The organism is Rhizobium sp. ZK1 (assembly GCF_047782645.1).
Lineage (GTDB): Bacteria > Pseudomonadota > Alphaproteobacteria > Rhizobiales > Rhizobiaceae > Rhizobium.
Genome location: NZ_CP180586.1, coordinates 4,086,984 through 4,190,000 on the forward strand (window position 1 = coordinate 4,086,984; position 103,017 = coordinate 4,190,000).

Genomic DNA, 103,017 nt, shown 5'->3' on the forward strand with positions numbered 1-103,017 from the left:
ACAAGCCCGCCTACCGCGAGGCAAAGATCCTGGTTGCCGGCGACAATTTCGGCTGCGGCTCCTCGCGTGAGCATGCTCCCTGGGCACTGCTCGATTTCGGCATCCGCTGCGTGATCTCCACCAGCTTCGCCGACATTTTCTACAACAACTGCTTCAAGAACGGCATCCTGCCGATCAAGGTCAGCCAGGGAGAGCTCGACAAGCTGATGGACGATGCCGAGCGTGGCTCCAACGCTGTTCTGACCGTCGACCTCGAAAACCTCGAAATCACCGGTCCGGACGGCGGCTCGATCACGTTCGCTCTCGATGAATTCAAGCGTCACTGCCTGCTGAACGGTCTCGACGATATCGGCCTGACGATGGAAAAGGGCAAGGCGATCGACGACTTCGAAAAGAAGAACGCCGCCTCGCATCCCTGGGCCGCCTGAGCCCCGACGAATTGCCTATCAATCAAGCCGGGCTTCTCGCCCGGCTTTTTCTTTTCTTTGGTCGCAGCTCAGAGAAACTTCTCTTTCCAGGCATCAAGCTTTTCGAGCGACACGCCGATGCCGCCGCAAACTTCGATCAGCGGATTGTCGAAGCGGGAGAGTAGACCGGCATGCACGTCCGCAACAGCGAGCGCCGCACCGCAGGCCGGCTCCACCAGAATGCGCTGCGCGTCGGCAAATTTCAGGCAGGCGGCCACGGCATCGGCATCGCTGACGAGAACGCTTTCGATCGGATGATGCTTCGGCAGGTCGAAAACATATCGCGCCACCTGCCGCGCGCCAAGCGACGTGGCAATCGAGGTGATGGCCGGAAGCGAGATGCGCTCATTGGCCTTCAGGCTGGCATTGAAGGAGGCCGCGCCTTCCGTCTCGACGGCAATAACAGGCACGTCTGAAAGTCCATTCCGCTTCAACCCTTCGACAATGCCGGCAAGCAGTCCGCCACCGCCAACACTGGTAACGACGCAATCGAATTTGGCGTCCTTTGCCACGACTTCGTCGATCAGCGTGGCATGGCCATCCCACAGAAGTGGGTGATCGAAGGGATGCACATAGGTCGCCTTGCGGCTCTCAGCGAGTTCGATCGCATGCGCATTGGCCTCGTCAAAGACAGATCCATGGACCAGCACATTGGCGCCCGTTGCGGCAATCGTCTTGCGCACATCAGGCGCCGTCGTCTCTGGCACCACGATGGTGACCGGCACGCCGAGCGCCCGCCCGGCATAGGCTGCGGCAATGCCGGCATTGCCGCCGGAGGCGCAAAAGATCTCGCGCGCACCGTTTTCGACCTCGTGCTGACAAAGCCGGCCGACCCCGCGCAGCTTGAAGCTGCCGGAAGGCTGCAGTGCATCGAGCTTCAGCCAGAGCGGCTTGCCGCTGGCGCTGTAATCGGGTGCCGTCTGAAGGAGGGGCGTGTCGAGATGGAGAGGCGCGAAAGACATGGAGAATATCCGGAAAAGAACAGGTGGGGCTGTCGTTCTAGCCCGTTTGCGGCCACGGGAGCAACCTTGCCGGACATCACATGAGGCGGAGGCAAGCGTACCGATTCACCCTTTCTCTCGCTTGAAATGCCCATTTCCGGGGTCTAAGAAACCGCAACCTGTTTTTCCGCGGAGGCTTTCATGACAGTGCGCAATCTTTTCCTGCTGCCGGGCGACGGCATCGGCCCCGAAGCCATGGGCGAGGTCCGCAAGATCATCGCCTATATGAACGAAGCAATGAATGCCGGCTTCGTCACCGACGAAGGCCTCGTTGGCGGCTGCGCCTACGATGCGCATGGTGCGGCAATCTCCGAAGACGACATGAAGAAGGCGCTTGCCGCCGATGCCGTACTCTTCGGCGCCGTCGGCGGCCCGAAATGGGATAGTGTTCCCTACGAAGCGCGCCCGGAAGCCGGCCTGTTGCGCCTGCGCAAGGATCTGGAACTCTTCGCCAATCTGCGTCCGGCGATCTGCTATCCCGCGCTCGCTTCCGCTTCCTCACTGAAGCCGGAACTGGTCGAGGGTCTCGACATCCTCATCATCCGCGAACTGACGGGCGGTGTTTACTTCGGCGAGCCGAAGGAAATCATCGATCTCGGCAATGGCCAGAAGCGCGGCATCGATACCCAGGTTTACGACACTTACGAGATCGAGCGTATCGCCGGTGTCGCCTTTGAAATGGCCCGCACCCGCAACAATCGCGTCTGCTCGATGGAAAAGCGCAATGTCATGAAATCGGGCGTCCTCTGGAACCAGGTCGTGACCGAAACGCACAAGGCGAAATATTCCGACGTGCGGCTCGAACATATGCTGGCCGATGCCGGCGGCATGCAACTCGTGCGCCAGCCGAAGCAATTCGACGTCATCGTCACGGACAATCTCTTCGGCGACATGCTGTCGGACGTTGCCGCCATGCTGACTGGTTCGCTCGGGATGCTGCCTTCCGCCTCACTCGGCGCGCCTGACGGAAAGACCGGCAAGCGCAAGGCGCTCTATGAGCCGGTGCACGGCTCGGCGCCCGACATCGCCGGCAAGGGCATCGCCAATCCGATTGCCATGATTGCCTCCTTCGCTATGTGCCTTCGCTATTCCTTCAATCTGGTCAAGGAAGCAGATAATCTTGAAAAAGCGATAGCCAACGTGCTCGACAAGGGCATCCGCACTGGCGACATCATGGCACCGGGCAGCCGCCAGGTCGGCACCGTCGAGATGGGCGACGCCATCCTCAACGAGTTCAAGATCCTTTCCGCCTGATATTTCACGTGAAACGCTTTTCGGCCCTTCGCACCCGTGCGGAGGGCTTTTTGCTTGGCACGGTCTTATCCATCGGCGTCCAGAGCGGTCATTACCAAAATTGATTAGAAATTATCTGAGCAAACCCGTTCTCTGTCGTAATCCTGTGCATTTTTGCCGCCTATCTCATACCCATGGGTTATACGGATAGTAGGAATGCGGGAACTTCTGGTCTCCTTGGACAGGCGCTGGCGCAGAAATGGATGCGTCATGCCACCATTGCGGTGGCGCGCATGCCTTTTCATTACTTTGAATGCCGTCATCCTTTCCATGCTGATCTTCGATGCACCGATTGGTGCCGGCCACCTGCCGGAACCCATTCAGCGCTTCGGGGAGATGTTGACCGATTTTGGCGATTCCGCCTGGCTGATCCTCACCAGCGTCCTGCTCTTCTTCCACGGCAGAGCTGGCTACAGGCTCTTGAAGAGCGCAAGGGCCAAGGCCCAGGCGCTCTATGTGAGCTGGATCGGCGCCTATCTGTTCACGACCGTTGTCTTTTCCGGCCTGCTCGCAAACCTTCTGAAACGCACGATCGGTCGAGCGCGTCCCGAACATTTCCACGATCTCGGCGTGCTTTCCTTCACGCCCTTCTCCGGCCATGCAGCACTGGAGAGCTTCCCGTCAGGTCATTCGACCACGGTGGGCGCTTTCTTTGCCGCCCTTGCCCTGCTCTTCCCGCGCTACCGGGTTCCCTTCATCGCTTGCGCCATCTGGTTCGGCATGACGCGTGTCATGGTCGGCGCGCACTATCCGAGCGATGTCATTGCCGGCCTCGCCTTCGGCGCCTGGTTCTCGCTGCTGACGGCAATCGTCTATGCCCGCTACGGCCTGCTTTTCAAACTTGCGCCAGATGGCTGGCCGATGTCCAAGCGATACTTCCCAGACGCATAAGAAATGGCGCATGAAAAACCCGGCGCCTTTCGAGCGCCGGGTCTTTGATTTCAATATGTTCGCCACGCCTTAATCCAGCGCATGAATATCCCGGTTCTTGGTTTCCGGCAGGAACAGCATGCCGATGACCAGCGTGATCGCTGCGAAGACGATCGGATACCAGAGACCGTAATAAATGTTGCCGGCGGCGGCACTCATCGCGAAGGCCGTAGCAGGCAGCAGGCCGCCGAACCAGCCATTGCCGATATGATAGGGCAGCGACATGCCGGTATAGCGAATGCGGGTCGGGAAGAGTTCGACCAGTAGGGCCGCGATCGGGCCGTAGACCATCGTCACGTAGAACACGAGCACGAACAGGATGGCGATCGTACCAACCCAGTTGACGCGGGCAGGGTCGGCTGCCATCGCAAACGAACCACCGCCAGGGATCGTGTAGACGGCCATGTCCGTCACGCTTTTTGCTTCATCCGCCGTCAGCAGCTTGCCGGCAACGAGTTTGTCGACCGGTAGCGTTTCCTTCTGGCCGGCACGTATCGCATCGGCATTGAGGGTGAGTTCTGGATTCGCGGCAATGAAAGCATCGAGCTTGGCATCGGCAACCTTGGCAGCACCGCGCTTCAGCGGATAGCCAGCATCATGAAGGGCAAGATTGACACCCTTTTCGAAGGCTGCATTGGTCTTGGCGGCATCGGCACCGGCAGCAACGGCGTCGTAACCGGTGATCGTTTCGTCACCGACCTTTACGATTGCCGGCTGGCCGGCTGGACCCGCCACCACGTCATAAGGCACCGAGTTCTTGGTCAGGAACGCCGTTGCGATATCGCAGGAACTGGTGAACTTGGAAGTACCAGTCGGATTGAACTGGAACTTGCAATCCGCCGGATCGGCCGTCACCGTTGCCCGAATCGTCGCCTGCGCCTCATAGAGAGCCGGATTTGCCGTATAAGTCATCGCCTTGAACAGCGGGAAATAGGTGACCGCTGCAATCAGCAGACCCGCCATGATGATCGGCTTGCGGCCGATCCTGTCCGACAGTCCGCCGAAGATGACGAAGAACGGCGTGCCGAGGAAGAGGGCGATGGCGACCATGATGTTGGCCGACAGCAGATCGACCTTCAGCACGTTCTGCAGGAAGAACAGAGCGTAGAACTGACCGCCGTACCAGATGACCGCCTGGCCCATGGTGGCGCCCAGAAGCGCGATCAGCGCGATCTTGGCATTCTTCCACTGACCGAATGCTTCCGTCAGCGGCGCCTTCGATCCCTTGCCTTCCGCCTTCATGCGCTGGAAGGCAGGCGACTCGTTCATCTTCAACCGGATCCAGACGGAAATACCGAGCAGGACGACCGAAACGAGGAACGGAATGCGCCAGCCCCAGGCGGCAAAGGCGGTCGAGCCCATGATCGACTGGACCGTGACGATGACGATCAGCGACAGGAAGAGACCGAGTGTTGCCGTCGTCTGGATCCAGGACGTAAAGTAGCCGCGGCGACCGTTTGGAGCATGTTCGGCAACGTAAGTGGCCGCACCGCCATATTCGCCGCCGAGAGCCAGGCCCTGCAGCAGGCGCAGGCCGATCAGGATGATCGGAGCAGCAATGCCGATGGAAGCAGCCCCCGGCAGGATGCCGACCAGGAAGGTCGACATGCCCATGATGAGAATGGTCACCAGGAAGGTGTATTTGCGACCGACGAGATCGCCGAGGCGGCCGAAGACCAGTGCGCCGAACGGACGCACCAGGAAGCCCGCAGCGAAGGCGAGCAGCGTGAAGATGTTACGCGTCGCTTCCGGATACTGGGTGAAATAGGTCGCACCGATATAGGTGGCGAGCGAACCGTAAAGATAGAAGTCATACCATTCGAAAACCGTGCCGAGCGACGAGGCGAAGATGACTTTCTTCTCCTCGCCTGTCATCGGGCCGGCTTTCACACCGTCGACGCTTGCGACATCTGCCATTGTCTGTCCTCCACAGAGTGATGAGCTACGGTCGCGGCCTACTCTCCTCAAAGCATACTTCTGCCACGACACGCCTGACAGAAGTTTGACAGAAAAGACGAGTCAGAAAGAGGGATGCTTTGGGATTATGACTTTAGTCTAATTTTTGTGCGTGGATCACCGCAGGCACGGCACGCCCCACGAAACGGCGAGAAGCATACGCATGGACCCCCTCCGTTTTTCGTTGCAGTCATTGCAACAGGATCGATTCCTCCCGGCAATGGTGCCCTCTGCCTGCTCCAAATGCATGCGCAAAAACCTTGACTCCTGTGGAAAACCCTTTAGGAGCAACGGTGGAAAAGGAATATCCATGGTTCGCTACGAGCACGCCATCGCTGAGCACAATCACCTGGCAGACGATGCCGGGCTGGATCTTGCCGTTCCGGTTTCTTCCAAAACCAAGGCCAAAACGACGACGAAAACCGTCTGACGTCTCTGGCCTGCCGCTCTCTCCCCGGCTCGGCTGGGGACAGGAAGCCGCGATGATATCGCGCCTTTCCCCCTCACCGGACAAGAGGAGAGAAGAAAAAGAGAGCTTGAGAAATGGGTTTCAAAGTTGCAGTTGCCGGAGCCACCGGAAATGTCGGGCGGGAAATGCTCAACATTCTCTCCGAGCGCGGTTTCCCGGCCGATGAAGTCGTAGCACTCGCCTCCTCCCGCTCCCAGGGCCTCGAGGTTTCCTACGGCGATCGGACACTGAAGGTCTCCAATCTGGAGAACTACGACTTCTCCGACACCGATATCTGCCTGATGTCGGCCGGCGGCGAGGTTTCCAAGCGCGTCTCCCCGAAGATCGGCCAGCAGGGCTGCGTCGTCATCGACAATTCCTCGGCATGGCGCTACGACGCCGACGTGCCGCTGATCGTTCCGGAAGTAAATCCGGACGCGATTTCGCTCTTCACAAAGCGTAACATCATTGCCAACCCGAATTGCTCGACCGCCCAGCTCGTCGTCGCGCTGAAGCCGCTGCATGACTTCGCCAAGATCAAGCGCGTCGTCGTCTCGACTTACCAGTCGGTTTCCGGCGCCGGCAAGGACGGCATGGACGAGCTCTTCAACCAGACACGCGCCGTCTTCGTCGCCGATCCGATCGAGAACAAGAAGTTCACCAAGCGCATCGCCTTCAACGTCATCCCGCACATCGACACCTTCATGGAAGATGGCTACACGAAGGAAGAGTGGAAGGTTCTGGCTGAAACGAAGAAGATGCTGGACCCGAAGATCAAGGTGACCTGCACTGCGGTGCGCGTTCCCGTCTTCATCGGCCATTCGGAATCGGTCAACATCGAATTCGAAAACGAGATCACGGCCGACCAGGCCCGCGATATCCTGCGCGATGCGCCGGGTTGCCTTGTCATCGACAAGCACGAGGATGGCGGCTACATCACGCCTTACGAATCTGCCGGCGAGGACGCGACCTTCATTTCGCGCATCCGTGAAGATGCCACCGTCGAAAACGGCCTCAACATCTGGGTGGTCTCCGACAACCTGCGCAAGGGTGCAGCTCTCAACGCCATCCAGATCGCCGAACTGCTCGTCAATCGGGGTCTCGTCAAGCCGCGCAAGCAAGCAGCCTGATACCATTTGTAAACCATAATATGCTAAAGCCCTGCTCGACGAGTGGGGCTTTTCGGGCAAATACCGCCGTATAAGCGTTCGCTAAAGGGCGACCGTGACAAAATCGCCGGTGACTGGCATTCTCTTGCCCGGCCTGAAAACTATGCAGATCGAGAGCGGGGTTTCTCAATGCGCATGACAAAATTGATTCTGGCGGCCGCCGCGGCAATGGGCGTCCTCCATGCCATACCGGCGTTCGCGCAAGGCGCCCAGTGCGGTAACACCAGTGCCGGTTTCGAAGCCTGGGTTGCCGATTTCAAACAGACGGCGGCAGCCAATGGTGTGAGCCAGTCCGTCCTCAGCCGCGCCTTCGCCAATGTCAGCTACAACAAGCCGACGATTTCGGCCGACCGCGGCCAGAAGAGCTTCAAACTATCCTTCGATGCTTTCATGAAGAAGCGCGGCGGCGCCGCCATCATCTCTCGCGGACGGTCGATGAAAGCCGCCAACCAGGCTCTTTTCGCCTCGATCGAGCGCCGCTTCGGCGTTCCGGCCGGTCCGCTGATCGCCATCTGGGGCATGGAAACCGGCTTCGGCAGCTATATGGGCAACCAGCATACGATGTCCGCAGTCTCTACCCTCGCCTATGATTGCCGCCGCTCGGAATATTTCACAGACCAGCTTTATGCGGCCTTGCAGCTCGTTTCGGAAGGCTATCTCAGCCCGCAAGCCCGAGGTGCTGCCCATGGCGAAATCGGCCAGACGCAATTCCTGCCACGCAACGTGGTGCGTTACGGCGCTGACGGTGACGGTGACGGCCGCATCGACATGGTCGGTTCCCGCGCCGATGCGCTGGCCTCGACCGCCAATTTTCTCAAGGGCCATGGCTGGCGTGCCGGCGCCGGCTACCAGCCGGGCGAACCGAACTTCGTCGCCATCCAGGGCTGGAACGCCGCAACGGTCTATCAGCAGGCGATCGCCTATATCGGCCAGCAGATCGACGGCAATTGAAGAGACGTCCGGTAGGAAAATGATACGACGCCGCATGCGAATGCGGCGTTTTCATATGCGGAAATCGTGGGTTCCCCCGGCAGCCTTGCGCCGCTCTTCCTGCGGTGCCGCGGAAGGAACAATAGTGCCGGCAACGACGCAATTGCGCCCCGAGGCCTTGGCCGCATAGAGCGCGTGCTTCAGCACGATGTCGCCGGCATCGTGGCCAACGGCTGGAAGGCTGGTGTTGAAACGCGCGCGTTTGCTGTCGACAAACTGCGCCTTTCCATCATGGGCGCCTTGGTCATCTCGCCAGGATTGTTGAGATAGGTTCGGATCGCAAAGAACTCTGCCAGGATCTCGTTGGCCGCATCGATCCTGCACGGGCAAGAACATCGGCAAAGAGATTGTTATTTTCGAGCGCGTGGTACTGCATGAGCGAGGAGCGGATCAACACCACTCGTTCAATACGAACGGCAGCAGGATAGCGACCGGCACTCACCTACTTGTATTCTTGAATTTCACCACTTCGAAATTCGTGACCAATCCGCGCGCGTAGCACTCCACAAGCGAGCTTACTGGACTATCTTAAAAACCGATAAAGCGGTCTATCCCCCGATTTCGGGACGGATGAAGTCGAGTGACTCAGAATCCATCACCCAGAGCTCGCCGGTCGAAATATCGAACCAGGCGCCATGAAGCTCCAGCTTGCCTTCTTCCTCGAGCGCCTTGATCTCGGGAAAAGTCCTGAGATTACTGATCGAGTTGCGGATGGAGACCCGCTCCAGCGCGGTCTGCCGCTCGGCCGGCGTCATGACGTCGTTGCTGCCGATCTGTTCGGCGGCCGGGCGGACGAGCGACATCCAGCGACCGATGAAATCGCCCGGCGACAAAGGCTCGGCATCAGGATCGAGTGCTGCACGAATGCCGCCGCAGCGGCCATGACCCATGACGACGATATTCTTGACCTTCAGGGCCTGCACAGCGAATTCGAGTGCTGCCGACGTAGAATGAAAATGGCCGTCCGGTTCAAAAGGCGGAACCATGTTGGCAACGTTGCGGATAACGAAGAGTTCACCGGGCCCTGCATCGAAGATCAGTTCGGGGGCCGCGCGCGAGTCGCTACAGGCAATGACGAGCGTCGTCGGGTTTTGCCCGTTTTCCGCAAGCTGCCGATACCGATCGCGGGCATCGGCATATCGTCCGCTCATGAAGTTGCGATAACCAGCCAGAAGGGAGTTGGGAAAGCTCATCATGCCCCTGGATTAACGCGCGCGTGAGCCAAGATCAATGCTGCGCTGCAAAGCGTGGCCTATTTTTTCCGCCGTTGGGCAGGATGGACGAGGTGACGCATCTGCACCATTGCCATAGGCGTCAAAAGGCTGGAGGCATCGCTTGCCAGCATCAGCTCATTGCTGCCGCGCTTGACGGCGCGCGCCAGCACTTCGAATACGCTGGCGGTCGCCAGTTGCAGCGCCTTTTCGTCCTCCATTCCCGAGAGCAGGCGGGACAGGAAGAGAGCCGCGAGCAAATCCCCGAGACCGTTCGGCGGATTCTCGACGACACGATGTTCGGCAAGCAGGGCATGTTTCCCGGAGAGATAGAGGTTACCGGTGCCACCCGCCATCATCGGCACCGCCGACGTGACCAGCATGCGCGACGGACCGAGCGCAAGTGCAGCTTCCATGACCGCACTATTATCATCAAGCGCAGCGCCCGAAAGCCAGGCAAGCTCGTAGCGGTTCGGCGTTGCGAGCGAGGCAAGCGGTATCAAGTGGTCACGGATCGCTTCGGCCGTTGCTTCCGGTACGTAGAGGCCGCCGAGATCACCGATGACCGGATCGCAGACATAGAGCAGCTCCGGGTTCTTCTCACGCAAGGATGCAACGAGTTTCGCAACAGAGCGGGCCTGAGCCGCATTGCCGAAATAGCCGGATAGGACGGCCTTGACCTCGCCGATCCACGGCGCGCGAATGAGATCGTCGATCGCTGCCTCGAAATCGGCTTCGGCGAAAGTGAGCCGTGTCGAGCGGCCGTGACCGGGGTGCCAGGGTAGCACGATCGTCGGCAGCGCCCAGACCTGATGGCCGAGCGTTTCCAGCGCGAAGACCGCAGCGCGGTTTCCGACCGACCCGCGCACGACATGGCTGGAAATGACGATGACTGCGCCTGCTGCGTTTTCCGACATGGCATCCGAATCCGAATTTGACCGCCGTTGATGATCTTTTTGACAAGGCGCTGTCAACCATTCTTCACGCGAGCGTGGAAATGTGGGGACGGGTAGGAAAAGCCGGATAAGGACACTTTGCCGCCTATCGACACAAAACGACCTAAAAACTTTCGAAATCTCTCGCCAGCTTAGTCAAAAAAGCACGAAAACTACTTTTCGAAGCCGTTTTTTAAAGATTCTTTCGAAGAGCCTTCTGCTAACTTGCCCATATCAAAACAAATCGGGGGGATGATCCATGGCTGCCAGAAACAATCCGAAACGGGAAAAGCAGATCGAAAGCGCGCGCAAAATCGCGGCTGCGACTGGCGAACCTCATCTCGATCCCGAAATCCTCTTCGGCAGGGCCAGCGGCGACGATCTCGAACTCTATACGCCGGAAATGCTGGCGCTATCAGCCGTGCACTCGGCGGCCGAACTGGCCGCCTGGAACGGCAAGATGCCGCGTGTCAGCATCGATACGATCGCCGACGTCACCCCCGATGGCGTCGCGGTCTCCATTCTCTCGGTGACGGATCACAACAAGCCTTTCCTCTACGAATCCGTGATGGGCGAGGTGACCAGCACCCATCGCGACATCTACATGGCGGTTCACCCGATCCTGATCATGGAAGACGGCAAGGCTCCGAAACTTTACTCCGCTGATGTGCCGAGCGATCCGGCAAAGCGGGTCAGCCATATCCAGCTTCATATCTCGCCGCTCGCCGCCTCTCAGGCCGCCGATCTCATCAAGCGCATCAAGGCAGTGCTCGAGCAGGTGGAGCTTGCCGTTTCCGACTGGAAGCCGATGCTGTCGCGCGTCGACGAGGTGATCACGGAGCTTTCGAACTACAATGCCAGCCGCAAGAAAGCCGATCGTGATGAGGCAGTCGCCTTTCTGACCTGGCTGCACGACGAGAATTTCACCTTCCTCGGCATGCGCGATTACGTCTATTCCGGAAAGGGAACGGATGCGAAGGTTGAACGCGACAAGGGAACGGGCCTCGGCATTCTCTCCAACCCCGAAGTTCTGGTTCTGCGCACTGGCAAGGACGCGGTGACGACGACACCCGAGATCCTCGCCTTCCTCGATGGCCCGGACTTCCTGATCGTCACCAAAGCCAATGTGAAGTCCACGGTCCATCGCCGCGCTTACATGGACTATGTCGGCGTCAAACGTTTCGACGCACAGGGCAACGTGACAGGAGAGCTGCGTATCGTCGGCCTCTTCACCTCGACCGCCTATACCTCGTCCGCTACCGAAATCCCGCTGTTGCGCTCCAAGATCGAAAAAGTGAAGGAGCATTTCGGCTTCGACCCGATGAGCCATTCGGGCCGTATGCTCGACAACACGCTTGAATCCTACCCGCGCGACGATCTTTTCCAGATCGATACCACGCTGCTTGCGAGCTTCGCCGAGCAGATCAACGATCTAGTCGATCGCCCGCGCGTTCGCGCCCTACCGCGCGTCGACCATTTCGACCGCTTCGTTTCTGTCATCGTCTTCGTACCGCGCGAAGAATATGATTCGATCGTGCGCGAACGCATCGGTACCTATTTGAAGACCGTCTATGACGGCCGCGTTTCCGCTTATTACCCCGCCTTCCCGGAAGGTGGCGTGGCGCGCGTGCACTTCATCATCGGTCGTTCCGGCGGTAAGACGCCACGCATCCCTCAAGCCAAGCTCGAGGAGACGATCCGCCAGATCACCGCGCGCTGGGACAGCCGCTTCGAGATGCTCGCCGGCCCCAAGGCGCCGAAGCTCGGCGTCAGCAACGCCTTCCAGGAAGCCTTCACGCCGGATGAAGCGGTCGGCGATCTGCCCGACATCGCCGCATGCGCCGCCGGCGAGCCGATCCGCATCGAATTCTACTATCGCCAGGACGATGAACGCGGCCGCATCCTGTCGCTGAAGATCTTCCATAGTGGCGAGCAACTGCCGCTGTCGCGCCGCGTGCCTCTACTCGAAAACCTCGGCTTCAACGTCCTGAGCGAACGGACCTTTGATATCGAAGTTCCGGCCGCCGACGGCGCCATCAACATCGTCGTGCTGCACGACATGGAACTCGAGGCCCGCAGCGGTGCGGACATCGACCTCGCACGTTTTGGCGCACCGCTCGAAGAGGCTTTCGTCGCAGCCTTCAGCGACACGATTGACAATGACAGCTTCAACCGGCTGATCCTGTCGGCCGGCCTCTCGGCCCGCGAGGTGAACGTACTGCGCGCCTATGCGCGCTATCTGCGCCAGGCTGGCATCGCCTATTCGCAGGACTATATCGCAACCACCCTCGACAAATATCCTGCCATCACCGCCTCGATCTTCCGGCTGTTCCACGACACGCTCGATACGAAGCTGTCGGAAAAGGCTCGTATCAAGAAGCTCGCCGAACTGCATCGGGCAATCGAAGCCGAGCTTGCCAACGTGCCGAGCCTGGATGACGACCGTATCCTACGCCGCTATATCAATATCGTCGATGCGACGCTGCGCACCAATTATTTCCAGCGCAATGCCGATGGAACACCGAAGGCGATGCTCGCCTTCAAGCTCGACCCGCATCTGGTCGATGGCCTGCCGGAACCGAAGCCTTTCCGTGAAATCTTCGTTTATGGCGTCGAGGTAGAAGGCGTGCATCTGCGCTTTGGCCGCGTTGCCCGCGGCGGCCTGCGCTGGTCGGACCGCGCCGAAGATTACCGTACCGAAGTGCTGGGTCTCGTGAAGGCGCAGCAGGTCAAAAATGCCGTGATCGTGCCTGTCGGCGCCAAGGGCGGTTTCTATCCCAAGAAACTGCCGGTCGGCGGCAGCCGCGAGGAAATCTTCAATGCGGGTCGTGAAGCTTACAAGACCTATATCCGCACGCTGCTTTCCATCACCGACAACATCTCCGGTGCCGATATCATCCCGCCTGATAATACGGTGCGGCTCGATGGCGACGACCCCTACTTCGTCGTCGCGGCCGACAAGGGCACGGCAACCTTCTCAGACACCGCCAATGCGCTTGCTCAGGAGGCCGGTTTCTGGCTGGACGATGCCTTCGCCTCAGGTGGCTCGGCAGGCTACGACCACAAAAAGATGGGCATCACCGCGCGTGGTGCCTGGGAAACGGTGAAGCGCCACTTCCGCGAGATGGACATCGATATCCAGACGACGCCCTTTACGGTAGCTGGCGTCGGCGACATGTCCGGTGACGTCTTCGGCAACGGCATGCTGCTCTCGCCGAAGATCAGGCTAGTCGCCGCTTTCGATCACCGCGATATCGTCATCGACCCCGATCCCGATATGGAAAAGACGCTTCGCGAGCGCCAGCGCCTCTTCAATCTTCCGCGCTCGAGCTGGCAGGACTTCGACAAGTCCATGCTCTCGAAAGGCGCCATGATCATCTCGCGCTCGGCAAAGTCGGTTACGCTGACGCCGGAGGCTGTGGCGGCAATCGGCATCGACAAGGCGGTCGCCACGCCCTTCGAGATCATGACGGCGATCCTGAAGAGCCCGGTCGACCTGCTCTGGTTTGGCGGCATCGGCACTTACGTGAAGGCAGCGTCGGAAACTGATGCGGAAGTGGGCGATCGCGCCAACGACCCGATCCGCATTACGGCCGACGAAGTACGCGCCAAGGTAATCGGCGAGGGCGCCAATCTTGGCGTTACGCAGAAGGGCCGCATTGCCTATGGCCTGAAGGGTGGACGCAGCAATTCGGATGCTATCGACAACTCTGCAGGCGTCAACACGTCGGACGTCGAGGTCAATATCAAGATCGCGCTGGCAAACGCCATGCATGAACAGCGCCTCAGTCGGGCGAAACGCGACCAGCTTCTCGGCAGTATGACCGATGAAGTGGCCGGCCTCGTGCTGCGCAACAACTACCTGCAGTCCCTCGCAATCTCGCTGACATCTCGCAAGGGAACGGCAAACGGCCTGGAACTCGGCCGTTTCATGAGCGTGCTGGAAGCAGCCGGCCAGCTGAACCGCAAGGTCGAGACGCTTCCCGACGACGCCTCGCTGTCCGAACGCTACACGGCCGGACGGCCGCTGACGCGCCCCGAGATCGGCGTGCTGCTCTCCTATGCCAAGATCGTGCTCTTCGACGCGCTGATCGCCAGTGAATTACCTGATGACCCTTATTTCGTCAGCACGCTCTTCAACTACTTCCCGGCCAAGATGCAGAAGTCGAACGCATCCGACATCGACACTCACCGGCTGAAGCGGGAAATCGTCGCGACTGTCCTCGCAAATGAGGCGATCAACCGCGGCGGGCCGAGCTTTGCCGTGAGCATGATGGATGCCACAGCGGCCTCTGCCTCTGAGGTGGTGCGCGCTGCGATCGTCGCCCGTGATGGCTTTGATCTCAACCGGCTATGGGCCGAAACAGATGCCCTGGACAACAAGGTTTCCGGCGAGGTCCAGAACCGGATTTACGAGGAAATCACCAATAGCTTCACCGTGCTGACACGTCTGCTGCTGAAGACCGGCATGACTCGAGGCGGTATGGCTGAAATCATTAGCCGGCTGCAGGCTGCCCTGAAAAAACTCAAACCTGCCTTTGCCGAGCAGGCGGCAACCGAAGTCTCAGCGCGCCAGCAGGAGTACCAGCAGTCCGGCCTGCCGGAAAAACTGGCCGCCGAAATTGCAGCCCTGCCGACCCTCGCCCTCGTGCCGGAAATAATGCAGATCGCTGAACGGACCGACGAGGCGCTGCCGCGTGCAGCCGAAAACTACTTTGCCGTCACCCGAACCTTCCGTGTCGGGCGGCTGCTTGCCGCGGGTAACCGCATCATCACCTCCGACCATTACGAAAACCTCGCCCTTGCCCGCAGCATCGACCAGATCGCCAGCGCCCGTCGCGATATTGTGATCTCCGCACTTTCCGATCACGGCAAGGAAAAGCAGCCGGTCCAGGCCTGGCATGCGCAGGACAGGATCCGCATCAACCGTATCGTCGAGGAACTTGCGAGCCTCAGTGATGGCGCAGATCCGAACCTCGCCCGCATCACTGTTGCCGCGGGCATCCTGACCGACCTTGCGCGCGACCGGGCGAGATGAGACAGTCCGCCCCAAAAAGGAGCGGACGCTTGAATCGCATTGACTGGACAGGAACGCAGCCGCCGAAAGCCACGGAGAAGGGCATATGGGGCTGGATGCTCTTCGATTGGGCAGCCCAGCCTTTCTTCACCGTGGTCACCACCTTCATTTTCGGCCCCTACTTCGTCTCGCGACTGACGGCTGATCCCGTCTCCGCGCAGACGATGTGGAGCAATATGGCAACGATTTCCTCTATTATCATCGCCATCCTGTCTCCCATACTGGGCTCCATTGCCGATCAGTCAGGCGCGCGCAAACCCTGGATCGCCTTCTTCGCCGTCATCAAGATCGTCAGCCTCTGCTGCCTATGGTTCGCGGCACCCGGCTCGCCGATCATCTATCCCGTCATCTTCATGATCCTCGCCTCGATTTCGGCAGAGTTTTCTATCGTCTTCAACGATTCCATGATGCCGCGCCTCGTCGGCAAGGATGAAGTGGGCAAGCTTTCCAACACTGCCTGGGGCCTCGGCTATCTCGGCGGCATGATCGTGCTGATCGGCGTCGTGGCACTGCTGGCCGGCAGCCCGGAAAGTGGCAAGACCATTCTGGGCCTCGACCCGCTTTTCGGTCTCGATCCTCATACGGGTGAGGATGCGCGTGTCACTGGTCCGATTTCGGCCGTCTGGTATCTGATCTTCATCCTGCCAATGTTCTTCTTCACGCCGGATGCCCGCAAAGGCCTGCCTTTTGCCTTTGCCGTGCGTTTCGGTCTTAAGGAATTGCGCAGCACGCTCAGCGAGTTGAAGACGCGCCGCAGTATCCTGTCCTTTCTCATCGCCCGGATGATCTATCAGGATGGCGTCAACGGCCTGCTGATCCTCGGCGGCGCCTTCGCTGCCGGCATGTTTGGCTGGGCAACGATCGAGATCGGCATCTACGGCATCATCCTAAACGTCGTCGCGATCCTCGGCTGCCTGATTGCCGGACGTATCGACAGGGGCATCGGCTCGAAGGTGACTGTCATCATCAGCCTCACCATGCTGTTGCTGGCCACGATCGGCATTATTTCCACCGGGCCGGGCTACACGTTCTTCGGACTGATGCCGCTTTCGACTGCCGACGGCGGTGGGCTTTTCGGCACGATGGCAGAAAAAGCCTATATTCTCTATGGCCTGTTGATCGGTCTTGCCTTCGGCCCGGTGCAGGCCTCGTCACGCTCCTATCTGGCGCGCAGCGTCAGTCTCGAAGAAGCCGGCCGCTATTTTGGCATCTATGCGCTCTCCGGCCGCGCCACGAGCTTCATGGCGACGCTGTTGTTTTCGATCGTCACCTATTTGACCGGATCGGCACATCTGGGCATGGCGACGCTGATCCTGTTTCTGGCCGGGGGCCTGGTGCTGCTGATCCGGACGCCCTATCCGGCGGATCGCGCGTAACGGGTCCCCCGGGCCGCAAGACCGGGGGACAAATCGGCTGTCCCGCTCAGTGGCGGAAATGGCGCAGGCCGGTAAAGACCATCGCGACATTGTGTTCGTTTGCTGCGTCGATCACTTCCTGGTCGCGCATCGAACCGCCCGGCTGGATCACAGCGGTGGCGCCGGCGGCAATCATAGACAGCAGGCCGTCCGCGAAGGGCAGGAACGCCTCGGAGGCGACCGCCGAACCATGCGTCATCGGGACGGCAAGCCCGAGAGCCTTGGCCGCTTCTTCGGCCTTCAGCGCCGCGATGCGGGCGGAATCGACGCGGCTCATCTGACCGGCGCCAATACCCGCCGTCTGGCCATCCTTGGCGTAGACAACGGCATTGGACTTCACATGCTTGCCGACCTTGAACGCAAACTTCATGTCTTCGAGCTCCTGGGCCGTCGGTGCACGCTTGGTCACGACCTTCAGTTCAAGATCCTCGACCATGCCATTGTCGCGGCTCTGGACGAGCAGGCCACCGGAAACGGTCTTCGCGGTGATGCCGGCCGCACGCGCATCCGGCAGGCCGCCGGCTGAGAGCAGGCGCAGGTTCGGCTTGCGGGCGACGATTGCCTTCGCTTCGTCTGTGACGTCAGGCGCGATGATGACCTCGGTGAAGAGCTTGATGATCTCTTCGGCCGTTTCCGCATCGAGTGTCCGGTTCAGTGCGATGATGCCGCCGAAAGCCGAAACGGAATCACAGGCAAGCGCACGCTTGTAGGCTTCGAGAAGCGTCGAACCGGTCGCAACGCCACAGGGATTGGCATGCTTGATGATAGCGCAGGCTGGCGACTTCTCCGGCAGGAACTCGGCGACCAACTCATAGGCCGCGTCGGTATCGTTGATATTGTTGTAGGAGAGCTGCTTTCCCTGCAGCAGGACGGCTGTCGAAACACCCGGGCGCTTTTCGCCTGTCACGTAGAAAGCGGCCTTCTGATGCGGGTTTTCGCCATAGCGCATCTCTTCCTTCAGGACACCGCCAATGGTGCGGTGGCGCGGCGTATCGATCGACAACGCCTCGGCAAACCAGTTGGAGATGGCAGCGTCGTAAGCGGCGGTGCGAGCATAGGCCTTAGCGGCCATGCGTTGGCGGAACGTGTAAACCGTCTTGCCGGCATCGGCCGAAAGCTGCTCGATCAACTCTGCATAATCGGTCGGGTCGGTGATGACGGTGACATAGGCATGGTTCTTGGCCGAAGCGCGAATCATTGCTGGACCGCCGATATCGATATTCTCGACCGTCGTCGGATAATCGCCGCCGGCCGCGCGAACATCCTCGAAGGGATAGAGATTGACGACCAGAAGATCGATACCGTCGATACCATGAGCCTTCATGGCTTTCTGATGCTCGACATCGTCGCGGATTGCCAGCAGGCCGCCATGCACCTTTGGATGCAGGGTCTTCACGCGGCCGTCCATGATTTCCGGAAACTGCGTCACTTCGGAAACGTCGGTCACGGCAAGTCCTTCGGCCGCGATCGCCTTGTAGGTACCGCCAGTCGACAGCAGGCGCACGCCACGCGCAGAAAGGGCGCGGGCAAGTTCGATGATGCCGGTCTTGTCGAAGACAGAGAGCAGCGCGGTCTTGATCTCGACCTTGTCAGGGGCGGGGATTTTCTTGGAAATGACGGCCATGAACCTTCTCCGTTCGGGCTTCGGGAGACATCCGGGCAAGGGACGCTTGATGGGGCCGCGTTAGCACAGCTTGGAGCCGGCGCAAACAGCCGCTAGCTCTTGCGTGATAAAAACCAGCGAATTTCAGGTTTCTCTGCCAAATCGAAGTCGATCTCGATCTGGTCCGAGCTGCTGATGCCGGCGCTGTCGGCAAAGAAAATATCTTCAGAGATCAGCACCTCGTTGCCCGGTGAGGAAAATAACCAGCTTTCACCATCCGGCGCCGTCAGCAGCACGGATTCCGTGTCGTTCTGCCGCGGCACGATGGATGGATGGATGTGGAAGCGGGCAACTGCCCGCAGTGGACCTTCGCTGTGATATCGGTCATCGGCGACGAAACGGTCCATACCGGTCACGATGGAGCCGGCGGCATTGAGCGTCAGCTCCCGCTCATGGATGACACCGAAGGCATCGAGATAGCCATCATGGCTTGCCTTGATGCCTTCACGGCCGTCCTCGGTCTCCACGCGCTCGGCGATGACCGTTTCCACCGGCTCCGTCATCATATGGGCCAGAAAAGCCGAAGGAGAGAACCGGCTGGATGACGTATCGTTCAGGACCACAGTGGAATGGGCAGCCGTAGTGCGCGCCATCTGGGTATAGCGCTGGCCAGCGAATTTCGGTGATCCTGAATTGACGATAAAACGGTAACGGCCAGAAGACATTTCGAAGGAGAGACTGCCTGCATGAGCTGTTCTGAAGCAGCTGGGCGAGGGCGGTCCGGTATCGGCAATGATCACCGTCTTACCGGCCGCAAGTCGCTGATAGCGCGAATGCGGCAGCGCCTTGAAGGGCTGGCCCGCCGTCTCGTCATAGCGCAGCACGGACATCAGCTCATCCGCCAGCGTGGATGTCGCACCGTTGAAAAGCGCCAGATCGCCGTCCTGATGACGGAAGAAGCGCAGGGCAGGATACATGCGGTCAATACCCGAAATCAGCTTCTGCGGCAGGTCGTGACCGAGATTGACGTAAGTTTGTCTCAGCGGAAGCAGGTCGAGCAGCAACTCCAGTCCGACGCGCGGGTTGCGGGAGATATGACCTCCATCAGGCAGAATCTGACTATCGAATTCGCGGTCGAGCGCCTGGGCTGCCCGCCGCACTGTCGAGGCACGCACCGGCATGGCAACAGAGGCTGTGGCGAGCGCGATACGGAGGCGGAAGCGGACTTCGCCTGACGAATAGGGCGCCATACGGCGCAGATAGCCGATATGGAAGGAAAGCGACTTCATGAAGCGGCGATAGAAACCCCGATCGGCATTCTGCAGGACGACCGGAGAATGCGACAACCAGGCAATGACGCGCTGCGAGACGACATCGGTCTCCCAGGCGATGCCTTCGATCCTGCCTCCGTGAATCGAGAGCCAACTATCAACGATCATACGAGCGACGGCCGAACCGCGCTCGCTCTTATTGGCCCTCATATGCCGCAGCCAACCGAAGCTGTGGAGCCTGACTGCGAAAGCACGCGACGGGAGGGTCAACGTGAAAGGGGATTTTCCGCCTGTTTCCAGCATACGTCCGGCAAGCGGAAAACGGCCGTCTATGATTTCTTCCGCGACGTGTGAATCGATGCCTCTCAGATCCGTCGGCGCTACGATCAGGCGTTCCGGCACCGATATGGTATGGCGGGAAAAGCGCAAACGCAGAAGTGCGGCACGGCGCGTACCGCGCCGCCAAGCTTCCCGAACATACATGCTCGCAAGACGCCGACCGGACTGCATATCAACTGTCTATTGACCCTCGTGGTTAAGAATAGATGAATCGGAACCGATTTCATCAGCCACGATGTATTATTTTGTGATGAAGTTAGAATATAATAATCGTCAGTTGCGTCTGAGCACCGCTGCATAGAAGCCATCGAGACCGGATGCAAAACCGTCAGGCATATCCAGCATTGTGGGAAGCGTGCGGAATTCGCCCAGCGGTGTGATCGCCTGGCTCATATCGGGCCATTTTTCTGCATCGATCGGCACACGTTCAACACCCTTCACATCTTCGAGAACGCGCTTCACGACCTCTTCGCCTTCCTGCGGATCGAGCGAACAATTGGAGAAGACAAGCAACCCGCCGGGATTGAGAAGCGTAACGGCATGGCGCAGAAGACGTTCCTGAAGTGCTGCCAGCTTGGCGATATCCTCGGCACCCTTCGTCCAGAGCACGTCGGGATGCCGGCGGGTCGTGCCCGTCGACGAGCACGGGGCGTCGAGAAGGATCGCATCAAAGCGCTCGGGCGGCTCGAATTTTGTAAGATCCGCCGCGACCGTTTCGGCTTCAAGGTCAAGCCGCTCAAGGTTTGAGCGCAAGCGCTTCAGCCGGTTTTCGGATTGGTCTATCGCCGTCACCTTGCCGCCGGCAAGAATGAGCTGCGCGGTCTTGCCGCCCGGCGCGGCACAGAGATCGGCGACGCGCTTGCCGGTGAGATCGCCGAAGAGCTTCGCGGGGATGCTTGCAGCCGCATCCTGAACCCACCATTCACCCTCTTCAAATCCTTCAAGCGAAGGAATACCCCCTTCGAAAGCGGAAAGCCGCACGCCGCCGGTTGGAAGTACCGTACCGTTCAGGCGTTCCGCCCAGCCTGCAGCATCGGATTTCACGGTGAGATCGATGGCGGCCGGCTCAAGCTGGGATTCGGAAATGGCAATTGCCAGCTCTTTCCCATAGGCTTTTTCAAGCCGCTCGATAAACCACATCGGCATTGGCGGAATGTCGGCGATGTCTGCGAGAATGTGCTCCTTCTCGCGGCCAAGACGGCGCAGGATGGCGTTGACGAGCTTGGCGAAACGGCGGTTGCGCGGATCCTGATTGGCCTGCTCGACTGCAAGGTCGACGGCGGAATGATCGGGAACGTCAAGGTAGAGAATCTGCGCGGCACCAACGGCAAGCACGTGATGCAAAGCTCGAGCGCCTTCCGGCAACGACGTTTCGAGCAGCGAGGCGATGGCGGCATCGATGCGGGGCAGATGCCTGAGCGTGGTGTTGAGGATGGCGCGTACCAGCGCACGATCACTTTCCCCAAGCACCTTATAGGCTGGATTTCCATGCTCGTGATCCAGCGCGCCATCGAGTGGCAGTTTCTTGTCGATGACGGCCGCAAGGATCTTCGCAGCCGCCGCGCGCGCAGGCAGGCCGGGTTTTACCGGCGCTGGCGCTGAGCGTTCTGCGGAAGGCTTATATTTATGAACTGGCTTCTTCTTGCCGTCTGAATTCAAGACCACGGACCTTTTGGCGGTTGCGAGTCACCGCGGCCAGAACCGGCATTCGGGACCGATCGCGATTTGCGTGTCGGATTAGCAGCGCGAACCGGCTGCGTCGAGACGTCGAAGCCTCCGCGCGCCATTTCCTGCAGGGCAGCGATGCGGTTTTCGGTGTCCGGATGGGTCGAAAACAGGTTGTCCATGCGCTCGCCGGAGAGCGGATTGATGATGAACATGTGCGCAGTGGCCGGGTTGCGCTCCGCATCATAGTTCGGCACATGTGCTGCACCGCGAGCGATTTTCCCAAGCGCAGAGGCGAGCCACAGCGGGTTGCCGCAGATTTCAGCACCACGCCTGTCGGCCGAATATTCGCGCGTACGGCTGATCGCCATCTGCACCAGCATCGCAGCAAGTGGGGCAACGATCATCGCGACGAGCACGCCGATGAAGCCAAGAGGATTATTGTTGTTTTCGCGGTTGCCGCCGAAGAAGAAGGCAAAATTGCCGAGCATGGAGATCGCACCGGCAAGCGTGGCCGTGATCGTCATGGTCAGTGTATCTCGGTTCTGAACGTGAGCAAGTTCATGCGCCATCACGCCCGCAACCTCTTCCGGCGAGAGAGCTGCCAGCAGGCCGGTCGATGCGGCAACAGCAGCATTTTGCGGATTGCGGCCGGTCGCAAAGGCATTCGGCTGAGGGCTGTCATAGAGATAGACCTTCGGCATCGGCAGAGCGGCATTACGGGCTAGATCGCGCACGATTCGGAAAAATTCCGGCGCGTTGCGCTCATCGACCTCCTGTGCCCGATAGGCCGACAGCACCATCCGGTCGGCATTCCAGTAGGAGAAGAAATTCATGCCGGCAGCGATGAGAAAGGCGATCATCATGCCGCCCCGGCCGCCGATCAAAAAGCCGACAAACATGAAAAGCGCCGTCATGAAGGCAAGCAACATGGCAGTACGCACGAGGTTCATCAGAGGTCTCCATCTCCTTGACTGCGACGCGATGCTTTAAATCCCGGCGCCGACGCACTATGATTTGGTTATTCGCCAGCCATTTTCAATATTTTTAGGCGGGAGTGCAGCATGCAGACGGCCGATAACGACAATGTGGAAACCCCGGTGCCCGAAGGCTCCGAGCCGCCACGCAAGATGCTTTCTCCTGCTGCCAGGCGTGCGCTTGCCGAAGCCGAGGAACGTCGTAAGAACGTCATGCCCGCCGAACTGCCACCAGAGATCGGCGGACGGGGCGGGGCGGAACCCTCCCGCTTCGGCGACTATGAAATCAACGGCCGCGCGATCGATTTCTAAGTAAATATTCCTATTGACTTCCCAGCACGAAAGGAATTTATTCCTCTAATGCTAAAGTTGACCCCTATTTTGTTCCTTCTCGCCATGCCGGCTCTGCGGCACGGAATGAGATCGACGGACCGGTTTCGGCCGAGATCATCAGGGTCATTGATCGAGATACGCTGCTGGTCGCCGCGACACCGTGGCTGCAGCAGACGATGGAAGTCTATGTCCGAATTCGCGGCATCGACGCACCCGAAATGCATTCGAAATGTCCTGAAGTCAGGAGAGCCGGTATCGAGGCGCAACACGCGCTGGAGCAGATGACCTCAGGCGTTACGGGCATCAAATTGACCGATATCAGTGGTGACAAATATTTCGGACGAATTCTCGCCAATGTCACCTTACCGGACGGGCGCAATCCTGCACGGGATCTGCTCACCTACGGGCTGGTCCACTCCTATGTTGGCGGCCGAAAACCACGGATTTCCTGCACGGAAGAATGAGGCCGCTCCTCATGGTGGAGCGGCCCTTCAACTCAAGCCGTAGCCTTGTTCTGCCGGTTGGCGATCAGATCGTCGACGACAGCCGGATCTGCCAGCGTAGAAGTATCGCCAAGCGAGCCGAAATCGTCCTCGGCAATCTTGCGAAGGATGCGGCGCATGATCTTGCCGGAGCGGGTCTTCGGTAGCCCCGGTGAGAACTGGATCTTGTCCGGGGCCGCGATCGGGCCGATTTCGGCGCGGACATGTTTGACAAGCTGCTGGCGCAGTTCATCCGTGCCCTCATTGCCCGCCATCAGTGTAACGTAGCAATAGATACCCTGACCCTTGATTGCGTGTGGATAGCCGACGACGGCCGCCTCCGAGACGAGATTGTGCGAGACGAGGGCGGATTCAACTTCCGCCGTACCGAGCCGGTGGCCGGAAACGTTCAGAACGTCGTCGACGCGGCCAGTAATCCAGTAGTAGCCGTCCTCGTCGCGGCGGCAGCCATCGCCAGTGAAATATTTGCCCTTGTAGGAGGAGAAATAGGTCTGGATGAAGCGCTCATGGTCGCCGTAGACCGTGCGCATCTGGCCCGGCCAGCTATCGGTGATGCAGAGATTGCCGTCGGCAGCACCTTCCAGCACCTTGCCCTCATTGTCGACCAGCTGCGGCTTCACGCCGAAGAAGGGTTTGGTGGCCGAGCCTGGCTTGAGGTCGGTTGCGCCCGGCAGCGGCGTGATCATGTGGCCGCCCGTTTCCGTCTGCCACCATGTATCGATCACGGGGCAACGCTGATCACCAACGACATTGTAATACCATTCCCAGGCTTCCGGATTGATAGGCTCTCCGACCGTGCCGAGCAAGCGGAGGCTCTCGCGCGAAGAGCGCGTCACGAAATCGTCGCCGGCGCCCATGAGCGAGCGGATGGCCGTCGGTGCCGTGTAGAAAATATTGACCTTGTGCTTGTCGATGATTTCCCAGAAGCGGCCCTGATCCGGGAAGTTTGGCACACCCTCGAACATTAGCGTGGTGGCGCAGTTCGCGAGCGGCCCGTAGACGATATAGGAATGGCCAGTGACCCAGCCGACGTCGGCCGTGCACCAGTAGACGTCGCCGGGGTGGTAATCGAAGACATATTCATGAGTCATCGCCGCATAGACGAGGTAACCACCTGTCGTGTGCAGGACACCCTTCGGCTTGCCTGTGGAACCCGAAGTGTAGAGGATAAAAAGTGGATCTTCCGCCTTCATCTTCACCGGCGGGCACTCAGGCTTCACCTCGGCGACTTCCTGATGATACCAGAGGTCGCGCCCCGGCGCCCAGCCTGTCTTGCCGCCGGTACGGCGCACGACGAGCACCTTATTGACCGCCACATACTGACGGGCGGCGATGTGGATAGCCGTATCCGTATTGTCCTTCAGCGGCACCGGCTTACCGCCGCGGATACCTTCGTCGCAGGTGATGACGAAGGTGGATTCACAGTCGACGATACGGCCGGCCAGCGCTTCGGGGGAAAAGCCGCCGAAAACGACGGAGTGAACCGCGCCGATGCGGGCACAGGCGAGCATCGCATAGGCCGCCTCCGGAATCATCGGCATATAGATGGTGACCCGATCGCCCTTCTTGACACCATGCTTCTTCAGCACATTCGCCATGCGGCAGACATGCTCGTAGAGTTCGTTATAGGTGATCTTCTTGTCGATATAGGGGTTGTCGCCTTCGAAGATGATGGCGGTCTGGTTGCCGTTCGTCTTCAAGTGACGGTCGATACAGTTATAGGAAACATTGGTCTGGCCGTCTTCGAACCACTTGATCGAGACTTTGCCGGTAAAGGACGTGTTCTTGACCTTGGTATAGGGCTTGAACCAGTCGATGCGCTTGCCGTGTTTACCCCAGAACTTGTCGGGGTTTTCAATGCTTTCTTCGTACCATTGCTCGTACTTGGCCTGATCGATCAGCGCACGGGTCTTCACCGGTTTGGAAACCGGATAGATCTTCTCCGACATGGGAACTCCTCCTCACAAGGCTATGCAACGGCCGATGGTTCCAACGCAGCGACCGGGACTCGAATTGCGCAATTCATATCAGGTAGTCTGATGACGGCAATTAGACAAAGGTCATTTCATTTCTGAAGAATTGCAATTCTGCGACAGTGCGGTTATATAGCGCCATATTTCCCGGACATTGTGGTGACAATCCACGGACCGCGACCGGCGCGGACGATAGAAGGACTATATCCATGGCTCAACAGCTGCTCATGCCGAAGGCGACTGCCATCTGGCTCGTCGACAATACAGCCCTGTCTTTCGACCAGATCGCTCAGTTCTGCAAACTGCATCCACTCGAAGTCAAGGCAATTGCCGATGGCGAAGCCGCACAGGGCATCAAGGGCCTCGACCCGATCGCCACCGGACAGCTTTCCCGCGATGAGATCGCTCGCGCCGAAGGCAACCCGAACTACAGGCTGAAGCTCTCCGAACCGAAGGTCCGCGTGCCGGAATCCAAGCGCCGCGGCCCGCGCTATACGCCGGTTTCCAAGCGCCAGGACCGCCCGAACGCCATTCTCTGGCTGGTTCGCAACCATCCGGAATTGAAGGATGCGCAGATTTCGCGTCTCGTCGGCACCACCAAATCGACGATCGAGCAGATCCGTGAACGCACTCACTGGAATTCGGCAAACCTGGCTCCGATGGATCCGGTCACGCTCGGCCTCTGCAGCCAGATCGATCTCGACATGGAAGTGGAAAAGGCGTCCAAGGGTCGCCCGCTGCCGACCGCTGCCGAACTCGGCGCAACGCTGCAGTCCGCTCAGGAAACAGAGCGTCTGACACCGAGCTACGAGCGCGAGGAAGAAAAGGAAATCGACGCCGATGCCGTCTTCCGCAAGCTGAGCTCGCTGCGTTCGACGCCTAAGGACGAGGATGAAGACGATCAGTTCTGAGATCGTCATGTCCTGAAATGAACCCCGCCAATGGCGGGGTTTTTTGTTGCCGTTCTCCTGCGCGCTATTAGCTGCGGAAGAGCGAGAGAATGTTCTGTGCCGAGGAATTGGCGATCGATAGCGACTGGATCGCAAGCTGCTGCTGCGTCTGCAGGGCAGAGAGCTTGGAAGACTCTTCTTCCATGTCAGCGTCGACGAGGCGGCCGACGCCTGAGTCGATCGAGTCACCCAGGGCGCTGACGAAGGTTTCCTGCAGCTGAATTCGGGTCGAAATCGAGCCGAGCTGCGAGCCTGCATTCGTCAGGGCCTGGAGCACGAGTTCGACGCCGGAAAGCGCTCCGTCAAGCTGGCCTTGCGTGAAATTGGTGATGTCGAGCGCGTAGATCGACGGCATGACGATAACCGTGTTGCCGTAGGTGCCGTTGAATGCCGTGCCAATGATGCCGCTCGTCGTCTGGATCGTGCCGTTGCTGTTCATGCCGAACAACACATTGCCGAGCGTACCGGCATCAAGAACATAGTCCGTCATCTTGACCGAAACGGCATTGGAACCGTCACGGACGAAGGACGAGACGACGCTCTTCGTGCCCGAAGCGCCGGCAACCCAGTTTTCACCGGAGAAGGAAGCCGACTGGGCAATACTCACCAGCTGGTCCTGCAGCTGGTCGAGCTCTTCCTGGATCTTGGTCTTGTCGACGCCCTTTTCTGTGGCGGCGACGATCTTCGCCTTGATTTCCATAACAACGTCAATGGCGTTGTCCATTGCAGTATAGGCGGTGTCGACCTTGGCAGCGCCGAGACCGAGGGCGTCGGAAACGGCCGAAAGGGCCTTGTTGTCCGAACGCATGGTCGTTGCAATCGACCAGTAGGCAGCGTTGTCAGCAGCTTTGTCGATGCGATAGCCGGAGGAGACGCGGCCCTGGGTATCCTTGAGGCTGTCGTTTACGCCGCGCAGGGTCTGCAGCGCTGCCATGGCAGCGTTGTTGGTGAGGATGCTTGTCATGTTCCGTTTCCGCAATCAAAGTGAAAGGGGTCATCCGGACAAGTCCGGTAACGGCGACGCTTCATGCAAAACCCGAGAGAGCCGGGTCATTGCCGTTAACGAATGGTTGCGCCTAACATAGTTAATAATTCCTCAATTAGCCTTGCTGAAGATTTAATTTAAGCTCTCATTAGGGCTTGAGGCAGCAATCGATCGGCTTTGGGAAAGTTTCGGAAATCGGCAGGAATTCCCCAATGATTTAAGAAGCTTAGAAAGTTGTCACGGGTGCTGCTCAATGTAAGCTCAACCAGAGAAATCGCCCGCTTAAACTTTTTTTCGTATTAATGAATATTATCGCTTTCCGAACAACGGCCGCTGGATACCCACTCAAATCATGAGTAATCCTCTGATTCGAAGAGCGCTCTTGCGCTATTCGTTAACGTGCGCCGAAAATCGCCGAGCCGACGCGCACGCTGGTGGCGCCGAACGCTATGGCAGTCTCATAGTCGCCGGACATGCCCATTGAGAGCTTTTTCAGGCTGCATTTTTCGGCGAGCTTTGCGAGCAGGGCAAAGTGCGGGCCGGGATTGTCTTCTGCCGGCGGAATACACATCAGCCCTTCGATGGTAAGGCCGAGCTCATCGCGACAAGAGTTTATGAAAGCCGCTGCGTCATCTGGTGCTATGCCGGCCTTCTGTGGCTCCAGACCAGTATTGACCTGCACATAAAGGCGCAGCTCCTTGCCCTGCCGCTTCATTTCCTCGGCTATGGCGCGGGCAATCTTCTCGCGGTCAATGGACTCGATGACGTCGAAGAGCGCAACCGCTTCGGCAGCCTTGTTGGATTGCAGCGGACCGATGAGGTGCAACTCGATGCCGGGCATTTCCTTTTTCAGCTCCGGCCATTTTCCCTGGCTTTCCTGGACGCGGTTTTCTCCGAAGACGCGCTGGCCCGCTTTAATTGCCAGGCGGATGGTATCGGCCTCGAAAGTCTTCGAGACAGCCACGAGTTCAACAGAGCGCGCAGAACGACCCGCATCCCGCTCCGCCGTGGCGATCTTGGATCGTACTTCGTTCAACCGCTCTTGAAGTTCCATCGCTCGGCCTCGACATCACACATAATTCACTGGCAATGCACTAATCACCTGCAGTGGCCTTGCCAAGACTTCTCGCCACGAAATCACGCCAAAGCCGAGATCGAACGTCTGAAGCGGCCGCAAAACTTGACGCTTGGTTGGTTTCATGGTGAAGGTCTCGACCAACCTCCCCTGATTTTCCGGAAATTCTGATACCATGGCTACCGAACGTTACAATCCGCGCGATGCTGAGCCCCGCTGGCAGCAAAAATGGAACGAGGAAAAGGTCTTCGAGACCGACAACTCCGATCCGCGCGAGAAATATTACGTCCTGGAAATGTTCCCCTATCCGTCGGGCCGTATCCACATGGGCCATGTCCGCAACTATGCCATGGGTGACGTGGTGGCACGTTACAAACGCGCCCGGGGCTACAACGTCCTTCATCCGATGGGCTGGGACGCTTTCGGTATGCCAGCAGAAAATGCGGCAATGGAGCGCGGCGTACACCCAGCCTCCTGGACCTATCAGAATATCGGCTCGATGAAGGCACAGCTTAAGGCGATGGGCTTGTCGCTGGATTGGTCGCGCGAATTTGCGACCTGCGACGTCGAATACTACCAGCAGCAGCAACACCTTTTCCTGGACTTCCTGGAAAAGGGTCTCGTTTACCGCAAGCAGTCCAAGGTAAATTGGGATCCGGTCGACAACACCGTTCTCGCCAATGAACAGGTCATCGACGGCCGTGGCTGGCGCTCCGGCGCGCTGGTGGAACAGCGCGAATTGACGCAATGGTTCTTCAAGATCACCGATTTCAGCCAGGACCTGCTGGACGCGCTCGATACGCTCGACCAGTGGCCGGAAAAAGTGCGCCTGATGCAGAAGAACTGGATCGGCCGCTCCGAAGGTCTCACGATCCGCTGGGAAATCGTTCCGGAAACCGCACCCGCGGGCGAAACTGAAGTAACGGTCTATACAACGCGCCCGGATACGCTGTTCGGCGCTTCCTTCCTGGCGATCGCCGCCGATCATCCCCTCGCCAAGGAGATGGCGGGCAAGAATGCCGATATCGAAGCCTTCTGCGAGGAATGCCGCCGCGCTGGTACTTCTCTTGCCGCACTCGAGACGGCCGAGAAAAAAGGCATGGATACGGGCATCCGCGTGAAACATCCGCTCGATCCTTCCTGGGAGCTGCCGGTCTACGTCGCCAACTTCGTTCTGATGGATTATGGCACGGGCGCCATCTTCGGCTGCCCCTCCGGCGACCAGCGTGACCTGGATTTCGCTCATAAATATGGTCTGCCGGTCGTGCCGGTCGTCATGCCGAAGGACGGCGATGCCGCAAGCTTCACCGTTGGCGATGTCGCCTATGACGGCGAAGGCGTAATGATCAACTCGCGCTTCCTCGATGGCAAGTCGACGGACGAAGCCTTCCAGGTCGTTGCCGACAAGCTGTCTTCCACCCTGCTCGGCAATACGCCGCAGGGCGAACGCAAGGTCAATTTCCGCCTGCGCGACTGGGGTATCTCCCGCCAGCGCTACTGGGGCTGCCCGATCCCGGTCATCCATTGCGATGACTGCGGCATCATCCCGGTTCCGAAGAAGGATCTACCAGTAGAGCTGCCGCAGGATGTGACGTTCGATCAGCCCGGCAATCCGCTGGATCGCCACCCGACCTGGCGTCATGTCTCCTGCCCGCAATGTGGCAAGGACGCGCGTCGCGAGACGGATACGATGGACACCTTTGTCGATTCGAGCTGGTACTTCACCCGCTTCACGGCACCTTGGGAGAAGCAGCCGACGGACCCGACCGCAGCCAATCGGTGGCTGCCGGTCGACCAGTATATCGGCGGTATCGAACACGCGATCCTGCACCTGCTTTATTCGCGCTTCTTCACGCGTGCGATGCGCGAGACCGGCCATGTAGACGTCAAGGAGCCCTTCAAGGGCCTCTTCACTCAGGGCATGGTGGTCCATGAAACCTATAGCCGCGGCACCGGCATGCACCGCGAATGGATTTCGCCCGCCGATATCCGCATCGAGGAGATCGATGGCAAGCGCAGCGCCTATCTGCTTGATGGAGGCGAGGAAATCGCCATCGGCTCCATCGAGAAGATGTCGAAGTCGAAGAAGAACGTTGTAGACCCCGACGATATCATCGCGTCCTACGGCGCCGATACTGCGCGTTTCTTCGTTCTGTCCGACTCTCCGCCCGATCGTGACGTCATCTGGTCCGAAGCCGGGGTCGAAGGCGCTCATCGCTTCACGCAGCGCCTCTGGCGCCTGATTTCTGAAGCGGCAGAGGCACTGTCCGCCGTCGAACCCAAGCCGGCAAAGGAAGGCGAAGCACTGGCAATCTCGCAGCTTGCGCACAAGACGCTGAAGGCCGTCCAAAACGATTACGACAGGCTCTGGTTCAACAAGGCAGTCGCCCGCATCTACGAACTCGTCAACGCGCTGGCAGGCCCGCTGACGAAAGTGGCGAGCGGCGAGGGCGATCTAGCTTATCGGGCTGCTATCCGAAACGCGGCCGAGATCCTGGTCCAGCTCGTTGCACCTATGACGCCACACTTGGCCGAGGAATGCTGGATGACCCTCGGCAACAAGAACCTCATCGCCCATGCGGCCTGGCCGGATTATGACGAATCGCTCGTCATCGAAAACGACGTGATCCTTCCGGTGCAGATCAACGGCAAGAAGCGCGCCGAATTGACAATTTCGCGCGACGCAGATCAGAATGCTGTCACCGAAGCCGTGCTGGAATTGGACGCGGTGAAGAATGTCTTGAACGGTCAGGCACCGAAGAAAATCATCGTAGTTCCACAAAGGATTGTAAACATTGTCGTCTGATTTCGCCCGCAAGCTTGCGCGCCGCGCCGGCATCGTAACGATCCTTGCCTCCGCGGCGTTCCTTTCCGCCTGCCAGGTCCGGCCACTTTATTCCGAAAATACCGGCGTTACCGAAAAGCTCGGTTCCGTCGGCTTTTCCGAAGCAAGTACGCGTGTCGGACAGGTAGTTCGCAATCGTCTGATTTTCCTGGCTTCCCGCGGTGCCGGTGAAGTTGAGAAGCCGGATTACATGGTTGATATGCAGGTTTCGTCATACGTTGCCGATACTTTGCTTGTTCAATCCTCCGATACGTCTCGTGCAGGACGCGCGAACGTGACGGTCAGCTATACGTTGCGGACGACGAAAGACAATCAGATCATCAAGGCAGGTAGCCGCTCGGCAACGTCTCTCGTTGACTTCCCGAGCCAGGAATTTGCCAAGCAGCGAGCAATTCTCGATGCGGAAAATCGCGCGGCCAACCAGGCGGCCGAATTCGTGGGAGCGGATCTCGCCGCCGCACTCAGCCGCTAAGGGAGCGGTGGCGTGGCGGAAATCAAATCCCATGAGTTCGAAGGGTTTCTGCAGAAATCCGCACGTTTGTACCGCATCTATCTGATCTATGGTCCGGACCGCGGGCTTGTTTCTGAGCGTGCCAGTATGATCGCTGGAAAGACTGGCATCGACCAGAACGATCCCTTCTCTGTCACCAAGCTCGATGTCGGCGATCTTCAGAAAGAGCCTGGCCGGCTGGTCGACGAAGCCCAGTCGATTGGTCTTTTCGGCGGTGAAAAGCTGATATGGGTGAGGGGTGCTGCAAACGAGAAATATCTCGTCGATGCTGTCTCATTTCTATCAGGTGCTTCCCTCGAGGCAGCCAGTATCATCGTCGAAGCAGGTGACCTGAAGAAGGGATCGGCCTTACGCAAGACGGTCGAGGCTGCCCGCAGCACAGCAGTCGCCATCCCCTGCTACGCCGATGATGGCCGCGCACTTAACGCACTGATCGACGGCGAACTCTCCGCAGAAGGACTGGGCATAACCCCGGCTGCCCGGCAGGCTCTCATCACCCTGATCGGTGGCGACAGAATTGCGTCCAGAAATGAGATTCGCAAACTGGCACTCTATTGTCGGGGCATGGGAACGATCGATGATCATCACGTCACCGAAATAATTGGTGACGCCAGTGCCATTTCAGTCGACGATGCTGTTGATGCGATATTGAGTGGCGACAGCAATACCTTCTTGCATGCAATGCAGAAGATCACGAGTTCCAAGACCTCGGTTTTTCTAGTTCTCCAGGCCTGCCTTCGACAATTTCAGCTTCTCGATACGATGCGCGCGGAGATGGATGAGAAGAGACTGCCGCTCGCGCAAGTAATGCAGACGCTAGGCAGGCATCTTCATTTCCGGCGCAAGCCGATTATAGAACAAGCGTTGAAAAGCTGGAGCGCAGACGCTATTTCCCGTGAAACAAAACGTCTGCAGGCCGCTGTCCTACAGACGAGACAGCGGCAAATATTGGAAGACAGCATCGCCATGCAGACGCTGCTCTCCACTACACTGCAATCGGGAAGGCGCCCCCAAGCCTGATTAGCGTCGCTCCAGAAGCCGGCAGACTTCCTCCAGCTGCTCCAGAGACTTGTAGGAAATACGGATCTGGCCGCCACTCGCCTTATGATTGATGGACACATCGAGCCCAAGCGTATCTGACAGCGTACGCTCCAGAGCCAACGTATCGGAATCCTTCTGGTTCTTTTGAACGGGCGTCTGGGGCTCCGACTGCGCCTTGATGTCGTTCTGCGCGAGCTTCTCCGCATCGCGTACCGACATGCCCTTAGAGACGATTGTACGCGCGAGTGCGGAGGGATCCGACGTCGAAACCAGCGCACGCGCATGACCTGCGGACAGACTTCCGGCGGCCAGCATGTCACGGACAGGATCAGGCAGCTTCAACAGCCGCAAGGAATTGGCGACATGGCTGCGGCTCTTACCGATAATCTCACCGAGATCATTCTGGGTATATCCATATTCGGCAATAAGCTGCTCATAGCCAAGCGCCTCTTCGAGAGCGTTGAGATCGGAGCGTTGGACGTTCTCAACGATCGCAATTTCCAGCGCCGTTTTGTCGTCCACGTCCCTGATGATAACAGGGATTTCGATCAAACCCGCCAGCTGGGCAGCACGCCAACGTCTTTCGCCGGCTATGATTTCATAACGATCCCGCGCCAGTGTTCTGACGACGATCGGCTGCACAATACCATGCTGGCGGATCGAACTTGCAAGGTCGTGAAGCTCGGCATCATCGAAGAAACGACGAGGGTTGCGAGGGTTGCGAGTGACGAACTCAATGGGGATCATTCGGTCGGCGCTGACCGCTGACCGCTCCGCCTCAGCCGGAACAGGTTGATCCATTTCGCCTATAAGAGCTGCCAGACCGCGGCCAAGCCGTCTTTTCGATGTATCGTCATTCATGTCCAAAACTCGCTTACGCTGTCATCCACTCTTTCAGGCTGCCAGTCTCTGCCGCTCCCGCTGGATGACCTCCGATGCGAGCTGCAGATAGGCTTGGCTGCCGGCGCACTTCAGATCGTAGAGAATCGCCGGCTTGCCATATGAAGGCGCCTCTGAAACACGGACATTCCGCGGGATAAGCGTGTGATATACTTTCTCGCCGAGATGGGTCCGCACGTCGTTGACGACCTGCTGCGCCAGATTGTTGCGGGCGTCGAACATCGTCAGCACGATACCTTGGATGTCAAGCTGGGGGTTGACCGTCCGCCGCACCTGGTTGACCGTCTCCAGCAGTTGGCTCAAACCTTCAAGCGCAAAGAACTCGCACTGCAGCGGCACCAGTACCGAATGGGCAGCCGCCATGGCATTCATCGTCAGGAGGTTGAAAGAGGGCGGGCAGTCGAGGAGGATATAAGAAAAAGACATCGCCTCTAAAGAGGACAATGCCTTCCTGAGCTTGAAGACGCGATCGCTCTGCTGGGAGATTTCCATCTCGACCCCGAGAAGATCCATCGTCGACGGGACAATAAAGAGATTAGGAACAGCCGTTTCCAGCGCGGTCTCAGCGACGCCAGCGTCCCCAATCATCAGATCGTAAGAGGAAAGCTTACGATTGCGACGATCGATACCCAAACCGGTGCTTGCATTACCCTGTGGATCCAGATCGATAATCAGCACCCGCTCACCGATGGCGGCGAGGGCGGTTGCCAAATTGATTGCGGTGGTCGTCTTACCAACACCACCCTTCTGATTTGCGATGGTGATAATCCGATTACGTTCGCCAGCCATTGCCGCAATATCCGCTTTGTTAAACCAAGCGCCGGAGATTTGATATTTCGAGAATTACAGAATCTTGCTCAACAGCGCTATTGTGTTCTAGCAGATCGAAGGTCCAGCGACCATGCGCTTTCTGGATTTCCCTCTGGTAATCCCGGCCTTTATGAAAAAACGCGCGGCTATTTTCCTTGCCAACCATCCAGGGCGACGCAAATTCGATCAGCTTTTCGAGATCAGCGAGAGCTCGAGCGGAAATAGCATCGCAGGCAGGTACAGTAGCTGGTGCATCCTCGATTCGGATAGCATGCACCTCGCCTCTCGCGCCGGTTTCTCGCAGGGCGGTGCGCAGAAATGCTGCCTTCTTGTTGTTGCTCTCCAACAGATGGACCCAGCCGGCTCGCTGTTCCGCCAGGAAGATCGCGGTGATCACTCCGGGGAAACCGCCGCCACTCCCGAGATCGACCCAAATTTGAGGGCGAGGGGAGATCTGGAAGATTTGTGCGCTATCCGCGATATGCCGGCTCCACATATCGTCCATTGTGGAAGGAGCAACAAGGTTGATCGCCTTGGCCCATTTTGTGAAAAGCTCCGCGAAATACTGCAGACGCTGCTGTGTTTCACGTGAAACACGTAAACCGTTTAATTCCATTCCTGAAGACTCTCAAACCTTGCAGTCGCTATGCGACTTGCTTACCGGTACCCTCGCCACGACGCAGATATACCAGCAAGAGCGAAATTGCCGCTGGTGTCATGCCCTCCACCTTAATAGCCTGAGCGATATTAGCGGGCTTTTGTACACTGAGCTTATTCTTCAATTCGTTCGAGAGCCCCGACAAAAGGCTGTAATCAAAATCACCAGGGATCAAACGCGCCTCATCTCGTCGCTGTACTTCAATAGCCGCAGCCTGACGGTCCATGTAGACCGAATAGCTTGCTTCAATCTCCAGCGCCTCCACCACCTTCTTGGAGAAAGAGCCCAAACCCTCCCATATCTTGCCCAGATCCTCAAAACCATATTCGGGATAGGAAAGAAGTTCATAGGCTGTCCGGCGCTGACCATCCAGATTAAGGTTGAGGCCTGCACGACGAGCCTCGCTAGGCGTTACCGACAGCGATTGGAGCAGTGATCTGATACTCCGGAGTTCGCTCTGATATGCCGCAAACCGGTCGCGTCGATCTACGGAAATACATCCGAGATCGATTGCCATCGGCGTAAGTCGGGCGTCAGCATTATCAGCGCGAAGAGTCAATCGATATTCCGCTCGCGACGTGAACATTCGATATGGTTCCGTAACGCCGCGTGAAGTCAGATCATCGATCATCACACCGATATAGGAGTCCGCGCGGCTGAAGATAAAGGGCGCAGAACTGCTGCTCGAAAGCGCAGCATTGAGACCTGCGGCAAGCCCCTGCGCGCCAGCCTCCTCGTAGCCTGTCGTTCCATTGATTTGGCCAGCAAGGAAGAGCCCCGGAAGTCTCTTGACCTCCAATGTCGCCGACAGCTCCCGCGGGTCTACATGGTCATATTCGATCGCATAGCCGGGATGTAAGATTTCCACATGTTCAAGGCCTGGGATTGTTCTGATAAAAGCGGCTTGCACGTCGGCAGGAAGCGAGGTCGAGATGCCATTCGGATAGACGGTGTCGTCATCCAGCCCTTCAGGCTCCAGGAAGATCTGGTGACCATCCCTCTCGCCGAACTTGACGAGCTTGTCCTCGATTGAAGGGCAATAGCGAGGGCCAATGCCTTCGATCTGACCCGAGTACATTGCCGATTTCTGCAGATTCTCCACGATGATGCGATGCGTTGCCTCGGTCGTCCGCGTAACTCCGCACTCGACCTGCCGATTCACAATGCGATCCGTCATGAAAGAAAAGGGAATCAGTTCATCGTCCGCTGCCTGGCGCCCAACCGATTCCCAATCGATCGTCTTTCCACTCAGGCGCGCGGGTGTCCCCGTCTTTAGCCGACCCAGCTTCAGGCCCAAGCGCCCGAACGTCACCGAAAGCCCCAGGGAAGGCGGCTCCCCCGTGCGACCAGCGGGGATCTTCTCGTTTCCTATATGGATAAGACCCCGTAGGAATGTGCCTGTGGTGATAACGACGGAAGGGCTCGCAAAAAGCCTTCCATCCTTCATTATTACGCCGGCGACTCGATTATCCCTTATATTTAGGTCAAATGCGTCACCTTCGATTACCTCAAGGTTTTCGATGGCCTCAATGGCATCCAGCATCGCAAGACGATAAAGCTTGCGATCGGCTTGCGTGCGCGGACCGCGGACCGCTGCACCTTTCTTCTTATTCAACATACGAAACTGGATGCCCGCCGCATCAGCAACGCGGCCCATGAGACCGTCCATCGCATCGATCTCACGCACGAGATGTCCTTTGCCAAGCCCACCAATGGCCGGATTGCAGGACATGACACCAATCGTGTCGCGGCGATGTGTGATTAGAGCGGTTTTCGCACCCATTCTCGCAGCCGCTGCAGCTGCCTCCGATCCGGCATGGCCACCACCGATCACGATAACATCATAACTACTGGCGCTCATGCGCAACTCCAAAAGGTTTCACGTGAAACTATCCGCGTTCGGTCACATCGAATGTTCCACGTGAATCATTTTCCGATACAGAACTCCGAAAAGATAACGCCAAGAAGATCTTCGACGTCAACGCGTCCGGTAATGCGCCCCAAATGATCACCTGCGAGCCTCAAAGATTCTGCTCTGATCTCCAAGCTCTGCTCCGTCTGATCGATTGCGGCCGATAGGGCAGTCAAACATTTCGAGAGTGACTCTTTATGCCGCTCTCGTGTCGGGACGGATAAGGATAATCCCCCAAACTTCTGTTCGATGACGGAATAAACGTAGTCCCGAAGCTCCGGAAGACCCTCACCCGTCATTGTGGAAATCTGAAGCTTATAGGATTCGGCCGAAGGATACAGATCGCGCTTGGTACCGACAATAACATGCGATGAGGCCCGCTCCAAGTCGGCAGGATCCACTGGTATCGCCGAACCCATATCAGTGAGGAAAAGGACGAGGTCGGCGTTGGTCAGTGCCGCCTGTGCCCTCTTGATACCTTCCTGCTCCACGACATCGACTGTGTCTCGCAGGCCCGCTGTGTCGTAGAGCTTGACCAGATAGCCATTCAGATTGATGTCCACATGGAGCACATCACGCGTCGTCCCGGCGATATCGGTAACAATTGCCACATCCCTTTGTGCAAACCAATTCATCAAGCTGGATTTGCCAGAATTGGGCGCCCCGGCAATAACGACCTTAAAGCCGTCGCGCACAATCTCTCCCATTTCCGCCAGGGAAAGATGATCCTCCATTTCTCTTCGGAGCTCCGTCAGCGACGTCCAGACCTGATCCGAAACAGACCCCGGAACGTCATCTTCGTCTGGAAAATCAAGTTCCGCCTCGATCAACGCTCGAGAATGCGTAATTCGTTCCGCCCACGAATCATATATGCGCGACAAACCACCCGAACTCTGCTCAAGGGCTAGACGACGCTGCATTTCAGTCTCGGCCGCAATGAGGTCCGCTAGTCCCTCAACCTCAACGAGATCAAGCTTGCCATTCTCAAAGGCACGGCGGCTGAATTCTCCCTCCATCGCAAGCCGCGTTTGCTGAAATGACGCTAATTCTCTCAAGAGAGCTGATATAACCGCTTTCGAACCGTGGACCTGGAACTCTGCGGAATCCTCTCCGGTGAAGGAGGACGGACCCGGAAAGAAGAGAACCAGTCCAGCATCGATCGTCAAACCGTTCCGAGTCCGAATCGTTCGGTAGACGGCAGATCTTGGTGAGGGAACCTTGCCAATCAGATCTTCGAGGATAAGACGTGTCTGTGAACCACTGACACGAACAACAGACACGCCTGACGGCGGAGCGCCGCTTGAAAGAGCGAATATGGTATCGTTCCACATTTCCATACGGTCTTCAGCCTATCGGTTCATTTCCGGATCAATTTAAAACAGAAAAAGGCTGGCGGTCGCGTAACGACTCACCAGCCTCAATCTGAGGAATCCGGCTAATGATCAGGTATTCATCGAGTCGAAGAAATCACCATTATTCTTCGTCTGCTTCAGCTTGTCGATGAGGAATTCGATTGCATCAGTTGTGCCCATGGGAGCAAGGATACGGCGTAGAACAAAGATCTTCTGCAGATCCTGCCGCGGAACGAGCAGATCTTCCTTGCGGGTGCCCGACTTGAGAATATCCATCGCGGGGAAGATACGCTTGTCGGCAACCTTGCGGTCGAGAACGATTTCCGAGTTACCGGTACCCTTGAACTCTTCGAAGATGACCTCGTCCATACGGCTGCCGGTGTCGATGAGCGCCGTAGCAATAATGGTCAGCGAACCACCTTCCTCGATATTGCGTGCTGCGCCGAAGAACCGCTTCGGGCGCTGCAGGGCATTCGCGTCAACACCACCGGTCAGAACCTTACCCGAGGAAGGAACGACGGTGTTGTAGGCTCGACCAAGGCGAGTGATGGAATCGAGCAGGATGACGACATCGCGGCCGTGTTCCACAAGGCGCTTGGCCTTTTCGATCACCATTTCGGCGACCTGAACGTGCCGGACCGCCGGCTCATCGAATGTCGACGAAATGACTTCTCCGCGGACCGACCGCTGCATGTCCGTGACTTCTTCCGGACGTTCGTCGATCAGCAGAACGATCAGATAGCATTCGGGATGATTCGCGGTGATCGAGTGAGCGATGTTCTGCAGGAGAACCGTTTTACCCGTACGCGGCGGAGCAACGATCAGACCGCGCTGGCCTTTACCGAGAGGCGCCACGAGATCGATGACGCGCGGCGAAAGATCCTTGGAGGTTGGAACATCAAGTTCCATCTTGAAACGCTCGTTCGGATAGAGCGGCGTCAGGTTGTCGAAGTGAACCTTGTGACGGATCTTTTCCGGATCGTCAAAATTGATCGTGTTGACCTTTAGAAGCGCGAAATAGCGTTCGCCCTCCTTCGGACCACGGATCGGACCCTCCACCGTATCGCCGGTCTTCAGCGAGAAGCGACGGATCTGGGAAGGAGAGATGTAGATATCGTCCGGGCCGGGCAGATAGTTGGCATTTGCGGAACGAAGAAACCCGAAACCATCCTGCAGGACTTCTACAACGCCTTCGCCGATGATTTCGATATCCTGACTGGCAAGAACCTTGAGGATTGCAAACATGAGCTCCTGCTTGCGCATCGTGCTCGCATTCTCGACCTCGAGCGATTCGGCAAAAGCCAGAAGATCCGTCGGGGATTTACTCTTAAGTTCCTGAAGCTTCATTTCAGCCATGAAGTGACCAATACTCTTTTTTTAGAAGGGGAAAGGCGATGTTGGGTCGTATTCGGTACTGCGAAAGGGCTCGCAGGCGACTGAACTCTACACACATGCCACGAAGATGAGATGGCCGGAAAATAGCGAGTCGAAACCCGGCCCGCAAGAGGGCTGCTTAAAATGTCTGAAATTTAACCCGCACCGCCCCTGGCATCAAAAAGGCTTCACTACGACAAGGATCACGATGAGGATCATCAGCACCGTCGGTGCCTCATTCATGAAGCGCCAGTAACGAGCCGAGCGACGGTTCTCGTCCCGTTCGAACGCCCGCACAGCCCTGCTGAAAAAGATATGGACAATGGTCAGAAGGACGACCAAGCCGATCTTTGCATGCAGCCAGCCCCCCTGAAAATCATAAACCGACCAGGCGAGATAAAGACCGAGAATCCAGGTCAGCATCATGGCCGGGTTCATGATGATCCTGAGCAGGCGGCGCTCCATCACCTTGAAGGTCTCGGATTGAACCGAACCGGGTTCCGCATCCGTGTGATAGATGAAAAGCCGCGGCATGTAGAAAAGCCCGGCCATCCACGAGATCACCGCGATGATGTGGAGAGCCTTGATCCAGAGATAGAGATTGTCGGGGTTCCAGGCGAAGAGCCCGACGGCAAGAAGTGCAAAGAAGATCAGCGCAAAATGCGCCCGGCGGCGGGCATAGGCACCCGGCTTTTGATCCGTCTGCTTTTCCATCACGCAGCCCCCGCGCCACGCACGCGCTCGACGAGCAGGCGTACATTCTCCGGATCCGCCTGCGGCGTGATGCCGTGACCGAGATTGAAGATCAGCGGTCCATTTCCAAGCACCTGAAGAATGTCGTCGATACCTTCCTCCAACGAACGACCGCCAGCCACGACCCTCATCGGATCGAGATTGCCCTGCACTGGTCCATCCTTCTGCAGCTCGGCCGCAAAGGCGAGCGGGACGGACCAGTCGAGCCCGATCGCATCAGCGCCCGTCTTCTGCCGATAGGTCTTCAGCATGTAACCCGCCCCCTTGGCAAAGGCGATGATCCGCGCCTGCGGCCGCCGCGCCTTGATGGAAGCAATCATGCGAGCAACCGGCCGAATAGCAAAAGCCTCGAATTCTCTCTCGCCGAGAACACCGGCCCAAGAATCGAAGATCTGCACCGCATCAGCGCCCGCATCGATCTGCGCCACGAGATAGTCGGCCGAAACATCAGCAAGCAGCATCAGCAAATGCTCGAACGCGCGCGGATGCCTATAGGCAAAGAGACGGGCAGGCGCCTGGTCCGGCGTGCCGTGACCGGCAATCATATAGGTAGCCACCGTCCACGGCGCTCCGCAGAAACCGAGAAGCGTCGTCTCCATAGGAAGCTCTTTCCTCAGACGCCGCACCGTCTCCAGCACCGGCTGCAGGTAGCCGACGACATTCTCTCCATCCAGACCGGCAATACCCGCCTCATCGATCGGATCCATTTCCGGACCATGTCCCTCGGTGAAACGCACATTGCGCTTCATCGCATCAGGAATAACCAGGATGTCCGAAAACAGGATGGCAGCATCAAAGCCGTAGCGCCGTATCGGCTGGAGCGTAACCTCTACGGCATAGTCCGGCGAATAACAGAGATCGAGGAAACTTCCCGCCTTGGCGCGTGTTTCTCTGTATTCCGGCAGATACCGGCCTGCCTGTCTCATCAGCCAGAGAGGAGGTGGGGTCAGAGTTTCACCGTCGAGAACCCGCATGATTTTCCGGCGCATTTTGCTCAAGCGCTTCTTCCCTATAAAAATCCAAAGATATTTTAAAAGGTTTCTATTTCTTAGAGTCGGTGTCTATCAAGGATTAAAATCCATCCACCACTGACGCCAATTGTCACGCAGCTCGGAACAATTCGAATAAAAAATTGCCTCTCGTTTCGAAAAGCATGGAAAATCCGAATCCCGAAACGATTCCAGAGGCTTCGCTAATACCGGTTCGAAACGGTCTCTGTGGATAGTCTGTGGACCAATGAAGGACATATCCACATCGTCCCCTTGATCCACAAGCATCGAAGATATGGCAACGCAAAAACCGGAATGTGGATAAAGAGGCAGGTTTTCCCTTGCCTCGGTCCACCCCGGCCCATTAGCTCTTCGCCATCCAGTCTTTTCAACAGGCGACGGAAAATAGCGTGGAGAACAGAACCAACTTCTTCCATCTGCATCTGATTTCTGACTCCACCGGGGAGACTCTCATCTCGGCCGGCCGGGCCGCATCAGCGCAATTCAAGTCCGCCCAGCCAATCGAACATGTCTATCCGCTGATCCGGAATCGCAAGCAATTGATGCCGGTTCTCCAGGCAATCGACAATGAACCCGGCATCGTGCTCTACACGATCGTCGACCGCGAACTCGCAAGCCTCATCGATGAGCGTTGTGCGGAAATGGGTGTGGCATCCGTCAATGTCCTGGAGCCGGTCATCGGTGCGTTCCAGATCTATCTCGGTGCGCCGTCAAGGCGCCGCGTTGGCGCCCAGCATGTCATGAACGCTGGATACTTTGCGCGCATCGAGGCCCTGAACTTCACCATGGATCACGATGACGGTCAGATGCATGAAGACTATAACGAAGCCGATGTCGTCATCGTCGGGATCAGCCGCACGTCAAAAACGCCAACCAGCATCTATCTTGCAAACCGCGGCATCAAGACGGCGAACATACCGATCGTCTATGGCGTGCCTTTGCCCGAGGGTCTGCTGACTGCAACCAGACCCCTGATCGTCTGCCTCATCGCCACCACCGACCGGATTTCCCAAGTTCGGGAAAATCGCCTGCTCGGAACGACACCCGGTTTCGACCGCGAGCATTATACCGACCGGGCGGCAATCTCGGAGGAGCTGAAATATGCACGCTCCCTCTGTGCCCGACATAATTGGCCGATGATCGATGTGACGCGGCGCTCGATCGAGGAAACGGCGGCGGCCATCGTTGCCCTGCGGCCGAAGCTGCGTTAAGCGCTGAACAACTGAATTGTTGTCGAGGACCTGGATGACACCGAAGCTCGTTCTTGCATCGTCGAGCCCGTTCCGCCGCATGCTGATGGAAAATGCCGGCCTCGCTTTCGAAGCGCATGCTGCTCAGATCGATGAGCGGGCAATAGAAGCGCCGTTGGAAAAATCGGGGGCTACGCCGGATGAAGTAGCGCTCGTTCTGGCGGAGGCAAAAGCGGAATATGTCAGCCGGCGCTTCAGCGCCGCGCTGATCATCGGCTCGGACCAGACGATGTCACTTGGCTCTCAGGTTTTTCACAAACCGGAAGATATGGCCGATGCCGCCAATCATCTGCGTGTGCTTGCAGGTAAGACACATCGCCTGAACAGCGCGATCGCAATCGTCAGAGACGGTGAAGTCTTGTGGCGACACGTCGCGCACGCCGAACTGACGATGCGACCGCTGACGGACGATTTCATTGCGCGTCATCTGGAACGCGTCGGTGTAAAGGCACTGGCGAGCGTCGGGGCCTATCAACTGGAGGGGGAGGGGATCCAGCTTTTCGAGAAAATCGACGGCGACTATTTCACAATCCTTGGCCTGCCGATGTTACCGCTCCTTGCAAAACTCCGGGAACTGGAAGCGATCGATGGATGATTCACGTGAAACACTAGGGCCGAAAGCGTTTGTCACGGGCTTTCCAGTCAGACACTCGCGTTCACCATTGATCCACGGTCATTGGCTGAAGACGCTCAATCTGCCCGGCAGTTACTGCGTCCATGAGGTCGCCCCGGAAGCCTTTGCGAATTTTATCGCCTCCCTGCGAGACGGAAGGGCCGGTTTCATCGGCGGCAATGTCACAATCCCTCACAAGGAATTGGCCTTCAAACTGGCCGATCGGCCCGATGAACTCTCGCAAGAACTCGGCGCCTCGAATACGCTGTGGCTGGAGGACGGAAAACTTGTCGCCACCAACACGGATGGCCGAGGCTTCACTGCTAATCTCGATGAACGCCGTCCCGGGTGGGACCGGCACGATAGGGTCGTGATCTTTGGCGCCGGCGGTGCGAGCCGAGCGGTCATCCAGGCTGTCCGTGACCGAGGCTTCAGCGAAATCCACGTCGTCAATCGCACGGTCGAAAGGGCGCGGGAACTGGCCGACCGCTTCGGCCCGAAGGTCCATGCCCATTCGATGGCGGCTCTCGGCGAAGTGATGAAAGGGGCCGGACTATTCATCAACACCACGTCTCTTGGAATGGATGGGGACGCGGCACCGATGATCGACTTCTCGCCGCTGGCCTCGGATGCTGTCGTTACCGACATTGTCTATGTGCCGCTGAAAACGCCGATCCTCGCTCAGGCGGAGGAGCAAGGTTTTGTCATTGTCGATGGCCTTGGCATGCTGTTGCATCAGGCCGTGCCGGGATTTGAAAAATGGTTCGGCAAACGGCCCGTCGTCGATGAAACGCTGCGGGCTCTGATAATAGCGGATATGGAAAAACACTGATGCTGAAGATCGGCCTCACCGGCTCCATCGGAATGGGTAAGTCGACGACGGCGAAGCTCTTTGCGGAAGCTGGTGTTCCGGTTAACGATTCCGATGCGGTCGTCCATGATCTCTATGCTGGCGAGGCAGCCCCTTTGGTCGATGCCGCATTTCCCGGCACGATGAAAAACGGTGCTGTCGACCGTCAGGAGCTTGGCCGGCAGCTCGCGCAGAGTCCCGATGGCTTCAAAAGGCTGGAGCAGATCGTCCATCCTCTGGTGCGTAAACGGGAAAGCGAATTTCTGGAGCGACAGAAAGAAGTGGGGGCTGAGATGGTGGTCCTCGATATCCCCCTGCTTTTCGAAACCGGTGCCGAGCAAAGGGTTGATACAATCGTCGTCGTCAGCGCCGATCCACAGGTTCAGCGTGAAAGAGTGCTTGCGCGTCCGAACATGACGGAGGAGAAATTCAATATGATTCTCTCCCGCCAGATACCCGATGCGGAAAAGCGCCGCCGGGCTGATTACATCGTGGATAGTGGCCACGGCATCGAGGCAGCAAAAGAGCGGGTGGCTGAAATCATCGCCGACCTGAAAAGACGGATAGCGAAGGACCAAGCCCCGCATGCGTGAAATCATTTTCGATACGGAAACCACCGGCCTCGACAATCGCTCGGACCGCATCATTGAAATCGGTGGCATCGAACTCCTCAACCATTTTCCGACAGGAAGGACGATCCATCTTTTCGTCAATCCGGGTGACCAGAAGGTTCATCCGGATGCGCTCGCGGTGCATGGCATCACTGACGAATTTCTGAAGGACAAACCGCCCTTTGCTGATGTCGTCGACCAGATCCTGGAATTTTTCGGCGACGGCAAATGGATCGCTCACAACGCCACCTTCGATATGGGTTTCGTCAACTCCGAACTAGCCCGGATCGGCTTGCCACCCATCCTGCCGGATCGGGTCGTCGATACGCTCTCGCTTGCCCGCCGTAAGCACCCTATGGGTCCAAACTCGCTCGATGCGTTGTGCCGCCGTTATGGCATCGACAATTCGCACCGCACGAAACACGGCGCTCTGCTCGACTCCGAGCTTCTGGCCGAAGTCTATATCGAGATGATCGGCGGTCGGCAGGCAGCACTCGGTCTTGCGGGTCCCGCAAGCCAGCGCACGGGTGAAGTCGTGGTGGAAGATGTTATCGTCGCCACCATCATCGAACGGCCGCGGCCGCTGGCGCCGCGATTGAGCGAAGAGGAAGCCGAAGCCCACAACGCCTTGATCGCCAAACTTGGACAGAAGGCGGTCTGGTCGAAATACGATCAATTCGACTGAAACAAAAATGCCCGGGTTTTTGCCCGGGCATTTGAATATCCAGCCTGTGAGAGCCGCTCAGTTCGGAACGGCCTGAACCTTGGAGCGGGCCTGCTCTTCGGCAACGCGCTGCGCGAACATCTGCGCGAAATCGATCGGATCGATCATCAGCGGCGGGAAGCCGCCGTTGCGGGTGACGTCGGCAATAATCTGGCGGGCGAACGGGAAGAGCATGCGCGGGCATTCGATGAAGAGAACCGGCAGCATGTGCTCCTGCGGGAAGCCGGCAACGCGGAAGACACCTCCATAGACGAGCTCGGTATGGAATACCGTCTTATCGCCTTCCTTGGCTTCAGCGACCAGCGACAGCACGACATCGAAATCCGTTTCGGACAGCGGGTTAGCGTTGACGTTCACATTGATGTTGATCGCCGGTGCCTTGTCGCGGGCCTGAAGCGAGCGCGGTGCGCCCGGGTTTTCGAAGGAAAGATCCTTGACGTATTGGGCAAGGATCGAAAGGGTCGGGCTCGCTGCGCCGTTGCTGCTGTTATCGTCTGCCATGGGCTTTTCCTCGAGGGGCATTGAATGGTGCCGCCATCTAACATTTCGGGGATAGGCTTACAACCCTGGGCCTCCGGCGCAGTTAATACGCCGCCGCATTAGTCGCCGAGCTGTTTGCCGGACCAGGGCGACTTGCCGTTCGGCTCGCGATGATAGTCCTCTTCATCGAGATCGACCACCTTTGAATCGCCCGACTTGCCTGGTCGACCTCGAAAATCCGGACGCGAGGAAGCCGAAAAACCGCCGCCGGCCGTACCAACGACAACGAAACGCTTTGCGATCGACTGCCAAAGCAGATTGCGAACCTGCGGGATAAGAAGCAGGATCGCCAGTATATCCGAGAGAAAGCCCGGGATGATGAAGAGCAGCGCGGCGATTACAGTCATCGCCGGATTGAGCAATTCCCGTCCGGGCATGGTACCGCTGCGCCCTTCGGCGGACATGCGACGCAGGATGCTGATACCTTGCCGGCGCAAGAGGAATGAACCGACGACAAAGCCCAGCACGACAAGCGCCAGCGTCGCGGCAAGTCCAACTGCGCGGCCGACAATCACGAAGCCGGCGATCTCGGCAAGCGGCAGAAGCAGCCCGAAAACCGGCAGCATGGAAAAACGCATCTCTTTACCCCGAGTGGCTCGGGCTCCTCTTGGCACTGGCGAAGATACCAGCCATGATTTGAATCATTCGTATAGCCGGACTATATGGGGTTAGATATTAGGGATGTTAACAGCGAACGGCGGGATATGAGTTCAAACGACTTCATCACTTTATTTTTCTTGGTGGCGGCGGTGCTGATTTTCTTTCAGCTTCGGTCCGTTCTTGGACGTCGCACCGGAAATGAGAAGCCGCCGCGTGATCTCTATACGCCACGGGACGCCGCGCAGACCGATAGCGCCGATGCCGGCAAGGTCGTAACTCTGCCGCGGCGCGATGTGAATGGCGAAGAGGAAGACCGCTTTTCCGCCATCGACGCTTTCGCGCCGGCCGGCACGCCGCTGAACGAATCGTTGCGCGCGCTCAACCGAGCCGATGCCTCCTTCGACCCGAAGGAATTCTTGAATGGCGCCCGCATGGCCTACGAGATGATCGTCATGGCCTTTGCCGATGGCGACCGCAAAACGCTGAAGAATCTTCTCTCCCGGGAAGTCTATGACGGCTTCGACGCGGCGATCAGCGATCGCGAAAACAAAGGCGAGAAGATGAAGTCCACCTTCGTGGGCATCGACAAGGCCGAGATTACCCATGCCGAGACCAAGGGCAGCGAGGCGCAGATTACTGTGCGCATCATCAGCCAGCTGATCTCAGCGACTTACGACAAGAGCGACCTACTGATCGAAGGCGATGCCGAAAATGTCGCCGAGGTCAACGACCTCTGGACCTTCGCTCGCGATACGCGATCGCGCGACCCCAACTGGAAACTCGTCGCGACCGAATCGGAACATGAGTGACGCAGCCGGCTTTGCCCTTCAGGCGGTCAGTTTCGACGCAATGGAAGGCTGGAGGGATGACGATCCCTCCAGCCTTTTTGAAGTCATGGCTAGCTGTCGCCGTCATATTTCCGAAACGAACCCATATCGTACCGGTTCGCTGGGGCTGAGTTCAGCCGATCTTCTTCCATTACTGGAGAAAGCAGAGGCGTTTCGTCCGTCCTCGGCAGAGGAAGCCCGCGCCTTTTTTGAAAAGCACTGTCAGCCGTTCCGGATTGTCCGGGCCGACGGCGTCAGTGGTTTCGTCACCGCCTTCTACGAACCGGAAATCGACGTTTCCGACAGACAGGATGCGACCTACCGTTTTCCCATCTACCGGCGCCCGGACGACCTCATCGACCTCGACGATCAAAATCGTCCGGGCAAGCTCGATGGTTCTTACGTTTTCGGGCGGTTGCGTGACGAGCTGATCGATGCCTATCCAGATCGTCGCGACATCGATCAAGGCTATCTCGAAGGCTGCGGACTTGAGATCGCCTGGGCGAAATCGAAGGTCGATCTTTTTTTCGTCCATGTCCAAGGCGCCGCTCGTCTGCATTATCCCGATGGCAGCATCGGACGTATCACCTATGCCGCCAAAGCCGGCCACCCGTTCTCGGCTATCGGCAAGCTGCTGATCGACCGTGGCGAAATTGACCGCGCCAACATATCCATGCAGTCGATCCGCGCTTGGCTTGCTGCCCATCCGGACCAGGTCGACGAAATCCTTTGGCATAACCGTTCCTATATCTTCTTTCGGGAAGCGCCGGTGGACGATCCGAATGCGGGGCCGATCGCCGCAGCGAAGGTGCCATTGCTTGCGGGTCGCTCGCTCGCTGTTGACCGCCTGATCCATACTTTCGGCTTTCCATTCTTCATCCGTTCCGAAAGCCTGACGCATCTTGATGGCGGCAAGCCGTTTCAGCGGCTGATGCTGGCCCTGGACACCGGTTCGGCAATCCTCGGCCCCGCACGCGGCGACATTTTCACCGGTTCGGGTTATGCTGCGGGAGAACTGGCAGGGACGGTGCGCAACGATGCCGATTTTATAATTCTCATTCCGAATACCGCTGCAGCGAGGTTCCTCTGATGGCGAAGGACCGCAAGCTCAGCTCGGACGAAAGAATCCTCTGGGGCAGGGTAGCCCGCAGCACCCGGCCTATGCCTGGCAAGACGGATGAGCTGACCGCGCTCGACGCATTCCTGCTGGAAGCCGAAGCAGCGGCCGAACAGGAAAAGGCCGAAAAGCAGAAGACGGCTTCACCTCAGCTGCAGCAGCCAGCACCGCAGATGCCCGCAAAACAGCCATCGGGCGTCCACCATCCGCTGGAGCGGCCGGTCAAGCGCAAGATCGCAAAGGGCAAACTGGCACTGGAAGCGCGCATCGACCTTCACGGCATGGTCCAGAGCGAAGCACATTCCTTCCTGCTCGATTTCCTCATTCGGGCGCATGAACGCGGCATGCGGCACGTCCTCGTTATTACTGGCAAGGGCAGCTCCATGGGTAGCGAAGGCGCCTTGAAACGTGCCGTGCCGCTCTGGTTCTCCAAGCCGGAATTCCGCTTTCTGATTTCGTCCTATGAGTCGGCGGCCCAGCATCATGGTGGCGAGGGTGCGCTCTATATCCGCCTCTCCCGGCGCTCCGGAGAAACGTCGTGACGCCGTTTGCTGAAGCAGTCCGCAAGCTACGCGCCCGCAAGGGCGTGACGCAGAAACAGATGGCGGCCGCCCTGAATGTTTCGCCTGCCTATCTCTCGGCGCTCGAGCATGGAAGGCGCGGCGTGCCGAGCTTCGATCTCCTGCAGCGCATCGCCGGCTACTTCAACATCATCTGGGATGAGGCCGAGGAACTCTTCCTCGTTGCAGGCTCTTCCGATCCGCGTGTGATCGTGGATACTTCGGGCCTGCCGTCCGAATATACCGAATTCGCCAATCGCCTTGCCAAGCGAATTCGCAACCTTGACAGCGCCGATATCGCCCGGCTATCGGCGTTTCTTGAAAATGGCGGCAAAGGGGACGGAAAAGCGTCATAATCCCCTGATTTATGCCTTGTTTTAGGGCCTTGCCATTGGGAACTCGCTGCAAAAAACCTATATTCAACATTGAAAAAGCCGGTGATTCGCAAGGCGCGCCGTTGCTGACGACAACAGGGAAAATCTCGACAGAATGACCGATGCACCCGCGACGGAAAACGGCGTAAACACCGAATATGGCGCAGATTCCATCAAGGTTCTGAAAGGCCTTGATGCCGTGCGCAAGCGCCCCGGCATGTATATCGGCGATACCGACGACGGCTCCGGCCTTCACCATATGGTCTACGAAGTCGTCGATAACGCGATCGACGAAGCGCTCGCCGGCCATGCCGATATCGTTACCGTTTCGCTTAATCCTGATGGTTCGGTGACTGTGACGGATAATGGCCGCGGCATTCCGACGGATATCCATAGCGGTGAAGGTGTATCGGCTGCCGAAGTCATCATGACCCAGCTGCATGCTGGCGGTAAGTTCGACCAGAATTCCTACAAGGTTTCGGGTGGTCTGCATGGCGTCGGCGTTTCGGTCGTCAATGCGCTATCGGTGTGGCTGAAGCTGAAGATTCGCCGCCAGGGCAAGATCCATGAGATGAGCTTCACCCACGGCGTTGCCGATGCGCCGCTGAAGGTGACCGGCGAAGCCGGTAACGAGACCGGCACGGAAGTTAGCTTCATGCCGAGCTCCGGAACCTTCACCATGACGGAGTTCGATTACGGCACGCTTGAGCACCGCCTGCGCGAACTGGCCTTCCTCAATTCCGGCGTCCGCATTCTGCTCACCGACAAGCGTCATTCCGACATCAAGCAGGAAGAGATGATGTATGACGGCGGCCTCGAGGCCTTCGTCTCCTATCTCGATCGCGCCAAGAAGCCGCTCGTCGAAAAGCCGGTCGCGATCCGCGGCGAGAAGGACGGCATTACCGTCGAAGTCGCCATGTGGTGGAACGACAGCTACCACGAGAACGTGCTCTGCTTTACCAATAATATTCCCCAGCGCGATGGCGGCACGCATATGGCCGGTTTCCGCGCCGCATTGACACGCCAGATCACCTCCTACGCCGATACCTCTGGCATCACGAAGAAGGAAAAGGTGACGCTGACCGGCGATGACTGCCGCGAAGGCCTGACCGCCGTCCTGTCGGTAAAGGTGCCGGATCCAAAATTCTCGTCGCAGACCAAGGACAAACTTGTTTCCTCGGAAGTGCGTCCGGTTGTCGAAAGCCTGGTCAACGAGGCGCTCAGCACCTGGCTCGAAGAACATCCCGGTGAAGCCAAGGTTCTCGTCGGCAAGGTCGTCGAAGCCGCTGCTGCTCGCGAAGCCGCTCGCAAGGCGCGCGAATTGACGCGCCGCAAGGGTGCGCTCGATATTGCTTCGCTTCCCGGGAAGCTTGCCGATTGCTCCGAGCGTGATCCGGCCAAGTCCGAAGTTTTCCTCGTCGAGGGCGACTCGGCAGGCGGCTCGGCCAAGCAGGGGCGCTCGCGCGAAAATCAGGCGATCCTGCCGTTGCGCGGCAAGATCCTGAATGTCGAACGCGCCCGCTTCGACAAGATGCTGTCGAGCCAGGAAATCGGCACGCTGATCACTGCACTCGGCACCGGCATCGGCAAGGACGAATTCAACGCCGAAAAGCTGCGTTACCACAAGATCATCATCATGACGGACGCTGACGTCGATGGCGCCCACATCCGCACGCTGCTGCTTACCTTCTTCTTCCGCCAGATGCCGGAGCTGATCGAACGCGGCCACCTCTATATCGCCCAGCCGCCGCTCTATAAGGTCTCGCGCGGCAAGTCGGTGCAGTATGTCAAGAATGAAAAGGCACTGGAAGACTATTTGATCGGCCAGGGTCTCGATGATGCGGCGCTGAAGCTCGCCAGCGGTGAGGTCCGCGTCGGGCAGGACCTGAACGAGGTCATTCACGATGCCCTGCGTCTGCGCGCGCTGCTCGACAATCTGCATTCGCGTTACAATCGCGCGGTCGTCGAGCAGGCAGCCATTGCCGGCGCGCTCAATGCCGAACTGGTCAGTAATGCCGAGCGCGCTCAGGAACTGGCGATAGAAGTGGCCAAGCGCCTCGATATTATCGCCGAGGAAACTGAACGTGGTTGGGAAGGCAGCCTCACCAGCGAGGGCGGCATTCGTCTGGAGCGCATGGTCCGCGGCGTCAAGGAAGTCATTGTGCTCGATATGGCGCTGATCGGCTCCCAGGATGCCCGTCTTATCGATCAACTGACACCACGCATGAAGGAAATCTATCAGACGCCGCCGGCACTGAGCCGGCGCGATGGCGATGTCGAAATTTCCGGCCCGCGTGCTCTTCTCGATGCGATTTTCGCCAGCGGCCGCAAGGGGCTGACGATGCAGCGCTATAAAGGCCTCGGCGAGATGAATGCGGAGCAGCTCTGGGAAACGACACTTGATCCGAACGTTCGCTCGCTGCTGCAGGTCAAGGTCAGCGATGCGACCGATGCCGACGGTCTCTTTGCTCGTTTGATGGGCGATGAGGTCGAGCCACGCCGCGAATTCATCCAGGAAAATGCGCTGAGCGTCGCAAACCTCGATATCTGACCGAAACCGGTCGCGAAAGAGCCCCGCAGCCATCAGGCTTGCGGGACTTTTTATTTGTAATCAATCGTTGCCGATGAAATGACCGTTGAAGGCGACTTCCGAAAGCGGCTTGCGCTGGCTCGGAAATTCGCGCTCGCGGTTGCGCTCGGAAAGGGTGTTCTTGTCGGCAATGCGACCGACGGCAATGCCGGCTTCGACGCGATAGCCATCGGGAACACCGAGTTTTTCCTTGATCTCGTCATACTTGATGCCGCCCATGCCATGGGCATAGAAGCCGGAAATACGGGCCTGCATGGCAAGATGGCCCCAGGCTGTGCCGGCATCGAAAGAATGCGTATAGCTTGAGCGTCCCTCGCTGCGAGCGCCGTTGAAGCTGCGCGAGACCACAAAGATCAGCGCCGAAGCGTTCTTTGCCCATTCCTGGTTGGATTCGACGAGCAGGCTCACGAATTCTTCCCAATGCTCGGAGCCCTTCAATGCATAGAGGAACCGCCACGGCTGCATGTTTGCGGAGGACGGTGCCCAGTGTGCGGCATCGAGCAGTGTCAGCAGCTGAGCCTCTTCGATGACCTCGCCGGTAAAGGCGCGGGGCGACCAACGGTCGAGAAACATCGGATCGATTGCATATTCGGATTCGCGGCTATTGGTTTTCGTCATACTGGCTTCCGGAAGTTGGCGATGGACGGGGATTCCACCGCAGAGATCGCTTAAGTGATATTTCCGCGCTCGCTTGCTTGGCAAGCAGAGTTTGGTCGCAGCCAGTGCACAATCTGTTTCCAGAAACTGGCCTTACGCGCGCGCGGAACTCCCGGTAAAGCAGCGTCAAATCCGGTCGATCAGGAGATACGGCATGCTGGTGAATGGGAAATGGACCGAAGACTGGCAGCCGGTCCAGGCGAAGGACGAGAAGGGTGGTTTCGTCCGTCAGATATCGAGATTCCGCAATTGGGTCACGCCTGACGGCAGCGCGGGTCCGACGGGCGAGGGTGGTTTTTCCGCCGAGGCAGGGCGCTACCATCTCTATGTTGCCTATATCTGCCCCTGGGCTTCGCGCACGCTGATCGGCCGCACGCTCAAGGGGCTTGAAGACGCCATTTCGGTTTCGATCGTCGAACCGGCGCTCAGCAAGCAGGGCTGGCGTTTTGGCGATTATCCTGGCGCGACTGCGGATAAGTTGAACGGTGCCACCTATATGCATGAGATCTACACCAAGTCGGATCCGGATTTCACCGGGCGAGCGACGGTTCCAGTTCTCTGGGACAAGAAGCGCGCAACGATCGTCAACAACGAATCCTCCGATATCCTGCGCATGTTGAACAGCGGCTTTGGTGATCTCGCGCATGGCGACATTGATCTCTATCCGGCCGCTCGGCGCAGCGAGATAGATGCCTTCAACGAGCGCATTTATCCGTCACTGAACAATGGCGTCTATCGCACCGGCTTTGCGACGACGCAGATCGCGTATGAGGAGGCTTTTGCGGAGGTCTTCGCATGCCTCGACTGGATCGAACCGCAGCTCGAGAGACGCGGCTTCCTTTTTGCTGAGCATCCGACGGAAGCCGATATTCGCCTGTTCGTCACGCTCGTGCGTTTCGATATCGCCTATCATGGCCTCTTCAAATGCAATCTGCGGCGCCTCTCCGATTATGCCAAGCTCAGGGCTTTCTGCCGCCGAATGCTGGATTGGCCCGGCATCGCCGAGACCGTGAATTTCGATCACATCAAGCGCGGCTATTATTCGATCGAAAGCCTCAATCCTACCCGCATCGTTCCTGTCGGACCGCAACTCACCGAAATTTTCTAGCCGGGCGTACCGCTTCCGCGGAAAGGCATAATGACACCGATGAATAATTCGTTCATAGGTGGCGCACCCGCTTTCCATGAGGAGGATATTTATGAAGCTGATGCGCGTTGGAGAAGCGGGCCGCGAAAAGCCGGCCCTGCTCGATGCCGATGGCAAGATCCGCGATCTTTCTGCCCATGTCGCCGATATCGGCGGCGAAGCGATCACGCCCACAGGCCTTGCGAAGATTGCAGCCCTTGATCCGAAGAGCCTGCCGGAACTGGCCCCTGGCCGTATCGGAGCCTGCGTTGCCGGCACCGGAAAATTCATCTGCATCGGGCTGAATTACTCAGACCATGCAGCCGAAACGGGCGCGACCGTGCCCCCCGAACCCGTCATTTTCATGAAAGCAACGTCGGCGATCGTCGGCCCGAACGATAATGTCCAGATTCCGCGCGGTTCCGAAAAGACCGACTGGGAAGTCGAGCTTGGCGTCGTTATCGGCAAGACCGCCAAATATGTGAGCGAAGCCGAGGCCCTGGATTATGTTGCCGGCTACTGCGTCTCCAATGACGTTTCCGAGCGCGCCTTCCAGACCGAGCGTTCCGGCCAGTGGACCAAGGGCAAGTCCTGCGACACCTTCGGGCCGATCGGCCCCTGGCTCGTCACCAAGGATGAGGTCGAGAATCCGCAGAACCTCGGCATGTGGCTCAAGGTCAACGGGCAGACGATGCAAGACGGCTCCACCAAGACCATGGTCTATGGCATCGCCTTCGTGGTGTCCTATCTCAGCCAGTTCATGTCCCTGCAGCCTGGCGACGTCATTTCTACCGGCACGCCTCCGGGTGTCGGCATGGGCATGAAGCCACCACGTTTCCTGAAGGACGGCGACGTCGTCGAACTCGGTATCGAAGGTCTCGGCACTCAGAAGCAACTCTTTGTTGCGGATCGTTAACTGTTTTTCCTGCGGAAAAGCTTAAGCTTTATGCGCCAAGGTAATGCCGGGAGATCAATTTTCCGGCATTTTTCTTTCAAACTGTAATGTTATGTTGCTGTGCAACAAAAAACTGTTAGCCTACGTTGTTGTGCCAGCATTAACGGAAAGAGTCCGACGCCCTTCAATTGGTGTCGTCTTGCCGGATAGAGAAAGGTGGCGCCCTCCATGTTCTACCAGCTTTATGAATTGAACCATGCAGCGTTAGCACCGTTCCGCGCTGCAGCCGATATCATGCGTTTTGCCTACTCCAATCCGCTGAATCCCTTTTCGCAGACCCCGATGGGCCGCACCATTTCCGCCAGTCTCGAAATGTTCGAGCGAACGACCCGCCGTTACGGCAAGCCGGAATTCGGGCTCAACGAAACTTTGATCGACGGCAAGAAGGTTGCGGTGCGCGAGGAAGTCGTCTGGGTGCGCTCCTTCTGTAACCTCCTGCATTTTTCCCGCGATGTCCCGGCCGGTCACAGCGACGATCCACGCATTCTCATTGTCGCGCCGATGTCCGGCCACTATGCGACCCTGCTGCGGGGCACCGTCGAGGCATTGCTGCCGAGCGCCGATATCTACATCACCGATTGGATCGATGCCCGCATGGTGCCGATGACGGAAGGCACCTTCGATCTTTCGGATTACATAGACTACGTTATCGAGATGCTGCATTTCCTTGGTCATGACACCCATGTCATCGCCGTCTGTCAGCCCTCGGTGCCGGTGCTGGCGGCGGCGGCCATCATGGAAGAAGTCAAGGATCCGCTGTCGCCGTCGTCCATGACGCTGATGGGCGGGCCGATCGACACTCGCATCAATCCGACGGCCGTCAACAAGCTTGCCAAGGAGCGCCCGCTCGAATGGTTTGCCGATAACGTCGTCATGAACGTGCCCTGGCCGCAACCGGGTTTTATGCGACCTGTCTATCCCGGCTTCCTGCAGCTTTCAGGCTTCATGTCGATGAACCTCGATCGGCATCTGATTGCCCACAAGGAATTCTTCATGCATCTCGTGAAGAACGACGGCGAGCCGGAAAAGCATCGAGATTTCTATGACGAATATCTCGCCGTCATGGACCTGACTGCGGAGTTCTATCTGCAGACTGTCGAACAGGTCTTCATGAAGCACGCGCTGCCGAGGGGCGAACTGATGCATCGCGGCAAACGCGTAGACCCTTCCGCGATCCGCAACGTCGCCTTGTTGACGGTCGAGGGCGAGAATGACGATATCTCGGGTGTCGGCCAGACGCAGGCTGCGCAGACCATCTGCGTGAACATTCCTCAGAAGATGCGCATGCATTACCTGCAGCCGGATGTCGGTCACTACGGCGTCTTCAACGGTTCCCGCTTCCGCCGCGAGATCGCGCCCCGTATCGTCTCCTTCACGCGCCAGCATTCCCGTGCGACGAAACCACCGGTACAGCGCGTCATCAAGGGGGGCAAATCGGTGTGAGTTAGAAAACGCTGATTTAATGTTATCGATTCAAAGCCTTGTCCGATTTAACCTGAAATCGTCTTGAAGGCCGGTTCGGCGGTAACCATCTGGTTTTCCAGCACTCGGCATCGTGTCGGGTGCTGAACGCAAGGATACCGCACGATGAACCAGTCAGCATTGCTTCGCCCGGATTGGACCCCGGCTACCGTTGCCTTGATGATCCTTGGCTTCATGGTTTTCTGGCCTCTGGGGCTGGCCATGCTTGCCTATATCATCTTCGGCGAGCGCCTGCGCGGCTTCAAGCGTGACGTGAACCAGGCGACCGATGGCTTCTTTGCAGGCTGCCGCCGTTCGCATGGCCGTCACCGCCCGCATTTCTCAACGGGCAACGTCGCCTTCGACGATTGGCGCAAGGCCGAGCTCGATCGTATAGAGGAGGAGCGCCGCAAGCTCGATGAAATGCGTGAGGAATTCGATTCCTACCTGCGCGAGCTCCGCCGCGCCAAGGATCAGGAAGAATTCGATCGCTTCATGCGCGAGCGCAAGAACGGCCGACGCGACGACAATGGCCCAGTCGCAGAGTACCAGACGCCGTAAAGTGTGATCACAAAAATCTACGGCCGGCATCGCTCGCGATGCCGGTTTTTCTTTGCGCGGATTTCCGCCGAATCGTATAGAAAATCCCTATGTTTCCGCTTCCGAAGATCCGCCGCCCGACAAGAAAACCGGCGCCGCCCGAAACGCGGACGCTCGATGTTGCCGGCCGCCTCATGCCCTTGACGATCAAGCAGCATGATCGGGCCACCCGGATTACGCTGCGTATCGAGCCGGGCGGCCGAGCCCTGAAGATGACTGTGCCAAAGGGGCTTGCCGCCCGCGAAGTCAACGCTTTCCTGGATAGACACCAGGGCTGGCTGCTGACCAAGCTTGCGAAATTCTCGACCGATACGGGTCTGCACGACGGCGGCGATATTCTCTTTCGGGGCGTCAAACATCGCATCCAGCATACCGGCAGTCTGCGCGGGCTGACCGAGGCCGTCATGGTCGACGGTAAAGCAGTACTTCGCGTCAGCGGCATGACGGAACATATCGGTCGGCGCATCGCCACTTTCTTCAAGAAGGAAGCCCGCGCCGATCTTGAGAGACTGTCGCGCCTGCATGCCGGCTCCATCAAGGCGCCGATCCGCTCGATTTCCATGAAGGATACCCGCAGCCGCTGGGGTTCCTGTTCTTCGGAAGGAAATCTGAGCTTCTCCTGGCGCATTGTCATGGCGCCACCTTCGGTGATCGATTACCTCGCCGCCCATGAGGTTGCGCATCTGAAGGAAATGAACCACGGTCCGCACTTCTGGGCGCTCTGCAAGAGGCTTTGCCCGCACATGGAAGAGGCGAAGTCCTGGCTGAAGCGTCACGGCAGCCAATTGCACGCGATAGACTTCGATTAAGCGCCGCGTTAAATGCGGCCGGCATTGCAAATTGGCTCGACTCTTCGCCCGTTTCGTGTCACTTCGCTGCCATGCGACCGGATATCAAAATCTGCGGTTTGAAGACGCCTGAGACTGTCGAGCGCGCATTGAAGCGCGGAGCGACACACATTGGCTTCAATTTCTTCCAGAAGAGCCCGCGTTACGTTGAGCCTGATATTGCCGGCAAGCTCGCCGAGCCGGCGCGTGGCAAGGCGAAGATCGTTGCTGTCGTGGTTGATCCGACCAATGACGATCTCGATGAAATCGTTGCACTTTTGCGCCCCGATATGCTGCAACTTCATGGCAGCGAGAGCCCCGAGCGCGTGCTCACCATCAAGGCGATGTATGGCATCCCGGTCATCAAGGCATTGTCGGTCCGCACTGCGGATGACTTGAAGAGGGTCGAGGCCTATATCGGCATTGCCGACCGCTTCCTTTTCGACGCCAAGCCGCCGAAAGGCTCTGAATTGCCAGGCGGCAACGGCGTTTCCTTTGATTGGGGTTTGCTCACCTGGCTCGACGGCAACGTCGACTATATGCTTTCCGGCGGGCTTAACAAGGCCAATGTCGGGCAGGCGCTGGCGATGACCAGGGCTCCGGGTGTCGATACCGCTTCCGGTGTCGAGAGCGCTCCGGGCGTGAAAAGCCTGGACATGATCGATGAGTTTTTCGATGCGGTTGAACAGGCATGTATGCCTGAAACGACCTCAGGGAGTTGAAAGTGAACGAGACGCCTAAACCGAATTCCTTCCGCGCCGGTCCGGACGAAGACGGCCGCTTCGGCATTTACGGGGGCCGCTTCGTGGCCGAAACCCTGATGCCTCTGATCCTCGATCTGCAGGAAGAGTGGAACAAGGCGAAGGATGATCCGGAATTCCAGGCGGAATTGAAGCATCTCGGCGCCCACTATATCGGCCGTCCGAGCCCGCTCTATTATGCCGAGCGCCTGACGGAGCATCTCGGTGGCGCCAAGATCTATTTCAAGCGTGAAGAGCTGAATCATACCGGTTCGCACAAGATCAACAACTGCATCGGCCAGATCCTGCTCGCCAAGCGCATGGGCAAGACGCGCATCATCGCTGAGACCGGCGCCGGCCAGCACGGCGTGGCCTCCGCCACCGTCGCCGCCCGCTTCGGCCTGCCCTGCGTCGTCTACATGGGGGCGACCGACGTCGAGCGCCAGGCGCCGAATGTGTTCCGCATGAAGCTGCTCGGTGCCGAGGTAAAGCCTGTTACGGCTGGCAGCGGCACCTTGAAGGATGCGATGAATGAGGCGCTGCGTGACTGGGTCACCAACGTTGACAATACTTACTACCTGATCGGCACCGCCGCCGGCCCCCACCCCTATCCGGAAATGGTGCGCGATTTCCAGGCCGTCATCGGCACGGAAGCCAGAGAGCAGATCCTTGAGGCCGAAGGCCGCCTGCCTGATCTCGTCATTGCTGCCGTTGGCGGTGGTTCGAATGCGATCGGCATCTTCCATCCCTTCCTTGATGATAAGGAAGTCAAGATCGTCGGCGTCGAAGCCGGTGGCAAGGGCCTGCAGGGTGATGAACATTGCGCCTCGATCACGGCCGGCTCGCCCGGCGTGCTGCATGGCAACCGTACCTATCTGCTGCAGGACGATGACGGGCAGATCAAGGAAGGCCATTCGATCTCGGCTGGTCTCGATTATCCCGGTATCGGCCCGGAACATTCGTGGCTGAATGATATTGGTCGTGCCGAATATGTGCCGATCATGGATCATGAGGCGCTCGATGCCTTCCAGACGCTGACGCGACTCGAAGGTATCATTCCGGCGCTTGAGCCTTCGCATGCGCTTGCCGAAGTTATCAAGCGTGCGCCCAAGATGGGCAAGGACGAGATCATCCTGATGAACCTCTCCGGCCGCGGCGACAAGGACATCTTCACCGTCGGCAAGATCCTGGGAATGGGGCAGTAAGAGATATGACCGCACGTATGGATAAACGCTTCGCCGATCTGAAGGCGGAAGGTCGCCCGGCGCTCGTAACCTATTTCATGGGTGGCGATCCCGACTACGAGACCTCGCTCGGCATCATGAAGGCGCTGCCGGAAGCCGGTTCAGATATCATTGAACTCGGCATGCCGTTCTCTGATCCGATGGCCGATGGTCCGGCAATCCAGCTGGCCGGTCAGCGCGCCTTGAAGGGCGGTCAGACGCTGAAGAAGACGCTGCAGCTCGCCGCCGATTTTCGCAAGGTGAATGACGCAACACCGATCGTCATGATGGGTTACTACAACCCGATCTATATCTACGGCGTCGAGAAGTTCCTCGACGATGCGCTGGCATCCGGCATCGATGGCTTGATCGTCGTCGACCTGCCGCCGGAAATGGACGATGAGCTCTGCATCCCGGCGTTGAGGAAGGGCATTAATTTCATTCGTCTGGCGACGCCGACGACGGACGAGAAGCGCCTGCCGACCGTTTTGAGGAACACGTCGGGCTTCGTTTATTATGTCTCGATGAACGGCATCACCGGTTCAGCCTTGCCGGACCCGTCGCTGGTTTCGGGTGCTGTCAGGCGCATCAAGGAGCATACTGATCTTCCGGTCTGCGTCGGCTTCGGCGTCAAGACGGCGGAACATGCAAAGGTGATCGGCGCCTCGGCTGACGGCGTGGTCGTCGGTACCGCGATCGTTAACCAGGTGGCCACCAGCCTGACGGCGGATGGAAAGGCGACGGCAGACACGGTTCAGGCCGTTGCGACGCTGGTTCGAGGTCTTTCCACAGGAACGCGTTCGGCGCGCCTTGTTGCTGCCGAATAGTTTCCCCACATTGGCACTAGTCAATAGGAGTATTCGAGTTGAACTGGATCACTAACTACGTTCGCCCGCGGATCAATTCCATGCTGGGCCGTCGCGAAGTGCCGGAGAACCTCTGGATCAAGTGCCCGGAAACGGGCGAGATGGTCTTCCACAAGGACCTGGAAAGCAACAAGTGGGTTATCCCTGCCTCCGGCTATCATATGAAGATGCCGGCCAAGGCGCGCCTTGCCGACCTGTTCGACAAGGGCGAATACGAAGCTCTGCCGCAGCCGAAGGTCGCCCAGGACCCGCTGAAGTTCCGCGATTCCAAGAAATATAGCGATCGTCTGCGCGACAGCCGCCTCAAGACAGAGCAGGAAGACACGATCCTTGCCGGTCTCGGCAACGTGCAGGGCCTGAAGCTGGTCGCGGTCGTTCATGAATTCAACTTCATCGGCGGCTCGCTTGGCATGGCTGCCGGCGAAGCGATCGTCAAAGCCTTCGAACGCGCGATTGCGGAAAAGTGCCCGCTTGTCATGTTCCCGGCCTCCGGCGGCGCACGCATGCAAGAAGGTATCCTGTCGTTGATGCAGCTTCCACGCACGACGGTTGCCGTCGATATGCTTAAGGAAGCTGGCCTGCCCTATATCGTGGTCTTGACCAATCCGACCACCGGCGGCGTGACCGCATCCTACGCCATGCTTGGTGACATTCATCTGGCCGAACCGGGTGCCGAAATCGGCTTTGCGGGCAAGCGCGTCATCGAACAGACGCTGCGTGAAAAGCTCCCCGAAGGCTTCCAGACATCGGAATATCTGCTGGAGCATGGCGTGGTCGACATGGTCGTCAAACGTCACGATATCCCCGAGACGCTGGCACGCCTCTTGAAGATCCTGACCAAGAAGCCGGCAACGGCAGCAAATGATGCCAATGGGGTGATTGCTCTGGCGGCGAGCGCCTGAGCAGCAGACCTCACAAGATAGGGCGGGCCGATGACGGACAGAGGCCAGATCTCGGTGAGTGAGGCGGCGCAGGAGATCGAAAAGCTCATGGGATTACATCCTAAGGGCTACGATCTGTCATTGGACCGCATCAAGCGTCTTCTGAAAGCACTCGGCAATCCCGAGCGCAATCTCCCTCCCGTCATTCATATCGCCGGTACCAATGGCAAGGGTTCGACATCGGCCTTTTGCCGCGCACTTCTGGAGGCAGGCGGCTACGCCGTTCATGTCCATACGTCCCCACATCTCGTAAACTGGCATGAACGCTACCGTCTGGGCGTTGCCGGTGGGCGTGGGCAACTGGTTGACGATGCCGTCTTTGCCGAGGCCTTGCGGCGAGTGGCGAAGGCCAATGATGGTGAGAAGATCACCGTCTTTGAGATCCTGACGGCCGTCACCTTTGTTCTGTTTTCCGAACATGCGGCCGATGCCGCAATCATCGAAGTTGGTCTCGGCGGTCGTTTCGATGCGACGAATGTCGTCGAGGACCCCGCCGTTTCGGTCATCATGCCGATTTCGCTGGATCACCAGCCTCATCTCGGTGATCGCGTGGAACTGATCGCGGCGGAAAAGGCCGGTATCATGAAGCGTGGCCATTCCGTCGTCATCGGCCATCAGGAATATGACGCGGCACTTGACGTGCTGATGTCGACTGCCGAGCGGCTGAACTGCCCAAGCGCCGTCTTCGGCCAGGATTTCATGGCCCATGAAGAATATGGCCGGCTGATCTATCAGGATGAATTCGGCCTCGCCGACCTGCCATTGCCGCGCCTTCCCGGCCGGCATCAATATGCGAACGCCGCAGCCGCCATCCGTGCCGTCAAGGCTGCGGGCTTTACCGTTACCGAACCGATGATGGAAAAGGCGATGGAAACGGTGGAATGGCCTGGCCGCCTGCAGAGGCTGACGAAAGGCAAGCTGTTGAGCCATGCACCGGCGAAATCGGAAATCTGGGTCGATGGCGGCCACAATCCGGGGGCTGGTGAAGTGATCGCCGAAGCCATGGCGAATTTCGAAGAGCGTCAACCGCGCCCGCTGTTCCTGATCTCGGGCATGATCAACACCAAGGATCCGGTCGGTTATTTCAGGGCTTTTGCAGGATTGGTGGAAAAGGTCTATTGCGTGCCGATCCGCGGCAGCGAAGCGACGATCGATCCGGTCATTCTCGCCAATACTGCCTGCGATGCCGGCCTTGTAGCAGAACCGATGTCATCCGTCACCGACGCTCTGGACGCCATCGCCTCGGCCGTTGACCCGGCAGCGCCACCGCCCCGCATTCTGATCGGCGGCTCGCTCTATCTCGTCGGCGATGTGCTGGCGGAAAACGGCACGCCGCCCAAGTGAAAAAGCCCGACATATGCCGGGCCTTTCTCATCGAATTCATCGATATCGTTAGGATGCGCTGGAAATCCAGTTGGAAAGCGCCGTCTTCGGCTTTGCACCGACGGAGATGTCGGCAACTTCGCCGCCCTTGAAGATCGCAAGCGTCGGGATCGAGCGAACGCCGAACTGGGCAGCCAGTTCCGGGTTTTCATCGATGTTGAGCTTGGCAACCTTGACCTTGCCGGCCAGTTCCGTGGCGATTTCTTCAAGACTTGGAGCAATCATTTTGCACGGACCGCACCACTCGGCCCAGAAATCGACGACGACGGGTTCTGCCGATTCCAGAACTTCTGACTGGAAGTTGTTGATATCGACCTTAACGGTAGCCATAGGCTGCTCCTTTACCGGAATTTGCTGTTGGACAAGATGTGAGGGTGCGGTGCCGGAATTTCAATGTCCGATATTTCACTTTGTGTTGAGTCCTGCAAGTGCAGAAGCCAAAGCCTGTTCACTGAGCATATGGATGGTAGCATTTTCCGTATATACCAGCATGCAGTCGATCCGCTTGGCAGGATAGAGCGGCTTCAGGATTTCCCGGTAGAGCGCAAGCTGGGCCTTGTGCGCGAAGGGGATGGCCTCCTCGCTTACCGGCGGCACACGATTTGTCTTGTAGTCCATGATAACGACGCTTTCGGTCAGGACGGCAAGCCGGTCGATGCGGCCGGAAACCGCATATTCCCGCCCCTCCAGCGTCAACGTTCCCATGATCGAAATCTCGGCCTGCGCATGGACGTTGAAGACGGCTCGTAGCCTTTGATCTTCCAAAAGTTTCACAACCGAATCGACCAGAGCTCTCCGCTCGACTGTCGGCCAGAATCGCGCCGCGCGTTCGGCATAACGTTTTGCCGCCTCAGCCCGCTCCTCCACTGGAATATCAGGAAGTGCCTGCAGCATCCGGTGAATGAGGCGGCCCTTTTCCAGAGAGCGATCGCTGCTTTCAGGGTCGCCGAAGAGCGGTGAGGTCACCAGCAGATTATCGGCCTCCTCATCAATGATCGTGCCAGCGCCGGAAGGACTGAGGGGCCGCGGCAATTGTTTCTGCGGCGGAAGAGGGCGGAAAAGGTCCGGCGGGACCGTTTCGCCGCTTGCCTGTTCCGGGCTGCGATCCATCCGCTCGAAGCTGCGTTCGACCTGTGGCACACGCCAGCGGACGCCTTCCCATTCCCCATCAGGGCCTGAAAAGCTCGCCTTCTGGACATGCGGATGCTCTTCGCTGAGCGCGGTGGAAATCATTAGATGCCAGGTATCGTTGTTCAACCGTACGCCGCGATAACCGCAGACGATCAGCCGATCGGCTGCGCGCGTCATTGCGACATAGAGCAGGCGCCGGTATTCCTCCTCGGCAAGCAGCTGAATGCGGGTCGTATCGCTTGATGTCAACGAATTGCCGAGATCGCTGACCGGAATCCAGACCGGTATCGGCGGCTCGCCAGGTTCGGTATCGATCAGCCGCAGTTTTGGCAGATGCGTGTGAGTGAAGGCCTTGGAACCTCCGTCCACCAGAAAGACGATCGGCGCTTCAAGACCCTTGGAGGCATGCACCGTCATGATGCGCACCTCGTTTCGGCCCTTGTCCTGCTCGCGTTTCACTTCAGGCGCCTCGAGCTCCAGTGTCGAGATGAAGGATTGCAGGCCCGGAAGCGCCGACGTCTCGTGATCGAGCGCAAAAGTGAGGAATTCGTCTAGGATATCGCTGACCTCGGTGCCGAGCCGGGCCAAAAACTGACGCCGGCCGCCATGGCTGCCGAGAACCCGGGCATAGAAATCATGGACTGAGAGATTTCGCGACTGGGCGAGAAAGAGTTCTAGCCTTGCGACGGTCGCGCCAAGCCGCTCGTTGCCGTCGGCCGCGTATTTGCGAAGATGGTCCCAGACACTTTCATTGTCGTTACGCAGCGCAGCGATCGCAAAAATATCCTCTTCCGAGAGATCGAAGAGCGGGCTCTTCAAAACGGCAGCAAGCGAAAGATCGTCTTCCGGCAAGAGAAGAAAACGCCCAAGTGCCATCAGATCCTGGACGGCGATATGGCTGGTCAGCACAAGCCTGTCCGCGCCGGCAACGGGAATGTCGCCGCGCCGTTTGAGCTCGCGCGTCAGCGCATTGACGAAGGCGTCGCGTTTGCGGACGAGAACAAGGATATCACCGGCCTCGATGAAGCGTTCCTTGCCTTTTTCGATAATCGTTTCGTGGCCGACGAGGGTACCGATCGTATGGGCGATGCGCCGCGCCAGGATGGCCGCTGGGGCGCTTTCTGGTGTCGCGTCGAAGGGAGCGGTCCAGTCTTCATCCTTCACGATGACATCAGGCACGACCATTTCCCAGAGATCGACAGCGCCGGGATGGCCGATACGGCTGGACCGATGGACGACCGGCTCCATGCCGAGACCTCGCGCATTGTCCGGCGGGGTGAAGATATGGTCGACAGCGAGCAGGACGTCAGACGTGGAACGGAAGGAGAGCGGCAAACGAACCGTCGAGAAGTCAAGGCCGCTGTTCAGCACCCGGCGCTGCGTCCGCTCCTTCTCTTCAGAAAACCGCTCCGGCCGTGCGCCCTGGAAGGAGTAGATCGACTGCTTTTCGTCCCCCACCGCAAACAGCGTGCGAACCACGGGCCGCGAACTTTCGCCGGAGAAGAAATCCTCCGCCAGCGACTGGATGACGCTCCATTGAATGGGGCTGGTATCCTGTGCTTCGTCAACGAGAATATGGTCGATTCCCTGGTCGAGCTTGTAATGGATCCACGGGCCGACGCCGCTCTTGGTGAGCAGATCGGCAGTGCGGGTGATCAGATCTTCGAAGTCGAGATGGCTGCGCTGCTTTTTCAGCTCCTCGTAATCCCCGTTTAGGCGATCTGCGAGCACGAGAGCGGCATGCGTCGCCGTATGCATCCGCATTATCTTCAGCCGGTTCCGACAATTGACGACATGAGCGCGTGCCGTGGCGATCGCATCGGCAAGCTGTGGCGCCTCGGCAAGCATGGCCTTCACGAAGAATTGCCCGTCCGTCTTCGGCTCACCCTTCGACGTCAGAAAAACCTTCTCCAGAATCTGCACCCGTATCGCGACGTCGGATTCGCGCGCCGCGCTGCGCAGGCCTTCGGCGACGTCCTGCGCCTTCGCTCCGCCCTTGCCAGCTGCGAGCGACAGGTAGAGATCAAGCACGGTACCCGAGAGCCCCGGAAGCGGCCAGTATCGTTCGGCCAGTCTCTGTTCCGTATCATCGGGTGAGAGCCCGAGCTTCTTTCGCAGCAACATGTCGGCGCCGCCGTGCTGTTCGGCTGCGGTCATGAAGCGGCGTATGGCGTTGCGGTTGGCAACGATCTCGCCGAGCAAATTTTCAAGCCCGGATTCATCGCCGAGATTGAGCACATAGGCGAAGGCCTCAGCGAGGTCCCGGTCATTCTCCGGAGCCGTTGCCGTCAGCAGCGAGCGGCGCGCATCGGCCAGCAGCGTTGCGGCTGCTCGGTCGTCGAGAACCGAGAAGTGCCCGGCGACGTTTGCTTCCAGCGGAAACTGGTGCAGCAGCGCTTCGCAAAAAGCGTGGATCGTCTGGATCTTCAGCCCACCTGGCGTTTCCAGCGCTTTGGCGAACAGGCGCCGAGCTTGTGCAAGTTTCAGAGAATCCGGCTCACGACATTCGATCTGGGTGATGCGCTTGGAGAGTTCTTCATCGGGGAAAATCGCCCATTCCGCCAACCGCTCGAAAACACGGTTCGACATTTCGGAAGCGGCGGCCTTCGTATAGGTGAGGCAGAGGATCGCAGACGGACGTGCGCCGGCAAGCAGCAGCCGGATGACCCGCTGCGTCAGGACGTGTGTCTTGCCGGAGCCGGCATTGGCCGATACCCAGGCCGAGCGGGCGGGATCGGAGGCAATCGCCTGCTGGATCGTCGTCCAGCCGATCCAGGTGCCGGGATCGTCACCCTCGGGAAGCGCGGTCGGATCAATCATCGCCGCCTCCATCCGGATCGGCGGTCGCCCATTCCGCAACGCGGGCGAGATGGTCGTAATCGCCACCGAAGTCGAATTGCTGGGCGGGGATCAGCCGGGAGGTAAAGCCCTTTTCGCCCGACTGCAACAGGGTGACGAATTTCACGAGTTGATCGATCGATTCCTCAGCGAGCTGCATCGCCGATTTCGCCTTGTCGCTGCTCGCTTCCTCGTTGTTGACCTTATCGACTAGGAAGCGGCTGCCCGGCCGCAGGCGGACATAGAGAAGATCGTTGGGTACAAGGCTGCCTGCATCGCGGAAGGCACCTGCGCGAAGCGCGGCTGCCTCGAGCGCAAGCTGCGGGTCCAGCAATGCGCGGGCTTGCGTCGGAGAGGGGTTATAACCGGTCTTGTAGTCGATGATATCGGCACTGGCAGGCCCTTTGATATCGATGCGATCCGCAACGCCAGTGAGCCGGATATCGATACCGTCGAGTTCGACTCCGCCTCTCACTTCCGTCAGCCTCTTCTGAATATCGGGCTGTCGTCCGGCCTCCCACTTCATGAAGGCACGTGCGACTTCGCGGAAGCGTGGCCGCCAGACGGCGTCGATATGCGGCGGCAGCTTCTCCATATCGAAGAGCTCGGTCAGAATGACTTCCATCGCCGTAGCCGCTTCTCGTGTCCCGGCTATATGACTCCCGCGGACAAAGCGGTCGATGATCTTATGATAGAGCGTGCCGCGTTCTGCCGCGCCGGGATCGCGATTGAAGGCGTCGACGGGATCGAGTCGCAGTACACGCCGCGCATAGATAGCATAGGGGTCGCGACGCAGCCGGCCGACTTCACTGAAGGAATAGGATTTGGGCTGCAGCTCCCGCGGCGGCCTGGGCGAAGGTCTTTGTGCCGCTGCCTGGCTGTCGCCTTGATCGATCTGGCCCGCCCAGTGAACGAAACGGGCGCCACGCTCGCGCAACTGCCCTTCAAAATGCTCTCCGCCGAGCGCCAGAAGCCTCTGCAGCCATCGGGAGGCGACCGTCGGCGTCGAGCCCTGGCGCAGCGCGCGTGAATAGATGAGGTGGCGTGTGCCATTCGCCATCTCGAAGTCATGTGCCAGCTGGCCGATGCGCCGTTCCGGCGGCTCCAGCCCGATTTCCGTCTTCATCATGCGGGAGATGAAGGGGTTGTTGGCGGTCTGGCCGGGCCACGATCCTTCATTGAGACTGCCGAGGATCAGTGTATCGACATTCTGCAGACGGGCTTCCAGCGTACCGAAGATGAAGAGGCGAGGGTGACTGAGCGCACCGGGCTTGACGGCATGTCCGGCCGACAGCGCCTGCATGATATCGATCCATTGCGGCCCCTCCGCCTCCATCTGGCCGTCAGTGTCGATCACCTCACCAAGCAGGCTTGCAAGGGCATCGCCAGCCTCTCCGGACCAAAGGCCGGCCAGATTGCCATGTTCATCGGCAGCGACGCCTTCCAGAGCACGGCCCGTTCGTTCGGCCCATTGCGAGAGCGTAATGCCTTTCGGCTGGCCGCCGTTACCGGGATGCCGCGCCAGCACCGATAGGAGCGGCTCGACGGCGCGTCCCACCTGCCGGGCAAGCTGTCGGGCCATATCGATTGCCCCTGGCGGCAACGATTTGCGCCAAACCGGCGCATGCCTGTCGAGCGCCTGTTCCGCAAGCTGGTGGTCGAGCAAGGGTTCGAGCGATCCTATATCCACCTCCGCCACGCCGCCGCGCAGCGCCAGAAGCTCCAGCGCTTCCACCGAGCTAGTCAGAAAGTCGCGCTCCAGCCCGAAGCGGGCAAGCGGGTGTTTGAGCAGCGAGACGATGGCAACGGGATCGCCGGGACGCAGACTCGCCTCCAGCAGCAATTGCAGCAGCGTTCCCTGTGGCGTCGCCGAAAGCGGCGTACCAGCCGAATCGTCGGCGAGAATGCCGAACCGGGAAAGCTCCGCCATGACCCGGCGGGCAAGATTGCGGTCGGGCGTGATAAGCGCCGCCCGGCTTTCGTCGTCGCTGCCCGGCCGCTCGAGCGCAAGCCGCAAGGCAACGGCGATTGCGGTTGCCTCCTCACGTTCGTTTGCGGCTTCGATCATCGAAACATCCGCGAACGCGTCGGCGACGGCTCCTTCGGGCAAGTCTTTTTTCCATTCGCCCCATTCGCTTGTCGCTTCGGATGGCGTCAGCGCGCGTGAGAGCATTTCGGCACGGAAGCGCAGGGCGGCCTCGGATTCCTCGATCGGCTGCACATCCCCGCGAGTAAGCTTCAGGCGCTTCAAGAGTATGGCAAGACCGTATTGCGGATGTGTGCGACTCGCCGGATTGGCCCGCTGGCCCGGCAGGAGATCGGGTGCAACCAGACGCCAGTGTTCCTCCGGCATGGAAAGATCGAGACCAGGGAGTACGATAACGCCTTCAGGCAGGCTGGCCACGGCGCCGATGAGGTCGGCGGTGGCAGGAAGCGAACCCGTCGAACCGGCAATGATGATCGGCCCGGCAGGCTTCATCGTCGAAAGCCTGGCGGCCTCGGCGCGCAGAATGGCATTGCGATGGCGGGCCGGCGAGGAACGGCCGAGCTCGACAAGCCGATCCGGCCAGAAGGCGCTGGCGATCTGTAGGAATTCGGCCGTCAATTGCCACCAGGCCGCATAGTCACCGGTATCGAGCTTTGCGAGCTCAGACCATGCGAGGTCTTCGGTCTCGATCGAATCGATCAGTTCCGCCAGGTTGCGGGCAAGCCAGATGGCGTCCGCCGGGCTGGCGGGCGCGACGAGGGGCGATTCCGAATGGATGTGCCGGACGATCTCGGGCAGCTTGTTGCGCCAGGCAAGGATGAGCCGCGCCAGCTCCAGGAGCCGTGCCGTATTGGAAAGCGGCTGCGCAAGGTCGATCGTTGCGGGCAGCGCCTCGTCAAAATACCCGCTGTCGTCATCTGTCTCTCCCAGCGGGCGAATGACCGGCAGGATTGCCGAACGGCCGCCAAGCAGATCGACGAATTCCGAACGTAGCACGCGTACGGCTCGCCGTGTCGGCAAATAGATCGTCACCTTGGCAAGAGACAGCGGATCGCTAGGATCATGCCGGAAGAGTGGCGTCAGGCGTCCATCGCAGAGCGATGCCGCCAGCGTTTTCAGGAAGGAAACGCCAGACGGGATCGTGAGAATGCGTGGCTGGTGCCGCTCCGCCATTCGTCACGCAAACGTCCGGAACCGCCGGATCGTTTCCTCTGCTTCGCCGATCGCATCAGGCGTGCCAACGGTCAGCCAATGGCCGTTCATCAGCATGCCGAAAAGTCTGCCTCGGGCAATCGCCCTGTCGAAATAGATATTGAGGTTGAAGGCGTCTTCAGACGCATCGTCGAGCAGCGCAGGGCTCATGACGATCGCGCCGGCATAGACGACTGGATTGGAGGGATCGTCGCGATAGCGCGTCAGCCGCCCGTCGGCGGCAAGGCTGAAATCGTTCTTGCCGTTATGACCCGTCGTGTCTTCGATACGCACGCAGAGAAGCGCCATATCCATACGCTCTGCATCGAAGAATCCGGCTAAGCGCCGTAGATTGCTCGGTTGCCCCGCAGGTTCACCGATCCAGAAAAGGTCAGCATTCATGACGAAGACCGGCTCCCGATCGAGCAGCTTGAGACCTTTTGCCAGACCACCGCCGGAATTCATCAGCGCATCGCGTTCATCGGAAATGAGGATATCGAGTCCGCGATAGTGTCTCAGATGGTCTTCCATCTGATCGGCGAAATGATGAACATTGACGGCGGCGCGTTCGACGCCGGCACCAACGAGTGAATCCAGCGCATAGTCGATCATCGGCTTTCCGCCGATTTTCACCAGGGGTTTCGGAATCGTGTCGGTGATCGGGCGCATGCGGGTTCCGAGCCCCGCGGCCAGCACCATGGCTTGTCTGACGGTCATGCTGATCCGGTCTTATGATTCGACTGGGACTATTCCAGTCCTTGTGCACCATTCGCGCAAGGGGGCAAGCGCCTCGTGTTCCAGCGCCACCTTCAGATAGGACAGCGTGCGCGGCATATGTTGCAGATAGCCGGGTTTACCGTCTCGCTGCAAGAGCCGTACCCAGAGTCCGACGAGTTTGCAGTTGCGTTGCGCTGACATGATTGCCCATGCCTTCAAGAATCCGGCTTCGTCGAAACCACGCTCAGTGCGCCGCAATGACAGATAATCGTCCATCAGGTGCCGGAAGAGATCCGGCTCGATGGTGACACGGGCGTCTTGAACGATGGAAGCAAGATCATAGGCAGTCGGCCCGATCATCGCATCCTGGAAGTCGATGATGCCGATCTTGCGGATACCGCTTTCGTGTCCGCGCCAGATGATGTTCGGCGAATGGAAATCGCGCAGCAGGAGATTGGTTTCTGCCGATTGCAGTTCGTCGATCAAATGGTCCCAGATCGCGAGATATTCCTCGCGCTCTGCGTCGGTGGGCGGGCTACCGCGCTTCCAGGCGATATGCCAGTCGAGCACGAGCCGCACTTCCATCTTCATCGCCGTACGATCGAAGTCTGGAATATGATGGATATGCGTGGGCGAAACCGGGATATCCTGTGGAATCTGCATAGAGTGAAGATGGGCAAGGCAGGCGACGCTTTGCCGGTAGCGCTCGGCGATTGGTCGCCCACTGGCATCGAGCACGCCTTCAGTGCCGAGATCCTCGATCAGCAGGATGCCTTGGTCGTAATCGACCTTGTAAATCTCCGGCGTCGCAAAGCCCCGCTGCCGCAACGCATCGGCGATCGCTACGAACGGATAGGCATTCTCCGCAAGGTGCGCGACCTTGGGGTAAGGCTTGCCGTCCAGAACCGGCGGACCGTCGGGTAACGGCGGCCAGTCCATCAGGATCTTGCGATCGCCCTTCCCGGGATAGATCGATTCGTAGGCGCGGAGTGACGCGTCGCCAACAAGGAACCGCCGCTTGGCATCACCACAGCCGGCGGCGGCGAGGAAGTTGCGTATCGCCAGCACGCGACGGATACGTGCCGCGGTTTTCTCCGGTGCCGTGATTGTCACCCGCCGGCCGGCAGCCTCGTGTTCAAGCCGCAGCGAGATGCGTGTTTCAGGCAACTCACTTTCTGCCATCTCGGGCCATTCGACGATGCAGATGCCGTTATCGAGCGCCTCGTCGAAGCCGAGTTCGGTCAACTCGGAGGGATCACCGAGCCTGTAGAGATCGAAATGCGAGACCGGAATGCGCAGCTCGTAGGATTGAACCAGCGTGAAAGTGGGGCTTGGAACTTCCAGCCCGTCGTCATCCGCCATCGCGCGCAGGAATGCGCGTGCGAGTGAGGATTTTCCGGCGCCGAGATCGCCTGATAATGCCAAGCAATCGCCCACTTTCAGCGCCAGCGCCAAATCGTTGCCGAGGCAGATGGTCGCTGCCTCGTTTTCCAGAAAAAGCGAGATTTCGTCGCTTTGCGTCATTCGGCGGCGACGGAATGCGGCATGTCGATGGAAGGGATGCGGCAGGTCACCGTCGTCCCCTTGCCCGGCTCGCTGTCGATGCCGACCTCGCCGTTGTGCAGGCTGACGAAGCTGTCGACGATCGAAAGGCCAAGCCCCGCTCCGCCGCGCTTTCCGCTCTTGGCACCGGTCGCGAAGCGATCGAAGACCGTAGCCACTATTTCGGGAGAAATGCCGGGGCCGCGATCCCTGACAGAGAAGACGAAATCCGTGCCTTCCCGGCGGCATTCGAGCGCAATCGTTGTACCCTCGGGCGAGAAGTTGGCGGCATTGGCCAGAAGCTTCAGCAGGATCTGCTTCAGCCGCTGCGGGTCGGCAACGATCGAGCCGAGATAGGCCGGAGCGGTGATTTCAAGTGAAACACCACTTTCCTGCAGCCGGTCGGCGATCTGCAGGGAGACGTCGTCCAGAAGATCGGCAAGATCGATTTCCGCATAGTTGAGCCGCATGATGCCGGCATCGACGGTGGCGAGATCAAGGATGTCATTGACGAGCGTCAGCAGTACCGACGACGAAGTGGCGATATGGTCGATATATTCCGCCTGCCGTTCATTCAGCGGGCCGACGCCCGGCGTGCGCAACAGATCGGTGAAACCGATGATATTCGTCAGCGGCGAGCGCAGTTCGTAGGAGACGTGCTGCACGAAGTCATTCTTCAGCTCGTCTGCCTTGCGCAGCGCCTCATTCTTTTCCGTCAGTGCGCGTTCGGCGCGAACGTTGTCGGTCATGTTGACAAAGGTCAGCATGGTCTGCGCGTTCGGCAGCGGGATGACCGCGAAGTCGAGAACGAGGCCGGACAGCAGTTCGAGCGTTCCCTGACTGGAACGGCGCTCATCATCGAAGCTGGTGATCAGCTCGGCAAAGGTCTTCCAGCCGTCGGGCTGGTCATAGGACGGCGCACAGGCCTCGCCGATCGCACGAATATGCGTGCCGGGCTTGGCTTCCGTCTCGGTAACGCCCCAAAGAGCCCGGAAGGCTGGGTTGGAGAGGCGAATACGGCCGTCAGGTCCGAAGACCGCAACACCTTCCGACAGATGATCGATCGTTTCGCCCTGAACCTTCACCAGCGTGTTGTAGCGCGTTTCGAGATCGACCTGCTCCGTAAGGTTCTCGAAGACCCAGGTCGCGCCGCCCTGCGGATGCGCCGTGGCGAAGACGCGCAGCGTCTGCCCGTTCGGCAGGTGCCAGAGGTCAGATTGCGTATCGAGCGAACGATAGACGGAAAGCGCTGTTTCCTTCCACGATTTCCAGTTCAACTGGTCGGGCAGTTTCTTGGCGGCGCGCAGGCGCTCCAGGAGTTCGCTATTGTCGGGCTTGCTCTCAAGGAACGCGATGTCGAGTTCCCAGAGTGCGACGAAGGCCTGATTGTAGAACTGCAGTCGGCGGTCGCCGCCGAAGATGGCAACGGGCGTCGCCAAATGGTCGAGCGTCTCCGCATGGCTTTTCAGTGTGCGTTCCAACTCGGCGCGAACCGCTTCGACATCGGAGACGTCGACGGCAATGCCGGCAGAGCCACTCGGGACCTTGACGTCAACCACGTCGAAGAACGTGCGGTTGCCACGCACGACGGTCGAAATCGTGTCATGGAAAGGCGATTCCGGCATTGCCGTGGCGCGGATCCGCTCACGGGCAACGGTTGTCAGGATTTCGCGGCCTTCATTAACGGCCTGTTGGGGTGATTGCGCTTCGACGGCATCGCCATAGGCATGGTTGACCCAGGTCAGGCGGCCGGCGGTATCGCGCTGCCAGGCCGGCATGTCGATCGCATCGAGCATGGTCTGGAAGGCGGAAATCGACGTCATCAACCGATCGCGCTCGATCTTCAGTTCGGCGAGTTCAGCGCGCAGATTGTTGAGCGCCACGAAGCGAACGAAGGCGCGGCCCCCGGAAACGCGGCCCTGGGCCTCAAGCACTTCGTCCCGGATTGTTTCGACCACCATGTCGAAGCTTTCGGCCTGCTCACGCAGCCGCCCGATCGCCCGTTCCAGTTCGGAAGCCGAGCGTGCCTTCAGCCAGAGACCAAAGGCAAGGAATTCATTGTCCTGCGGCGCGCCGGTTTCCGGTGGAAGCTGACCGAGGAGTTCAGGCCGAGCGACGCCGTCCCAGATGACGATACGCCGGTTCTTGTCGGCAATAAGCGCCTGATATTGGGAAATGCGCTGCTGCGCATCCGAAAGCGCCGAGCGAATCTCGCGGCTCTCATTTTCGAGATTGCCACGCTGGCGCACCAGCCAGAGCGTCGAAAGCAGGGCAGCCGAAATCACGCCAATGACGACGGAAAGGCCGACAACCTGCGAGGAGGTGAAAAGATGCGCCGTCCCGCCGATGACGGGCTCTGCTTGCGCCAGAACCGGCCAAGCCGGGACGAAGATCGCGGTGCTCACAGCGCACAGCTTTGCAATACGTGCCAAAGACCAGTTTTTTTGCCTTGCAGTCACGGGGACCGCGGCAAACCCATATTTTTGGCCTGCCGGAAGCGGGCGGTCAGCAGCATAAGCGCTATCCTCCGCCTGACCGAGCAGGCTGTGTTTCATTTTCGACATCGGCGGTATGTCTCCGTCCTTTAATGTGCCGCATCACGACAAGACATCCCATTTTCGTGGAAAACGAAGAACTCCGAGCCACGAATCAAGTCTTAAAATAATACTTCGGAAGGGAATCGTCGGAAAGAGAGCGCCCAAAAAATAAGCCCCGGCATTTGTCAATGCCGGGGCCACCACATCTTGTGGATATCTAAGACTTGATCAGTACCTGTAGTGGTCCGACTTGAAAGGACCCTGCGGCTTCACGCCGATATAGGCAGCCTGCTCTTCGCTGAGCTGGGTGAGCTTCACGCCGAGCTTGTCGAGATGTAGGCGCGCAACCTTCTCATCCAAGTGCTTCGGCAGGATGTAGACCTTGCTTTCATACTGGCCGGGCTTGGTGAAGAGCTCGATCTGCGCCAGCGTCTGGTTGGTAAAGGAAGCCGACATGACGAATGACGGATGGCCCGTCGCATTGCCGAGGTTCAGCAGGCGGCCTTCAGAAAGAAGGATGATGCGATTGCCCTTCGGGAACTCGATCAGGTCGACCTGCGGCTTGACGTTCGTCCATTTGAGGTTACGAAGTGCTGCAACTTCGATTTCGTTGTCGAAGTGGCCGATATTGCCGACGATCGCCATATCCTTCATCTGACGCATGTGGTCGATGCGGATGACATCCTTGTTTCCGGTCGTGGTGATAAAGATATCGGCCGAGGAAACGACGTCCTCGAGCAGAACGACTTCATAACCGTCCATGGCAGCCTGCAGGGCGCAGATCGGATCGGCTTCCGTAACCTTGACGCGGGCGCCGGCACCGGAGAGCGAAGCGGCAGAACCCTTGCCGACATCGCCGTAACCGCAGACGACGGCAACCTTGCCGGCCATCATCACGTCGGTGCCGCGGCGGATACCGTCGACCAGCGATTCCTTGCAGCCATACTTGTTGTCGAACTTCGACTTGGTGACGGAGTCGTTGACGTTGATGGCCGGGAACGGCAGCAGGCCCTTCTGGCTCAGCTGATAGAGGCGGTTGACGCCCGTCGTGGTTTCTTCGGTCACGCCCTTGATGGCATCGCGCTGCTTGGTAAACCAGCCCGGGGAAGCGGCGAGGCGCTTCTTGATCTGCGCGAAGAGGATCTCTTCTTCTTCAGAATGCGGGTTGGAGAGAACGTCCTCACCGGCCTCGGCGCGGGCGCCAAGCAGGATATACATGGTGGCGTCGCCGCCATCATCGAGGATCATGTTGGAGAGGCCGCCATCGGCCCACTGGAAGATCTTGTCGGTGTAAACCCAGTAATCTTCAAGCGACTCTCCCTTGATCGCGAAGACCGGAACGCCGGAAGCGGCGATTGCTGCTGCGGCATGGTCCTGCGTCGAGAAGATATTGCACGAAGCCCAGCGGACTTCGGCGCCGAGGGCAACCAGAGTCTCGATGAGAACGGCGGTCTGGATCGTCATGTGCAGCGAGCCGGTGATGCGTGCGCCCTTCAGTGGCTTCGATTCACCGAATTCGGCGCGGCAGGACATGAGGCCGGGCATTTCGGTTTCAGCGATGGTGATTTCCTTGCGTCCGAAATCTGCAAGGCCGATATCGGCGACGACATAATCTTTTTCAATGCTCATTAGGGCTCTCCAGGCTGAAACGTCTCAAAACCATCGCAAGGACGCGACGATGACCGCAACGGATCGAACGCGTGCGGAATGCACATCATGCTCGCCGTTTAGCAGGCTTCGTTCGGGAAGGCAACGGGGATATAAAGAAGTCTTTATATCTTTATATGACTCTGGAGATCAGATCTCTTCGCCGAACTTGTTCTGGATGAGCTCGTCGAGGGCATTCAGCGCTTCAGCCGCCTGGTTGCCGGTCGCCGAGACGACGACGCTGGAGCCGGGGCTCGCCGCAAGCATCATCAGACCCATGATCGAGGTGCCGCCGACCGTCATGCCGTCCTTGGAAACGGTGATCGTTGCATCGAAGGCATCGACAGTCTGGACGAATTTTGCCGAAGCGCGCGCGTGCAGGCCACGCTTGTTGATGATCAGGAGTTCCCGGGAAAGCGGTGTCATGGAGGTTTCTTACTTTCCGCTCAGGACCCGGCTCGCAACGTTGATGTATTTGCGGCCGGCCTCGGAAGCCTCGGCAAGCGCCTTTTCCATATTGTTCTCGCCGCGCACGCCGGCGAGCTTGATCAACATCGGCAGGTTGACGCCGGCGATGACTTCGGTATGGCCGCTGCTCATGACCGAGATTGCGAGGTTGGAAGGTGTACCGCCGAACATGTCGGTGAGAATGACGACGCCATGGCCGTCGTCTGCGCCGGAAACGGCTTCGAGAATGTCCTGTCGTCTCTGGTCCATATCGTCTTCCGGTCCGATGCAGACCGTTTCGATGAATTTCTGAGGACCGACGACGTGCTCTACGGCATGACGAAACTCTTCAGCCAGCTTGCCATGAGTGACAAGCACAAGTCCGATCATGATATTACTGCTCCCATGGCATACGCAAACCGTGGCCCCAATATCGCAACGCAGCAATTACGTCCACCGGTGGGGGCACATCTTGGCGATCAAAAGCCGAAGTGCAAGATAAAAATATAAATATATAAGCCGTATCAGGCCGTCCGGAAGGCCTCAACTTCCGATTTCCGGCGCTTTTGCCGTCAACACTGCAAGGGGCAGGGGGAGGTTGGGCAACAATCGCAGTGCAGGCAACTCGAAACCCTCGGCAAGAACGGCGGTTTCTCCTTCCGCAGGAAGCCGATTCTCGCCGCTGGCGCTGCCTGGCAGGACTACAAAATGCATCGCCGCCTGGGCAATATGATCGTGCTTCACGATGCCCGTGCCGCGCAGTTCGATAAGCCCAGCAATGGCTGGCGGACAGGCGGCAGTGATTGCTCCGTCCTGTTTCGAAAGAAGCACCTGATCATCGGCCACGAGGACAGAGAATATCCCCTGCCGCCGCGCCTCCGCCATGCAGGTAAAAGCGGTCATCGACTTGCCCCAGCCCGAAGGGCCGGTGAACAGCAGGCCGGTCTTTCCAATGACGATTGCGGTGGCGTGGATGTTGATCATGCCGCGGTATCGGCCGGGAGGGCAAGGATGAAGCGGGCACCAAGCAATTTACCACTCTCGTCGTCGACGATGTTTTCGGCCCGCAATGAACCGCCATGCGCCTCGGCGATCTGCCGGCTGATGGAAAGCCCGAGGCCGGAATTCTGGCCGAAACCTTCGGATTCCGGTCGGTCGGTATAAAAGCGTTCGAAGATGCGGTCGATATTCTCGGCCTGGATCCCCGGACCGTTGTCTTCGATATAGACCACGCAACGGGAGCGGGTACGGACCAGACGCACCGTGATCTTGCCGTCCTGTTCCGGCACAAAGGAGCGGGCATTTTCAATCAGGTTGGTGATGATCTGGCCGATACGCAGGTCATGCCCTTTAACGACAAAGCGCGTCTTGACGTTCGGCTTGCGATCCACGGCATAGTCTATGTCGACCTTCTTCTTGGTGCTGCGGATCTGGCGCGACACGTCGATGAGATCGCGCAGAAATACTTCCAGATCGACAGAACCTGCATCGACGCGCGCAAGCTCGGCATCGAGACGCGATGCATCCGAGATATCGCTGATCAGCCGATCGAGGCGGCGGACATCGTGCTGGATGACATCCATCAGCCGCTTCTTGGAATCGTCGGATTTGGCGAGCGGCAGTGTTTCGACGGCACTGCGCAGCGAGGTCAGCGGGTTCTTCAGCTCATGGCTGACATCGGCTGCAAAGCTCTCGATCGCATCGATCCGGTCGTAGAGGGCCGTCGTCATTTCGCGCAGCGCAATGGAAAGGTTGCCGATTTCGTCCTGACGCGCCGAAAAATCTGGAATTTCTTCACGTTCCTTGGCGCCGCGGCGCACCCGGATGGCCGCCGCCGAAAGCCGGCGCAGCGGATTGGCGATCGTCGAGGACAGCACGAGCGCCATCAGCACGTTGACGAGCGTTGCAACGCCGAAGACACGCATGATGGCGAGACGCTCGGCATGCACGATATTGTCGATATCGCCGGCCTGCGTCGACAGCAGCAACACACCGAGCACGGCCCGGAAACGCTGGATCGGTACGGCAACCGAAACGATGAGCTCGCCCTTTTCCGTCGTGCGCACGACTGCGCCGCGTACACCCGTCAGCGCGTTCATCACCTCGGGATAGATAGAACCATCACCACCTGGTGCTTCCTTGTAGACAGGAAGATTGCCCGGCTGCAGCGCCTTGTTGAAGAGGGCCGTAAACCATTCGCTCCAGGTCTGCTTTTCTTCCTCCACTGGCGGCAGGTCGAAGCGCAGCACCTGGCCACGAGAATAGAGATGGCGGGAATCGAGCAGCAGATTGGCGTCGGCATCAAAAATGCGGGCGCGGGTGCGGGTCGGAGAAATCAGCCGTCGAAGAACCGGCGCCACCTTTTCCGGATCGATCGGGAATTCGAGATCCTCGTCGTTCGGCACCGGTGTGATACTCTGGCCGGCCTGCAGTTCCAGCAGCTTCTGCGGATCGATGGTGATCGAGTTCGTATCGACGGAAGCCGAAGCCGAAACCGCGCCGGCGATGATTTCGCCCTGGGTCAGCAGGCTCTCGACGCGCGCGTCGATCAGGCCTTCTCGGAACTGGTTGAGGTAGAGAATACCGCCGACGAGGACGAGCAGGGCCGCAAGGTTAAAGAAGACGATGCGGCGCGTCAGGCTCGAAAAGACAGCATTGCCGAAGATACGGCGGATCAGGGTGAAGGGATGCGACCAACGCCGACCCCTGACGCGTCGGGTGCTCACGCCCTCCGCATCATCCAGATCCCTTTCCTGCACCAACTGTGCCAATAACGGCCCTTTCGGAGGGCAGGGCCAGCTTGGCCGGCCCGCCGCCCTCATTCGTCTCTCCCTGCGCTTTGAAGCGTCAGGCTGCTTCGCGGAAGCGGTAACCCACACCGTAAAGCGTTTCAATCATATCAAAGTCTGTATCGACCATCTTGAACTTCTTGCGCAGCCGCTTGATGTGGCTGTCGATGGTGCGGTCGTCAACATACACCTGTTCGTCATAGGCGGCATCCATGAGGGCGTCGCGGCTTTTCACCACACCCGGGCGCTGGGCCAGCGAATGCAGGATCAGGAATTCAGTGACGGTGAGGGTGACGGCTTCACCCTTCCAGGTGCAGGTATGGCGCTCCTGGTCCATGACCAACTGGCCGCGCTCGAGCGAACGGGCCTGCTGCACCGCACCTGCCTTTGGCGTACCGACGGTGGCAACGCCGCCGGTAGCGGCGGCCTCACGGCTCGAAGCGCGGCGCAGCACTGCGCGAACGCGTTCGACTAGCAGTCGTTGGGAGAAGGGCTTGGTGATGAAATCGTCGGCGCCCATCTTCAGGCCGAAGAGCTCGTCGATCTCTTCATCCTTGGAAGTCAGGAAGATGACTGGCATGTCCGACTTCTGGCGAAGGCGACGAAGCAGCTCCATGCCGTCCATACGCGGCATCTTGATATCGAAGATCGCCAGGTGTGGCGGGCGTGCGAGCAGGCCATCCAGCGCGGAAGCGCCGTCCGTATAGGTTTCGACCTTATATCCTTCGGCTTCCAGTGCAATCGACACGGAAGTGAGGATGTTGCGGTCGTCATCAACGAGCGCGATTGTCGGCATGGTGTTCGTCTCCGTCATCAGTGCGCAATCTCCCGGATTTCGTCTCCCCAGGCGGTCTTCGTGACCGGTTGCGCTTATGGAGGATAAAGGTGGAACAAATTGTGGCAAAGATAAAGGGGTAGATTGCCAGTCCTCATGAGCCGCAATCGCAAGTGGTGCGACAAGTTGTTTCAACAGGAGGTCTTCAAACGATTTAAAATAGATTCTCGGAATTTAAATCGATTAATTATTTGATATTATTATATTTTCCAAGTTCTAGCCTATTGCCATTTAAAATTTCTCCTTTTACTTTCGCTTATATTTTAACGGCCAAGGCGCCTCAGCGAAGGGAAAAGCTATGGAGACGTTCGGAGTTCATAACCAGGCAATCGAGCTGGCGACGATCGGTTTCGGCGACGTACGGAGCGTCCGCTACAACCTCTCTGCCGCTCTTCTTTACGAGGAAGCGATTCGCCGGGGAGAGGCCGAACTGACAGCCCAGGGCGCTCTTCGTGCCACGACCGGCCAGCACACGGGCCGTTCGCCGCGCGACAAGTTCGTCGTCCGCGATGAGAATACGGATGACCAGATCTGGTGGGATAACAACAAGCCGATGTCGCCGGAGCATTTTGCCCTGCTGCACAAGGATATGCTGGCCCATGCCGCGGGCAGGGATCTCTTCGTGCAGGACCTGATCGGCGGTGCCGACGCCGGTCAGGCACTCCCGACCCGCGTTGTGACCGAATTCGCCTGGCATTCGCTCTTCATCCGCAACCTGCTGATCCGTCCGAAGGCAGACGCGCTCGCGAGCTTTGCGCCGAAGTTGACGATCATCGACCTGCCGAGCTTCAAGGCCGATCCGGAGCGTTACGGCTGCCGCACCGAAACGGTGATTGCCTGCGATCTCACCAACGGCATCGTTCTGATTGCCGGCACCTCCTATGCCGGCGAGATGAAGAAGTCGGTCTTCACAGTGCTGAACTACCTGCTGCCCGAAATGGGTGTCATGCCGATGCACTGCTCGGCCAATGTCGGCCCTGCGGGTGATGCTGCGGTCTTCTTCGGTCTGTCCGGTACGGGCAAGACGACGCTTTCAGCTGACCCGGCACGCACCTTGATCGGCGATGACGAACACGGCTGGAGCGAAAACGGCATCTTCAATTTCGAAGGCGGCTGCTACGCCAAGACCATTCGCCTCTCGGCAGAGGCCGAACCGGAAATCTATGCCACGACACAGCGTTTCGGTACGGTGCTCGAAAACGTCGTTCTCAACGAAAACCGAGAGCCGGATTTCGACGATGCGTCGCTGACGGAAAACACGCGCTGCGCCTACCCGATGGACTTCATTCCGAATGCATCTGAAACCGGCCTTGCGCCTCATCCAAAGACGATCATCATGCTGACGGCCGACGCTTTTGGCGTCATGCCGCCGATCGCCAAGCTGACGCCAGAGCAGGCCATGTACCACTTCCTCTCCGGCTACACCGCCAAGGTGGCAGGTACGGAAAAGGGTGTCACGGAGCCGGAGGCGACCTTCTCGACCTGCTTCGGCGCCCCCTTCATGCCGCGTCATCCCGCCGAATACGGAAATCTCCTGAAGGAGCTGATCGGCCGCCACGGCGTGGAATGCTGGCTGGTCAACACCGGCTGGACCGGCGGTGCTTACGGCATCGGCAAGCGCATGCCGATCAAGGCGACTCGTACTTTGCTGACCGCCGCCCTTTCGGGCGAACTCGCCAAGGCTGAACTCCGCGCCGATCCGAATTTCGGCTTTGCCGTTCCGGTCGCAGTCGAAGGCGTCGATACCGGCATCCTCGACCCACGCTCGACCTGGGCCGACAAGCAGGCCTATGACGCGCAGGCCGAGAAGCTTGTGTCCATGTTCATCGCCAACTTCGCCAAGTTCGAGGACCATGTCGACGGCGGTGTGCGCGACGCAGCCCCCGGCATCAAGGTCGCTGCCGAATAAGCCGCCGGCAAACTTCTGGAGATTCACGTGAAACCCGGCGTTCCCAAGCGCCGGGTCTTCGGTTGCTCAGGCGCCGGGTTTCCACCGCTTTCAATTCGCGGCCATTATGCGCTAGAAGGCTGCATGGCCAGCGACGCTCTTTATATCGACGACAGGATTACCATCGCCGGATGGGAGCTGACGGAACAGTTCGTTCTGGCGGGTGGTCCTGGCGGTCAGAACGTCAACAAGGTCTCGACCGCCGTCCAGCTCTTCTTCAATATTCCCAATTCCCCCTCGCTCAACGAGAGGGTCAAAACCAATGCGATCAAGCTTGCCGGCAGGCGCATGTCGAAGGACGGTGTGCTGATGATCGAGGCAAGCCGCTTTCGCAGTCAGGACCGTAATCGCGAGGACGCACGCGAGCGGCTGAAGGAATTGATCATTGAGGCCGCCAAGCCGCCACCGCCGCCGCGCAAGAAGACCAAGCCGACGAAGGGCTCGATCGAGCGACGCCTGAAGGAAAAATCCGGCCGCTCGGAAGTCAAGAAGATGCGCGGCCGACCGGGCCGTGGAGAATGACATGCCAGAGCTACTAAGCGGCATCCGCCATCTGCCAGACTATCTGGATTGCGCTCGCCAGGAAGCGCTGGTCGATATCATGAGGAATATTGTCGCCGAGGCGCCGCTCTACGTGCCGATCATGCCCGGCACCGGCAAGCCGATGTCGGTGCGCATGACCAATTGCGGCTCGCTCGGCTGGGTGACGGACAAGGCGCGCGGCTATCGCTATCAGCCGATGCACCCGGTGACCGGCAGGCCGTGGCCGGCACTCCCGTCGGAGTTGCTGGAGATCTGGGGCGACGTTTCGGGCTACGATAAGCCGCCTGAAGCCTGCCTCGTCAATTTTTATTCGGATGAGGCGCGCATGGGGTTGCATCAGGACAAGGATGAGAACGACCTGAAAGCGCCGGTCGTCTCGATTTCGCTCGGCAATACCTGCCTGTTTCGCGCGGGTGGCGTGAACCGCAACGACAAGACCATGTCTCTCAAGCTGTCGAGCGGCGATGTCGTCATTCTCGGTGGAGAAGGGCGGCTTTGCTTCCACGGCGTCGACCGCATCTATCCGGGCACCTCGACCCTTTTGAAGAACGGCGGCCGTATCAATCTGACGCTCCGCCGGGTCAATCCGTAGAAGCAATTCCAACAAGGGTTTCGTCAGGAATTGCGTTGCTCAAAGCTTGCGCAGCGCCACCTGTTCGATCAGATGATCTTTGCCCTTGCGCAGGATGAGATCGGCGCGCGGCCGCGTCGGCAGGATGTTCTGGTGCAAATTCTTGAGGTTGATATTCGCCCAGAGGTCTTCAGCGATCGCAACCGCTTCTTCATCATTGATCGATGCATAGCGATGGAAGTAGGAATTCGGATCTCGGAAGGCCGTCTCCCTGAGCCGCATGAAGCGCGTCACATACCAGTTGTGGATCTGCGTTTCCTCAGCGTCGATATAGATCGAGAAGTCGAAGAAGTCGGAAACCATCGGCACGATCTTGCCGTCGGCCGGCAGGTCACGTGACTGCAGGACATTGATGCCCTCGAAGATGAGGATATCGGGCCGGTCGACGATCTTGTATTCGTCCGGCAGCACGTCATAGATGAGGTGCGAGTAGGAGGGCGCCTTCACGTCCGGCAAGCCGGCCTTGATCGCCGAGAGGAAACGCAGGATCGCGCCCGTATCGTAGCTTTCCGGAAAACCCTTGCGTTGCATCAGGTTCTCGCGTTTCAGCACGGCATTGGGATAGAGGAAGCCGTCCGTGGTGACGAGATCGACCTTGGGGCTGGAAGGCCAGCGGCCGAGCAGCTCCTTCAAGATACGTGCCGTCGTGGATTTACCGACAGCGACAGAACCGGCAATACCGATCACGAACGGCGTCTTCGCCACATCCGACAGGCTGAGGAAGCGGTTGCGCTGCTCGAAAAGCAGCTGCGAGGATTCCACATGCGCCGAAAGCAGACGTGACAGCGACAGATAGATGCGCCGGACTTCATCGAGGTCGATCGGGTCGCCCATGGAGCGGAGCCGTTTGACCTCATCGGCCGTCAGCGTCATCGGCGTGTCGGCACGAAACTTTGCCCACTGTTCCGATGTGAAGAAGTGATAGGGGGAATAGGAAGCGGTCTGGAAGTGATCCAGCTTTTCCGCCACCCCGATAATCTGTGTCGCGATACTCATGAACTCTGCCGGCTGGCCTTTTCCTTGAGGCCGGATTGCGCGGTCCGCCGCGCAAGTTCGGTCATGACATTCTCTACCGGTATTTCAGCAATCTTCAATACGACCAATAGGTGATAGAGAACGTCGGCTGCTTCATATGTGAGGTTATCGCGGTCGTTGGTGACGGCGGCCATGACAGCCTCGATCGCTTCCTCGCCGAGTTTCTTGGCTGCTTTCTGCTGTCCGCCGGCCACCAGCTTGGCGGTCCAGGATTCGTCCGGAGAGGCCTTCGCCCGCTCTTCGACGATTCGCTCGAGGTCGGAAAGGGAAAATCCGCTCATGTCCTGCTTCCAAACTCAGTCGAGGCGCATCGCGATGCCGCGCTCAGACATATAGTGTTTCGCTTCGCCGACGGAATAGGTGCCGAAGTGGAAGATTGATGCGGCAAGCACCGCATTGGCATGGCCTTCCTTCACGCCGGCCACGAGATCGTCGAGATCACCGACGCCGCCAGAGGCAATGACCGGCACGCGAACGGAATCGGCAATCGCACGTGTCAGCTCAAGATCGTAGCCAATCTTCGTGCCGTCGCGGTCCATGGAGGTAACGAGCAACTCGCCGGCGCCGCGGGCAACCATCTTCTGGGCGAATTCCACCGCATCGATGCCGGTCGCGTTGCGGCCGCCATGTGTATAGATTTCCCAGGCACTGAAATTATCGCCGCCGACTTTGTGCGTGAGGCGGCGCTTGGCATCGATCGATACGACGATGCACTGGTCGCCGAACTTGTCAGCCGCTTCGGCCACAAAATCCGGATTGTTGACCGCAGCCGAATTGATAGAGACCTTGTCGGCACCGCACAGCAGCAGCTTACGGATATCGGCAATGGTCCGCACGCCGCCGCCGACGGTAAGCGGCATGAAGCATTGCTCGGCCGTGCGTGCCACGACATCGAAGATTGTCTCGCGATTGTCAGAGGAGGCGGTGATGTCGAGGAAGCAGAGCTCGTCGGCGCCGGCCGCATCATAGGCCTTGGCTGCTTCGACAGGATCGCCGGCATCGACCAGATTGAGGAAATTGACGCCCTTGACGACACGACCGTCCTTGACGTCGAGGCAGGGGATTATGCGGGCTTTCAGGCTCATTATACAGTCTCCTTCGCCCGTGCTGCTTTGATGAGATCGAGCGCCTCCTTGGGATCGATCCGCCCATCATAAAGAGCCCGTCCGGAGATGGCGCCTTCGAGCTTGCGGGCATCCGGTTGTAGCATGCGTTTGATGTCGTCGATCGAGGCAAGTCCACCCGATGCGATGACCGGGATGGAGACAGCGTCCGCCAGCTCCAGCGTCGAGGTCCAGTTGATACCCGCCAGGATGCCGTCGCGGTCGATATCCGTATAGATGATTGCGGCAACGCCGGCGCCTTCGAATTTCTTTGCGAGTTCTACGATGCCGAGTTCGGATGCTTCCGCCCAGCCTTCGACCGCGACCTTGCCGCCCTTGGCATCGATGCCGACGGCGACGCGGCCCGGAAATGTCTTGCAGGCTTCGATGACGAGCGCTGGATCTCGCACGGCAACGGTGCCGAGGATGACGCGGCGCAGACCGCGCGAAAGCCAGTTTTCGATATGAGCGAGCGTTCGGATGCCGCCGCCGAGCTGAACCGGGTTTTTCGTTGCCTTCAGGATCGCCTCGACGGCATCGCCATTGGCCGAATGTCCCGCAAAGGCGCCGTCGAGATCGACCACATGCAGCCATTCGAAACCCTGCTCTTCGAAGGATTTCGCCTGGGCGGCCGGATCGGTATTGTAGACCGTCGCCTGTTGCATGTCGCCGAGCTTCAGGCGAACGCATTGTCCGCCCTTCAGATCGATCGCGGGAAAAAGGATCATTCGTCTCAAGTCCGTAGCATCATGGGCACTATCAGTGCATTCCACGCATCTACGATATCCGAACGAAAAAAGACAGCGGCAATGGTGAGAGCGGCGAAAAGGACGATCAGCAGCAGTGCCACGGTGAAGCCGACCCCCACCTGGCGCCAGAAGCCGGTACGCTTTTTCACGGAATTTTCGATATCGCGCACCTGCCGCAACGCCTCGCTGTTGGTGGCAACGAGCTGGATCTGCGGCTCCATGGCCTCGACATAGGTCTCGGCATAGCTTGAAAGGATCTGCGAGGCACGGTCGCGCAACGTGTTGCGCAGATCGGACGAAAGATAATTGCTCGTCACCGCCGCGATTTCCGCCTCAATGGGCGAACGGCCGGCGTTGCGCTTGCGATAGCTGACGATGAAATCACGCTTCTGGCGCTCATAGAGCGCATAAGCGAGCAGACCGATCAGGTCATCCTCGCCTTCGATATAGAATTCCAGCACGGCTTCGGCGAAATCGCCGGCGCTTATCTCGTCCGATCTCAGCCTAGAATTCTCTTTTCCCGGAAAGGTCTCCTGCATCAGCGGTCGAGCCTTTCTTTAAGCGTTTTGGCAGCGTTGGAGAGCGCTTTGCGATGCAGAGCTTCGTCGACCTGGCGGATGATCGTCCCGCCGGGCAGTCTGATATCGAGGAACGGCGGCTGGCCCTCTCTGGCAGGCCGCAGCCTGTAAAATATCTTTCCTGTCTTTTGTGAAGCCGGCATCGAGCGCGCTCCTGTATCTGCCTTCCCTTACAAGGGAAATAAGGCGCGCATATTAAAAGCCAGCCCTCAGGGCGCCCAGCGCAGGAAATTCGCAATCAGCGCCAGTCCGAGCTTCTGGCTCTTTTCCGGGTGGAATTGCGAACCGGCCATATTATCCCGGCCGACGAAGGCCGTCATCGGCCCACCATAATCGGTGGTGGCGATCACGTCAGAGGCTTTCTCGGCAGCGAGATGGTAGGAGTGTACGAAATAAGCATGCAGGCCATCAGGTCCGGTCGGAATACCGTTGAAAAGCGGATGCTCCTGTTTCAGGTCGAGCGTGTTCCAGCCGATCTGCGGGATTTTCAGCTCGGGGTCGGCAGGTGTCATCTCGACGACGTCGCCTGCAATCCATCCGAAACCTTGCGTCACCGTTTTTTCAAGACCGCGCGAGGACATGAGCTGCATGCCGACGCAGATGCCGAGGAAGGGACGCGCCTTATTCTCGACGCCTTCGAGCAGGGCCTCCGTCATACCAGGCACGGCATCGAGCCCGCGGCGGCAATCGGCATAGGCGCCGACGCCCGGCAGCACGATACGGTCGGCCGCGGCAACGATCTCCGCCTTGTCGGTCAGATTGATTTCGGCCTCGATGCCGGCTTCGCGGGCCGCACGTTCGAAAGCCTTGGTGGCTGAGCGCAGATTGCCAGAGCCGTAGTCGATAATTGCGACGCGCATTATTTGCGTCCTCCGTCAAAACCGAAGAGACCGAGCGAAGTGGAATTGCCCTGCTGTGCCTGCGGGCCGGAAGCCTGGTTCCATTCGGGCGCCTTCAAATTGGCGCCGGTCTCGATGTTGGAAAAATAGATCTCTTCCGCAAGATCGATCGAGGAAGCGCCGATAGCGGCCTCCTCGCGCCAGCCGCGGGAGGCGAGATTGCGGATGCGGAAATTCTGGCCCTCGAACCCGACGAACAGGTTCACGGCAAAGGCAAGTGCCAGTCCCGCTGGTCCAAAACCCGGTTGCTCCATCAGTACGCCGCTGATTGCCTGCAGCACAAAGGCGATGATTGCATGGAGCCAGAGGCGATGCGCCAGCAGCCAGATCCAGGGAAAGAAGAAGGCAAGCCACGAGAAACCGTCGCGGATCGTGCGCGTGTCCTGGCGCTGATCATCAGGCGGAACAAGAAAAACGTAGCTGGATGCCATCTGACGCTCCCTTCTGGGGCTCAGGCGAGTGTGCCCTTGGTCGAGGGAACACGGCCCGCCTGTCGCGGATCGATCTCTGTCGCCGTGCGCAGAACGCGGGCGACGGCCTTGAAGCATGTCTCTGCAATATGGTGGTTGTTGGCACCATAGTGATTGAGAATATGCAGGGTGATCCCGGCATTCTGGGCGAGCGCCTGGAAGAATTCGCGCACCAGTTCCGTATCGAAAGTGCCGATCTTCGGCGCGCTGAAGGAAACGTTCCAGACGAGGAAGGGGCGGCCGGAGAGATCGACGGCAGCCTTTGTCATCGTCTCGTCCATGGCGAGGTCGATCGAGGCGTAACGCGTGATGCCGCGGCGATCGCCGAGAGCCTTGGCGATCGCCTGGCCGATAGCGATACCGGTATCTTCGACCGTGTGATGGTCGTCGATATGCAGATCACCTTTGGCCTCGATTTCCATGTCGATCAGCGAATGTCGCGAAAGCTGATCCAGCATATGATCGAAGAAGCCGACGCCCGTCGAAATCGTCGATTTGCCGGTGCCGTCGAGATTGACGGAAACGGAAATGGACGTCTCATTGGTCTTGCGGGAAACGCTGCCCGTGCGGCTCGCTGCGGTCTCGGCCATATGGCTTTCTCCTTGAAATCAACGTGGTTCCTTATCAGGCGGATAGCGAAATATCCAGAAGCGCAGGGCCACAAAAGGAAGGCCATTTGCAATCGCGGCTTGCCCACTTACATAGGGTTCAACAGGGCCGATGTTCGACCCGTTGGAACAGCCCGCGAGTTGGGGCAACAGGTGTTTGATGACGACAATTATTACAGTTCGAAAAGGCGGCAAGGTCGTGGTGGCTGGCGATGGCCAGGTCAGTCTCGGCCAGACCGTCATGAAGGGCAACGCGCGCAAGGTCCGCCGCATCGGCAAGGGCGAAGTGATTGCCGGATTTGCAGGTGCTACCGCTGACGCCTTCACCCTTCTGGAAAGGCTCGAAAAGAAACTGGAACAGTATCCGGGTCAGCTGATGCGTGCTGCCGTCGAACTCGCCAAGGATTGGCGTACCGATCGTTACCTGCGCAATCTCGAAGCGATGATGCTGGTCGCCGACAAGTCGGTAACGCTCGCCATCACCGGTAACGGGGACGTGCTGGAACCAGAGCATGGCGTCGCGGCCATCGGCTCCGGCGGGAATTTCGCGCTTGCAGCAGCTCTTGCGCTGGCGGACACGGATAAATCAGCAGAAGAGATCGCCCGTCGTGCGCTCGATATCGCTGCCGACATCTGCGTCTACACCAACCACAATGTCATTGTGGAAACGCTGGACGTGGAATGACGGATTACGTCTTCCGTCTCGTCACGATGACTGATCTGCCGCTTCTGGCCGAATGGCTGGAACAGCCGCATGTCCGCCGTTGGTGGGGCGAGCCGGAGAAGGCGCTGGCCTCGATTGAGGAGCATCTGCGTGATCTGACGGTCGAACTCTATATAGTGACGCTCGACGGCTGGGATTTTGCCTTCATTCAGGTGGCAGATCTCGATGATGAAGACGATGTCGCGCTGAACGGCCAGCCCGAAGGCACCTGCGGTATCGATCAGTTCATCGGTGTCGAAACGCTTCTGGGAAAGGGTCACGGTCCGGCCTTCATGGCGAATTTCTGCCGGGCGCTCTTCGATAGGGGGAAGAATCGCGTGCTGGTCGATCCTCATCCGGACAACACCTTCGCAATCAGAGCCTATACCAAGGCAGGCTTTCAAAGACTTGGCGAAACAACTACGAATTACGGCCGGGCACTCCTCATGGCCCTGGACCGCCAGGAGAATGATACACAATGACCACCTTTTCTCCCCGCGAGATCGTTTCCGAGCTCGACCGCTATATTATCGGCCAACATGAGGCCAAGCGCGCCGTGGCGATTGCACTCCGCAACCGCTGGCGCCGCCATCAGCTCGATCCGAGCCTGCGCGATGAAGTCATGCCGAAGAATATCCTGATGATCGGCCCGACCGGTGTCGGCAAGACGGAAATCTCTCGTCGCCTTGCCAAGCTCGCCGGGGCACCCTTCATCAAGGTCGAAGCCACGAAGTTCACCGAAGTCGGTTATGTCGGCCGCGATGTCGAGCAGATTATCCGCGATCTCGTCGAAGTCGGCATCGGTCTTGTGCGCGAAAAAAAGCGCACCGAGGTTCAGGCAAAGGCCCATATGAGCGCGGAAGAGCGTGTTCTCGATGCGCTGGTCGGCGCGACGGCGTCGCCCGCCACCCGCGAAAGCTTCCGCAAGAAGCTGCGCAGCGGCGAGCTCGACGACAAGGAAATCGATATCGAAGTGGCCGATGCCGGTTCAGGCATGGGCGGCTTCGAAATCCCCGGCATGCCGGGCGCCAATATCGGCGTGCTGAACCTGTCTGAAATGTTCGGCAAGGCGATGGGCGGCCGCACCAAGAAGGTGCGCACCACGGTGAAGGCGTCTTATACGGACTTGATCCGAGATGAATCCGACAAGCTGATCGACAACGAAGTCATCCAGCGCGAAGCCGTTCGTTCGGTCGAGAATGACGGCATCGTCTTCCTGGACGAGATCGACAAGATTGCGGCGCGCGATGGCGGCGCCGGCGCCGGCGTTTCCCGCGAAGGCGTTCAGCGCGACCTGTTGCCGCTCGTCGAAGGCACGACGGTTTCGACCAAGTACGGCCCGGTGAAGACGGATCACATCCTCTTCATTGCCTCCGGCGCCTTCCATGTTTCCAAGCCGTCGGACCTGCTGCCCGAACTGCAGGGCCGTCTGCCGATCCGCGTTGAACTGCGTCCGCTGAACAAGGAAGACTTCCGCCGCATCCTGACGGAAACCGAGGCAAGCCTGATCCGCCAGTATAAGGCGCTGATGGAAACCGAAAGCCTGACGCTCGACTTCACGGAAGATGCGATCGATGCGCTCGCCGATGTCGCCGTCCACCTGAACTCCTCCGTCGAGAATATCGGCGCTCGGCGCCTGCAGACGGTCATGGAGCGTGTACTGGACGACATTTCCTATAACGCTCCGGATCGCGCCGGCACGGACGTGAAGATCGATGCCGCTTACGTGCGTGAACATGTCGGCGATCTCGCGCAGAATACCGATCTGTCACGCTTCATCCTGTGATTGCTAAAACATCTTTTTTACCTTTGCGCAGGTAATGCCAAAACTTTGACGATCCGAACTCTCGACAGCGGGCCTTTTACTTTCTAGTGAAAGGCCCGCTTTGTTTTTTGTACCGGCTTTATTCGGACAAGATTCTGGTCCAGTCAGCCGCTTCACAAAGACGACAGGGAAAGACGGGAAAGCAGATCGTGCGACGCCTTTTGACAAGCCTTGTGATTGCCATGACCATTGCGGGCTCGGCTCCTGCCCTTGCGGCGCAGGCTGTTCCGCCCGGCAATCGTCATGCCGAACAGCCGGATATCCCTGGCGCTTCGGTTCGTCGCACCAAGGGCACCAAGACGACGTTCGATCTCAAATATGAGAAGATCTACGACCTGCTGTCGACCGACCACGAACTCATGGGCAAGATCAAGAAGGTCTCAAACGCCTATGGCATCAACCCGATTCATGTGATCGGCGCGATCGTCGGCGAACACACCTACAATGTCGACGCCTATGACCGCCTCCAGGCCTATTACGTCAAAGCCGCCTCCTATGCCGGCGAGAGCTTCCGTTTTGCCTATGATGGCGAAAGCGTCGACGATTTTGTCGACCGGCCGCAATTTGCTGCCTGCAACGGCAAGAGCGATTCCTACACGCTCTGGACCTGCCGCGAGGATGTCTGGGAAAGCGATTTCCGTGGTAAGACCATTGGCGGCAAGAGCTTCCCGAACAACCGCTTCAGCGCTGTTTTCTTCCAGCCCTTCTATGCCGGCCAGACCTTCGGCCTCGGCCAGGTCAATCCGTTGACGGCGCTCATGCTGTCTGATCTGGTCAGTCGTGTTTCCGGCTACCCGAAGCTGAACGAGAAGAATGCTGGCTCGGTCTATAAGGCGATCATGGACCCCGACATCTCGCTCGCCTTCGTCGCCGCCTCGATCCGCAGGTCGATCGACGACTACAAGGAGATCGCCGGCGTGGATATCTCCGACAATCCGGGAGTGACGGCGACACTTTATAATGTTGGCAATTCCCGTCAGCGTGCCGCAGCCCTTGCCGCCAAGAATCGTTCCTCCGGCACGACGGTCTGGCCGGAAGAGAATTATTACGGCTGGCTGATCAACGACAAACTGGACGAGCTGAAGGGCCTGCTCTAACCTCCGGGCCTGCCGGGAAGATTATATTTCCGGCGAAAGGCTTTGCTCATGGGTATGCGTCCGGACCCCTTCGTTCCTCCGGCACCGTTGCCGCGTACCGTGCCGCCGTCGCGGCTCGAGATCATCAGGACGATTTTCCGCAATCCGCTGGAGCTCTGGGGCGAGCCGTCCTACACGCTGCCGTGGATTCGCACCAGTTTCTTTGGCCAGAGAACGCTGATCGTCAACGATCCCGGTCTCATCAAGCATGTGCTGGTCGACAATGCCAACAATTACCGCATGTCCGACATTCGCCAGCTCGTGCTGCGCCCGATCCTGCGCGACGGACTTTTGACGGCGGAAGGCCCCGTCTGGAAACGCTCGCGTAGGGCAGTTGCGCCCGTATTTACGCCCCGTCATGCAAAAGGGTTCGCCGACCAGATGCTGCGCCAGTCGGAAGACTACGCCCGCAAATATGCTGATGTCGGTGAGGCCGGCACGATTTTCGATATCAGCACCGACATGACGGAGCTGACGTTTGCTATCCTTTCCGACACGCTGTTTTCCGGCGACATCGTCACCTCCGGCGGCTACTTCGCCGATGATGTCAACGAGTTGCTGCATCGCATGGGCCGCATCGATCCGATGGATTTGTTGCGGGCGCCATCCTGGATTCCACGTGTGACACGCATCGGCGGCCAGAAGGTGCTGGAGAAATTCCGCACCATCGTGCGCAACACCATGGATATGCGGCTTGCCAAGATGAAGGCCGACCGCGGCAAGGCGCCGAACGATTTTCTCACCCTGCTTTTAGAGCAGGCTGGTCCCGATGGCCTGACGAAAGAGGAGATCGAGGATAATATCCTCACCTTCATCGGCGCCGGCCACGAGACGACCGCCCGCGCGCTCGCCTGGACGCTCTATTGCGTCTCGAACAGCCCACATATCCGCGAGGCGATGGAAAGGGAGATTGATGCGGTGCTCGCGTCAGGCGCCGAACCGGTCGAATGGCCGGATCTGATGCCGCAGACCCACGCCGCCTTCGAGGAAGCTCTGCGCCTCTATCCGCCGGCCCCGTCGATCAATCGGGCCGCTATCTCGAATGATTCCTGGACAAGCGCCAAGGGCGAGCGGGTCGAGATCGAAGCTGGTGTTACCGTGCTCGTCATGCCCTGGACTCTGCACCGTCATGAACTTCATTGGGATCGGCCGCGCGCCTTCATGCCGGAACGTTTCCTGCCGGAAAACCGCGCCTCTATCGGTCGCTTCCAGTTCCTGCCGTTCGGCGCCGGTCCGCGCGTCTGCATCGGCGCGACGTTCGCGCTTCAGGAGGCGGTGATCGCGCTGGCCGTTCTGATGCATCGCTATCGCTTCGATTCCACCGACCAGACGAATCCCTGGCCGGTCCAGAAGTTGACGACACAGCCGCAGAACGGCATCCCGATGCGTGTCACGCGACGGACTATTTCCGGGTCTGCATAAATCTTTCGAATTGTTGCTGAATTGACTGTGAGTGAAAGCCGGGCAAAGTGGCAGCATCGAGAAAGCTGCCACTGCAAGGGAGACACCGCATGAGCCGCATTGAAAAGAATGGTCTCTTCATCGAAGCCGTCCTCCATGATTTCCTCGTGAAGGAGGCGTTGCCGGGCCTCGCCATCGATGCGGACAAGTTCTTCGCCGATTTCTCGGCGATGGTTCACGATCTTGCGCCGAAGAATCGTGCACTGCTTTTGAAGCGCGATCAGCTTCAGGCAAAGATCGACGATTGGTATCGTCGGAACGGTGCACCGACGGACATGGAGGCCTACCAGTCCTACCTCAAGGGCATCGGCTATCTCTTGCCGGAAGGCCCGGATTTCCAGGTCTCGACGGCCAATGTCGATACCGAGATTGCCTCTATTGCCGGCCCGCAGCTTGTCGTTCCCGTCATGAATGCCCGTTACGCGCTGAATGCTGCCAATGCCCGCTGGGGCTCGCTCTACGATGCTCTCTACGGCACGGACGCCATTCCGGAAACGGACGGGGCCGAAAAGAGCAAGGGTTATAATCCCAAGCGCGGCGAGAAGGTCATTGCCTGGGTTCGCGATTTCCTCGATTCCGCCGCTCCCCTCGACGGCAGTTCCTGGAAGAATGTCGGCGCCTTCGCTGTCAAGAACGGTGCTCTGGCGATCGCTGCCGCAGATGGCAAAGCTTTGGACCTGAAAGATGCCGAACATTTCGCCGGCTATCTCGGCGATGCAGATGCGCCGACGCATATCCTCCTGAAGAATAACGGCATCCATATCGAAATCATACTCGATGCCTCGACGCCGATCGGCAAGACCGATCCGGCGCATATTTCCGACGTCTGGCTGGAATCGGCCATCACGACGATCATGGATTGCGAGGATTCGGTAGCCGCTGTCGATGCCGAGGACAAGGTCGTCGTCTATCGCAATTGGCTCGGTCTGATGAAGGGCGATCTGCAGGAGGAAGTGACGAAGGGCGGCTCGACCTTCGTCCGCAAGCTCAACCCGGATATGGCCTATACGGCACCAGGCGGCGAAAGCTTCGAGCTGCACCGCCGTTCGCTGATGCTAGTGCGCAATGTCGGCCACCTCATGACCAATCCGGCGATCGTTGATCGCGACGGCAACGAGGTACCTGAAGGCGTCATGGATGCAATGATCACCGGCCTGATTGCGCTCTACGATGTCGGCCCGTCGGGACGCCGCAAGAATTCGCGTGCCGGCTCCATGTATGTCGTCAAGCCGAAGATGCACGGGCCGGAAGAAGTTGCCTTTGCCGTCGAGATTTTCTCGCGCGTTGAAGATGCGCTCGGCATGCCGCGCAACACCATGAAGATGGGCATCATGGACGAAGAGCGCCGCACGACCGTCAATCTGAAGGAATGCATCCGTGCTGCCCGCGAGCGTGTCGTCTTCATCAATACGGGCTTCCTCGATCGCACCGGCGATGAAATCCATACATCGATGGAAGCCGGCCCGATGATCCGCAAGGGCGATATGAAGCAGGCCGCCTGGATTGCTGCCTACGAAAACTGGAATGTCGATATCGGTCTGGAATGCGGCCTCTCCGGCCATGCGCAGATCGGCAAGGGCATGTGGGCCATGCCCGACCTGATGGCCGCCATGCTGGAGCAGAAGATCACCCATCCGAAAGCCGGCGCCAACACCGCATGGGTGCCGTCGCCGACGGCCGCTACCCTGCATGCCACGCACTACCACCAGATCAATGTCGCCAAGTTACAGGAAGGCCTGAAGGATCGCGCTCGCGCCAAGCTCTCGGATATCCTCTCCGTGCCGGTTGCCGTACGGCCGAACTGGACACCGGAAGAAATCCAGCGCGAGCTCGACAACAATGCGCAGGGCATTCTCGGTTATGTCGTGCGTTGGGTTGACCAGGGTATCGGTTGCTCGAAGGTGCCTGACATCAACAATGTCGGCCTCATGGAAGATCGCGCGACGCTGCGCATTTCTGCCCAGCACATGGCGAACTGGCTGCACCACAAGATCGTCACCAAGGATCAGATCATCGAAACGATGAAGCGCATGGCGGCGGTCGTCGATCAGCAGAATGCCGGTGATTCGGCCTACATAAAGATGGCCGGAAATTTCGAAGATTCTGTTGCCTTCCAGGCGGCACTCGATCTGGTCCTGAAGGGCAGGGAACAGCCAAACGGCTACACCGAACCGGTCCTGCACCGCCGCCGTATCGAGATCAAGGCGAAACAGGTCGCGTGGACCTGAGCAAGCCAGATATAAAAAGGCCGCCGGATCGAAAAACCGGCGGCCTTTTTTATACCGAATTCAGTGCCTAGCCTACTGGATAACGATGACCTTGGAGGTGGTCTTGCCTGGCCGGACGCGGCTGTAGAGGTCGATCACATCCTGGTTCATCAGGCGGATGCAGCCCGACGAAGCGGCGGTGCCGATCGAGGCCCATTCCGGGGTGCCGTGCAGGCGGAAGAGCGTGTCCTTGCCCTCTTCATTGAAGAGGTACATGGCGCGTGCGCCGAGCGGGTTGGTGAGGCCTGGACCCATGCCGTCTTCGACATATTTGGCGATTTCAGGACGACGGACGGCCATTTCCTTCGGCGGGTGCCAATTCGGCCATTCCTGCTTCCAGGCGACATAGGCCGTGCCGGACCATGCGAAGCCCTGTTTGCCGACGCCGATGCCGTAGCGGACGGCCTTGCCGTTGGGCAGGATATAATAGAGGTGACGCTCGCGCGTGTTGACGATAATCGTGCCGGGACGTTCGTCGCTCTGATAAGAGACGATCTGGCGGCGGAATTCCGGCTTGACGCGATCGATCGGGATTGCCGGCAGGGAGTATCCGGCATCCGACGTTACGCCATAGGCGTCATTGAAGATTTGTGCCGTCTGAACGGTCGGACCCGCGCCCTTGTCGTTGGACGCGGTTTCGGACGTTGTGGAGCAGCCGGCCAGTGCCAGGGTCGCCAGCAGGCCAAATACAGGGAATGCGTTGCGGATGCGCATGGATGACTCGTGAAGGTTTTGGGGCAATGAAAGACAGTCTTTCGACCATCGTTATTTATGGTTTATTTTCGATTAACTTTGCCTTTGCAAGGCTGCTGCGGTGCGACAAAATCCATCTGCGCCGCAAATTAGAAGCGCATGGTTTTTTTGCAACAACAGCCAACCCCACCTGAGGGTTATCCATGACGATTTTGAGCGTTTATAATAACAATCCGTTAATCGATGGCCGGCAATCGGACAGAGCCATGATGGTTCGCCGTGGCATGCAGGTTTTGCTCCATGACATGCGCCATGCGGTGCTGCCGGAGCTGCCGCTGGCGAGCGGCCGGCGTGCCGATCTGATCACGCTTTCGGAAAAGGGAGAGGTCTGGATCATTGAGATCAAGACGTCGATCGAGGATTTTAAGGTCGATCGTAAATGGCCGGATTATCGTTTGCATTGCGACCGCCTGTTCTTTGCGACGCATAAGGATGTGCCTGTCGATATCTTCCCCGAGGAGTGCGGCCTTTTTCTTTCAGATGGTTACGGGGCGCATATGCTTCGCGAAGCACCTGAACACCGTCTGCCGCCGGCCACCCGCAAGGCCGTGACCCTAAACTTTTCGCACGCTGCTGCGCAGCGGCTGATGATGGCCGAATGGGCAAACGGCAAGCCGTTCAGCGTGGATGATGTCTGATTATTTTGGCGCGCGTTTGGCGAGGATGCGCTGCAATGTGCGGCGGTGCATATTAAGCCGGCGCGCCGTCTCAGACACGTTGCGCTCGCATATTTCATAGACACGCTGGATGTGTTCCCACCGCACCCGGTCCGCCGACATGGGGTTTTCCGGCAGTTCGGCCTTTTCGCCCGGCCGTTGCGTGAGCGCGGCAAACACATCATCGGCGTCGGCAGGTTTTGCCAGGTAATCCACAGCCCCGAGCTTCACGGCCGTCACCGCGGTGGCGATATTGCCGTAGCCCGTCAGCACGATGATTCGCGTGTCGTCGCGCCGCTGGCGGATCGCCTCGATGACATCGAGGCCGTTGCCGTCACCGAGTCTTAGGTCGACCACGGCATATTTCGGCGGCCGGCCCTTGGACTTTGCCACACCTTCCGCCACCGATTCGGCCGTTTCCACATGAAAGCCGCGTGCCTCCATAGCCCGTGCTAAACGACGCAGAAACGGGCCGTCGTCGTCGACGATCAGCAAGCTCGGGTCAGGCCCGATATGCTCCTCGCTGGAGCCGGCGGAAATCTCGTGGTTCTGATCTGTCATCGCTACGGTCCCGGCGGTTGAATGTCCGAATGCGTCAACCGCTTATATCTTGTTTATGCCCACAAAGTCATTTTGTCGAATTTGCGTCGATCAATACGCGAGGCCATTCGATTCGAATGCGGGCGCCGGCATTTTCCGGATCGCGGTTTTCGAAAAGCAAAGATGCGCCGGAGCGCTCCAGCAGCGTTTTGGCGATGAAAAGCCCCAACCCCAGGCCTCCAGCCGTATCTTCCCTCTGCCGTTTCGTGACGTAGGGTTCACCGATACGCGTCAGAATATCGGGCGCGTAGCCGTTGCCGTCGTCCTCGATGACGATGAGCACCTTTTCGTGATCGTGCTCGACCGTGACCGTCACCTTCTCTCGCGCATAGTCGACAGCGTTCTCGACGAGGTTGCCGAGCCCGTACATGATGCCGGCATTGCGGTCGGTAACGGGCTCGCCCCTGCGCGGGCTTTTCTCTATCAACTCCAGCTTGATGCCGAATTCGCGATGCGGCGCCACTATCTCCTCCATCATCGAGGAGAGCGGCAACCGCCGCAGATGCGCCTCGCCCTCGGCAGAGAGCGTCGTCAGCCGGCGAAGGATGTCGCGACAGCGCTCGCTCTGGCTGCGCAGAAGCTGAACATCCTCGCGGAACCGGTCGTCATTCTTGAGCTCGCGCTCCATCTCCTTGGCAACGACGCTGATCGTCGCAAGCGGCGTGCCGAGCTCATGGGCTGCGGCGGCCGCAAGCCCGTCGAGCTGGGAGAGATGTTTCTCCCGCTGCAGCACCAGCTCCGTCGCGGCAAGCGCGTCGGCGAGCTGGCTTGCTTCCATCGAAACCCGGTAGGCATAGAAGGCGGCAAAGGCCATGGTCGACGCGATCGAACACCAGACGCCGAACTGCATGACATTGTGGACGTTGATTTCCATCCCGTCGTACCACGGAAGCGGAAAGGGCGAGAAGGCAAGCACGGTAATGCAGACCATCGCAAAGCCAATCAATGCTGTGCTGTAGCGGATTGGCTGTGAGGCGAAGGAAATGATGACGGGAACGCAGACCAGTGCCGCAAAGGGATTGGCAAGGCCGCCAGTAATGAAGAGCAGCGCGCAGAGCTGCAGAAGGTCGAAACCCAACAGCGCGAAAGCGGCAGGCGGCTCAAGCCGGTGAGTCGGCGGATAGCGTATCGTCAGATAGAAATTCACCCCGGCGAGTGCGGCAATCAGCGAGCAGCTGGCAACCAGCGGCAGGGGGAATTTCAACAGGAACGCGACGATGAAGACTGTTACCGCCTGGCCGGTGACCGCCAGCCATCGTAATCGCACCAAGGTCTGCAGGCGCAGCCGCCGGCTGCTCAGCCTGTCTTCCCGTGTCTGGGTTTCGGTTTTCTCAATCACGCCGTACTCCTACAGCCCATACTCTTACAGCATCGACGCACGGCGCTCCAAGGAAGGCAGATTATGTACCACGGGGCTTTGCCCTTGTCGTCGGCGCCGCTTCATCAGGCTTTTCCGGCCAGGGATGTCTTGGATAACGCCCCCGCATATCCGCGCGCACATCTTTCCACGAGCCCGCCCAGAAACCGGGCAGGTCGCGGGTCGTCTGGATCGGCCTGTGGGCCGGAGAAGTAAGCTCCAGAAGCAGGGGCAATCGTCCGCCGGCGACCGCCGGATGCAGCTTGAGACCGAAAAGCTCCTGTACCCTGATCGTCAGTGTCGGTTCTTCGCCGTCGTACTGGATCGGATGGCGCTGCCCCGTTGGCGCCTCGAAATGCGTTGGCGCAAGCCGTGCGAGATCGCGCTGCAGGTCGTGCGGGACGAGTGCCATCAGCCCGTTGGAGAGCCCGGCGACGGAAATATCCGAAAGTCCTCTCGCGTCCGTCTGGAAAGGGATGAACCAGTCTTCCATGTGGTCAAGTAGTGCTTCGTCCCTCATATCGGGCCATGGTTCACCGATCGTCCGGTGCAGGAAGCCGATCCGCTCCCGAAGCTGCAGGGCCTCCTTGGAAAAGGGAAGCTGATCGAGTCCCAGCTCCTGCAATCCTTGCGCAAGCGCCCGTACCACCGCCTCGCCCGAGGGTCGTGGAAGCGGCGCTTCCTCGAATACGATCGCGCCGAGCCTTGTGGCTCGACGTGCCCGCACCTGCCGGCTCTGCCTGTCGAAAAAGGTCTGATCGTCCGTCCGGATTTCGCCCGGCAGCTCAACTTCGATGTCGGCACGGGAAATGTCCGCTGCCGCCAGAATTCTCCCCTGTGCAGCCCGGCCCGTCAGGTCGGCAATGACCAGCATCTGGCTGCCAGCCAGCCGCTCGGTCTCCGCCAGCTCCGCACCGCGGCCATTTGCCATGACATATCGCCCGCGCGCGCCGCGCTGAAGTGCGACCCGATCCGGGAAAGCGTGCAGGAGAAGCCTTCCTGCAAGCGCAGGTTCAGCACTCGAAATCTTGTTGAAGCCTTCCGAGAGCCTTCCCGCGAGCCGCCTCGAAGCCTCCGCCCTTTCGCCCTTTTCGCCTTTGAAACGTCGGAGACGCTCTTCCAGATCGATACTGGTGCCGCCGAGCCCTTGCTCGGTCAGTAGCACGGAGATCAGCGCCGCATCCTTGGCATGACCTGATTCACCAGCGGAAACCACCATGGCGGCCAGCCGCGGCGGCAGGGCGAGGTCGCGCATCACCTTTCCGCGCGCCGTCAACGCGCCGTCCTTGTCCAGCGCTCCGAGCTGTACCAACAGCGCGCGGGCTTCCTTGATCGTCGTTTCCGGCGGCTGATCGACAAAGGCGAGCAATTTTGTGTCCTGGACGCCCCAATGGGCAAGATCGAGCACGAGACCGGAAAGGTCGCTCGAAAGGATCTGTGGTGGCGTGAACGCCGGAAGTGCCGCCGTCTGCCCCTGATGCCATAGGCGGATGGCGATGCCCGGCTCTGTTCTTCCGGCGCGGCCGGCGCGCTGCTCGGCCGAAGCCCGAGACACCCGCACGGTTTCCAGCCGGGTGATGCCTGTCGATGCCTCGAAGACAGGCAGCCGCTGCAAACCGCTGTCGATCACGATCCGCACACCGTCGATGGTAATTGAGCTTTCGGCAATCGAGGTCGCAAGCACGATTTTGCGCGTACCTGGTGCTGCGGGACGGATCGCCGCATCTTGCTCTTTCTGCCCGAGATTGCCGTAGAGCGGCGCAATTAGCGTCTCGGGGCCGAATCGTCCCTGAAGCCGCTCTGCCGTCCGGGTGATCTCCGCCTGACCAGGAAGGAAAGCAAGAATCGATCCGGATTCGCTTGCATGAAAACCGACGATCGCCCGCACCATCGCATCTTCGATTCGCTCGCCGCCCGGCCGGTCCTGATAGCGAATCTCGATCGGAAAGCTTCGCCCCGTGCTTTCGATAACAGGCGGATGATCGAGCAGGATGGTGACCCGCTCGATATCGAGCGTTGCCGACATCACAAGGATGCGAAGATCCTCCCGAAGCGCCGATTGAACGTCGAGCGCCAGCGCAAGACCGAAATCGGCATCCAGCGACCGCTCGTGAAATTCGTCAAAGATCACAGTCGAGACGCCGGAAAGTTCGGGATCATCGAGAATCATACGAGCGAAGACGCCTTCTGTAACAACTTCGATCCGCGTCCTCGCCGATATCTTGTTGTCCAGGCGCATGCGGTAACCGACCGTTTCGCCCACCTGCTCGCCCAGCAGGGACGCCATCCGGTGTGCCGCGGCGCGCGCCGCCAGCCGGCGGGGTTCCAGCAGGATGATTTTCCCGTCGCCGCGCCAGGCCTGGTCAAGCAGATGAAGCGGTACGAGCGTCGTTTTGCCGGCGCCCGGAGGAGCCGAAAGCACCGCCCGCTTATCCTTGCAAAGCGCCGCGCTGATATCGGGCAGCACATGCGAAACCGGAAGCTCCGGCAAAGAAGTCTTGGTCTTCACTTTCGGCCCGTTACCATTTCATAGGCAAGGATGGCGGCGGCCAGATCCTCGAGCGCTGCACCAACGGATTTGAAGAGCGTAATTTCCTTATCGTCCTTCCGTCCACCGCTGCTGCCGGAGATCAGTTCTGCAAGCTCGCCGCGTATATCGTCTGCTTTCAATACCCCGCTCTTCAGCGGTTGGACGATGTCGCCGCCTTCGCTGAGCGCGCCGGCTCTCGTATCTACATATACGGCGGAGCGACGCACGGCATCATCATCGCTCTCGCGCATGCTGGGTTTGAAAGCGCCGACAAGGTCGAGATGGGCCCCGGGCTTAAGCCACTCGCCACGAATAAGCGGCTCGCTGGAGAGCGTCG

94 protein-coding genes (2 of these 94 running past the window's edge) are annotated in these 103,017 nt (G+C 58.9%); 45 read left to right on the forward strand and 49 right to left on the reverse strand.

The window, feature by feature from the left end; genetic code table 11:
- Nucleotides 1–428, forward strand: partial view of a 3-isopropylmalate dehydratase small subunit gene (gene leuD, locus ACK9YZ_RS20610; RefSeq protein WP_416065005.1) — the 3' portion only. It extends 181 nt beyond the left edge of the window; 428 of the gene's 609 nt are visible here — the last part of the coding sequence; its start codon lies beyond the left edge, outside the window; its stop codon occupies nt 426–428.
- Between the two features lie 68 nt (nt 429–496).
- Here leuD and ACK9YZ_RS20615 read toward each other — a convergent pair whose 3' ends face one another.
- Nucleotides 497–1,429 (reverse strand): pyridoxal-phosphate dependent enzyme, encoded by a 933-nt coding sequence (locus tag ACK9YZ_RS20615; RefSeq protein ID WP_416065006.1) that lies wholly within the window; start codon nt 1,427–1,429, stop codon nt 497–499.
- Nucleotides 1,430–1,609: 180 nt separating this feature from the next.
- Here ACK9YZ_RS20615 and leuB point away from each other — a divergent pair, with 180 nt between their 5' ends.
- Entirely contained in the window at nt 1,610–2,722 is a 1,113-nt protein-coding gene (gene leuB / locus ACK9YZ_RS20620) for a 3-isopropylmalate dehydrogenase (RefSeq protein ID WP_416065007.1), read from the forward strand.
- Nucleotides 2,723–2,917: 195 nt separating this feature from the next.
- Entirely contained in the window at nt 2,918–3,652 is a 735-nt protein-coding gene (gene lpxE / locus ACK9YZ_RS20625) for a lipid A 1-phosphatase LpxE (protein WP_416065008.1), read from the forward strand.
- Nucleotides 3,653–3,721: 69 nt separating this feature from the next.
- Here the strand turns inward: lpxE and ACK9YZ_RS20630 are convergent, their stop codons facing one another.
- Entirely contained in the window at nt 3,722–5,608 is a 1,887-nt protein-coding gene (locus ACK9YZ_RS20630; protein ID WP_216756367.1) for an MFS transporter, read from the reverse strand.
- 259 nt (nt 5,609–5,867) lie between these two features.
- Here ACK9YZ_RS20630 and ACK9YZ_RS20635 point away from each other — a divergent pair, with 259 nt between their 5' ends.
- The 3 genes from ACK9YZ_RS20635 to ACK9YZ_RS20645 all read left to right on the forward strand — a co-directional run bounded on the left by ACK9YZ_RS20635 (nt 5,868) and on the right by ACK9YZ_RS20645 (nt 8,215).
- Nucleotides 5,868–6,077 (forward strand): hypothetical protein, encoded by a 210-nt coding sequence (locus tag ACK9YZ_RS20635; protein ID WP_416066783.1) that lies wholly within the window; start codon nt 5,868–5,870, stop codon nt 6,075–6,077.
- Between the two features lie 113 nt (nt 6,078–6,190).
- A complete protein-coding gene (locus tag ACK9YZ_RS20640; protein WP_216756368.1) occupies nt 6,191–7,225 on the forward strand; it encodes an aspartate-semialdehyde dehydrogenase in 1,035 nt (344 codons plus the stop codon).
- Between the two features lie 168 nt (nt 7,226–7,393).
- Entirely contained in the window at nt 7,394–8,215 is an 822-nt protein-coding gene (locus tag ACK9YZ_RS20645) for a lytic murein transglycosylase (protein WP_416065009.1), read from the forward strand.
- Nucleotides 8,216–8,266: 51 nt separating this feature from the next.
- Here the strand turns inward: ACK9YZ_RS20645 and ACK9YZ_RS20650 are convergent, their stop codons facing one another.
- The 3 genes from ACK9YZ_RS20650 to pdxY form a co-directional block, all read right to left on the reverse strand.
- The gene (locus ACK9YZ_RS20650) at nt 8,267–8,401 is read right to left on the reverse strand and encodes a hypothetical protein (RefSeq protein WP_301925019.1); all 135 of its coding nucleotides are present in this window, start codon (nt 8,399–8,401) and stop codon (nt 8,267–8,269) included.
- A 401-nt stretch (nt 8,402–8,802) separates the two neighbouring features.
- Nucleotides 8,803–9,450, reverse strand: coding sequence for a carbonic anhydrase (locus ACK9YZ_RS20655; RefSeq protein WP_216756370.1), 648 nt, complete (start codon nt 9,448–9,450; stop codon nt 8,803–8,805).
- Between the two features lie 56 nt (nt 9,451–9,506).
- The gene (pdxY, locus tag ACK9YZ_RS20660; RefSeq protein ID WP_416065010.1) at nt 9,507–10,382 is read right to left on the reverse strand and encodes a pyridoxal kinase PdxY; all 876 of its coding nucleotides are present in this window, start codon (nt 10,380–10,382) and stop codon (nt 9,507–9,509) included.
- Nucleotides 10,383–10,659: 277 nt separating this feature from the next.
- On the opposite strand from pdxY, the gene ACK9YZ_RS20665 reads away from it, so the two are divergent.
- Both ACK9YZ_RS20665 and ACK9YZ_RS20670 read left to right on the forward strand, forming a co-directional pair.
- The gene (locus ACK9YZ_RS20665) at nt 10,660–15,438 is read left to right on the forward strand and encodes an NAD-glutamate dehydrogenase (protein ID WP_416065011.1); all 4,779 of its coding nucleotides are present in this window, start codon (nt 10,660–10,662) and stop codon (nt 15,436–15,438) included.
- Nucleotides 15,435–16,853, forward strand: a complete 1,419-nt coding sequence (locus tag ACK9YZ_RS20670) for an MFS transporter (protein ID WP_416065012.1) — start codon at nt 15,435–15,437, stop codon at nt 16,851–16,853. Before ACK9YZ_RS20665 ends, ACK9YZ_RS20670 begins: the two co-directional genes overlap by 4 nt.
- Nucleotides 16,854–16,899: 46 nt before the next feature.
- Here the strand turns inward: ACK9YZ_RS20670 and purH are convergent, their stop codons facing one another.
- The 4 genes from purH to htpX form a co-directional block, all read right to left on the reverse strand.
- Complete coding sequence (gene purH / locus ACK9YZ_RS20675; RefSeq protein ID WP_416065013.1) at nt 16,900–18,516, reverse strand: bifunctional phosphoribosylaminoimidazolecarboxamide formyltransferase/IMP cyclohydrolase; 1,617 nt, start codon at nt 18,514–18,516, stop codon at nt 16,900–16,902.
- A gap of 92 nt (nt 18,517–18,608) precedes the next feature.
- A complete protein-coding gene (locus tag ACK9YZ_RS20680) occupies nt 18,609–20,276 on the reverse strand; it encodes a heparinase II/III family protein (RefSeq protein WP_416065014.1) in 1,668 nt (555 codons plus the stop codon).
- 102 nt (nt 20,277–20,378) lie between these two features.
- Nucleotides 20,379–21,770 carry an RsmB/NOP family class I SAM-dependent RNA methyltransferase gene (locus tag ACK9YZ_RS20685; protein ID WP_416065015.1) on the reverse strand — a complete coding sequence of 464 codons (1,392 nt, stop codon included), beginning with the start codon at nt 21,768–21,770 and terminating at the stop codon, nt 20,379–20,381.
- Nucleotides 21,761–22,723 (reverse strand): zinc metalloprotease HtpX, encoded by a 963-nt coding sequence (gene htpX, locus ACK9YZ_RS20690; RefSeq protein ID WP_416065016.1) that lies wholly within the window; start codon nt 22,721–22,723, stop codon nt 21,761–21,763. The genes ACK9YZ_RS20685 and htpX overlap by 10 nt, the downstream gene beginning before the upstream one ends.
- A 111-nt stretch (nt 22,724–22,834) precedes the next feature.
- On the opposite strand from htpX, the gene ACK9YZ_RS20695 reads away from it, so the two are divergent.
- Complete coding sequence (locus ACK9YZ_RS20695; protein ID WP_416065017.1) at nt 22,835–23,059, forward strand: DUF1674 domain-containing protein; 225 nt, start codon at nt 22,835–22,837, stop codon at nt 23,057–23,059.
- 197 nt (nt 23,060–23,256) lie between these two features.
- Nucleotides 23,257–23,544 (forward strand): thermonuclease family protein, encoded by a 288-nt coding sequence (locus ACK9YZ_RS20700; protein ID WP_416065018.1) that lies wholly within the window; start codon nt 23,257–23,259, stop codon nt 23,542–23,544.
- A gap of 32 nt (nt 23,545–23,576) precedes the next feature.
- On the opposite strand, the gene acs is transcribed toward ACK9YZ_RS20700, so the two are convergent.
- The gene (gene acs, locus ACK9YZ_RS20705) at nt 23,577–25,532 is read right to left on the reverse strand and encodes an acetate--CoA ligase (protein WP_416065019.1); all 1,956 of its coding nucleotides are present in this window, start codon (nt 25,530–25,532) and stop codon (nt 23,577–23,579) included.
- A 233-nt stretch (nt 25,533–25,765) separates the two neighbouring features.
- On the opposite strand from acs, the gene ACK9YZ_RS20710 reads away from it, so the two are divergent.
- Entirely contained in the window at nt 25,766–26,467 is a 702-nt protein-coding gene (locus ACK9YZ_RS20710) for a cell cycle transcriptional regulator TrcR (RefSeq protein WP_029869155.1), read from the forward strand.
- A 67-nt stretch (nt 26,468–26,534) separates the two neighbouring features.
- On the opposite strand, the gene ACK9YZ_RS20715 is transcribed toward ACK9YZ_RS20710, so the two are convergent.
- Nucleotides 26,535–27,470 carry a flagellin gene (locus tag ACK9YZ_RS20715; RefSeq protein ID WP_416065020.1) on the reverse strand — a complete coding sequence of 312 codons (936 nt, stop codon included), beginning with the start codon at nt 27,468–27,470 and terminating at the stop codon, nt 26,535–26,537.
- Nucleotides 27,471–27,885: 415 nt separating this feature from the next.
- A complete protein-coding gene (locus ACK9YZ_RS20720; protein ID WP_416065021.1) occupies nt 27,886–28,545 on the reverse strand; it encodes a YggS family pyridoxal phosphate-dependent enzyme in 660 nt (219 codons plus the stop codon).
- A 196-nt stretch (nt 28,546–28,741) separates the two neighbouring features.
- Here ACK9YZ_RS20720 and leuS point away from each other — a divergent pair, with 196 nt between their 5' ends.
- Genes leuS through holA form a run of 3 tightly spaced genes read left to right on the forward strand, consistent with a single transcriptional unit; the run spans nt 28,742 to nt 32,942 of the window.
- Nucleotides 28,742–31,372, forward strand: a complete 2,631-nt coding sequence (gene leuS / locus ACK9YZ_RS20725; RefSeq protein WP_416065022.1) for a leucine--tRNA ligase — start codon at nt 28,742–28,744, stop codon at nt 31,370–31,372.
- On the forward strand, nt 31,362–31,883 hold the full coding sequence (gene lptE / locus ACK9YZ_RS20730; RefSeq protein WP_216756384.1) for an LPS assembly lipoprotein LptE: 522 nt from the start codon (nt 31,362–31,364) through the stop codon (nt 31,881–31,883). The genes leuS and lptE overlap by 11 nt, the downstream gene beginning before the upstream one ends.
- A gap of 12 nt (nt 31,884–31,895) precedes the next feature.
- Nucleotides 31,896–32,942: a DNA polymerase III subunit delta gene (holA, locus tag ACK9YZ_RS20735; protein WP_416065023.1), complete on the forward strand. Its 1,047-nt coding sequence runs from the start codon at nt 31,896–31,898 to the stop codon at nt 32,940–32,942.
- Here the strand turns inward: holA and ACK9YZ_RS20740 are convergent, their stop codons facing one another.
- The 8 genes from ACK9YZ_RS20740 to hemE all read right to left on the reverse strand — a co-directional run bounded on the left by ACK9YZ_RS20740 (nt 32,943) and on the right by hemE (nt 41,720).
- The gene (locus ACK9YZ_RS20740; protein ID WP_216756386.1) at nt 32,943–33,824 is read right to left on the reverse strand and encodes a ParB/RepB/Spo0J family partition protein; all 882 of its coding nucleotides are present in this window, start codon (nt 33,822–33,824) and stop codon (nt 32,943–32,945) included.
- Between the two features lie 33 nt (nt 33,825–33,857).
- Nucleotides 33,858–34,652 carry a ParA family protein gene (locus tag ACK9YZ_RS20745; RefSeq protein WP_216756387.1) on the reverse strand — a complete coding sequence of 265 codons (795 nt, stop codon included), beginning with the start codon at nt 34,650–34,652 and terminating at the stop codon, nt 33,858–33,860.
- A gap of 19 nt (nt 34,653–34,671) precedes the next feature.
- Complete coding sequence (gene rsmG, locus ACK9YZ_RS20750) at nt 34,672–35,289, reverse strand: 16S rRNA (guanine(527)-N(7))-methyltransferase RsmG (RefSeq protein WP_416065024.1); 618 nt, start codon at nt 35,287–35,289, stop codon at nt 34,672–34,674.
- A 28-nt stretch (nt 35,290–35,317) separates the two neighbouring features.
- A complete protein-coding gene (gene mnmG, locus ACK9YZ_RS20755) occupies nt 35,318–37,192 on the reverse strand; it encodes a tRNA uridine-5-carboxymethylaminomethyl(34) synthesis enzyme MnmG (RefSeq protein ID WP_416065025.1) in 1,875 nt (624 codons plus the stop codon).
- A 65-nt stretch (nt 37,193–37,257) separates the two neighbouring features.
- A complete protein-coding gene (gene mnmE, locus ACK9YZ_RS20760) occupies nt 37,258–38,580 on the reverse strand; it encodes a tRNA uridine-5-carboxymethylaminomethyl(34) synthesis GTPase MnmE (RefSeq protein WP_416065026.1) in 1,323 nt (440 codons plus the stop codon).
- 105 nt (nt 38,581–38,685) lie between these two features.
- Nucleotides 38,686–39,951 carry a transcription termination factor Rho gene (rho, locus tag ACK9YZ_RS20765; protein ID WP_029868909.1) on the reverse strand — a complete coding sequence of 422 codons (1,266 nt, stop codon included), beginning with the start codon at nt 39,949–39,951 and terminating at the stop codon, nt 38,686–38,688.
- 195 nt (nt 39,952–40,146) lie between these two features.
- Nucleotides 40,147–40,683, reverse strand: a complete 537-nt coding sequence (gene hemJ, locus ACK9YZ_RS20770; protein ID WP_416065027.1) for a protoporphyrinogen oxidase HemJ — start codon at nt 40,681–40,683, stop codon at nt 40,147–40,149.
- Nucleotides 40,683–41,720 carry a uroporphyrinogen decarboxylase gene (gene hemE, locus ACK9YZ_RS20775; protein ID WP_416065028.1) on the reverse strand — a complete coding sequence of 346 codons (1,038 nt, stop codon included), beginning with the start codon at nt 41,718–41,720 and terminating at the stop codon, nt 40,683–40,685. The genes hemJ and hemE overlap by 1 nt, the downstream gene beginning before the upstream one ends.
- 401 nt (nt 41,721–42,121) lie before the next feature.
- Between hemE and ACK9YZ_RS20780 the strand changes: the two genes are divergently transcribed.
- Genes ACK9YZ_RS20780 through dnaQ form a run of 5 tightly spaced genes read left to right on the forward strand, consistent with a single transcriptional unit; the run spans nt 42,122 to nt 45,741 of the window.
- Nucleotides 42,122–42,943: a pyruvate, phosphate dikinase/phosphoenolpyruvate synthase regulator gene (locus ACK9YZ_RS20780; RefSeq protein WP_183734586.1), complete on the forward strand. Its 822-nt coding sequence runs from the start codon at nt 42,122–42,124 to the stop codon at nt 42,941–42,943.
- A 34-nt stretch (nt 42,944–42,977) separates the two neighbouring features.
- A complete protein-coding gene (locus ACK9YZ_RS20785) occupies nt 42,978–43,577 on the forward strand; it encodes a Maf-like protein (RefSeq protein WP_416065029.1) in 600 nt (199 codons plus the stop codon).
- Nucleotides 43,570–44,427: a shikimate dehydrogenase gene (locus ACK9YZ_RS20790; protein ID WP_416065030.1), complete on the forward strand. Its 858-nt coding sequence runs from the start codon at nt 43,570–43,572 to the stop codon at nt 44,425–44,427. Before ACK9YZ_RS20785 ends, ACK9YZ_RS20790 begins: the two co-directional genes overlap by 8 nt.
- Complete coding sequence (gene coaE / locus ACK9YZ_RS20795) at nt 44,427–45,038, forward strand: dephospho-CoA kinase (protein WP_416065031.1); 612 nt, start codon at nt 44,427–44,429, stop codon at nt 45,036–45,038. Before ACK9YZ_RS20790 ends, coaE begins: the two co-directional genes overlap by 1 nt.
- Nucleotides 45,031–45,741 (forward strand): DNA polymerase III subunit epsilon, encoded by a 711-nt coding sequence (dnaQ, locus tag ACK9YZ_RS20800; protein ID WP_216756397.1) that lies wholly within the window; start codon nt 45,031–45,033, stop codon nt 45,739–45,741. Before coaE ends, dnaQ begins: the two co-directional genes overlap by 8 nt.
- Before the next feature lie 57 nt (nt 45,742–45,798).
- Here dnaQ and secB read toward each other — a convergent pair whose 3' ends face one another.
- Together secB and ACK9YZ_RS20810 are read right to left on the reverse strand one after the other, a co-directional pair.
- A complete protein-coding gene (secB, locus tag ACK9YZ_RS20805) occupies nt 45,799–46,281 on the reverse strand; it encodes a protein-export chaperone SecB (protein ID WP_216756398.1) in 483 nt (160 codons plus the stop codon).
- Between the two features lie 98 nt (nt 46,282–46,379).
- Nucleotides 46,380–46,898, reverse strand: coding sequence for an FxsA family protein (locus tag ACK9YZ_RS20810; RefSeq protein ID WP_416065032.1), 519 nt, complete (start codon nt 46,896–46,898; stop codon nt 46,380–46,382).
- Between the two features lie 126 nt (nt 46,899–47,024).
- On the opposite strand from ACK9YZ_RS20810, the gene ACK9YZ_RS20815 reads away from it, so the two are divergent.
- The 5 genes from ACK9YZ_RS20815 (at nt 47,025) to gyrB (ending at nt 52,349) form a co-directional block, all read left to right on the forward strand.
- On the forward strand, nt 47,025–47,729 hold the full coding sequence (locus ACK9YZ_RS20815) for a Tim44/TimA family putative adaptor protein (protein WP_216756400.1): 705 nt from the start codon (nt 47,025–47,027) through the stop codon (nt 47,727–47,729).
- Nucleotides 47,722–48,837: a murein transglycosylase A gene (locus ACK9YZ_RS20820; RefSeq protein ID WP_216756401.1), complete on the forward strand. Its 1,116-nt coding sequence runs from the start codon at nt 47,722–47,724 to the stop codon at nt 48,835–48,837. Before ACK9YZ_RS20815 ends, ACK9YZ_RS20820 begins: the two co-directional genes overlap by 8 nt.
- A complete protein-coding gene (locus ACK9YZ_RS20825) occupies nt 48,837–49,406 on the forward strand; it encodes a Smr/MutS family protein (protein WP_216756402.1) in 570 nt (189 codons plus the stop codon). Before ACK9YZ_RS20820 ends, ACK9YZ_RS20825 begins: the two co-directional genes overlap by 1 nt.
- A complete protein-coding gene (locus ACK9YZ_RS20830; protein WP_216756403.1) occupies nt 49,403–49,780 on the forward strand; it encodes a helix-turn-helix domain-containing protein in 378 nt (125 codons plus the stop codon). The genes ACK9YZ_RS20825 and ACK9YZ_RS20830 overlap by 4 nt, the downstream gene beginning before the upstream one ends.
- Nucleotides 49,781–49,913: 133 nt before the next feature.
- Nucleotides 49,914–52,349, forward strand: coding sequence for a DNA topoisomerase (ATP-hydrolyzing) subunit B (gene gyrB / locus ACK9YZ_RS20835; protein WP_216756404.1), 2,436 nt, complete (start codon nt 49,914–49,916; stop codon nt 52,347–52,349).
- 60 nt (nt 52,350–52,409) lie between these two features.
- Here gyrB and ACK9YZ_RS20840 read toward each other — a convergent pair whose 3' ends face one another.
- Nucleotides 52,410–53,006, reverse strand: a complete 597-nt coding sequence (locus tag ACK9YZ_RS20840; protein ID WP_416065033.1) for a nitroreductase family protein — start codon at nt 53,004–53,006, stop codon at nt 52,410–52,412.
- Between the two features lie 193 nt (nt 53,007–53,199).
- On the opposite strand from ACK9YZ_RS20840, the gene ACK9YZ_RS20845 reads away from it, so the two are divergent.
- From ACK9YZ_RS20845 to ACK9YZ_RS20890, 10 genes are all read left to right on the forward strand, one after another.
- Nucleotides 53,200–54,153 (forward strand): glutathione S-transferase family protein, encoded by a 954-nt coding sequence (locus ACK9YZ_RS20845; RefSeq protein WP_416065034.1) that lies wholly within the window; start codon nt 53,200–53,202, stop codon nt 54,151–54,153.
- A gap of 91 nt (nt 54,154–54,244) precedes the next feature.
- Nucleotides 54,245–55,087, forward strand: a complete 843-nt coding sequence (locus ACK9YZ_RS20850) for a fumarylacetoacetate hydrolase family protein (protein ID WP_416065035.1) — start codon at nt 54,245–54,247, stop codon at nt 55,085–55,087.
- Between the two features lie 207 nt (nt 55,088–55,294).
- Complete coding sequence (locus ACK9YZ_RS20855) at nt 55,295–56,569, forward strand: polyhydroxyalkanoate depolymerase (RefSeq protein ID WP_416066784.1); 1,275 nt, start codon at nt 55,295–55,297, stop codon at nt 56,567–56,569.
- Nucleotides 56,570–56,713: 144 nt separating this feature from the next.
- Entirely contained in the window at nt 56,714–57,148 is a 435-nt protein-coding gene (locus ACK9YZ_RS20860; protein WP_183734600.1) for a DUF2852 domain-containing protein, read from the forward strand.
- A gap of 89 nt (nt 57,149–57,237) precedes the next feature.
- The gene (locus ACK9YZ_RS20865; RefSeq protein WP_216756408.1) at nt 57,238–57,996 is read left to right on the forward strand and encodes a M48 family metallopeptidase; all 759 of its coding nucleotides are present in this window, start codon (nt 57,238–57,240) and stop codon (nt 57,994–57,996) included.
- A gap of 71 nt (nt 57,997–58,067) precedes the next feature.
- Nucleotides 58,068–58,736 carry a phosphoribosylanthranilate isomerase gene (locus ACK9YZ_RS20870; protein ID WP_216756409.1) on the forward strand — a complete coding sequence of 223 codons (669 nt, stop codon included), beginning with the start codon at nt 58,068–58,070 and terminating at the stop codon, nt 58,734–58,736.
- Nucleotides 58,737–58,738: 2 nt separating this feature from the next.
- Nucleotides 58,739–59,959, forward strand: coding sequence for a tryptophan synthase subunit beta (gene trpB, locus ACK9YZ_RS20875; RefSeq protein WP_216756410.1), 1,221 nt, complete (start codon nt 58,739–58,741; stop codon nt 59,957–59,959).
- Between the two features lie 5 nt (nt 59,960–59,964).
- Nucleotides 59,965–60,804 carry a tryptophan synthase subunit alpha gene (gene trpA / locus ACK9YZ_RS20880; RefSeq protein ID WP_216756411.1) on the forward strand — a complete coding sequence of 280 codons (840 nt, stop codon included), beginning with the start codon at nt 59,965–59,967 and terminating at the stop codon, nt 60,802–60,804.
- Nucleotides 60,805–60,842: 38 nt separating this feature from the next.
- Entirely contained in the window at nt 60,843–61,745 is a 903-nt protein-coding gene (gene accD, locus ACK9YZ_RS20885) for an acetyl-CoA carboxylase, carboxyltransferase subunit beta (RefSeq protein ID WP_416065036.1), read from the forward strand.
- Between the two features lie 30 nt (nt 61,746–61,775).
- Nucleotides 61,776–63,128 (forward strand): bifunctional folylpolyglutamate synthase/dihydrofolate synthase, encoded by a 1,353-nt coding sequence (locus tag ACK9YZ_RS20890; protein ID WP_416065037.1) that lies wholly within the window; start codon nt 61,776–61,778, stop codon nt 63,126–63,128.
- Between the two features lie 48 nt (nt 63,129–63,176).
- Here ACK9YZ_RS20890 and trxA read toward each other — a convergent pair whose 3' ends face one another.
- The 12 genes from trxA to ACK9YZ_RS20950 all read right to left on the reverse strand — a co-directional run bounded on the left by trxA (nt 63,177) and on the right by ACK9YZ_RS20950 (nt 80,789).
- Complete coding sequence (gene trxA / locus ACK9YZ_RS20895; protein ID WP_183806440.1) at nt 63,177–63,497, reverse strand: thioredoxin; 321 nt, start codon at nt 63,495–63,497, stop codon at nt 63,177–63,179.
- Between the two features lie 75 nt (nt 63,498–63,572).
- Nucleotides 63,573–67,118, reverse strand: a complete 3,546-nt coding sequence (gene addA, locus ACK9YZ_RS20900; protein WP_416065038.1) for a double-strand break repair helicase AddA — start codon at nt 67,116–67,118, stop codon at nt 63,573–63,575.
- Entirely contained in the window at nt 67,111–70,296 is a 3,186-nt protein-coding gene (gene addB, locus ACK9YZ_RS20905) for a double-strand break repair protein AddB (RefSeq protein WP_416065039.1), read from the reverse strand. Before addB ends, addA begins: the two co-directional genes overlap by 8 nt.
- A 3-nt stretch (nt 70,297–70,299) precedes the next feature.
- Nucleotides 70,300–71,031, reverse strand: coding sequence for a nucleotidyltransferase family protein (locus tag ACK9YZ_RS20910; RefSeq protein ID WP_416065040.1), 732 nt, complete (start codon nt 71,029–71,031; stop codon nt 70,300–70,302).
- A 12-nt stretch (nt 71,032–71,043) separates the two neighbouring features.
- Nucleotides 71,044–72,555 carry a tRNA (adenosine(37)-N6)-threonylcarbamoyltransferase complex ATPase subunit type 1 TsaE gene (gene tsaE / locus ACK9YZ_RS20915; RefSeq protein ID WP_416065041.1) on the reverse strand — a complete coding sequence of 504 codons (1,512 nt, stop codon included), beginning with the start codon at nt 72,553–72,555 and terminating at the stop codon, nt 71,044–71,046.
- The gene (locus ACK9YZ_RS20920) at nt 72,552–75,137 is read right to left on the reverse strand and encodes an ATP-binding protein (RefSeq protein WP_416065042.1); all 2,586 of its coding nucleotides are present in this window, start codon (nt 75,135–75,137) and stop codon (nt 72,552–72,554) included. Before ACK9YZ_RS20920 ends, tsaE begins: the two co-directional genes overlap by 4 nt.
- Before the next feature lie 201 nt (nt 75,138–75,338).
- A complete protein-coding gene (gene ahcY, locus ACK9YZ_RS20925; RefSeq protein ID WP_216756419.1) occupies nt 75,339–76,739 on the reverse strand; it encodes an adenosylhomocysteinase in 1,401 nt (466 codons plus the stop codon).
- A 168-nt stretch (nt 76,740–76,907) separates the two neighbouring features.
- Nucleotides 76,908–77,183: an HPr family phosphocarrier protein gene (locus ACK9YZ_RS20930; RefSeq protein WP_183734613.1), complete on the reverse strand. Its 276-nt coding sequence runs from the start codon at nt 77,181–77,183 to the stop codon at nt 76,908–76,910.
- A 9-nt stretch (nt 77,184–77,192) separates the two neighbouring features.
- Nucleotides 77,193–77,594, reverse strand: coding sequence for a PTS sugar transporter subunit IIA (locus ACK9YZ_RS20935; protein ID WP_007813746.1), 402 nt, complete (start codon nt 77,592–77,594; stop codon nt 77,193–77,195).
- Nucleotides 77,595–77,747: 153 nt separating this feature from the next.
- Entirely contained in the window at nt 77,748–78,188 is a 441-nt protein-coding gene (locus tag ACK9YZ_RS20940; protein WP_216756420.1) for an HPr kinase/phosphorylase, read from the reverse strand.
- Nucleotides 78,185–79,975 (reverse strand): sensor histidine kinase, encoded by a 1,791-nt coding sequence (locus ACK9YZ_RS20945; RefSeq protein WP_216756421.1) that lies wholly within the window; start codon nt 79,973–79,975, stop codon nt 78,185–78,187. Before ACK9YZ_RS20945 ends, ACK9YZ_RS20940 begins: the two co-directional genes overlap by 4 nt.
- Before the next feature lie 76 nt (nt 79,976–80,051).
- A complete protein-coding gene (locus ACK9YZ_RS20950; RefSeq protein WP_210276856.1) occupies nt 80,052–80,789 on the reverse strand; it encodes a response regulator transcription factor in 738 nt (245 codons plus the stop codon).
- Nucleotides 80,790–81,126: 337 nt separating this feature from the next.
- On the opposite strand from ACK9YZ_RS20950, the gene ACK9YZ_RS20955 reads away from it, so the two are divergent.
- From ACK9YZ_RS20955 to ACK9YZ_RS20965, 3 genes are all read left to right on the forward strand, one after another.
- A complete protein-coding gene (locus ACK9YZ_RS20955; RefSeq protein ID WP_416065043.1) occupies nt 81,127–82,737 on the forward strand; it encodes a phosphoenolpyruvate carboxykinase in 1,611 nt (536 codons plus the stop codon).
- Nucleotides 82,738–82,860: 123 nt separating this feature from the next.
- Nucleotides 82,861–83,298 carry an alternative ribosome rescue aminoacyl-tRNA hydrolase ArfB gene (gene arfB / locus ACK9YZ_RS20960; protein ID WP_216756423.1) on the forward strand — a complete coding sequence of 146 codons (438 nt, stop codon included), beginning with the start codon at nt 82,861–82,863 and terminating at the stop codon, nt 83,296–83,298.
- A 1-nt stretch (nt 83,299) separates the two neighbouring features.
- Nucleotides 83,300–83,911 carry an alpha-ketoglutarate-dependent dioxygenase AlkB gene (locus tag ACK9YZ_RS20965; protein WP_416065044.1) on the forward strand — a complete coding sequence of 204 codons (612 nt, stop codon included), beginning with the start codon at nt 83,300–83,302 and terminating at the stop codon, nt 83,909–83,911.
- A 39-nt stretch (nt 83,912–83,950) separates the two neighbouring features.
- On the opposite strand, the gene coaA is transcribed toward ACK9YZ_RS20965, so the two are convergent.
- The 9 genes from coaA to hisB all read right to left on the reverse strand — a co-directional run bounded on the left by coaA (nt 83,951) and on the right by hisB (nt 89,374).
- The gene (coaA, locus tag ACK9YZ_RS20970) at nt 83,951–84,946 is read right to left on the reverse strand and encodes a type I pantothenate kinase (RefSeq protein ID WP_416065045.1); all 996 of its coding nucleotides are present in this window, start codon (nt 84,944–84,946) and stop codon (nt 83,951–83,953) included.
- Nucleotides 84,943–85,266: a phosphoribosyl-ATP diphosphatase gene (locus ACK9YZ_RS20975; RefSeq protein WP_183734621.1), complete on the reverse strand. Its 324-nt coding sequence runs from the start codon at nt 85,264–85,266 to the stop codon at nt 84,943–84,945. Before ACK9YZ_RS20975 ends, coaA begins: the two co-directional genes overlap by 4 nt.
- A gap of 15 nt (nt 85,267–85,281) precedes the next feature.
- The gene (gene hisF, locus ACK9YZ_RS20980) at nt 85,282–86,070 is read right to left on the reverse strand and encodes an imidazole glycerol phosphate synthase subunit HisF (protein ID WP_183734622.1); all 789 of its coding nucleotides are present in this window, start codon (nt 86,068–86,070) and stop codon (nt 85,282–85,284) included.
- Complete coding sequence (gene hisA / locus ACK9YZ_RS20985; RefSeq protein WP_216756426.1) at nt 86,070–86,816, reverse strand: 1-(5-phosphoribosyl)-5-[(5-phosphoribosylamino)methylideneamino]imidazole-4-carboxamide isomerase; 747 nt, start codon at nt 86,814–86,816, stop codon at nt 86,070–86,072. The genes hisF and hisA overlap by 1 nt, the downstream gene beginning before the upstream one ends.
- A gap of 5 nt (nt 86,817–86,821) precedes the next feature.
- A complete protein-coding gene (locus ACK9YZ_RS20990; protein ID WP_416066785.1) occupies nt 86,822–87,379 on the reverse strand; it encodes a hypothetical protein in 558 nt (185 codons plus the stop codon).
- A complete protein-coding gene (locus ACK9YZ_RS20995; RefSeq protein WP_216756428.1) occupies nt 87,376–87,558 on the reverse strand; it encodes a hypothetical protein in 183 nt (60 codons plus the stop codon). Before ACK9YZ_RS20995 ends, ACK9YZ_RS20990 begins: the two co-directional genes overlap by 4 nt.
- Before the next feature lie 66 nt (nt 87,559–87,624).
- The gene (hisH, locus tag ACK9YZ_RS21000; RefSeq protein ID WP_416065046.1) at nt 87,625–88,275 is read right to left on the reverse strand and encodes an imidazole glycerol phosphate synthase subunit HisH; all 651 of its coding nucleotides are present in this window, start codon (nt 88,273–88,275) and stop codon (nt 87,625–87,627) included.
- Nucleotides 88,275–88,745, reverse strand: a complete 471-nt coding sequence (locus ACK9YZ_RS21005) for a DUF2628 domain-containing protein (RefSeq protein WP_416065047.1) — start codon at nt 88,743–88,745, stop codon at nt 88,275–88,277. The genes hisH and ACK9YZ_RS21005 overlap by 1 nt, the downstream gene beginning before the upstream one ends.
- A gap of 20 nt (nt 88,746–88,765) precedes the next feature.
- Nucleotides 88,766–89,374, reverse strand: coding sequence for an imidazoleglycerol-phosphate dehydratase HisB (hisB, locus tag ACK9YZ_RS21010; RefSeq protein ID WP_416065048.1), 609 nt, complete (start codon nt 89,372–89,374; stop codon nt 88,766–88,768).
- Between the two features lie 178 nt (nt 89,375–89,552).
- Here hisB and hslV point away from each other — a divergent pair, with 178 nt between their 5' ends.
- From hslV to ACK9YZ_RS21040, 6 genes are all read left to right on the forward strand, one after another.
- Nucleotides 89,553–90,077, forward strand: coding sequence for an ATP-dependent protease subunit HslV (hslV, locus tag ACK9YZ_RS21015; protein WP_216756432.1), 525 nt, complete (start codon nt 89,553–89,555; stop codon nt 90,075–90,077).
- Nucleotides 90,074–90,577: a GNAT family N-acetyltransferase gene (locus ACK9YZ_RS21020; protein WP_416065049.1), complete on the forward strand. Its 504-nt coding sequence runs from the start codon at nt 90,074–90,076 to the stop codon at nt 90,575–90,577. Before hslV ends, ACK9YZ_RS21020 begins: the two co-directional genes overlap by 4 nt.
- Nucleotides 90,574–91,881, forward strand: a complete 1,308-nt coding sequence (gene hslU, locus ACK9YZ_RS21025; RefSeq protein ID WP_416065050.1) for an ATP-dependent protease ATPase subunit HslU — start codon at nt 90,574–90,576, stop codon at nt 91,879–91,881. The genes ACK9YZ_RS21020 and hslU overlap by 4 nt, the downstream gene beginning before the upstream one ends.
- A gap of 188 nt (nt 91,882–92,069) precedes the next feature.
- Complete coding sequence (locus ACK9YZ_RS21030) at nt 92,070–93,017, forward strand: DUF1402 family protein (protein WP_416065051.1); 948 nt, start codon at nt 92,070–92,072, stop codon at nt 93,015–93,017.
- 48 nt (nt 93,018–93,065) lie between these two features.
- Nucleotides 93,066–94,478 (forward strand): cytochrome P450, encoded by a 1,413-nt coding sequence (locus ACK9YZ_RS21035; RefSeq protein ID WP_416065052.1) that lies wholly within the window; start codon nt 93,066–93,068, stop codon nt 94,476–94,478.
- Between the two features lie 89 nt (nt 94,479–94,567).
- Nucleotides 94,568–96,745, forward strand: coding sequence for a malate synthase G (locus tag ACK9YZ_RS21040; RefSeq protein WP_416065053.1), 2,178 nt, complete (start codon nt 94,568–94,570; stop codon nt 96,743–96,745).
- Between the two features lie 72 nt (nt 96,746–96,817).
- Here the strand turns inward: ACK9YZ_RS21040 and ACK9YZ_RS21045 are convergent, their stop codons facing one another.
- On the reverse strand, nt 96,818–97,498 hold the full coding sequence (locus tag ACK9YZ_RS21045) for a L,D-transpeptidase (protein WP_216756438.1): 681 nt from the start codon (nt 97,496–97,498) through the stop codon (nt 96,818–96,820).
- A gap of 2 nt (nt 97,499–97,500) precedes the next feature.
- On the opposite strand from ACK9YZ_RS21045, the gene ACK9YZ_RS21050 reads away from it, so the two are divergent.
- Both ACK9YZ_RS21050 and ACK9YZ_RS21055 read left to right on the forward strand, forming a co-directional pair.
- Nucleotides 97,501–97,671 carry a hypothetical protein gene (locus ACK9YZ_RS21050; RefSeq protein ID WP_416065054.1) on the forward strand — a complete coding sequence of 57 codons (171 nt, stop codon included), beginning with the start codon at nt 97,501–97,503 and terminating at the stop codon, nt 97,669–97,671.
- A 9-nt stretch (nt 97,672–97,680) separates the two neighbouring features.
- Entirely contained in the window at nt 97,681–98,175 is a 495-nt protein-coding gene (locus ACK9YZ_RS21055) for an MmcB family DNA repair protein (protein WP_416065055.1), read from the forward strand.
- Here ACK9YZ_RS21055 and ACK9YZ_RS21060 read toward each other — a convergent pair whose 3' ends face one another.
- The 4 genes from ACK9YZ_RS21060 to ACK9YZ_RS21075 form a co-directional block, all read right to left on the reverse strand.
- The gene (locus tag ACK9YZ_RS21060; protein ID WP_183734638.1) at nt 98,176–98,754 is read right to left on the reverse strand and encodes an ActR/PrrA/RegA family redox response regulator transcription factor; all 579 of its coding nucleotides are present in this window, start codon (nt 98,752–98,754) and stop codon (nt 98,176–98,178) included.
- 67 nt (nt 98,755–98,821) lie between these two features.
- Nucleotides 98,822–100,132 (reverse strand): ActS/PrrB/RegB family redox-sensitive histidine kinase, encoded by a 1,311-nt coding sequence (locus tag ACK9YZ_RS21065; RefSeq protein ID WP_416065056.1) that lies wholly within the window; start codon nt 100,130–100,132, stop codon nt 98,822–98,824.
- Between the two features lie 61 nt (nt 100,133–100,193).
- Complete coding sequence (hrpB, locus tag ACK9YZ_RS21070) at nt 100,194–102,659, reverse strand: ATP-dependent helicase HrpB (protein ID WP_416065057.1); 2,466 nt, start codon at nt 102,657–102,659, stop codon at nt 100,194–100,196.
- Nucleotides 102,656–103,017, reverse strand: the end of a protein-coding gene (locus tag ACK9YZ_RS21075; RefSeq protein WP_416066786.1) for an ornithine cyclodeaminase family protein. It continues 586 nt past the right edge of the window; 362 of the gene's 948 nt are visible here — the last part of the coding sequence; its start codon lies beyond the right edge, outside the window — the gene reads right to left on this strand; it ends in the stop codon at nt 102,656–102,658. The genes hrpB and ACK9YZ_RS21075 overlap by 4 nt, the downstream gene beginning before the upstream one ends.

Coding starts and splice junctions, on each gene's coding strand:
- ACK9YZ_RS20615 (WP_416065006.1), bottom strand. CDS start 1,429: ATGTCTTTCGCGCCTCTCCATCTCGACACGCCCCTCCTTCAGACGGCA.
- leuB (WP_416065007.1), top strand. CDS start 1,610: ATGACAGTGCGCAATCTTTTCCTGCTGCCGGGCGACGGCATCGGCCCC.
- lpxE (WP_416065008.1), top strand. CDS start 2,918: ATGCGGGAACTTCTGGTCTCCTTGGACAGGCGCTGGCGCAGAAATGGA.
- ACK9YZ_RS20630 (WP_216756367.1), bottom strand. CDS start 5,608: ATGGCAGATGTCGCAAGCGTCGACGGTGTGAAAGCCGGCCCGATGACA.
- ACK9YZ_RS20635 (WP_416066783.1), top strand. CDS start 5,868: ATGGTGCCCTCTGCCTGCTCCAAATGCATGCGCAAAAACCTTGACTCC.
- ACK9YZ_RS20640 (WP_216756368.1), top strand. CDS start 6,191: ATGGGTTTCAAAGTTGCAGTTGCCGGAGCCACCGGAAATGTCGGGCGG.
- ACK9YZ_RS20645 (WP_416065009.1), top strand. CDS start 7,394: ATGCGCATGACAAAATTGATTCTGGCGGCCGCCGCGGCAATGGGCGTC.
- ACK9YZ_RS20655 (WP_216756370.1), bottom strand. CDS start 9,450: ATGATGAGCTTTCCCAACTCCCTTCTGGCTGGTTATCGCAACTTCATG.
- pdxY (WP_416065010.1), bottom strand. CDS start 10,382: ATGTCGGAAAACGCAGCAGGCGCAGTCATCGTCATTTCCAGCCATGTC.
- ACK9YZ_RS20665 (WP_416065011.1), top strand. CDS start 10,660: ATGGCTGCCAGAAACAATCCGAAACGGGAAAAGCAGATCGAAAGCGCG.
- ACK9YZ_RS20670 (WP_416065012.1), top strand. CDS start 15,435: ATGAGACAGTCCGCCCCAAAAAGGAGCGGACGCTTGAATCGCATTGAC.
- purH (WP_416065013.1), bottom strand. CDS start 18,516: ATGGCCGTCATTTCCAAGAAAATCCCCGCCCCTGACAAGGTCGAGATC.
- ACK9YZ_RS20680 (WP_416065014.1), bottom strand. CDS start 20,276: ATGCAGTCCGGTCGGCGTCTTGCGAGCATGTATGTTCGGGAAGCTTGG.
- htpX (WP_416065016.1), bottom strand. CDS start 22,723: ATGAACCTCGTGCGTACTGCCATGTTGCTTGCCTTCATGACGGCGCTT.
- ACK9YZ_RS20695 (WP_416065017.1), top strand. CDS start 22,835: ATGCAGACGGCCGATAACGACAATGTGGAAACCCCGGTGCCCGAAGGC.
- ACK9YZ_RS20700 (WP_416065018.1), top strand. CDS start 23,257: ATGGAAGTCTATGTCCGAATTCGCGGCATCGACGCACCCGAAATGCAT.
- acs (WP_416065019.1), bottom strand. CDS start 25,532: ATGTCGGAGAAGATCTATCCGGTTTCCAAACCGGTGAAGACCCGTGCG.
- ACK9YZ_RS20710 (WP_029869155.1), top strand. CDS start 25,766: ATGGCTCAACAGCTGCTCATGCCGAAGGCGACTGCCATCTGGCTCGTC.
- ACK9YZ_RS20715 (WP_416065020.1), bottom strand. CDS start 27,470: ATGACAAGCATCCTCACCAACAACGCTGCCATGGCAGCGCTGCAGACC.
- ACK9YZ_RS20720 (WP_416065021.1), bottom strand. CDS start 28,545: ATGGAACTTCAAGAGCGGTTGAACGAAGTACGATCCAAGATCGCCACG.
- leuS (WP_416065022.1), top strand. CDS start 28,742: ATGGCTACCGAACGTTACAATCCGCGCGATGCTGAGCCCCGCTGGCAG.
- ACK9YZ_RS20740 (WP_216756386.1), bottom strand. CDS start 33,824: ATGAATGACGATACATCGAAAAGACGGCTTGGCCGCGGTCTGGCAGCT.
- ACK9YZ_RS20745 (WP_216756387.1), bottom strand. CDS start 34,652: ATGGCTGGCGAACGTAATCGGATTATCACCATCGCAAATCAGAAGGGT.
- rsmG (WP_416065024.1), bottom strand. CDS start 35,289: ATGGAATTAAACGGTTTACGTGTTTCACGTGAAACACAGCAGCGTCTG.
- mnmG (WP_416065025.1), bottom strand. CDS start 37,192: ATGAGCGCCAGTAGTTATGATGTTATCGTGATCGGTGGTGGCCATGCC.
- mnmE (WP_416065026.1), bottom strand. CDS start 38,580: ATGGAAATGTGGAACGATACCATATTCGCTCTTTCAAGCGGCGCTCCG.
- rho (WP_029868909.1), bottom strand. CDS start 39,951: ATGGCTGAAATGAAGCTTCAGGAACTTAAGAGTAAATCCCCGACGGAT.
- hemJ (WP_416065027.1), bottom strand. CDS start 40,683: ATGGAAAAGCAGACGGATCAAAAGCCGGGTGCCTATGCCCGCCGCCGG.
- ACK9YZ_RS20785 (WP_416065029.1), top strand. CDS start 42,978: ATGACACCGAAGCTCGTTCTTGCATCGTCGAGCCCGTTCCGCCGCATG.
- ACK9YZ_RS20790 (WP_416065030.1), top strand. CDS start 43,570: ATGGATGATTCACGTGAAACACTAGGGCCGAAAGCGTTTGTCACGGGC.
- coaE (WP_416065031.1), top strand. CDS start 44,427: ATGCTGAAGATCGGCCTCACCGGCTCCATCGGAATGGGTAAGTCGACG.
- dnaQ (WP_216756397.1), top strand. CDS start 45,031: ATGCGTGAAATCATTTTCGATACGGAAACCACCGGCCTCGACAATCGC.
- secB (WP_216756398.1), bottom strand. CDS start 46,281: ATGGCAGACGATAACAGCAGCAACGGCGCAGCGAGCCCGACCCTTTCG.
- ACK9YZ_RS20810 (WP_416065032.1), bottom strand. CDS start 46,898: ATGCGTTTTTCCATGCTGCCGGTTTTCGGGCTGCTTCTGCCGCTTGCC.
- ACK9YZ_RS20815 (WP_216756400.1), top strand. CDS start 47,025: ATGAGTTCAAACGACTTCATCACTTTATTTTTCTTGGTGGCGGCGGTG.
- ACK9YZ_RS20820 (WP_216756401.1), top strand. CDS start 47,722: ATGAGTGACGCAGCCGGCTTTGCCCTTCAGGCGGTCAGTTTCGACGCA.
- ACK9YZ_RS20825 (WP_216756402.1), top strand. CDS start 48,837: ATGGCGAAGGACCGCAAGCTCAGCTCGGACGAAAGAATCCTCTGGGGC.
- gyrB (WP_216756404.1), top strand. CDS start 49,914: ATGACCGATGCACCCGCGACGGAAAACGGCGTAAACACCGAATATGGC.
- ACK9YZ_RS20840 (WP_416065033.1), bottom strand. CDS start 53,006: ATGACGAAAACCAATAGCCGCGAATCCGAATATGCAATCGATCCGATG.
- ACK9YZ_RS20845 (WP_416065034.1), top strand. CDS start 53,200: ATGCTGGTGAATGGGAAATGGACCGAAGACTGGCAGCCGGTCCAGGCG.
- ACK9YZ_RS20850 (WP_416065035.1), top strand. CDS start 54,245: ATGAAGCTGATGCGCGTTGGAGAAGCGGGCCGCGAAAAGCCGGCCCTG.
- ACK9YZ_RS20855 (WP_416066784.1), top strand. CDS start 55,295: ATGTTCTACCAGCTTTATGAATTGAACCATGCAGCGTTAGCACCGTTC.
- ACK9YZ_RS20860 (WP_183734600.1), top strand. CDS start 56,714: ATGAACCAGTCAGCATTGCTTCGCCCGGATTGGACCCCGGCTACCGTT.
- ACK9YZ_RS20865 (WP_216756408.1), top strand. CDS start 57,238: ATGTTTCCGCTTCCGAAGATCCGCCGCCCGACAAGAAAACCGGCGCCG.
- ACK9YZ_RS20870 (WP_216756409.1), top strand. CDS start 58,068: ATGCGACCGGATATCAAAATCTGCGGTTTGAAGACGCCTGAGACTGTC.
- trpA (WP_216756411.1), top strand. CDS start 59,965: ATGACCGCACGTATGGATAAACGCTTCGCCGATCTGAAGGCGGAAGGT.
- ACK9YZ_RS20890 (WP_416065037.1), top strand. CDS start 61,776: ATGACGGACAGAGGCCAGATCTCGGTGAGTGAGGCGGCGCAGGAGATC.
- trxA (WP_183806440.1), bottom strand. CDS start 63,497: ATGGCTACCGTTAAGGTCGATATCAACAACTTCCAGTCAGAAGTTCTG.
- addA (WP_416065038.1), bottom strand. CDS start 67,118: ATGATTGATCCGACCGCGCTTCCCGAGGGTGACGATCCCGGCACCTGG.
- addB (WP_416065039.1), bottom strand. CDS start 70,296: ATGGCGGAGCGGCACCAGCCACGCATTCTCACGATCCCGTCTGGCGTT.
- ACK9YZ_RS20910 (WP_416065040.1), bottom strand. CDS start 71,031: ATGACCGTCAGACAAGCCATGGTGCTGGCCGCGGGGCTCGGAACCCGC.
- tsaE (WP_416065041.1), bottom strand. CDS start 72,555: ATGACGCAAAGCGACGAAATCTCGCTTTTTCTGGAAAACGAGGCAGCG.
- ACK9YZ_RS20920 (WP_416065042.1), bottom strand. CDS start 75,137: ATGTCGAAAATGAAACACAGCCTGCTCGGTCAGGCGGAGGATAGCGCT.
- ahcY (WP_216756419.1), bottom strand. CDS start 76,739: ATGAGCATTGAAAAAGATTATGTCGTCGCCGATATCGGCCTTGCAGAT.
- ACK9YZ_RS20930 (WP_183734613.1), bottom strand. CDS start 77,183: ATGACACCGCTTTCCCGGGAACTCCTGATCATCAACAAGCGTGGCCTG.
- ACK9YZ_RS20935 (WP_007813746.1), bottom strand. CDS start 77,594: ATGATCGGACTTGTGCTTGTCACTCATGGCAAGCTGGCTGAAGAGTTT.
- ACK9YZ_RS20940 (WP_216756420.1), bottom strand. CDS start 78,188: ATGATCAACATCCACGCCACCGCAATCGTCATTGGAAAGACCGGCCTG.
- ACK9YZ_RS20950 (WP_210276856.1), bottom strand. CDS start 80,789: ATGCCGACAATCGCGCTCGTTGATGACGACCGCAACATCCTCACTTCC.
- ACK9YZ_RS20955 (WP_416065043.1), top strand. CDS start 81,127: ATGGAGACGTTCGGAGTTCATAACCAGGCAATCGAGCTGGCGACGATC.
- arfB (WP_216756423.1), top strand. CDS start 82,861: ATGGCCAGCGACGCTCTTTATATCGACGACAGGATTACCATCGCCGGA.
- ACK9YZ_RS20965 (WP_416065044.1), top strand. CDS start 83,300: ATGCCAGAGCTACTAAGCGGCATCCGCCATCTGCCAGACTATCTGGAT.
- coaA (WP_416065045.1), bottom strand. CDS start 84,946: ATGAGTATCGCGACACAGATTATCGGGGTGGCGGAAAAGCTGGATCAC.
- ACK9YZ_RS20975 (WP_183734621.1), bottom strand. CDS start 85,266: ATGAGCGGATTTTCCCTTTCCGACCTCGAGCGAATCGTCGAAGAGCGG.
- hisF (WP_183734622.1), bottom strand. CDS start 86,070: ATGAGCCTGAAAGCCCGCATAATCCCCTGCCTCGACGTCAAGGACGGT.
- hisA (WP_216756426.1), bottom strand. CDS start 86,816: ATGATCCTTTTTCCCGCGATCGATCTGAAGGGCGGACAATGCGTTCGC.
- ACK9YZ_RS20995 (WP_216756428.1), bottom strand. CDS start 87,558: ATGCCGGCTTCACAAAAGACAGGAAAGATATTTTACAGGCTGCGGCCT.
- hisH (WP_416065046.1), bottom strand. CDS start 88,275: ATGCGCGTCGCAATTATCGACTACGGCTCTGGCAATCTGCGCTCAGCC.
- ACK9YZ_RS21005 (WP_416065047.1), bottom strand. CDS start 88,745: ATGGCATCCAGCTACGTTTTTCTTGTTCCGCCTGATGATCAGCGCCAG.
- hisB (WP_416065048.1), bottom strand. CDS start 89,374: ATGGCCGAGACCGCAGCGAGCCGCACGGGCAGCGTTTCCCGCAAGACC.
- hslV (WP_216756432.1), top strand. CDS start 89,553: ATGACGACAATTATTACAGTTCGAAAAGGCGGCAAGGTCGTGGTGGCT.
- ACK9YZ_RS21020 (WP_416065049.1), top strand. CDS start 90,074: ATGACGGATTACGTCTTCCGTCTCGTCACGATGACTGATCTGCCGCTT.
- hslU (WP_416065050.1), top strand. CDS start 90,574: ATGACCACCTTTTCTCCCCGCGAGATCGTTTCCGAGCTCGACCGCTAT.
- ACK9YZ_RS21035 (WP_416065052.1), top strand. CDS start 93,066: ATGGGTATGCGTCCGGACCCCTTCGTTCCTCCGGCACCGTTGCCGCGT.
- ACK9YZ_RS21040 (WP_416065053.1), top strand. CDS start 94,568: ATGAGCCGCATTGAAAAGAATGGTCTCTTCATCGAAGCCGTCCTCCAT.
- ACK9YZ_RS21045 (WP_216756438.1), bottom strand. CDS start 97,498: ATGCGCATCCGCAACGCATTCCCTGTATTTGGCCTGCTGGCGACCCTG.
- ACK9YZ_RS21050 (WP_416065054.1), top strand. CDS start 97,501: ATGACTCGTGAAGGTTTTGGGGCAATGAAAGACAGTCTTTCGACCATC.
- ACK9YZ_RS21055 (WP_416065055.1), top strand. CDS start 97,681: ATGACGATTTTGAGCGTTTATAATAACAATCCGTTAATCGATGGCCGG.
- ACK9YZ_RS21060 (WP_183734638.1), bottom strand. CDS start 98,754: ATGACAGATCAGAACCACGAGATTTCCGCCGGCTCCAGCGAGGAGCAT.